Genomic DNA, 111,028 nt, shown 5'->3' with positions numbered 1-111,028 from the left:
GCAAGCGCGTCACCCTCTGGTTCGTCCTCGGCTATCTCTCCCTGCTGCTGATCGCGGACGCGCTGCTGCTGGCGGTGGGCTACTGGGACACGATCCCGTCCCTGGTGCTGTGTGTCGCGGCGATGGCCCTGCTGATCCTGGCCAGGCGGGAGTTCTACGCGGCGTCGCGGCGCGGGGCGTTCCTGCGGGCCCTGCTGGTGCTGGTGGCGGGGCTGGCCGTGGCCATTGCGGTGGGCTGGGGTCTGGTGTCGGCCTTCCCTGGCTCGCTGGAGCGCGGCGGCGGCAACCGGCTGCTGTTCGTGGCCAACAAGGTGTGCGGTGGTCTGGTCAGCGGCCGGCACTTCACCGGGCATCCACCGCACTGGCTGTATTTCCTGCTCGGTCTGCTCGGCGCGCTGGCGCTGCTCAACGCGGCCATGACGCTCTTCCGTTCGCAGCGGCTGGAGGCGGCGCTGCACGGCGACGAGGAGCCGCGCATCCGGGCGCTCCTCGGCCGTTACGGCGGACTGGACTCCCTGGGGTATTTCGCGACCCGCCGTGACAAGGCCGTCGTCTTCTCGCCCAGCGGCAAGTCCGCGGTGACCTACCGGGTGGAGGCGGGCGTCTGTCTGGCCTCGGCCGACCCGCTCGGGGACCCCGAGGCATGGACCCCGGCGATCGACGCCTGGCTGGAGCTCGCGGGGCGGTACGGCTGGCAGCCGGCCGTGATGGGGGCCAGTGAGGCGGGGGCCAAGGCGTACGCGCGGTCGGGGCTCGGGGCGCTCCAGCTGGGTGACGAGGCGATCCTCCAGGTGGCCGCGTTCGATCTCGACGGCCGGGAGATGCGGGTGACCCGGCAGGCCGTCAACCGGGTGGAGCGCACGGGCGCGACCACGCGGATCCGGCGGCACTCGGCGCTCTCCGACGAGGAGATGGGCGAGGTCATCGGGCGGGCGGACGCGTGGCGGGACACCGAGACCGAGCGGGGTTTCTCGATGGCGCTGGGGCGCCTGGGCGATCCGGCCGACGGTGACTGCCTGTTGGTCGAGGCGTTCGACAGCGAGGGGAAGATGATCGCGCTGCTGTCGTTCGTTCCCTGGGGCCGTGACGGTGTCTCGCTGGATGTGATGCGCCGCGACCGGGCGGCGCCCAACGGGGTCATGGAGTTCATGGTCGCCCAGCTGTGCGCGCAGGCGGGGCGGTTCGGCGTCAAGCACATCTCGTTGAACTTCGCGGTCTTCCGCTCCGCCTTCGAGGAGGGCGCGCGGATCGGTGCGGGGCCGGTGCTGCGGTTGTGGCGCAAGTTGTTGCTGTTTTTCTCCAAGTGGTGGCAGTTGGAGGCGCTCTACCGGTCCAACGTCAAGTACAACCCCGAGTGGCATCCGCGGTTCCTGTGTTACGCGGACGCCGGGGCCCTCGCCCGGATCGGGCTGGCCTCCGGGATCGCCGAGGGCTTCGTGGCCGTGCCCAGTCTGGGCAAGCTGTGGGGGCGGGGGCGGGCCCGGGGCATCGCGAGTCCCGCCTCCACCGCGGGGCTGCCCTCGCTCTCGGAGCTCGGCTTCGAAGGCGGCGAGGCCGGCGGCGCGGTGCAGCGGGACGAGCTCGCGGGCCTTCCCGAGCAGGTGCGGGTCCGGCGGCAGAAGCTGGAGCGGCTGCGGGAGGCGGGCGTCGACCCGTATCCGGTCGACGCCCGGCGCACCCACACCCTCGCCGCCCTGAGAGCGGCGCACTCGGGGCTCGCGCCCTCGTCCCGTACGGGCGAGCGGGTGACCGTGGCGGGGCGGGTGCTGCTCGTCCGCAATCACGGCGGCATCGCGTTCGCCGTCCTCCGCGACTGGTCCGGCGATCTTCAACTGGCCTTCACACGCGACGACTCGGGGGCCGAGTGCCTGCGGCGCTTCGTCACCCATGTCGACCTCGGCGACCACATCGAGGCGGAGGGCGAGGTGGGCACCACCGCCCGCGGCGAGCCGACCGTGTTCGTGACCCGGAGCCGGATGATCGCCAAGTGTCTGCGCCCGCTGCCCGACAAGCGCCACGGCCTGAGCGATCCGGAGGCACGGGTGCGGATGCGCTATGTGGACCTGGCGGTCTCGCCGGAGGCCCGGCAGACCGTACGGGCCCGCAGCGCCACGGTGCAGGCGCTCCGCCAGGGGCTGCTCGACCGCGGCTATCTGGAGGTCGAGACGCCGATGCTCCAGCAGGTCCACGGCGGCGCCAACGCCCGGCCCTTCACCACCCATATCAACGCCTACGACCTCGATCTGTATCTGCGGATCGCGCCCGAGCTCTATCTGAAGCGGCTGTGCGTGGGCGGCATGGAGAAGGTCTTCGAAATGGGCCGCACCTTCCGCAACGAGGGCGTCTCGTACAAGCACAATCCCGAATTCACGATGCTGGAGGCCTATCAGGCGTTCGCCGACTACGACGTGATGCTGGACCTGACGCGCGAGCTGATCCAGGGCGCCGCCGTCGCCGCCCACGGCAGGGCGGTCATTCTGCGCGCGGACGGCGAGGGGAAGCTCGTCGAGCACGACATCTCGGGCCTGTGGCCGGTGAAGACCGTCCACGGCTCGGTGGCGGAGGCTCTCGGTGAGGAGATCGACGCCGATACGCCCGTTGCGGTGCTGCGACGGCACTGCGACGCCGCGGGAGTGCCGCACAAGCCGGACGACCGGCGGGGGGACATCCTGCTGGAGATGTACGAGCGGCTGGTCGAGGAGCGGACCGGGCTGCCCGTGTTCTACAAGGACTTCCCCACCGACGTCTCGCCCCTGACCCGGCCACACCGCGCCGATCCGCGGCTGGCCGAGCGCTGGGACCTGGTGGCGTTCGGCACCGAGCTGGGGACGGCGTACTCGGAGCTGATCGACCCCATCGAGCAGCGTCGCAGGCTGACCGCGCAGTCGCTGCTGGCCGCGGGCGGCGACCCCGAGGCGATGGAGCTGGACGAGGACTTCCTGCGGGCCCTGGAGTACGCGATGCCGCCGACGGGCGGGCTGGGGATCGGCGTGGACCGGCTGGTGATGTTCCTGACCGGGCTCTCCATTCGCGAGACCTTGCCGTTCCCGTTGGTCCGGAGGCGCTGAATTCGCAAGCAATCAAAGGATGCCTTTTGGTTTCGGATAGAATTCATTATTTGCCTTATAGATCCGCCGTTGTTAATTTGACAGCTCAGTCCCTTTCAGTCCCTGACCGAGCTGGTGGTGTTTTCCATGACGGCGGCACAGCGTGCGGCAACCCCATGGCTTCCGATGGCGGCCACGGCGGTGCTGTGGGGATCGGCGTTCACCGCGATCCGTATCGCGCTGCCGGACTATTCGCCCACCACGATCGCGCTCATGCGCATCGCCATCACCGTGGTGCTGCTCCTGCCGTGCCTGGCGCTCAAGCGCATAGGCCCCCTCAAGCGCGGGGACGCCCTGCGCATGGCGGCCTTCGGGCTCACCGGCATGACCGCGTACCAAGTGCTGCTGTGCGCCGGCGAGCAGAGCGTGGAAGCGGGCACCGCGGCCATGCTGATCGCCGCTTCCCCGGTCTTCACGACCGTCCTGGGCATGGCGTTCCTCGGTGACCGTCCCGGACGGCGGGGGCTGGCCGGTCTGGGCCTCGCCCTGTGCGGTGCGCTGCTGGTCGCGGTCACGTCGGGCAGCGGAAGCGGTTCCCTCACGGGGGCGCTGATGGTCCTCCTCGCGGCCGCCACCCAGGCGACGTCGTTCGCGTTCCAGAAGCCGCTGCTCAAGAAGTATTCGGGCGCGGAATGCGTCTTCTACGGCAGCCTCTTCGGCCTCGTTCCGCTGCTGGCGACGGCGCCCGACGCCGTCGGCCAGGTCGCCGCCGCCGACACCCACCGCACGCTGGCTGTCCTGTGGCTGGGGCTGGGCTGTACGGCCATGGCCTTCTGGACCTGGTCGCGCACGCTGCGTGCGACGACCGCGTCCACCGCTTCCCTCGTGCTGTACGCCGTGCCCGTCGCCGCTCTCGCCCTGGACGCCGCGTTCCTCGGCAACATCCCGGCGCTCAGCGCGGTGCTCGGCGGTCTGCTGGTCCTGGCCGGGGTTGCCGTCGCCTCGGTGCGCCGCTCGAAGCCCGCTCCGCGCCCCGCGGCCGAGGCCCCCGAGCGGGAGCCGGTCGGCGCGGGCAGCCGCAAGTAGCCGATCCGGTCAGTCGGCCGTGGGCGTCACCGCCGCGCCCGCCAGGTCCTCCCACCGCACCGTACGGTCGCACCACCGGCCGAGAAGCGTGCGGTCGTGGCCCACGGTCAGCAGGCCCGCGCCGGTCTCCTCGCGGTACTCCTCGACCACGGCCACCAGAGCGGCGGTCGTGGACGCGTCCAGCATCGCGGTCATCTCGTCGCAGATCAGCCAGCGCGGGCGCAGCACAAGGGCCCTGGCCAGGCAGGCGCGTTGCAGCTGCCCGTCGCTGACCTCGTGCGGCCGCCGTCGCAGCAGTTCGGCGGAGAGGCCGACGCGCCGGGCCAGTTCGTCCACCCTGCCACCGGCCTCCTCGCGGCGCCCGGTGGCCCGCAGCGGCTCGGCGATCAGGTCGGCGAGCCTCATGCGCGGGTCGGCGGAGAGGCGCGGCTGCTGGAAGACGACGCCGAAGGCGGTGCGCTGTTCGCGCGGGGCCCGGTGGCGCCAGCCGTGGGCGGGGCTGCCGTCGATGACGACCGTGCCCGAGTAGGGCCGGTGCAGCAGTGCGGCGACCCGGGCGAGGGTCGACTTGCCGCAGCCGCTGGGGCCGAGCAGCCCTACGGCCTCCCCCGCGGCGACGCTCAGCGAGACGTCGCGCACGACGGGGGCCCGTCGCTCGTATCCGGCGGTGATCCGGCTCAGTTCGAGCACGTGCGGTCCTCCTCCGCGTGGTGGCAGGCCACGCCGTCGGCCGGGGACGGAACCGTCCCGCAGGCGTCCGTCGCCTTCGGGCAGCGCGCGGCGAAGGCGCAGCCGGGCGGCAGGTCGCCGAGTTCGGGTGGCATGCCGGGGATCGGGGTGAAGGCACGCTCGGGCAGGGCGTCGAGCAGGCCGCGGGCGTAGGGGTGGCGGGGGCCTCGGGTGCCGAAGAACGTGGTGGCGTCGGCGATTTCGACGATGCGGCCCGCGTACATCACGGCGACGCGGTCGGCGATGCGCTCCGCCGCCGCGAGGTCGTGCGTGATCATCAGCAGGGCGTGCCCGGCGTCGGCGTGCCGGCGCAGCTCGTCGGCCGTGCGGTCCACGAGGTCGCGGTCGAGGCCGGTGGTCGGCTCGTCGGCGAGCAGCAGCGGGGCGTCACCGACCAGGGCGAGCGCGGTGGCCGCGCGCTGGGCGAGCCCGCCGGAGAGCTCGTGCGGGTGGCGGTCGAGGTGATCGGCGGGGAACGCGGCGCGCGCGGCGGCGGCTTCGCCCGCCTCCCGGAGCCCGGCCTTCCTGGACCCGCTCTTCCTGGACCCAGCCTTTCCGGTCCCGGCTTTTCCGATCCCGGCCTTCCAGACGCCGGTCAGCTCCCGCAGGGTCTCGTGGAGCTGCGAGCGCACGGTGCGTACGGGAGTGAGATGCGCGGCCGGGCTCTGCGGTACGAGTCCGATGCGGCGGCCGCGTACGGTACGGGCCAGCGTGCGCTCATCGGCGGCGAGCAGGTCGAGGCCGTCGCCGGGGCCGCCTCCGGGCCCGGCGAGGAGCGCCTGCCCCACGGTCCGGGCGTTGGCGGGCAGCAACCCCAGCAGCGCGGACGCGAGAACGGACTTGCCGCATCCGCTCTCGCCGATGAGCGCGAGGCACTCCCCCGGCCATACGTCGAAGGTGGCGTCGGTGACCGCGGCGACGTCTCCGCCGGTGCGCATCCGGAAGCGGACGGACAGCCCGCGTACGGACAGGACGGGCTCGCCCGCGGCCCGGCCGCCGGGCGTTCCGGGCGCTTCGGGCGCTTCGGGGGAACGCGTGGTCACAGCGTCGGCTCCGATCGGCGGCGGGGGTTGAGCCGGTCGCGCCAGGTGGCCGCGAGGCCCGCGACGGCGAGGGTGGGGACGATGATGAACAGGCCGGGGAAGAGGGTCGGCCACCAGTCACCGGCGAGCAGCGAACCACGCGCGGCCTGGACCATGTTGCCGAGGCTCGCCTGGTGGGTGGGGAGCCCGAGGCCCAGGAAGGACAGCGCGGACTCGTGCCAGATCGCGTGCGGGACCATGAGCACCGCCGCGAGCCCGGCCTGGGGCAGCACGCCCGGCAGCAGGTGCCGTACGGTGACGCGCCACCGGGACGAGCCGCCCGCGACGGCCGCGTCGATGTACGGGCGTGAGCGCAGCGAGAGCACCTCGGCCCGGACGATCCGGGCGGTCGACAGCCAGTGGGTGAAGGCGACCGAGACGATGACCGGCCAGACGCCCGGCCGGAACATCGCCACGACGAAGATGCCGAGCAGCAGGTGCGGCACCGAGGAGCACAGGTCCACGACCCGCATCACGACGCGGTCCGCCCAGCCGCCGAGCGCACCGGCCAGTGCGCCGACCGCCGTGCCGACGACCGTCGCCGCGAAGGCCGCGACGACGCCGACGAGCAGGGAGACCCGCAGCCCGTAGACGCAGCGCAGCAGCAGGTCGCGGCCGACCTCGTCGGTGCCGAAGGGGTGGGACCACGACGGCGGCCGCAGCCTGGCACCGAGGTCGACGGCCTGCTCGTCCAGGGGGACCAGCGCGGGTACGAGCAGCGCGACGAGGACGACGGCCGCGACGAGCGCGCCGGAGACGCTCGGGCGCGGCACGCGCGGGGCGCGCCGGGCCGTACCGCTGACGGTCTCAGCCATCGAATCCCACTCTCGGGTCGGCCAGTCCGTACAGCAGGTCGGACAGCAGATTGCCCACCAGGACCGCGGCCGTGGCGAGCACGGTCAGGGCCGCGAGCAGAGGGAAGTCGACCTTGGTGGCCGCCTCCACGGTCGCGGAGGCGATGCCGGGCCAGCTGAAGACGGTCTCCACCAGGAGCGCGCCGGTGATGAGTTCGGGGACGCGCGAGCCGATGAGCGTGAGAACCGGCAACAGCCCGGAGCGCAGGGCGTGGTGGAGGAGGACGGTCCGTTCGCGCAGGCCACGTGCGCGTGCTCCGCGTACGGGGTCCTCCTCCAGTGCGTCGCCGACGCCCTGGCGTACGTACAGCACGAACCACGGCAGCTGGGAGACGGCGAGCACCACGGCGGGCAGGACGACGTGGGAGGCGATCTGGCCGGGTGTGGCCGCGTCGCTGCCCGTGTCGGTCAGGCCTCCGGCGGGCAGGGCGTCGAGCTTGAGGGCGAAGAGCCAGATGGCGAGCAGCCCGAGCCAGAAGGGCGGCGCCGCTTCGAGCGCGTACGCCACGGAGGTCACGGCCCGGTCGAACAGGCCGCCCCGGCGCCGCGCCGCGAGGACGCCCAGCGCCGTGCCCACCGCGAGCGCCAGCGCGAAGGCGACGGCGCACAGGAGCACGGACCAGCCGACGCGTTCGCCGATGACCTGGGCGACGGGCTGGCGCAGCGAGCTGGAGTCGCCCAGGTCGCCGGTGAGGGCGGCGGTGATCCAGTCCCACCAGCGGACGGCGAACGGCCGGTCGGCGCCGAGGTTCTCGCGCAGCTGATCGAGGACGCCCTGGCCCGCGCTCAGTCCGGCGGAGCCGGCGTACGCCTGGGCCGGGTCGAACGGCGAGGCCGCGGCGATGGCGAAGACGCCGAAGGTGACGGCGGCGAGCACGGGGACGGCGGCAAGCAGCCGCCGTCCGGCCATGCGCGCCATCGGCCCCCAGGGGAGCCGGGCGGAGCCTCGGGTCACTTCTTCGGCTGCCAGGACTCGACGTTCCACCACGGTCCGGCGCCCAGGCCGTGGTCGTGCGGCTCGACCTGGGTGGTGATGTCCTGCCACTCGTCGTTCATGACGTAGAGGTGGTCGACGTGGGTGAGGAAGGTGTAGCCGGGGTTGTCGGCGAGCCCGCGCTGGACCTTGTCGTAGGCGGCCTTGCGTGCGGTCCTGTCACCGCTGCGGCGGCCTTCCTCCAGGGCCTTGTCGACCTCGGGGTCCACGTAGGCGGCCATGTTGTTGAAGCCGTCGAGGGCGAGCGAGGAGTGGAGCAGGTTGTAGAGGTCGAAGTCCGGGTCGGCGGGGTTGCCGCCGCCGGCCAGGACCGCGTCGTTCTTCATCCGCGGTTCGATGACCTCCCAGGTGCCGCTCTGCACCTCGACCTTGAGGCCGGCCTTCTTGGCGTCGGAGGCGAAGGCGAGGGCGTGCTCCTGGCGGAGCTTGTCACCGGCGGGGAACCAGAGGGTGAACTCCGCGCGCTGCCCGTCCTTCTCCCGGATGCCGCCGTCGCCGGTCTTCCAGCCCGCGTCGTCGAGCAGCTTCTTCGCCTTGTCGAGGTCGTACGGGCGCTCGGTGCCCTTGGCGAACCACTCGCTGTCGGTGGGCACCGGGCCGTAGCCCGCCTTGCCCGCGCCTTCGAGGAGCTTGTCGACCATGGCCTTGCGGTCGACGGCGAGGTCGAGGGCGCGGCGGACGGCGATGTCGCCGGTCACCTTGTTCGCCGTCGGCAGGGTGACGCCGCGGAAGTCGGTGGTCCGGGCGGTGACCGACAGCTTGGACTTGTCGCCCTTGAACCCCTTGGCGAGGTTGGGCGGCAGGATCGCGCCGTCGAGGTCGCCGGAGCGCAGCCGGGTGGCGCGGACGTCGTCGTCCTTGATGATCGCCATGGTGAGCTTCTTGATCTTCGGCTCGCCGCCCCAGTAGCCGGGGTTGGCCTTGAAGCTCAGCTTCTCGCCCTTGCTCCAGCCGGTCAGGACGTACGGACCCGTGCCGATCGGCGCGGTGTTGAACGACCCGGTGTTGACGTCCTGCCCCTTCGCCGCGTGCTCGGGGGCGATGGGCAACACGGTGCGCTCGGCGAACGGCGCGTAGGGGTACTTGAGCGTGAAGACCACCGTGTCGTCGCCCTCGGCGGTCACCGCGTCGATGGCGTCGAGCTCGCCCTTGGCGGCGTTGTTGGTCTTCTCGTCGAGGATGGTCCGGTAGGTGAAGACCACGTCCTTGGCGGAGAAGGGCTTCCCGTCGCTGAACTTCACCCCGTGCCGGAGCTTGTAGGTATACGTCTTCCCGTCGTCGGCCACGGCGGGCAGCGCGGCGGCGAGCGCGGGCCGGAGCTTCATGTCCGCGTCGCGGCGGAGCAGCCCGTCGAAGATCTTGGAGTTGCCGTCCTTGCCGTAGCCGAGCAGCGGACTGAGCGTCTCGGGCTCATTGGCGAGCCCGACGACCAGCGACTCCTTGTCCTCGCCCCCGCCCCCGGGCGTCGAACACGCCGCGGCACCTGCCGCCAGAACCCCTGCCATGGCCGCGGCGGCCACTCCCCGTACGGACCGGGCCGTCATGCCCCACACCTCTTACTCACGTTTTGCTGCTATTGCGAACCAGTCGCAATTAAACAGTACGTAAAGGAGTGGTCATGATCCGGGGCGGGCCCAGGGAGCCAAAGGGGGAACCAAAGGGGAGCCACCGCGCTGGCGGACCACCGGCCGCGGGGGCTCCCTCGGCAACTTCAGCCCCCTCCGAAGATCTCGTCCATTGCTTCCGCCCCTTCCGTGATCACCGGGCGCAGCTGCTTGCGGTAGACCCTCTCTGTGGTGGCGGTACCGCTGTACCCGACGACGCGAGCGATGACCTCGAATCGGGGCCTGCGCCGCCTGCCCGGAGGAGGACTGTTCGACACGTACGTGAATAGCCTCGAACAGATCTGGGGAGGAGCACGCCGGTTGACAGACCACGACTTCACAGGAGCTTGAGCATGGGACGCATTGATTACCTTCACGACCCCGACGCCCCGCCGGCCAACTCGGTCGTGCCGTCCGTCGTCGCATTCGTGCAGAACGACGAGGGCCAGGTGCTGATGATCCAGCGATCAGACAACGGCCGTTGGGCACTTCCCGGCGGTGGGCACGATGCAGGCGAATTCGTCAGCGACACCGTGTGCGCGAGGTCCGAGAAGAAACCGGCATCAAGGTCGAGGTCATCGACATGTCCGGGATCTACACCGATCCGGGACATGTCTTGGCCTACGACGACGGAGAGGTCCGGCAGCAATTCAGCATCTGCTTTCGGGCCCGGCCGATCGGCGGGGAAGTTCGTACGAGCGACGAGACGACACAGGTCCGCTGGGTCAATCCGGCGGACCTGTCGGCGTACGACATCCACCCGACCATGCGACTCAGGATCGAGCACGCCATGGACCGGACGCGGACAGCGCCCTATATCGGCTGATGCTCGACGCTGGCGAGCTGCCCGAGCACACGCGCTGTGCTCGACAGGATCTCCGGCTCAGCGGCGGCGGATGAACTTGTCTATGAGGCTGCCGGGGCCATAGCGCCCGGCAATCTCGTTCACCCGGTCAACGGGGTTCGTAGCAGTGCCGTCCGGGGTGGTGTTCATGTCGCAGTAGCAGAGCGCGTCGATGAGGTGCGGACGCCCGCGTGGAAACTCGCTCTCCAACTCGTCGCGCAGCCCTCGCGCTTCCGCCTTCATCCACGCACACAAGTGGTGCACCAGCAGGCGCACGACCGCTCGTCCGCGTGCGCTACACCCCGTAGATACCGAGCTCCGTCCAGCGAGTGAAAGCCGGTTTGGGCGAGGTCGGGCGCATAGCCGACGTCATGGAGTACCGCGGCCGCCTCCAGCAGCTCGGCGTCCTCACCGAGGAGCGGAGCGATCGTTCGCGCGCGCTCGGCCAACTCCCAACGAGTGCTTATCGGCGCAACAGCGTTTTGGCAAGCAGCGATTCAGCAAGGGGGTAGGCCCACTCAGCCAATCCCATGGCGCTCAAGGCTAGAGCCCCCATCCCGGTCTGGGAGAGCGCGGACGGTCCGCGACTTCCCCTGACGCTCTTCCGGGCAGAAGCCCCTCGGCTTGCAGCTTGTCCGAGGCCTTGGTCACGGTCGGCCGCTAGACGCCGAACCGCGCGCACAGCGCAGACGCGCTGGGGAACACCGCCCCGACCTGAAGCTCTTCATCCGCGATGACGCCCGCGATCCGCTTCTCCAACGGCCGGCGGTCTGTCTGCTGTCCGGCCCTGACCACTCGCCATCAGCCACCAGGAGCCGGTTTTGCTAGCCCCTCCTCCCGCAAGACGCCGAAGGCCCGGAGCCCGACACCGCGCGAGACCCCGTGGGCGCGCACGACTTCGGCGGCGGACGGAAGCTCCGCCATCTCCAGATCCGATTCGATCTGCGCTCTCACCGCATCAGCGACCTTCAGGAAGGTCCCCCGAGGGCTGATCTGCTGCGACACGCGCTCCCCCTCTGTACGTCCGTCGACAGACTCACAGCGTCGCATGCCCAGTCCAGACGACGAACACCCAGCGCAGGGGAACACGAGAAACCCGTCGGGTGTGATCGGCGAACGCACGGGACCACCCCTGCGTGCACGACGACCACGAGATCACCGCATCACGTGATGCGGTGCTGCGGGACCATCCATCGTTTAGCACTCCACCCCTGTCGAATACCCGCCGAAGTTCCTCTTCGCGAGGGAGTCATACCGACATAAGAGCAGGTCAGCGCCTCAACGGTCGGGCATTACTCAGGCGCCTTCCTGACGCCAGACTCGGCGAGCCTCGCCAGAGCGAACGCCCCCCAGACAACTGTCGAAGAGCTGCGGCAGGAAGTCGACAAGCTGCGTCGCGAAGTTGACGAACTGCGGGACCGCGTAGTGGCGCTGGAGGGCTGAAACCTCGCGGCCCACGGACCGCACCAACGGACGGTCGGCGACCTTGCCCTTGCTGTGCCGTACAGCACATTCCGGAAGGCGAGCCGCGTACTCGCCGCTGTCTCGTACACGCTTGCCCGGGATTACGGTGTCGAGAACGAGCTGCTCGATGTGGCGAGGGTCGTACAACCACCTACCTCGCGGAGATTGAGTACATCCCCAAGGTGGCTTCGCAGTCATGGCGCTGGGCGCCGGAGATGCGGGAGACGGTGAGCGCGCTATCAGAGAGGTGTCTGCCGGCGGAGCCGACGGAAGCAGCAGCTGTTGTCATTGACCGCTGGGCGGACACCAAGGATCTGTCTCTGGAGATTTCAGAGGCGCTGGGATGGCTTCACAAGATCCCAGAAGACTGAGGATGACGCCAGTCGCCCCACTCCAGAGGAGAGATCAGGTTGTTGCTACATCCGCTTTACGCCATTTGGCGCCACGTCGGCGAACCTGAGGAGTGAGCGCGTACACTCCACGGCCGCCACATATGGTTCATCGCACACGCTCTTTTCTACTTTTCGGCCATTCCAAGCATTATCCCTTTCAACACGCAAGGCATCTACGTAACGCGCGATGGCATCCATCACACTCGCTCCGCTCAGAATATCTATTCCCGAACGAATAGCCGACAACCGCTCGTCGACTTCTTCCATCTCTGACTGTAGCGCGAGCCTTCGCGCTTTACTTTTCACCTCGGCCATTCGGCATGTAATATTCCAGTGCTTTGCGGCGATATCAAAGAATTCACGCAGCGCCTCCTTACAATCCTGTCGATCTTGCTGCCTCACTGCAGCATACTCCCCTTCGGCTCTCATTTCTCTCTGAATAGCCCTGTTTCCACGAAGAGACGCAGTCGCCACCCAGATGGCGATGGCTGCGGGAAACACTATACCGGCAATGCTAATCCAGAATTGCCTACACGATGTAACAGCTTCAGCCAACTGGAGATTTTCTACAACCATATCGGCGAAACCCCCATACTCCTTCTAGCCTCTCCGTCCAGTAACACCCCGGGCCGACAAGATGGCAACTTGGGCCCTTTAGGAACTGCATTACCGTTCCGAACGCCTTACACGCGTGGTGGGATCCAGCGGGACGCATGCCTCGCGGGCGCATTTCGGCTCGGTATAACGAGCCCGCCCGGAGTGGCCGACCAGAAGGAGGGGAGGGCGAAGGAAGCCAAGAAGAAGCTACGGAAGTCGCACAGGAAGTGGCCTCATGGCCACCCCTGCTTCCTCGTTCCCGACGCATGCGCGACGAAGTTGTCGTCGGACGACGCTCATGACACGCGAAACCGCAGGTCAACCGCCCGACGTCGCACGATGGATCAAGCGCAAGGCCAGTGGATCGAGATAATAAGATCCCAGGGCCAGGATCGGGCGCAGCCCGCCTGTTGCCCAAGTCCAGTTCAGCCGGTGTAGCTCAGCTGGAGGACAGTGAGTGTCTTCGTGATCTGGCCGACTAAGCCTTGATCCACCGCCGGACGCCTTGTGGATAACGTCTTGGAAAACAAGAAAGTGCCTTGTGACCTGCAATGATGGGAGTTCTTCAGGCTTCCAGCACGCATAATCAGCAAGGCACTTCCGAGATGCAAGTTTCCCACACGCCAGCGGCGGTCTCCGCCGTGTTCGATGACCCGAATCTGATCGCGCATGCCGGGCTGGTCCCGGTGATGCGACTGGCCGGGCGGTGCGGTCTGCCCCGGCTGGTGACGGAGAAGGTGAGGCTGACCGGGGCGAAGAACGGCGCGGGTGCGGCGGCGGACGCCAAGGTCACCAGCATCGTGGCCGGCATGGCCGCAGGGGCCGACAGCATCGACGACCTGGGCGCGCTGCGCCACGGCGCGATGCCGACCGTGTTCCGAGGGATCCGTGCCCCGTCCACCCTGGGCACCTTCCTCCGCTCCTTCACCCATGGCCATGCCCTCCAACTCCACGCTGTCCACCGCAGGTTCCTCGCGGAACTGGCCGCGCACACCCCGCTGCTGCCCGGCTCCGACGAGAAGGCATTCATCGATGTCGATTCCACCCACAAACGCGTCTACGGCCGGGCCAAGCAGGGTGCCGAGTACGGCCGGTTCAAAGGCATCCGCACCCTGCACCCCCTGCTCGCCACGATCTGCACCCCCGCCTCCCGGCCGGTGATCGCCACCGTGCGGATGCGCCGCGGCAAAGCCGCCGACTCCCGCGGCGCCCCGAAACTCGTCAGCGAGGCCCTGGCCACCGCCGTCGAGGCCGGCTGCACCGGCATGCGCATCCTGCGCGCGGACTCGCAGTTCTACAACGCCGGTGTCATCGCCGCCTGCCGCCGGGCCGGCGCCCACTTCTCGGTCACCACCGGCATGAACCCCTCCATCAAACGGGCCATCCACAGCATCCCCGACACCGCCTGGCAGCAGATCACCTACCCGACCGCAGTGCCCGACCCGGAGACCGGCGACCTCATCCCGGACGCCGAAGTCGCCGAGATACCCGTCTACGCCGCCTTCGTCAGCCGCAGGAAAGCCTCGCGGGTCACGGCCCGGCTGATCGTGCGCCGGGTCCGTGACCTCGCCAAACCCGCCACCGTGGGCGAGCAGGGCGAGTTGTTCCCCGTCTGGCGCTACCACCCGTTCTTCACCGACAATCCCGCCCGGACCCTCCAGGCCGAGCAAGAACACCGCCACCACGCCGTCGTCGAACAGGTCATCGCCGACAGCAAAGCCTCCGCCCTGGCCCACCTGCCCTCGGGACACTTCCATGCCAACTCCGCCTGGCTGACCCTGTGGGCGATGACCTGCAACCTGCTGCGGGCGGCCGGCGCACTGGCCTCCGCCTTCCACGCCAAGGCCACCACCGCCACTCTCCGCACCCACCTGGTCCAGGTTCCGGCCCGGATCGCCCGCTCCGCACGACGCATCACCCTGCACCTGCCGCACAACTGGCCCTGGCAGCATGCCTGGACACACCTCTTCGACACCGTCCACGGCCCACCCGGCTGACACGACCAGCCCCTACCCGACCCGCCCACCGCCAGGGCCCAACCGGAACCGAACCCGTGGAAAAGCTGGGCAGACCAGCGACTACAACCTGCCCATGCCCAACCACCGACCTCAAACCGGCTCGAAACCGGTCACAAGATCACTCCCCAAACCACGTCGGTGGATCAGGGCTAAGAGGACGCCGATGACGTGTTCGGTGACGATCATCCGTACGACACCGTCGTCTTCACCGTACGGTTCGGTCGATGCGATCGGGTCATCGCATGCCGCGGCAAGCGCGAGCGAAAGCCGCTCGCTCGCTTCGGGCGGCAGAGCGTCGTGCACGGCTTCGGCCGCCAAGTCGTACTTGAGCCGGTAGACCATCAGGCGGCGCCTCGGCCCCGTGCAGCAGCGGCCTCGGCCTGGACGCGATCGGTCATGTCCACCCAGTCCCCGGGGATCTCCCCCGCGACAGCCTCTGCTTCGGCGAGCATGCGCCCACGCTCAGCGGCCACGGACACGCCGGCCGCGATCGTGCGCCACTTGGCGAAGACGGTCAGCAGCTCGTGCGCGGGGGCGCGGTTGATCTCGCCAAGGAATCTCTGACTCAGCGCGGGGTTGCCCAGCGCCTCACAGATGGATTCGATGGTCCATGCCTGGTCGCTCACGGCCTAGCCTCCCGCGATCGTCGCCGTACCTTCGCGCTTACGGTACGCGCGCCACACGCTCGGCGTCAGCCACGTCATGGCTCCGGCACAAGTGAACGGCAGGTGGGTCTCCCGTCGCACAGTCACGGAACGAAGGCTTCGCGATCCGGAGCCGGGAGCCAAACGGGGAGCCAACAGCGGCGACAGAGAGTGGACTGAGGTGGACGTCAGCGGACGGTCTCAGGGCAAATGACGCAGGTAACGACCGCAGAGCCGTCTCGCCACCTGTGCCGTTCCAACCCTCCGCTTACACAGTACGTAAAGGAGTGGTCATGATCCGGGCGGTGCGCCGGATGGCGAGGTCTGGCGAAAATTCCTTCGACACATCCTTTTGGGTCTTTGTACTGTTTGTCGGGTGATCATCACCTTCAAGCCTCTCAGCACGACCGATGCCCGGGACCTCGCGGCCTTGCGCGACGAGGTCGAACGCGCCGACAGGACGGGCCGGCACGAGGACGAGGCGGACGTCCTCCATGAGCTCGCCGACCCCAAGCTGGATCTGGCGCACAACACCGCCGGCCTGTGGCGGGGGTCGCGGCTGGTGGCGTACGCGATGGTGTACGAGCCGGAGCAGGTACGGGACATCGCCCGCTTCGGAACGGCCGCCGCCGTCCATCCGGACTGGCGCCGGCAGGGAATCGGTGCGCGGCTGGTCGACTGGATGCGCGACCGCGCGGACGCGATCCGGGCGGAGCGCCACCCCGGCGTGCCGGGAGAGCTGCTGGTCGACGGGTCGACCACCAACGCGGGGCTGGCGGCCCTGGCCCTGCACGCCGGATTCGAGCCCCGCCGGTACTGGTTCAGCATGACGCACGACCTGCGCACGGACCGGCTGCCCGCCGTGAAGGTGCCTGACGGCCTGCGCCTGGCGCCCTTCGAGGCAGCCCTCGACGAGGCGACCCGCAGCGCGCACAACGACGCTTTTCGCGACCACTGGAATCACACCGAGACGGACAGAGCCGACTGGGAGACCTGGTTCACCGGCGACCGTTCGTTCCGCGCGGCTCTCTCCGCCCTGCTGCTCGACACCGACGGCCGCGTCGCGGCGTACCTCCTCGCCGACGAGTACGTCGCCGACGGCACGGCCACGGGGCACCGCTCGTGCACGATCGGCCACCTGGGCACCCGACCGGCCCACCGGGGCCGGGGCGCGGCGCGCGCCCTGCTGGCGCACACACTGACCGAGGCCGGGCACCAGGGGTACGACAAGGCGGAACTGGTCGTCGACGCGGCCAACCCGACCGGGGCACTGGGGCTCTACGAACGGATGGGCTTCGTGACGGAGCGGGAGTTCGTGACGTACGCCCGGCCACTGGGCTGAGCGGGAAAAGCGCACCCGGCGGCAGGGCCGTGTCCTACCGCTCCGCCGCCGGGACCGAGAACAGGCGGCGGAAGTAGGAAGGATCCGCTTCCTCCTCGACCATGCGGCCCTCGGCTTCCACCCAGGCATGGGCACCGAACGGCGGGCGCGCGCGCACTCCGACGACCCACTCCGGCCAGCTGCCACGAACCCGGCACAGCAGCACCGTGGCCAGGGAGCGTTGCAGACAGCCCTCGTCGGAAGCGCAGCGCAGGCTGACCACGACCACGGCCTGCCGTGCGGCGCGCACCTCGGCGTAGGCAGCCGGACGGGCACCCTTGCGCAGCCAGGTCAGAACGGTCCGGATGCGGGCGGGCGAGCTGCGGGCCAACCGCCCGGCGACGGCCACCGCGAGCAGGGTGAGCAGACGCCGTCCGGGAGAGAGCCGTGGGCGCACCCGGTGCGGCACCACCGCGCTCATCGAAGCACCAGCTTCGCGTCGATCAGCCTCACTCGCAGGCGTTCCACGTCCTCGCGGGCGCGTGACTCGTCGACGTCGTACGTGGCCGTCAGCCGCTGGGCCGCCTGCTCCGCGGTCCCGCCCTCCAGCAGGACCCGCAAGGCGACCGATGCCGAGCCGTTGAGCTGCCAGTAGCGGCCGCCCGCTCCGTCCAGCAGCACCGTTCCGTATTCGGTGTCGGCCGTTGAGACATCGGGGCGCAGTCTCAGTGTCATCGTCCTTGCTCTCATGTTCTTTCGGTCGGGTCTTCCGCCCGGGCGGCGGCCGTTCAGGTGCGGGCGGCGGCCGGTGCACGCCGGGCGGCCCGGGTCCACAGCTCGCAGCCGATGGTCGTGGGCATGGCTCTCTCATGGAGCCGGGGGGAGTACGGGCGGCGGAACAGCGCGCGCAGCGGTTCGGGATCGATCAGCCCCAGTTCGGCCAGGGCGGAGGAGTCCCAGAGCCCGGCGATGTCCCGCCGGTGCCGCTCGAAGCCCTCGGCGGCGATCAGGGCCCCGTCGCCCTTGGTCCGCCGGGTCAGCAGCTCGCGCGGCAGGACGTCCGCCAGGGCCGCCTTGATCAGCGGTTTGAGTTCCCAGGGGGTGACGCGCTCGTCGGGCCGCACGGCCAGGCAGGCGTGGATGACCTGGTCGTCCAGGAAGGGGGAGGCCGGGGTGAAGTCCGGTGTCGCCACCACCTGGTGGAGCTGGCGGATCATCCGGCCGGTGTTCTGGATCTCCAGCAGGTCGCCGTGGCGGCCCCGGGCGGCGGCCAGCGGCTGCGCCGTCCTGGCGGCGTGCCGCAGCGTCCGGGCGATCAGGTCTCCGGCCTCGGGGGTGAGCCACCGGGGCAGCTGCAGAGTGCCGCCCCAGGCGAAGGCCGAGTTCTGCGGGCGGGGCGGCCGGCGCCGGGTCAGCGCGGCGGTCTCGGTGGCCAGCCAGTGGCGGTAGGAGCGGCTGTCCAGCAGGTCGCGCAGCGCGGGGCTCCACCGGAAGCCGGTGAGTTCATGGAGGGTGTGCAGTCGCTTCAGGGTGAGCAGCGGGCGGCTGCGCAGCAGATCGTGCTCGTAGCCGGGGTGACCGGTCAGCAGCTGGTCGCCGCCGAACCCGTCGAGGTGCAGGCGTGAGCCGTGGGCGGTGGCCATCTCCTTCGCGGCGCGCATCCGGGGGGCGCTGACCACCGCGCTGGAGGGCTCGTCGGGGAGGACGTCCACAGGAAGGGGCGCACCGTCCGCGCCGACGAGTCCTCCCAGGAAGCCGGGGAGTCGATCGGCCGGGTAGACGATGTGGTTCAGCTGCGGCAGGTGGGCGGCGGCCGTCCTTGCCCAGCGCAGGTCCTCGTCGGCCTCGTCCGGGTTCTCCATGGTGAACACGGTCAGCGAGGCCCGCTCCCGGGCGGCCAGCACGGTGAGGCTGGTGGAGTCCAGGCCGCCGGAGAGATCGGCGGTGATGGTCCGGGCGCCGTCGCTGCGCACCCGCACGGCCGTCTCGAGCGCCTGGCGCAGCGCCGCCGCTCCGTCCTCCAGGGAGAGCACCGGCTCCGGGGCCCGCCACCAGGGGGTCACGGCCTGCTGCCGACCGTCGGAGGAGAGCGTCAGGCGCGAGCCCGGGGGGACTGCCGTGACGTTCTGCCATGGCGTCCGGTCCGTCAGCGGGTGAGGTACGGAGACGAGCAGGCGCAGGGCCAGTGCGGACCGGTCGAACGGGGCGTCGAGCAGGGCGGCCAGTGTGTCGGCCCGGTCGGCGGCGAGGTTCAGGGCGCCGAGGCGGCCGTGGAAGACCCGGCGCAGCCCGGAAGCACTGCCCTGGATGTGCACACGGCCGTCGATCAGAGCGATCAGGTGAAAGCTGCCGGCCCAGTCGGTGCCCAGGCGGTCCAGATGGTGCGGCTCGTGGACCTTGGCGGCCGTCGCGGTGAGTTCGGCGGCACTCGCCGAGCACTGGCCGATGACGGCGAGCCGGGTGTCGCCGTGTTCGGCCAGGAGAATCTGCCCCGGGGCCAGCCGGCCGGCCACCCAGGGCCGGCCGGACCGGTGCGTCATGATCTGCGCGGCACCTGGGGGAAGCCGGTCGGCCGCTGCGGTCGCGGTTTCATGGTCCGGCAGAACCACGAAATATGGCGTCCCGACACCGACCACTTCGACCTCCTTTATCGGGCCTTGCAATTCAGAGCGCTCCTACCAGCCCCAGTGGGTGTGGAGAGCGGGCACGAAGGGCTCCTGACCCGCGGTGCCGAGCATTCCGGTCTCCTCCTGGAAAGAGCCGCACTCAAACATCTCCGGGGCCTCGTAGGCCTGGAGCTCACGGCTCTCCATACGCTCGTTGTTCACCATTCAATTCACCTCCCTCTCGCTGACCTTGCAGCTCAGGGAGCAGTGAATGCGCACACGGGAAATACCGGACGGATGCGAGCACACCACCCAACTGCCGGATGTACCAGCAGGATTCAGATCCCCGTTACGCCACCCCCTGGCGCTTGATCGCGACTGTATCCATGTTCAATCCGAGCGATCAAGGACACCGTTCCCGAATTGAGCACGGATTCCGGAATGTCCTATACCACTTGATCAACCGGCGAGCGGAGAGCAATTGACGCTTCAGTCACGTGAGTTGCCGAAGAAGATGCGGTATCCGATCAGCAGCACCAGCGAGCCGGCGATCGCCGAGCCCCAGGTGGCGGCGTCGAAGAAGTGGTTGCTGATCGGCTTGTGCAGGAACTTGGCGGACAGCCAGCCGCCGATGAACGCTCCGGCGATGCCGATGAGGGTGGTGCCGATCAGGCCGCCGGGGTCCCGGCCCGGCAGCAGGATCTTCGCGATCGCTCCGGCCAACAGCCCCAGGATGATCCAGCCGATGATACCCATGGTGTCGTTCTGCCTTTCCAGCGGTTGATCTGTGATGACTGATCCGCACGGCAGTACGGACACTGTTGTCGACGCCTGGCCGCGGTGCGGCGGTTTCACGAGTGACGTCGGGCCGGGTGGACACGCGGTCGGCGGGCACCGGCATCACCTGCCGACTCCCCGGCATTGCCCACTTGCGCAACATCTAAAGTGTTGGTCATGACACACGATGGCATGGCGGAGTGGGAGACGGCCGTACTGGAAGGCGGGCCGGTGGACGGGGTGGTGATCCGGCTGGCCAACCGTCCGGGAGTGGTGCAGGTCACCCACCCCTGTGCGGTGGAGGGCCCCGCGAGCGAGATGCACATTGCGGCGCTGTACGTATACCGGCGCGACCTGCGCGTGAAGGAAGAGCCCCTGCGGTACGGCTTCGACCCGGCGAGCCCCTGACCCGAACGGCGCCCCGCGCACAGCCCGCATCCCACCGCGCGCCGATCCGGTGCTCACCGGAGGGCCCCGGCCTCCCCTGCGGGCGGACCCGGCACCGCCTCAAAAAGGTTGCTAGATTGCGCATATGAGCAAGTGTCGCGGGCCGGATGAACGCCCTTGGGGCTTGGCACAGCCGCCGATGGCCTCGGCGCCGGAGACCGCACCACAGGATCCGTTACGAGAGGGGCCCAGTTGCCGCAGGGCAGAACGTCATCGGCAGGCAGCAGCAACCTGCGCATCGGGGCGGCCGTGGCCGAGATCGAGGGCTTGTACGCCGCACTGCACGCCACTGCGAACGGACAGCGCAGGGAGCGGCTCCTGACCGAACTCGCCCAGGCCGGGCGGCGCCTCACCGATCTCGCGCTCGTACCGCAAGGGGAGCGAGTGGGCGTTCAGCCCCGTTCACGCTGGCAGCGCCGGCGCTTTCTGGCGGCTCGCGGAGCCGCCAGAATCATGGCGTTCGCCACCGACCGCGGCCGCGCGGGCGGGCCGGCCCCGCTCGAGGACAGCCGCTAGGCAAGCGTCACCCCCGCGTTCCCGGGAAAAGGGGTCGACCGGGGGTGGGGCTGTCGCGTTGGGTTGGGGCATGACCGAACTGCGTACCGCCCGCCTCGCGCTCCGGCCCTGGCGGGAGGCCGACCTCGCGCCGTGGGCGGCCATGAACGCCGATCCCGAGGTCCGGGAGCATCTGGGGCCGGTGCTCAGCCGTGAGCAGAGCGACGCGTCGGTGGCGAGGTTCCGGACCGAATTCGAGGAGCGGGGGTTCGGGTGGTGGGCCGTCGAGGTGCTCGCCACCGGGGAGTTCATCGGCTTCGCCGGGCTCGACGAGGTGGATGACGGGATGCCGTTCACGGGGGTGGAGATCGGCTGGCGGCTCGCCCGTCCGTCCTGGGGGCACGGCTATGCCACCGAGGCCGCCCGGGCCGCCCTGGACTTCGGCTTCGGGACCCTCGGGCTTCCCGAGATCCTCGGGGTGACGACCGTCACCAACCTGCGTTCCCGGGCGGTGATGTCCCGGATCGGCATGACCCGGGACCCCGCGGACGACTTCGACGACCCGAGCGCACCCGAGGGGCCGCTGCGCCGCAATGTGGTGTACCGGATCCGCGCCTGATCCGGGTCAGGCGACGGGGCCGGGCACGTCGGCCAGGCGGGCGAGGGCCTGACGGTGGCGGTCCGGCGTGCCCAGGGCGGTGGCGTCGGTCCTGGCGCGCTTGAGGTAGAGGTGTGCGGGGTGTTCCCAGGTCATGCCGATGCCGCCGTGGAGTTGGACGCACTCCTCCGCCGCGCGGACCGCGACCTCGGAGCAGCAGGACTGGGCCACGGCGACCGCGATCGCCGCGTCGGGGGCGTCGGTCGCGAGCGCGTCGGCGGCGTTGCGGGCGGTGGCGCGGGCCGAGGCGATGTCCAGCCAGAGGGCCGCGAGCCGGTGTTTGAGTGCCTGGAAGGAACCGATGGGGCGGCCGAACTGCTGCCGTTCACCGGCGTAGCGCACGGTTTCGGTCAGGCACCACTCGGCGACGCCGAGCTGTTCTGAGGCGAGCAGTCCGGCGCCGGTGAGGAGGGCGGCGTCCAGGGCGGTACGGGCCCGGTCGGGGCCGGCGAGCAGTGCGGCCGGGGCTGCGGAGAGGGTGATCCGGGCGATCGGCCGGGTGAGGTCGAGCGGGGTGAGCGGGGTGAGGGTGACGCCTTCCGCGGTGGGGTCCACGCTGTGGAGGCCGGTGTCCGTGGGGACGAGGAGGACGTCGGCTCCGGCGGCACCGGCGACGGCGTTCACCGTCCCGGTGAGCAACGCCCGGTCCGGGCCGGTGGGTTCGGCGCTCACGGTCGGCCGCACACCGGCGCCCGGGGCGGTCGGCAGGGGCACGGCGAGCGCGCCGACCTGCCGGCCCTCGGCGAGTGCGGTGAGCGGGGCGGCGACCTCGGTGCGGCCGGTGTCGCAGCCGAGCAGGGTGCGTACGGCCAGGACCGCGCTGGTCAGGTAGGGGACGTCGGCGACGGTGCGGCCGAGTTCCTCCAGGACGACGGCGGCCTCGCGGGCGGTCGCGCCCTGGCCGCCGGACTTCTCGGGCACGAGCAGCCCGGCGGTGCCCATGCCCACGGCCAGGGACTGCCAGAGGCCGGTGTCGTACGGGCGGCCGCTCTCGGCACCGGCGAGCACGGACGCGGGGGCTCCGTGGGCGGCGAGCAGGGAGCGCACGGCGGCGCGCAGGTCCTGCTCGGTCTCGGAGTAGAGCAGGTCCGGCGTCATCGGGGCAGGTCCTTCCACGGGAGGTCCTTGTCGTTGCGGGGCTCGGGCGGCAGGCCGAGGACGCGCTCGGCGACGATGTTGAGCAGCACCTCCGAGGTGCCGCCCTCGATGGAGTTGCCCTTGGCGCGCAGATAGCGGTACCCGGCGTCGCGGCCGGTGAAGTCGACGAGTTCGGGCCGGACCATGGTCCAGTCGCCGTAGGTGAGTCCGTCCTCGGCGAGCAGCTCGACCTCCAGGGCGCTGAGCTCCTGGTTGAGCCGGGCGAAGGCGAGCTTCATCCCCGAACCCTCGGGTCCGGGGCGGCCCCGCCTGAGCTGCTGGCGGAGCCGTTCGCCGGTGAGCCGGGCGGCCTCGGCGTCCACCCAGAGGCGCAGCAGTCGCTGGTGGAGGTCGTGGGTGCGCAGCTCGGGGCGTTCGCGCCAGGTCCGGGCCACGACGCCGACCATGCCGCCCTCGCGGGGCACGCGGGTGCCGCCGATGGCCATCCGCTCGTTCATGAGGGTGGTCTGCGCGACCCGCCAGCCGTCGCCGATCGCGCCCAGGCGGTGCGTGTCGGGGATCCGTACGCCCGTCAGGAAGACCTCGTTGAACTCGGCCTCGCCGGTGATCTGGCGCAGTGGCCGCACCTCGACGCCCGGGTCGGTCATGTCGCAGACGAAGTAGGTGATGCCCTGGTGCTTGGGTACGTCGGGGTCGGTGCGGGCGATGAGGATCGCCCAGCGGGCGAGGTGCGCGCTGGAGGTCCACACCTTCTGGCCGTCGACGGTCCAGCTGTCGCCGTCGCGTACGGCCCGGGTGGCGAGCCCGGCGAGGTCGGAGCCGGCGCCGGGTTCGCTGAACAGCTGACACCACACCTCCTCGCCCGTCCACAGGGGGCGCAGGAAGCGCTGCTTCTGCTCGTCCGTGCCGTACTGGAGGATCGTGGGGGCGGCCATGCCGAGGCCGATGCCGATGCGGCGGGGGTCGTTGCCGGGGGCACCGGCGGCGTCGAGCGCGGCGTCGACGACCGGTTGGAGGGAGCGGGGCGCGCCGAGTCCGCCGAGCCCTTCGGGGAAGTGGATCCAGGCGAGCCCGGCGTCGAAGCGGGCCCGCAGGAAGCCGAGGCGGTCGGTGCTGGCCGGGTCGTGCGCGGCGAGGAGGGCGGCGACGCGGTCGCGCAGTTCCCCGGCGCCGGGGGTGGCCGCAACAGGTGCGTTCATCGCGGGCCCTCCTGGGCGGGGACGACGACGAGCCGGCCGGTGGTCGTGCCGTCGGCCACGCGCTGGACGGCGTCGGCGGCCGCGGTGAGCGGCAGGCGCTCGCTGACGAGGGGGCGGATCGCGCCCTGCGCTGCGAGCTTCGTCAGCTCGTCGTGGCAGGCGCGGACAGCGGCCGGGTCCTTGGTGTTGTAGAGGCCCCAGTGCAGGCCGAGAATGGTGTAGTTCTTCACCAGGGCGTGGTTGAGGGCCGCGCTGGGAATCCTGCCGCTCGCGAAGCCGACGACCACGATGCGGCCCTCGAAGGCGACGCACTTGGTGGACTGGGTGTACGCGTCGCCGCCGACGGGGTCGTAGACGACGTCGGCGCCGTGGCCGCCGGTGGCGTCCTTGACGGCGCCGATCACATCCTCGGCGCGGCGGTCGATCACCACGTCGCAGCCGTTCTCGTGGGCTTCGCGCGCCTTGTCGGCGCCGCCGACGACACCGATGACCGTGGCCCCGGCGGCCTTTCCGAGCTGTACGGCCGCGCTGCCGACGCCGCCTGCCGCGGCGTGGACGAGCAGGGTCTCGCCGGGCCGGATGCGGGCCCGGCGGTGCAGGCCGAACCAGCCGGTCTGGTAGCCGACGTGCAGGGCGGCGGCCTCGGCGTCGTCCAGGGACTCGGGAGCGGGCAGCAGGGTCTTGGCGTCCACGACCGCGAGCTCGGCGAAACCGCCTGCCGGGAGGGCGGGTTGCGCGAGGACGCGCGCTCCCACGGTGCCTTCCGCGCCCTCCCCGAGGGCGAGGATCTCCGCGCATGTCTCCACGCCGGGGGTGAAGGGCATGGGCGGACGGACCTGGTACTGGCCGCGGCAGAGCAGCGCGTCGGGGAAGTTGACGTTCGCGGCGAGAACGCGGATGAGGGCCTCGCCGGGGGCGGGGCGGGGGTCCGGTACGTCCTCGAGGCGCATGACGTCTCGGGGTTCGCCGTTGGTGTGCACTCGCCATGCCTTCACGGGGGCCTCCGGGTTGGTGGGGTGGCGTGCGGTTCGCATACTAAGCGGTTGGTAAGGGCGGGGGGGTAGGGGGGTTGTTGGGCGGGGTGCGGGTGCATGCGGACGGGGGTTTCCCGGCAGCGTGCCGCCTACGTCCAGCTCGTCGATTCCCGGGTCGTCAGACGTGGGGTCGACGCCTGGACCCGGGTCGGCGGGGCTCCTGCCAGGAGCGCGGTCAGGAGGTGGGCCGCCTGGCGGCCGAAGGCGGGGGTGTCACGGGTCAGCGCCGTCAGTGACGGGTGGGTGCTGCGGCAGAGGACGGAGTCGTCCCAGGCCACGATGGAGAGTTCGCCGGGGACTGACACTCCGCGCTCCGCCGCGACGGCGAGGCCGGCGACGGCCATGACGTCGTTGTCGTAGACGATCGCGGTGGGCGGCTGCGGACCGGACAGCAGCCGGCGCGTGGCCTCGGCTCCTTGCGCGTCGGAGTAGTCCGTGGTCACCGAGGTGGCGTCGGGCAGTCCGCGGCGCTCGGCCTCGGTGCGCAGGCAGGCCATCCGGCGCCGGGTGTGGGCGAGTTCGGGCAGGCCCGCGACATGGGTGATACGGCGGTGCCCGAGGGCGTGGAGGTGGCCGACGATGGAGGCCATCGCACCGGTGTCGTCGGCCCAGAGGGTGGAGATCGCACCATAGGCGCCGTCGTCGCCGTCGAGCGCCCCGATGACCACGGCGGGCAGGCCGAGTTCGTCCAGCAGGGCCGGGCGCGGGTCGTCGGCGCGGGGGTCGACGACGAGCAGTCCGTCGACGCGGCGCTCGGCCCACCAGCGCCGGTACGCCGCGCACTCGGCGTCGATGTCCTCGGCCATCTGGAAGAGCAGGCCGAGGCGGTGGTCGGCGAGCACTTCCTGGACGCCGGAGACCAGTTGGAGGAAGAAGGACTCGGCGCCCAGGGTGCGGGCGGGCCTGGCCAGGACGAGCCCGACCGTGGCCGCCCCCTCGCCGGACAGGGCGCGGGCCGCGGTGCTGGGCTGCCAGCCGAGCTGTTCGGCGACCTGGCGCACGCGTTCGCGGGTGGCGTCGGAGACCCCGGGGCGGCCGTTGAGCGCGAAGGAGACCGCGCTCTCCGAGACACCCGCGCGGCGTGCGATGTCCTTCATCGTCGGGCGGCGGGCCGGGGTGCGGCGCATGGCTCTCCTTCCGCTGCCCGCGCCCGGGACGCGGGTCCGTGCCGAAGCACTCGATCGACCGTAACTCCCCGCAGGCTAAAGCGCATTAGTCGGCAGCGGAAGTATTGACTTCACCGCGCCGCGGGTGCAGCTTTTGTTGCGCACCTCCCGGTCCGACCGAAGGAGTTCGCCGCGCCATGCCCCGTTCCCGTAGAACCGCTGCCGCCGCCCCGCTTCTCGCGTCCGCCTTGTTGCTCACCGCCTGTGGTTCCGGCGGTGGTTCGGACGGCGGTGCCGCGGACGGCAAGGCAGCGGGCAGCATCACCTTCCAGACCTGGAATCTGCGCAGCAACTTCAAGGACTACTTCGAGGGTCTGGTCGGGGAATTCGAGAAGCAGAATCCGGACGTCAAGGTCAAATGGCTGGACCAGCCGGCCGACAACTACGCGGAGAAACTCAGCGCCGACGCCGGTGGCGGCACCCTGCCCGATGTCGTCAACGTTTCGCCGGATCTCTCCTATCCGCTGGCCAAGGCCGGGATCCTGCTCAACCTGGACCGGGAGAAGGCCGCAGCGAAGTTCAAGGACGAGTACACGCCGGAGGCCTGGCAGGGGAACACGCTGCCGGGCCTGGACGGTTCGTACGCCTTCCCCTGGTATCTCAACACCGGTCCACTGTTCTACAACAAGGCGCTCTTCCGGCAGGCGGGTCTTGACCCGGAGAAGCCGCCGAAGAACTACGACGAGCTGTTCACCACGGCCGACGCCCTGGCGAAACGGTCCGGCGGGAGGACCGCGACCCTCGCGGGCACCCCGTCCATCGAGGACTTCGGCCGCTACGGCGTGCGGCTGATGAACGCCGACGCCACAAAGTTCACCTACAACGAACCCAAGGGCGTCGAACTGCTCACCAAATACAAGGAACTCTACGCACACGGCGGGCTCGATTCGCAGGCGCTCACCAACACCGCAGACCAGTCGGGGCAGAAGTTCCTGGAGCAGAAGGTCGCCATCAATCCGGGCAGCGCCCACGACCTGGATACGTTCAAGAAGAACGCGCCCGGTCTGTACAAGGAACTCGGCATCACCGACGCCCCGAACAACACGGGCAAGCCGAACATGTACGTGATGGGCCTGGCTGTCAACAAACAGAGCAAGCACAAGGCCGCGGCCGTCGCCTTGGCGCACTTCATCACGGACCGGAAGAACCAGGAGGACTTCGCGCACAAGGTCGCCGTCTTCCCCAGCACCAAGGGTTCGCTGGACGATCCCTACTGGACCAAGGACGACGGGACGGACGAGGGCCGGGTCCGGGTGGCCTCGGCGAAAATGCTCAAGGGCGCGGTCAATTACACGCCGGTGGTGCTGAGCGAGGAGATGAAGGTCGTCCTGAAGAACGAGGTCGCCAAGGCCCTCCAGGGCAGGAAATCCCCTCAGCAGGCACTGGACGACGCCGTGGCACAGAGCGACAAGCTCCTCAAGCAGAGCTGACGGCCGTGAAGCAGCCCTCCGTACGCGTACGCACCCACCGCGCGGCCAGCCCCTGGCTCTTCTTGATTCCCGGCCTCGGGGTGATCGCCGCCTTCAACCTCTACCCCTTCCTCACCACCGTCCGGAAGGCGTTCACCGACGCGCGGACGCTGACGCCCGGCAGCTGGGTGGGGCTGCGGAACTTCCAGGACATGCTGGACGACGACCAGTTCTGGGTGGCGCTGCGCAACAGCGGGCTGTACGTCCTGCTGGTCGTGCCCTTCACCGTGCTGCTGCCGCTGCTGTTGGCGCTGCTGGTCCACAAGCGCCTCCCGGGAGTCACGTTCTTCCGGTCGGCGTTCTACACCCCCGTCGTGGCGTCCGTCGTCGTGGTGTCGCTGATCTGGGTCTGGATGCTGGACGACCGCGGGCTGATCAACGGCATCCTGCGCTTCTTCGGGGCCGGCCCGGTGGCGTTCCTCGGCGACGAGTGGCTGCTGCTGTTCAGCGCCATGGCGCTGACGGTGTGGAAGGGCCTCGGCTACTACATGATCATTTATCTGGCGGCGCTCGCCGATGTCCCCCGGGAGCTGCACGAGGCGGCCGCCGTCGACGGGGCCGGCGCCCTGCGCCGCTTCGTCAGTGTCACCGTCCCCGCCCTGCGCTCCACGATGGTGCTGGTCGGCGCCCTGTCGTCGGTGGCCGCCTTCAAGGTCTTCTCCGAGGTCTATCTGCTGGCGGGGCCCACCGGTGGTCCGGCCGGGCAGGACACCACGCTGGTCATGCTCGTCCAGCGGACCGGCACCGGGCTGAGCGGCCGTGTCGGCTATGCCTCGGCCCTGTCCCTGGTCGTCTTCGTGATCGCCCTGCTGCTGATGCTGCTGGTGCTCCGCGCCGACCGGAAGGAGAGCGCGTCGTGACCCGGATCTCCGGCTGGGAGAAGGCGCTGCGCTATCTGCTGATGCTCGCCGTGCTGGGCATCACCGTCGGGCCGTTCCTGTGGCAGCTGTCGACCTCGTTCAAGGGCGCCTCCGAGGACATCTACACCTACCCGCCGGGGTTCCTGCCCGAGCATCCGACTCTCGGAAATTATTCAGGTGTCGCCGACATCATCCCGGTCTGGGACTACGCGCTGAACTCCCTCAAGGTCGCCCTCACCAATGTGGTCACCAACCTTGTCGGTGCTTCCCTGGCCGGATACGCACTGGCCCGGCTGCGCTTCCGCGGCCGGCGGCTCGCCGGACTCGCCTTCGTGGTCGCCCTGCTCGTCCCCCTGGAGTCCGTCGTCATCGCGCAGTTCACCATGATGCGCGACCTCCACCTCAACAACACCCTCACCGCCGTGGTGCTGCCCGGCGCGGTCGGCGCGCTCAATGTGCTGCTGATGCGCAACGCGTTCGCGAACCTCCCGTACGAGATCGAGGAAGCGGCCGTCATCGACGGGGCGAACGTATGGCAGCGGTTCCTCCGGATCGCCCTGCCCTCCGTCCGCGGCACCCTGGCCGTCGTGGCGATCTTCTCCTTCATGGGCGCCTGGGACGACTTCCTCTGGCCGCTGATCGTCCTCTCCGACTCGGACCACTTCACCCTGACCGTCGGCCTGAACTACCTGCACGGAACGTTTCAGCAGAACCCCCGGCTGGTCGCCGCGGGCACCATCGTCGCCGTCGCCCCGCTCATCGTGCTGTTCGCCTGCCTCCAGCGGTACTTCTTCCGCGGCGTCGGAGAAGGCGCCGTCAAGGGCTGACCCCAGCTCCCCGCCCGAAGGGACACCCCCATGCGCTTCGGTGTGAACTACACCCCCACCCGCGGCTGGTTCCACCACTGGCTGGACTTCGACCTCGACGACATCCGCGCCGACCTCGACTCCATCGCCGCCCTCGGCCTGGACCACATCCGCGTCTTCCCCCTGTGGCCCGTCTTCCAGCCCAACCGCACACTGATCCGGCCGCGCGCGGTGGAGCAGTTGGTGAGTCTCGTGGACGCGGCGGGCGAGCGCGGGCTCGATGTCGCCGTCGACGGCCTCCAGGGCCATCTCTCCAGCTTCGACTTCGTCCCCTCCTGGACCACGACGTGGCACCGCCGCAACATGTTCACCGACCCCGAGGTGGTCGCCGCGCAGGAGGAGTACCTGACGGTCCTCGCCGGTGCCCTCGCCGACCGGCCCCATTTCCTGGGCATGACGGTCGGCAACGAGACCAACCAGTTCTCCGGCGACCCGCACCCCGACCCGGACCGGATCACACCGGAGGAGGCGGAGCGCTGGCTGCGCCGGATGCTGGACGCCTGCGAGAAGGCCGCGCCCGGCCGGTCCCATCTGCACGCCTCCTACGACGCCGCCTGGTACGACGGCGCGCACCCCTTCACCCCCGCCCACTCGGCCCGCCTGGGCACCATGACCGCCGTGCACTCCTGGGTCTTCAACGGCACCGCGCAGCGGCACGGCCCGCGCGGCACGGCCACCGAGCAGCACGCCGCGTACCTCGTCGAGCTGTCCAAGGCGTGGGCCGACGACCCGGCCCGGCCGGTGTGGCTCCAGGAGGTCGGGGCACCCGCGCCGCACATCGCGCCCGAGCGGGCGGCCGCCTTCACCGAGGCGACCGTCACCAACGCGCTGGACTGCCCCGACCTGTGGGGCATCACCTGGTGGTGCTCCCACGACGTCGACCGCTCCCTCGCGGACTTCCCCGAGCTGGAGTACGGGCTGGGTCTGCTCACGAACGACCGGCGGGCGAAACCGGCGGGCGAAACGGTCGCCCGTCTCGCCCGTGAGTACCGTGCCGCGGGGGCCGCCGCGTCGCCCCGGTCGACCGCGCTGGTCGTGGAGGCGGGGGAGGTCGTGGGGGCGCCGCTGCGGGCGGTGTGCGCGCCGGGTGGGGAGTACTTCGAGGCGTGGATGCGGGTCGCTGCGCGTGGGCGGCGGCCGACGTGTGTGCTCTCTCAATTGGCGGCTGATGCCGGGCACTTGGCGGCTCGGGGGATCACGGAGGTCTTGACCGTGGCCCAGGTCCGTTAGTTCTTTTTCCCCAGCCCCGCCCCTTCCCGAAACCGGGGAGACCCCGGACCCCCTGAAGCGGCTGCGCCGCTTGTCCTCAAACGCCGGACGGGCTGAATTCGCGGCTACGGTCCGCGAAATCCAGCCCGTCCGGCGTTTGAGGACCGGGGTCCGGGGCGGAGCCCCGGTTTCGGGAAGGGGCGGGATTGGGGAATTCCCACCACCAAGGAGCAGCCATGCCTCAAAGACCCACTCGCCGTGAGGTTTTAGCCATCGGCACCGCGACCCTCGCGGCACTCTCGTTACCGCGCACGGCCGGCGCCACAACCGACGGCGCGCTCCAGCCCTACGCCTCGTACTGGTTCCCCGACAGCCTGCCGTCCGGCTCCCCCGCGCCCGGGGTCGTCTGGCACAGCCTCGCCGCGTGGCGGCCGGAGGGCGATGCCGACCTGCCCTTCAACCGGGCGACCGTGCCGCTCGCCGCGCGCTTCACTCCCCCGCCGGTCAACGCCACCGCGCGGGCGGGGCAGGCGCGTGTCTCCGCGCTCGCCGCGTTCGCGCACACGTCGGGGAATCCGTCCCAGGGTTCGCGGACCGCCGACCATTACGCGCTGACGCACTGGGCGTACCTCGACGAGCTGGTCTTCTGGGGCGGTTCGTCGGGCGAGGGGCTGATCCTCGCGCCGAACGCGCCGGTCGTGGACGCCGCGCACCGCAACGGTGTGCCTGTCCTGGGGACGGTGTTCCTGCCTCCGGTCGCGTACGGCGGGCAGCTGCGCTGGACGGAGGATCTGGTGCGGCGAGGGGCGGACGGCGGCTTCCCGCTGGCCGACAAGCTGATCCAGGTGGCACGGGCGTACGGCTTCGACGGCTGGTTCCTCAACGCCGAGACCGGCGGCGGTGACGCCCGGCTGGGCGCGGACATGCGGGACTTCGTGACGTACCTGCGGGCGAACGGCCAAGGGCTGCGCGTCACGTGGTACGACGCGATGGCCGTCTCCGGCGACATCTCCTGGCAGAACGAGCTCAACGACCACAACTCCCCGTTCTTCCGCGCCGCCGACTCGATGTTCCTCAACTTCGGCTGGAGCCGTGCCGGGCTCGCCGCGTCCGCGGAGCGCGCAGGGCGGCTGGGGCGGAGCCCGTACGCGCTGTGGGCCGGCGTCGATGTCGAGGCGCACGGCTGGGACACGCCCGTCGACTGGGACGCGGTCGTCCCGGCGGACGGCCCGCACACCGTGTCGTACGGCTTCTACCGGCCCGAGTGGACCTGGACGAGCCTGCCCGAGGGCGGGCGCTCCCCCGCCGCCTTTCACGCGCGGGACGACCGCTTCTGGTCCGGCGAGGGCCTCGACCCGGCCGCGCCGCCGAGCGGGCCCTGGCGGGCGCCCGCCGCGTCCGTCGCGGACCGCTCCACGCTCACCGCGCTGCCGTTCGCGACGAGCTTCAACACCGGCCACGGGACGGCCTGGTACGACAAGGGCAAGCGCGTCTCGGACGCCGCCTGGAACCACCTGGGGCTCCAGGACCGGCTGCCCGGCCGCCGCTGGGTGGTCCGCACCGCGGGTGCCCGGCCCACCGTCGGCTTCGACTTCACCGACGCCTGGCGCGGCGGCGGCAGCCTCCTCGTGGAGGGCGCGCTCACCGCGGCGGCGACGGTCGAGCTGTACACGGCACGGCTGCCGCTGTCCGGCGCGACGGCCGTGGAACTGGCACACCGCGCCGACGCCGGATCGGCGGCGGTCCGGGTGGAGCTGGCCGTGGCGCTGGAACCGGGCTCCTTCCAGTACGTGCCCGCGGGCACGCTGCCCGCTGGAGGACGCGGCTGGGCGACCGTACGGCTCCGTGTGGGCGCGCTGCTGCGGGGCCGGGCGGGCGCCACGGTCCACGCGCTGGGGGTGCGTCTCACCGCGCAGGGCGGCGGCCCGGTCCGCTGGCGGCTCGGCGCCCTCGCGGTCCACGACGCGGCACCGCCCGCACCGGCGCGGCCGGGCGCCGTCCGGGTGACCGCGTCCCACCGCGCCGGCGACGGCACGGCGGCGCTGCGGCTGGCGTGGGGAGCGGCCAGGGCACCCGTACGCCATTACGAACTCCACCAGGTGCTCCCCGGCGGCGGCCGTCGCTTCCTGGGCGGCACCTGTGGGCATGCCTACTACGTCGCGGCGCTGCGCCGCACCGCCATGGAGGCGGCCACGCGCGTCGAAGTGCGCGCGGTGGACGAGCTGTACGCCTCCTCGGCACCCGCGTCCGTCGAATTCCGCTGGTAGACCTACTGCGTGAGGACACCGACTCCATGCACAACGACCGCACCATCACCGAAGCCCGACTGAAGCGGGTGCTGGACGAGCGCATCCGGCCCGCCGTGTATCCCGAGTCGGTGCCGCTGGCCGTCTCGGTGTGGGACGCGCCGGGCGAGCCCGTCCCCGTGGCGGAGGGGCTGGCCGCCGAGCGGGTGCCGATCCGGACCGGCGCGCAATGGGGTCCTCCGTGGGGGACGAGCTGGTTCACCGTCACGGGGACGGTGCCACGGGAGTGGGCGGGCCGGACCGTCGAGGCGCTGCTCGACCTGGGCTTCGACGAGAACATGCCGGGCTTCCAGTGCGAGGGGCTCGTCTACCGCCCGGACGGCTCGCCGGTGAAGGGGCTCAACCCCCGCAACCAGTGGGTGCGCGTCGGCGAGAAGGTCGCGGGCGGCGAGGAGGTGGTGCTGCACATCGAGGCGTCGTCGAACCCGGTGATCCTGGACTACCACCCCTTCCTGCCGACCGAACTGGGCGACAGGGAAACGGCGGACAGCGCGCCGCGCTACCGGCTGGGCCGGATGGACCTCGCCGTTCTCGACCGGACGGTGTGGGAGCTGGTCCAGGACCTGGAGGTGCTGGGCGAGCTGATGGCCGAGCTGTCCGTGGACGCGCCGCGCCGCTGGGAGATCCTGCGGGCCGTGGAGCGGGCGCTGGACGCGGTCGACCTCCAGGACGTCGGCGGCACGGCCGCGCGCGCCCGTGAGCGGCTCACCGGTGTGCTGGCCGCTCCCGCACACGCCTCGGCGCACCGGATCAGCGCGGTCGGGCACGCGCACATCGACTCGGCGTGGCTGTGGCCGCTGCGGGAGACGGTGCGCAAGGTCGCCCGGACGACGTCGAACATGACGGCCCTGCTGGAGGACGAGCCGGACTTCGTCTACGCCATGTCGCAGGCGCAGCAGTTCGCCTGGATCAAGGAGCACCGGCCGGAGGTGTACGCGCGGGTGAAGAAGGCGGTCGCGGAGGGCCGTTTCGTGCCCGTGGGCGGCATGTGGGTGGAGTCCGACACGAACATGCCGGGGTCGGAGGCGCTGGCACGGCAGTTCGTGCACGGGAAGAGGTTCTTCCTGGAGGAGTTCGGGATCGAGACGGAGGAGGTGTGGCTGCCGGACACGTTCGGCTACTCGGCGGCGCTGCCCCAGCTGGTGAAGCTGTCCGGCGCGAAGTGGTTCCTGACGCAGAAGATCTCGTGGAGCCGGTCCAACAAGTTCCCGCACCACACCTTCTGGTGGGAGGGGCTGGACGGGACGCGTGTCTTCACGCACTTCCCGCCGATCGACACCTACAACTCGCAGCTGTCGGGGAAGGAGGTCGCGCACGCCGTCCGCAACTTCCAGGAGAAGGGCGGCGCGACCCGTTCCCTCGCGCCGACCGGCTGGGGCGACGGCGGGGGCGGGACGACGCGCGAGATGCTCGCGCGCGCGAAGCGGCTCGCGGACCTGGAGGGGTCGGCCAGGGTCGTCTTCGAGAAGCCGTCGGCGTTCTTCGAGAAGGCGCACGCGGAGTACGAGCACGCCCCCGTCTGGGTTGGCGAGCTGTATCTGGAGCTGCACCGGGCGACGCTCACCAGCCAGGCGCGGACCAAACAGGGCAACCGGCGCTCGGAACACCTGCTGCGGGAAGCGGAGTTGTGGGCAGCGACGGCGGCCGTACGGGCGGGGTTCCCCTATCCGTACGAGGCGCTGGACCGGCTGTGGAAGACGGTGCTGCTGCACCAGTTCCACGACATCCTGCCCGGTACGTCGATCGCGTGGGTGCACCGGGAGGCGGCGGCGGCCTACGCGGCGGTGGCGGCGGAGCTGGAGTCGATCATCGGGGAGGCGCTGGCCGCGCTGGCCGGGGACCCGTTGGCGGTGCTGGCCGAGGACGCGCTGGCGACGCTCACCGGAGACGGACCGGCGAGCGGGACCGTGGTCTTCAACGCGGCACCGCACGGACGCGGCGGTGTGCCGGCGCTCGGCGCGGCCGCCGTCGGACCGGCGGACCGTGCGGCGGTGCGGGCGCGGGCGCGCGAGGGCGGCGGGTTCGTGCTCGACAACGGGCTGCTGCGGGTGGAGATCGACGGGCGGGGGCTGGTGGTCTCCGTGTACGACCCGGCGGCGGGGCGTGAGACGGTCGCGCCGGGCGCGGCGGCGAACCTCCTCCAGCTGCACCCGGACTTCCCGAACATGTGGGACGCGTGGGACGTCGACCACTTCTACCGCAACACCGTCACGGACCTCACGGACGTCGAGGCGCTGGAGCTCACGGACGACGGGGCGGTGCGGGTGGTGCGGGCCTTCGGGGCGTCGCGGGTGGAGCAGTTCCTCAGCCTGCCGGTCGGTGAGCGGCGGCTGGACATCGCGACGGAGGTCGACTGGCACGAGACGGAGAAGTTCCTGAAGGCGGCGTTCCCGCTCGACCTGCATACCGACCGTGTGGCGGCCGAGACTCAGTTCGGCCACCTCTACCGCCCCACGCACACCAACACCAGCTGGGACGCCGCCAAGTTCGAGGCGTGCGCGCACCGCTTCGTGCACCTGGAGGAGCCGGGCTGGGGGGTGGCGGTCGTCAACGACTCGACATACGGCTACGACGTGACGCGTGCCGTACGCGACGGCGGCACGGGCACGACGACCACGCTGCGGCTCTCCCTGCTGCGGGCCCCCCGCTTCCCGGACCCGCGCACGGACCAGGGCGTGCACCGCTTCCGGTACGCGCTGGTGCCGGACGCGTCCCTGGGGGACGCGGTGCGGGAGGGGTACCGGATCAATCTGCCGGAGCGGCGGGTGGCCGGGGCCAGCGGGGTGGAACCGCTGGTGTCGGTCTCCGGCGACTCCGTCGTCGTGTCGGCGGTGAAGCTCGCGGACGACGGCAGCGGGGATGTGGTGGTGCGGCTGTACGAGGCGCTGGGGGGGCGGGCGCGGGTCCGCCTGGCGGCGGGCTTCGCGGTGGGGGCGGGGGTTGTGTGCGATCTGCTGGAGCGGCCTGTTGGGACGGTCGACGCGGGTGACATCCGCTTGTCGTTCCGCCCGTTCGAGATCGTGACTCTGCGGCTCACACGCGCCTGATCTTTTTCCCCAGCCCCGCCCCTTCCCTCAGCATCTGATGCTCGGCTCCGCCCCAGACCCCGAAGCACGCTTCGCGCGCTGTCCTCAAGCTCCCCCAGGGAACTGTTCACCTCCTAGGACACAACCGGCGTCACATCGCCGGGGCTGTCCGGGGGCAGATCCCTGGGGAATTCGCCGATGTCCACAGCCCGTGTGACCACTTCGTCCCGCTCGTCCGACGAGTCGTCGTCGCTGGATGTACAGCTCCGCGCCTGCCGCCTCAAGGCTGAGGCGCTGGGCTTCGGCGCCGAGACGATCGCCGCCGCTGAGGCGAACGCCTACGTAGACGATGGCGTGTCCGGCGGGTCCGCTCCGTGACCCCCGTCCAGTTCGGACCCAAGGTGATCGACACGGCGACGTACAAGCGCCTTGGAGAGCCGCCGTGTCTGAGTCGCTGCATGACCGCCAACGCCGCTGGGCTGACGGCTTGCCGCCGCTGAGTGCCGAACTCTGCGAACTGGCCTGCCTGTTGGCCAACGATGAGGCGCGCAAGATCGGCGCTCACCCGGCTTGGCCACTCTTCAAGAAGCTATTCCAAGCCGAAGCCGGCACCAGCCCCGATCCGGCAGCCCTGGGCGTCGTCTGCGCCTGCCCGGAGCACTTCTGACCCCGCCCCCGATGACTGCCCGCGCTGGTTGGTCGTCGGGGGCTGTCTGCGTTTACAGCGCAGATCGGCACTGGGGTCAGCCCCTCGGCGACCGGTTGTACTCGGCCATTGTGGGCTTCGAAGTCGACGCATCTTTAAAGCTCAGTTCCCACGGGCCAGTGTTCACATCGAAATCCTTGCCGAACCCGACCCACTTGCCGATCATTTTCCGGCCCGTGGGTTCGACAAGGAGCTGAATCGCCCCGTGGTAGACGGCTCCGGCGTAGTAGCCATCCCGCGCCGTTTCCTCACGCCATGTACCCGTGACCACGTTTCCCTCAACGGTCAGATCGAGCGTCAGCGGGGAGTTCGGGTTTGAGGAACCCTCCGGCAGTGAGCGGACGGTCAGCTTGTTGCCGTGCTGGAGCACTACTACGTAGTGCTCGCCGGTGAAGTCGGTCTCCCGCCCTGACGAATGGTATTCGTATCGGGACAGCCAGATGCCGGACAGGGTGCCGTGATCGTTGCGCTTGGTCATGGGGGTGGTACCTCCTGGGGCTGTTGCGGCTCGTTTCTTTGCCGCCTCTCGCTGTTCTGATTCATGATCGTTCGGCCCGGCTGCATTCGCCGCTCGCGCATTCGGTACTGATGGGGCGAACCCTAAAGCCTCGATCGGTAGTCCTGTTACGCGTTCCAAGGCCCTGGCGTAGACGGGCCGGGGGTTGAGTACCTTCCCGGACTCCCATCGCTGGACGTTGCGTTTGGCGCAGTCGTTCGGTTCACCCGTTTCCTTCCCTGCCTGCCGTATGGCCAGGGCTAGATCATCTTGCGACATGCGCAGGCTGATTCGGACGGCACGAAGGATCGTGTTGGGTACGGCCACGCCTTCGACAGTAGGACGCCGGGCGACAGTTGGTCACGGGTTTTGACCGATGAACGACGCCGGTATGACGCCTTGACGGTCGCCGCGCATGCACTGGGCGCGTCGGTACACCTGTGTCCATCGACGGGGGCAACGGCCGAAGGGAACAAGCCTCTATGAGCACACGCGCCGTAGTGCGACGGATGGACTGGACCGTGCAGCCCGACGACGAGCCGGACGCCAAGCCGCGTACCTACGCCCGAGAGTGCGATGTCTGCGGCGAGGGTTCTGCGCGGAGCACCGACCCGGAAGACGGAACGTTGTGGATCTTGGAGCACGTCAAGACCAACCCTTCGCACAACTCCTGCACGGAGATCGTCAAGCGTGGTTGGCGCGCGTGGATGAGGCAGTCGTGATCCGACGCGCGATCCACCGATGGGTCGGTCCCATCAGCGACCCGTACCACCGATGAGCCCCCCGCCTCGAAGGGCGGGGCGACAAATACGCGCAACTGAAAAGGAGAGTGCAGCGGTGAACACATCCCTTGCTCGTCCCGCTCCTGAGAGGGTGTCCGAGCGGGCACGAGAGATCCTGTCGGCAATTGAGGCCGACCCGGAGTTCGAGCGTCTGCGCACCGGGTGCGCCAAGTACGACAAGGACTGGCAGAGCTTCACGGGGTATGCGCTCGTCGACGGGTTCGACGTCGAGAAGGACACTGTTCCACTGTTTCCGGAAGCCCTTCGGGCGATGGCGATCAAGTCGGCCGTCTACGAGATGACGGACGGCGACGAGTACGCGGCAGAGGTTCCCGTCTCGGTCCCCGTGGATGAGATGATCCACGCCCTTGCTGCTCAGTTCACCGTGCTGAGCCGTGTGCAGGAGCGCACCGGGGTCAAGTTCGTCCACGCCACAGACCGCGAGGAAATCGGCGGCTGGGATCACGGTGACTACACGCACCAGGTCTACCGGGCCGCGTGGGGGCCGGTGAACGAACGGTTCTGGATCGGCAAGGACGAGACTGAGAAGCGGCGCGCGGCTGCCATCAAGAAGTACGAGCCGCTGGGCATCTTCGAAGGCGGACGCAGGTTCGCCCCCGGCTCCGCCACGGCAAGCTAGCCGAGAGCGCGGCGCAGCGTCGTGATGACGTCTACTCCCGGGAAGGTACAGGGAATCTCGGTGACGGCTTGCTCGATCAGCAATTCGAGCACTCCCGGCGCTGCGCTGTGCATCACGCCGCGTAGGTACGAATCGAGTTCGGCAACGTCGTCGGGCAACGCGAGCTTCGTGGCCAGGGGCAAACCATCGGTCTTGTATCTCCCCGCCGGGACGCCCACCTTGTCCGGGTGCACGCACACCGGTACGCCATCAGGGGTGTACCGGTGTCCGTCAGCGGGATTGAACGGGCAGTCGCGCGAAGGACGCTCGACCACATCGAAGGCCCCGAGAGGGAAGCGGCGCGACGGACAGATCCCGCATGCCGGGTGCTCATCGCCGGTGACGTAAGCCTCAGCCATGGCACTGGAGCCTAGGCCCTTCGCTGCCTCGTCCGGGCACCCTTCCCGATGCAGGCCAGGCTTCCCGGAGGGAAGGCGAACACGTGTCCTTGTGTATCCCAAGGGGTGTACCGTTCCAGCTACCGCTGGGAGGTGCCCCCACGAGCTGGATTGCGCACCCCGGGGGTCTGGGGGCGGAGCCCCCTCACGCGGCGGAGCCGCATATCGGATGCAGCCGGGAAGGGGCGGGGCTGGGGAACAAAGCCCGCCGCAGGCGCGGCGTACCCCGCCGCTACGACACCACGTCCTTGCCCCGGAAATGGCGGAACGCGCAAGCGAAGAGCACCAGTGCGTACGCCACCGACACCGCCGTGCCCTTCACCATGCCCGCCCATTCCAAGCGCGGCTGAAGCGCGTCCGCCCACGCGAACTGCCAGTGCGCGGGCAGGAAATCGCGCCAGTGCCCGAGCGCCGTCACCGCGTCCAGGACGTTGCCCACGATGGTCAGACCCACCGCGCCGCCCACCGCGCCCAGCGGTACGTCCGTGACGGTCGACAGCCAGAACGCGAGACCGGCCGTCACCAGCTGGCCGACGAAGATGTACGCGACGACGATCGCGAGCCGCTCCACCGCCGTGCCGGCGGGCAGCGCGCCGCCGGTGGGGATCTGGAGCGCCCCCCAGCCGTACGCCGCCGTGCCCGCGGCCAGTGCCACCACCGGCAGCAGCACCATCGCGGCCGCGCTGAACCCCAGCGCCACGGCCAGCTTGCTCAGCAGCAGCCGGGCCCGCGGTACCGGCGCCGCCAGCAGATAGCGCAGCGACGACCAGCTCGCCTCGGACGCCACCGCGTCACCGCAGAACAGCGCCACGGGCACCACCAGCAGGAAGCCCGCCGACACGAACAGGCACGTGGCGGCGAAATTGACGCCGGATGAGGTGGCGGTGTCGATCAGCGTCACCCGGCCGTCCCGGCCGCTCGGCTGTCCGCCGATCGCGAAGGCCGCGATCAGGACGAACGGCAGCACGGCCAGGACCGCCCCGACCACCAGCGTGCGCCGCCGCCGCAACTGCCGCATCGCCTCCACCCGCAGCGGCAGCGTGTGCCGCGCGCGATAGCCGGGCGCGGCCTCCGGGGCGATGCCCGCGGCGCCCGCCGTATCCGTCGCCGTGCTCATGCGGAGCCTCCGATCAGGGTCAGGAACGCGTCCTCCAGACGGCGGTGCGGACCCACACGCTCCACCGGGACCTCCAGCCGGACCAGCTCCACCAGCAACGTGGCCGCGCTCATCCCGTCGAGCCCCACCAGCAGCCCCTCGTCGGTCCGCGCGGCGGACGCCACGCCCGGCAGCGCCGCCACCTTCTCCGCGACGGCCTCCGTCAACTCGCCCGCGACGCCGACCAGCAGCGTGTCGCCCGAGCCGACGATGTCCGCGACGGGACCGGCCGTGACGAGCCGCCCGCGGTCCATCACCACCAGGTGCGTACAGCTCTGCTCGACCTCGGCGAGGAGGTGGCTGGAGACGATGACCGTGCGCCCGGCCGCCGCGTACCGGATCATCACCTCGCGCATCTCCCGGATCTGCGGCGGGTCGAGGCCGTTGGTCGGCTCGTCCAGGATCAGCAGGTCCGGCAGACCGAGCATGGCCTGCGCGATGGCGAGCCGCTGCCGCATGCCCTGGGAGTACGTCCGTACGGCGCGCTCCAGCGCGGAACCCAGCCCGGCGATCTCCAGGGCCTCCTCCACGTGGGCGTCCTCGGCCGGCCGACCCGTGGCCTGCCAGTACAGGTCGAGGTTGGCCCGGCCGGAGAGGTGCGGCAGGAAACCGGCGCCCTCGACGAACGCCCCGACCCGGGAGAGCACCGGCGCGCCCGGCCTGATCGCGTGGCCGAAGACCCGCACCTCGCCGGCGTCGGGCCGGATGAGACCCATGAGCATCCGCAGCGTGGTGGTCTTGCCCGCGCCGTTGGGACCGAGCAGGCCGAGCACCTGACCGCGCTCGACCCGGAAGGACAGCTCCTTGACGGCATACCGGTCGGCGGACTTGGCGTAGCGCTTGCCGAGACCCGTGATCTGCAACGGCACGTCGGCGAGCGCCGGATCGGGCGCGGGCACAGCCGTGCGCCGCCGCCCCGTCAGCAGCACGGCCGCCGCGAGGACCGCACCGGCGGCCGGCAGACCCCAGGTCCACCACGGCAGCGCGGCCGAGGCGGTCCGCACCTCGGGCGCCGTCGGCACGCTCAGGCCGCCGCCCTCCAGGGCGACGGTGTACGCGGCGGGCCCGGCCGGCGAGGCATAGGCCAGGTCCGTGGCGGCGAGGACGAGCCGCATCCGGTGCCCCGACTCGAAAGTGTGGTCGATGGCGGGGAGCCGCAGCTCGACGGTTCTGCCGTCCTTGGCGTCGGTCACCCGGACGGGGGCGACGAGCTGTGCGGGCAGCACCTGCTGTCCGTTCGGCCCCACGTCGTAGACCTTCGCGAAGAGGACGGCCTCCCCGGAGTCGGAGGTGACCTTGGCCTTCACCGTCGGCGCCCCGGTCACCCGGACGCCCTCGGTCAGCCGCGCGGAGTCGAAACGGGCGTACTGACCGGGAAAGTCGAGCGAGAGCCCCAGCCCCAGCCCCGACAACTGCGAGACCGCGCCGATCCCCGGCACCGTGGAGATCGCCGGAGGCGTGGCTCCCGCGGGGTTGCCGAAGGACTGCGGACGGCCGGTCAGCGCAACCGTGCGCGCGTCGTTGCGCAGCCCCGGATAACGGTCCGCGCTCGCGCCGCGCACCTGCGCCTTGCCGTCGGTGGTGTCGATGCCACCGGTCCTGCTCACGCGGAACGCGGGTCCGGTGTCGACGCTCTTGTCGTCCTTGAGGTAGCGGTCGAACCACGCGCGCGTGCGCTGCTCGACACGGCCGCTCTCGCCCACACCGCTGTCGTGCCCGCCCGCCATCCAGTCGACCGCGACGGGCGCGCCGTTGTGGGCGATGGCCTTGGCCGCGGCGTCGGACTGGTCGAGCGGGAACAGCGAGTCGCTCTGCCCCTGGACGAGCAGCGTGGGCACCTTGATGCGGTCGGCGACGGCGGACGGGCTGCGGCTCTCCAGCAGCTCGCGCGCCTGCGCGTCCGGCTTCCCGGCGACGGCCACCCGCTCGTACATCTCGCACAGCGACTTCTCGAAGCCGCCGCAGCCGCCCTGTGGAGCGGAGGACGGGGGCGGGGCATCGGCTCCGGGCTTACCGGTGAGCGAACCGCCGGTGGAGCCGGTGGTGAAGAAGATGCCGGCCCAGAGCTTCTTGAAGACGTCGTTCGGGAAAAGCGAGTCGGCGAGATTCCAGTAGGTGATCTGCGGGGCGATCGCGTCGACCCGTTTGTCGTACCCGGCGGCGAGGAGGGAGATCGCGCCGCCGTAGGAACCACCGGCGATCCCGACCCTCGGGTCGCCCGCCTTGTCCAGCTTCACCTCGGGGCGCTCGGCCAGCCAGTCGATGAGCCGGCTCACATCGGCGACCTCGTGATCCGGGTCGTTCAGCCCGATCCGGCCGGTGGACCGACCGAACCCCCGCGCCGACCAGGTCACCACCGCGTAGCCGTCGCGCGCCAGGTCCTCGGCCTGACCGCGCAGGTCCTCCTTGCTGCCGCCGAATCCGTGGGCGAGCAGCACCGCAGGTCTGCGGCCCGGGTCCCCCGACGTGAAGTAGGACATGTCGATCCGGACCTTGTCACCGCCCCCCGGTGACTCGGGCATGCTCAGGAACCGGTCCTCGCGGTGCACGGCAGGTCTGCCGCCACTGGCCGAGGCCACCGTCCAGGTGCCCGCCCCGGCCAGCACGGCACCGGCGGCCACGGCGGCGACCAGCCGACGCCGTGGCCGGGGGAATCGCAGTTTCATGCCCCGATGCTATGCGCAGGCAATGACACGGGTGCGGCCGGTTGCCGCCTGCGGCGGGAGCGGCCTGCGGCCGCGTCCTCAATCGCCGGACGGGCTGAATTTGCGCACCCCGGGGTCTGGGGCGAAGCCCCCACGCGGCGGGGCCCCCACGCGGCGGAGCCGCAAATCGACACAGCCGGGAAGGGGCGGGGCTGGGGAAAAATCAGCCCGCTCCGCACACCGGCCCCGGCGGGCTCGCATCCGCCAGCAAAGCTCGCACCGTCTCCCCCGCCTCCCACGGGGACCACAGCGCGCCCTTGTCGGTCGTAGGCCCCGGTCGCCAGCCCTCCATCACCGTGATGCGGCCGCCTTCCGCTTCGAGGACCCGTCCCGTGACCCCCGCAGAGGCCGGGGATGCCAGCCATACCACCAACGGGGAGACGTTCTCCGGAGCCATCGCATCGAAGCCGGTCGGCGGCGCGGCCATCGACTCCGCGAACACGCTCTCGGTCATCCGTGTGCGCGCCGCGGGCGCCACCGCATTGGCCTGGACGCCGTACCTGGCGAGTTCGGCCGCCGCGACGAGGGTGAGGGCGACGATCCCGGCCTTCGCGGCCGCGTAGTTGGCCTGGCCCACGCTGCCGAGCAGCCCGGCCCCGGAGGTGGTGTTGACGACCCTCGCCTCCGGCTGGCGGCCGGACTTCGTCTCGGCGCGCCAGTGCGCGGCGGCGTGCCGGAGCGGCAGGAAGTGGCCCTTGAGGTGGACGCGCACCACCGCGTCCCAGTCGTCCTCGCCGAGGTTGACGAGCATGCGGTCGCGCAGGAATCCGGCGTTGTTGACGAGCGCGTCGAGCCGTCCGTAAGTGTCCAGGGCGGTCGCGACGAGGGACGCGGCGCCTTCGTCGGTGGCGATGTCGCCGTGGTGCGCGACCGCTTCGCCGCCGAGGGCGGTGATCTCGTCGGCGACGTGCCGTGCCGGGTCCGCCGAGCCGCCCTCGCCGCCCCGGCCCACGCCCAGGTCGTTGACGACGACCTGGGCGCCTTCCGCTGCGAGGGCGAGGGCGTGCGCGCGCCCGAGGCCGCGGCCCGCGCCGGTGACGACGGCGACGCGGCCCGCGCAGATTCCGGTGGGGTTCAGGGACATCTCGTGGCTCCGTCGAGGAAGGCGGGGCGTTCGCCGCCGCCGTGGACGAGCAGGCTCGCGCCCGTGATGTAGGCGGCGTCGGCGGAGGCGAGGAACACGGCCGCGGCGCCGATCTCGTCCGGCTCGGCGAGGCGTCCGGCGGGCACGGTCCTGGCGACGGCGGCGACGCCGGCCTCGTCGCCGTAGTGGAGGCGGGCGGCCGCGGTGCGGACCATGCCGAGGACGAGGGTGTTGACCCTGATCGCGGGCGCCCATTCGACGGCCATGGTGCGGGCGAGGTTCTCCAGCCCCGCCTTGGCCGCGCCGTAGGCGGCGGTGCCGGGTGAGGGGCGGGTGCCGCTCACGCTGCCGGTCATGAGGACGCAGCCGCCCTCCGCCTGGCGGCGCATGATGCGGTACGCGGCGAGCGACGCGGTCAGCGGCGCGGTGAGGTTGAGGCCGATGATGCGCGCGTGACGTTCGTCGGCTCCTTCGCCGAGGCCCTGGAAGGGTGTGCCCCCGGCGTTGTTGACCAGCACGTCCAGTCGGCCGTACGCATCGCCGACCTGGGTGAAGAAGGCCTGTACCCCTTGCGTGTCCCGGAGGTCCACCGGCAGGAAGCGGGCGCTCCCCCGGTCGGTGGCGACCGGTCGGTCCGGGGGCCTGCGGGCGCAGACGACCACGCGCGCGCCGGTGTCCAGGAACGCCCGCGCGATGCCCGCTCCGACGCCGCGCGTCCCGCCGGTGACGACCACGACCCGGTCGCCCGCCCCGTCGGTGCCGCCCATTTCGCACCTCCCGCGATGGCTTGCCCGCTGCTACCTTCACACCTAACAAACGTTTGGTGGAAAGGTAGCTGATCCTCTGATGGGTGTCTCCACCTCCCGCCCCGAAACCGCCGTCGCCGTCGTCACCGTGGACTTCCCTCCGGTCAACGCCCTTCCCGTGCGCGGCTGGTACGACCTGGCCGCCGCCGTCCGTGCGGCGGGCAGTGATCCTGAGGTCCACTGCGTCCTCCTTGCCGCCGCCGGGCGCGGCTTCAACGCCGGTGTCGACCTCAAGGAGATCCAGCGCTCCCCAGGCCACCGGGCCCTGCTCGGTGCCAACCACGGCTGCGCGGCCGCCTTTTCGGCCGTCTACGACTGCGAGGTGCCGGTCGTGGCCGCCGTGCAGGGCTTCTGCCTCGGCGGTGGCATCGGCCTCGTCGGCAACGCCGACGCGGTCGTCGCGTCCGACGACGCGACCTTCGGCCTGCCCGAGCTGGACCGGGGCGCGCTCGGCGCGGCGACCCATCTGTCCCGGCTGGTGCCGCAGCACCTGATGCGCACGCTGTACTTCACCTCGCGCACGGTCACCGCGTGGGAGCTGCACCGGCACGGCGCCGTGTGGCGGGTCGTGCCGCGCGGTGAACTGCGCGACGCGGCCATGGAGCTGGCCCGGGAGATCGCCGCCAAGGACGGCACCCTGCTGCGCATGGCCAAGGCCGCCATCAACGGCATCGACCCCGTCGACGTCCGCCGCAGCTACCGCTACGAACAGGGCTTCACCTTCGAGGCCGGTCTCAGCGGTGTCGCGGACCGGCACCGGGACGCCTTCGTCCGGGGCGGGGCGGGGAAGGAGCGGCAGCCGTGACCTCCGACAAGAGGATGACCGCGGACGAGGCCGCCTCCCGGCTGGAGAGCGGGATGACGCTCGGCATCGGCGGCTGGGGCTCGCGGCGCAAGCCGATGGCCCTCGTACGGGCCCTGTTGCGGTCGGACGTCCACGGCCTCACCGTCGTGTCCTGCGGCGGCCCGGACGTGGGCCTGCTCGCGGCGGCAGGGCGGATCCGCAGGCTCGTCGCGCCCTTCGCCACGCTGGACTCCATCCCCCTCGAACCGCATTTCCGGGCCGCCCGGCAGCGAGGGGCGTTCGAGCTGACGGAACTGGACGAGGCGATGTTCATGTGGGGGCTGACGGCGGCCGCGCACCGGCTGCCGTTCCTGCCCGTGCGGGCGGGCCTGGGCTCGGACGTGATGGTGGTCAACCCGGGGCTGCGGACGGTGACTTCGCCGTACGAGGACGGCGAGGAGTTCGTCGCGGTGCCCGCGCTGACGCTGGATGCCGCGCTGGTGCACCTCAACCGGGCCGACGCGCGGGGCAACGCCCAGTACCTGGGGCCCGACCCGTACTTCGACGACCTCTTCTGCGAGGCGGCGCGGGAGGCATACGTATCCTGCGAACGCGTCGTCGACAGCGCGGAGTTCGCCGCCGCCGGCGGGCCGCAGACCCTATTGGTGCAGCGGACGTGCGTCAACGGCGTCGTCGAGGCGCCGGGCGGCGCGCACTTCACGTCCTGCGTGCCCGACTACGACCGGGACGAGGCCTTCCAGGCCGTGTACGCCGAGGCGGCCGCCGACCCGGTGGCGTGGCGGGAGTTCACGGGCCGCTTCCTGTCCGGGGACGAGGCCGCCTACCGCGCGGCCGTCGCCGCCTTCAAGGGGGCGGCGGCATGACGGCGACCAGGGCCGAGGTGTGCGTCGTGGCGTGCGCGGAGGCGTGGCGCGGCGACGGTGAGATCCTGGCGAGCCCGATGGGGGTGGTGCCGACGATCGGCGCGCGGCTGGCACGGCTGACGTTCTCGCCGGATCTGCTGCTGACGGACGGCGAGGCGATGCTGATCGCCGACGTGCCGGCGCTGGGCGAGCCCGCCACGGCCGTCGAGGGGTGGCTGCCGTTCCGCCGCCACCTCGCGCTGGTCACGGGCGGCAGACGGCATGTAATGATGGGCGCGAGCCAGCTCGACCGGCACGGCAACCAGAACATCTCGTGCGTCGGCGACTGGCGGCGGCCCGCCCGGCAGCTCCTCGGCGTGCGCGGGGCGCCCGCCAACACCCTGAACCATCCGACCAGTTACTGGATCCCGCGGCACTCCCCCCGGGTGCTGGTCGAGAAGGTCGACATGGTCTGCGGCGTCGGCTACGACCGGGCGGCCGCCGCCGGCCCGTCCGCCACGCGCTTCCACCGCATCCCCCGCGTCGTCACCGACCTGGCCGTGCTCGACTTCGAGACGCCGGACCGCACGATGCGGGTGCGCTCCCTGCACCCCGGCGTCACCGCCGAGGAGCTGCGGGCGGCGACGGGCTTCCGGCTGGACGTCCCGGACCACGCGCCCCGCACCCGCGCCCCCACGGCCGAGGAGCTGCGCCTGATCCGTGACGTCCTCGACCCGCGTGCCCTGCGAGGGGAGGAGGTGCGGACGTGAGGACGGCGCTCACCGAGCTGACGGGCGTGCGGCACCCGCTCGTCCAGACCGGGATGGGCTGGGTGGCGGGCCCCCGGCTGGTGTCGGCGTCCGCAAACGCGGGGGCGCTGGGCATCCTCGCCTCCGCGACCATGACGCTCGATCAGCTCAGGGGCGCGGTCCGGGAGGTGCGCTCGCGCACGGACCGCCCCTTCGGGGTCAATCTCCGCGCGGACGCCGGGGACGCGGCCGAGCGGGTGTCCGTGGTCATCGAGGAGGGGGTGCGGGTCGCCTCCTTCGCCCTCGCGCCCTCGCGGGAGCTGATCGCCCGCCTCAAGGACGCCGGTGTCGTCGTCATCCCGTCGGTGGGCGCGCGGCGGCACGCCGAGAAGGTCGCGGCGTGGGGCGCGGACGCGGTCGTCGTGCAGGGCGGCGAGGGCGGCGGCCATACCGGCCAGGTGGCGACGACGGTGCTGCTGCCCCAGGTCGTGGACGCGGTCGGCATCCCGGTGGTGGCAGCCGGCGGCTTCCACGACGGGCGGGGGCTGGCGGCGGCGCTGGCCTTCGGGGCGGCGGGGGTCGCCATGGGCACGCGCTTCCTGCTCACCTCCGACAGCACGGTCCCGGCGGCGGTGAAGGCCGCGTACCTCGCGGCCTCCGTCGCGGACGTCACGGTGACCACGAAGGTCGACGGGCTCCCCCACCGGATGCTGCGCACACCCTTCGTCACGGCGCTCGAACGCTCGGGGCGCGCCGCCGCGCTCGTCCGGGCCCTGCGGCACGCGTCCGCGTTCCGGGAGGTGTCGGGCCTGGGCCCGCTGCGGATGCTGCGCGAGGGGCTGGCCATGCGGCACGGCAGGGAACTGACATGGAGTCAGGTCTTGTTGGCGGCGAACACCCCGATGCTGCTGAAGGCCGCGATGGTGGACGGGCGTACGGATCTGGGGGTGATGACGTCGGGGCAGGTCGCCGGGGTCATCGACGACCTGCCGTCGTGCGCGGAGCTGGTGGACCGGGTGATGCGGGAGGCGTCGGAGACGCTTTTGGCGTTGGCGGCGCTGCGGTGAGCGCCGGGGGTCCGGCGCACGCCCCGGTTTCGGGAAGGGGCGAGGCAGGTTCCCCGAGCCGCAGAAGCGTGCCAGGGGTGATCAAGATGCGCAAGGGGAATGAATCAGGGCGTCACCGTCCATAGCGACAGGATTACGTCATGGGCAGGTCATTCACCGGGGAAGAATTCCATCGGGCGCTCGCATCCGACTCCCTCACTCCCACCGCACCCCTGATCGGCATGGTCAAGGCCGCTGACGAGCCGGATGTCATCCGGTTCGCCCCTGGTACGGCCTGCAGGAACTGGACCGCGATTCCGGTCACGCTCATCGAACGCGTCGAAACAATCGGCCAGGTCCCGTGCGACGACCATGTGCACCACCTGGTCCGGCTGCAGCTCAAGGATCCCGGTACGCCGGAGGCCGCTGCTTTGGGGGGCCTGCTGCGGGCCGTCCTGGAGCTGCGGGGGTCCGGGCAGCCCGCGCCGCAGGAGCGGACGGGACGGCCTGCGGCCGGGCGGTGGATGCCTCGGCAGGGTGCTCACCGCTCCGTACGCTCCGTGGCGGCCGGGTGTCCGCCTCCGCCCGGGCCGTGTGTGGACGGCGACACGTGCTGCAGCCCGACCACCGGTTGCTGGGGCTGCTGCGGTGGCGTGTGGGACTCGGCTGCGGCGCACGGAATGCCCGATTGCGAGTACGGCATGAGGTTCCAGTGCGGCGAGACGGTCTATGACGCCGTCAACTGCTGGCCCATCGGCTGACGGGGTCGGCGGAACATGGAGCCGATACGCCGCAGGGGATCACGGAAGGTCACCAGCAGGCTGGGCTCCACAGGGACCTGGCAACAGTTGAATACGCGAGCCCACCAGTGGACCGGCGGTCAGCGGGTTGTGAATCCACCGTCGATCGCGAGGGCTGCGCCGGTGATGAACGAGGCGTCGTCGCTCAGCAGGAACGCCACGAACGGGGCGATCTCCTCGGGCCGGGCGATGCGGTTCACCGGGTGCATTGCCGAGATCTGCGCGACGGCCTCGTCGCTGGTCAGCATCGAGGTGCGGGCCAGCGGCGTGTCGACGCCGCCGGTGGTGATGGCGTTGACACGCACGCCCTGTTCGGCCACTTCGAGCGCGGTGGCCCGGGTCAGGCCCACGACCGCGTGCTTGGCGGCGACGTACGGGGCGATGCCGGGCAGCGCGACGACCCCCATGTTGGAGGCATTGTTGACGATCGCCCCGCGGGTCTTGAGCACCTCCGGTATCTGGTGCTTGAGGCAGTTGAAGACGCTGGTGACGTTCTGTGCGATCTCGGCGTTCCAGGCGGCGCCGTCGATACTGGACACCGGGCCGGAGGCATTGACGGAGCCGGCGTTGTTGAACGCCCCGTCCAGGCGGCCGAATTCGGAGAGCGCCGCCGTGACCAGCGCGGCGGCGTCGGCCTCGACGGAGACATCGGCGGGAACGAAGAGCGCCCGGCCACCCGTGGCCCGGATGCTCTCGGCAGCCCCTTCACCGATGTCCTTGCGACGGGCGCCGATGACGACGGCGGCGCCTTCCGACGCGAGTCGCCGCGCGACGGCGAGGCCGATGCCGGAGGAGCCGCCGGTGACGACGAAGACCTTGGAGTCCAGACGGGAAGACATGGAGAGACCTTTCGGGGAGAGGTGGTACCAGTGAGGTCGGCTGGGCCCGGAGCACGACCACCTCCGTCAGACTGCGGTACGACGGCAGCGGAGTCCGGCGGGTATCGGACCTCACGTTGCGCCCGGTCCCCCCCGGAAGCAAGTGAATACGCGAGCTCACCAGTACCAAGCCCGGAAAAGGGCCCCGGTGGTCACAGGCGTTCGATGATCGTCACATTCGCCTGGCCTCCGCCTTCGCACATCGTCTGCAGGCCGAACCGGCCGCCGGTGCGCTCCAGTTCGTGCAGCAACGTCGTCAGCAGCTTCGCCCCGGTCGCTCCCAGCGGATGACCCAGCGCGATCGCGCCCCCGTTGACATTGACCCGGTCCGGGTCCGCACCCGTCTCGCGGAGCCAGGCCAGGACCACGGAGGCGAACGCCTCGTTGATCTCCACGAGGTCGATAGCGTCGATCGTCAGCCCGGTCCGCTTCAGCGCGCGGTCGGTGGCCGGGATGGGCGCGGACAGCATCCGGATGGGGTCCTCGGCCCGTACGGAGAGGTGGTGGACGCGGGCCCGCGGGGTCAGGCCGTGGTCGCGCACGGCGCGCTCGCTCGCGATCAGGACGGCGGCCGCCCCGTCCGAGATCTGCGAGGAGAGCGCGGCGGTGAGCGTCCCCCCGGTCAGCACGGGCGGCAGCGCGGCCATCCTCGCGAGGGAGGTGTCGCGGCGGGGGCCCTCGTCCGCGGTGACCTGTCCCCAGGGGACGAGTTCGCGGTCGAAGCGCCCCTCGTCGGCGGCCCGCACGGCCCGCCGGTGCGAGCGCAGCGCGAATTCCTCCATGGCCGCACGGGTGATGCCCCACTCCTCGGCGATCGTCTCGGCGCCGTGGAACTGGCTGACGGGCCGGTCGCCGTAGCGGGCCCGCCAGCCGTCGGAACCGGCGTACGGGCCGACGGCGAGCCCCAGCGGTTCGGCGGCGCGCCGGGCGGCGTAGGCGATGGGGATCTGCGACATGTTCTGCACGCCGCCCGCGACGACGAGGTCCTGGGTGCCGGAGAGCACGGCCTGGGCGGCGAAGTGGACGGCCTGCTGCCCTGAGCCGCACTGCCGGTCGACGGTGACGCCCGGCACCTCCTCGGGGAGGCCCGCGGCCAGCCAGCTCGTGCGGGCGATGTCGCCGGCCTGCGGTCCGACCGCGTCGAGGCAGCCGAGGACGACGTCGTCGACGGCGGCCGGGTCCACGCCCGTACGGTCCATCAGGGCCCGCAGCACATGGGCGCCGAGGTCGGCGGGGTGGGCGGCGGAGAGCCCGCCGCCCCGCCGGCCGACGGGGGTGCGTACCGCTTCGACGACATAGGCCTCGGCCATGGCTGCTGCTCCTCCAAAGGTCCGTCAGTCCCGGACGGCGATGCCGTCCAGGACCATCGACAGGTACTGGCGGGCGATCTCCTCGGGCGTGTGCGCTCCGCCCGGCCGGTACCAGGACGCGGCGACCCACACGGTGTCGCGCACGAAGCGGTAGGTGAGCCGGGTGTCGAGGTCGGCGCGGAACACCCGCTCGGCGACGCCGCGTCGCAGGGTGCCGAGCCACGCCTTCTCGAATCTGCGCTGCGAGTCGGCGAGATAGGCGAAGCGGGGGCGGCCGACGAGGTGGCGGGATTCCCTCTGGTAGATGGCGACGGCGGGGCGGTGCCGGTCGATCTCGCGGAAGGACTCGGTGACCAGGGCCTCCAGCGTCTCGCGGGGGCCGAGGCCGGAGGCGAGCACGGTGTCGTAGCCCGCCCACAGCTCGTCCAGGAAGGTGGAGAGGATCTCGTCCAGCATCGACTCCTTGGAGTCGAAGTGGTAGTAGAGGCTGCCCGCGAGCAGCCCCGCCTCGTCGGCGATCCTGCGGACGGTGGTGGCGTTGTAGCCGTGGGCGGCGAACACCTCGGCAGCGGTGGCGAGGAGTTCGCGGCGACGCTCGGGGGCGGCGGGGTTCTCGGTGGTCTGCTTGCTGTTGGGCACGGGGTCATTCTCGGTCACGCGCGCTGGCTGCTGACCGAGACCGTCTCCCCTGTCATGTACGAGGAGTAGCCGCTGGCGAGGAAGACGATGACGTTGGCGACCTCCCAGGGCTCGGCGGGGCGCCCGAAGGGCTCGCGCGCGGTCAGCTCGGCGAGCAGCTCGGGGGTGGTGACCCTGGCGAGGTGGGGGTGCATGGCGAGGCTCGGCGCGACCGCGTTGACGCGGATGCCGTGGGCCGCGGCCTCGACGGCGGCGCAGCGGGTGAGGGCCATGACGCCCGCCTTGGCGGCGGCGTAGTGGGCCTGGCCGCGCTGGGCGCGCCAGCCGACGACGGAGGCGTTGTTGACGACGACGCCGCCGGTGCCCGCGGCGCGCATGCGGCGGAGGGCGGCGCGGGTGCAGCGGAAGGTGCCGTTCAGTGAGGTGTCGATGACCCGGTCCCACTGTTCGTCGGTCATCTCCACCAGATCGGCGGTGCCGCCGAGACCGGCGTTGTTGACGACGATGTCGAGCGTGCCGTGCCGCTCCTCCGCGAGGTCGAAGAGGGCGGCGACCTGGGTCTCGTCGGTGACGTCGCAGGGCAGTCCGGCGACCTGCCGGGCGCCGAAGCCGTCGCAGAGCGCCGCGACGGTCGCCCGGAGCCGGCGGGCGTGGGCGTCGCCGATGACGACGCGGGCGCCCTCTTCGAGGAACCGTCGCGCGGTGGCCCCGCCAATGCCGGTGCCGGCGGCGGCGGTGATGACGGCGGTGCGGCCCGTCAGCAGTTCGTGGCCGGGGGGATACGGCGGTGGTACGGGCCGGGAGGCGGTGCGGGACTCCGTGCGGGACTCCTCGACGCTGCTCATGGCCGTACGTTAACCTACCAAACACTTGTTAGGGAAGGATGGGCATGTCCACTGACCCGACAGTGCGTTACGAGCGGAAGGGCCCGGTCGCGACGGTCACGATGAACCGGCCGAGGTACCGCAACGCGCAGAATTCCGCGATGACTTACGCCCTCGACGACGCCTTCCAGCGAGCCGCGGGGGACGACGGGATCGGGGTCGTCGTCCTCGCCGGGGCGGGCGAGCACTTCTCCGCGGGCCATGACATCGGCACCCCGGAGCGCGACGCCCATCTCCCGCACGCGCGCCGGGCGGGCCTGTGGTGGGACCACTGCGGCAAGGCGGGCGCGGACAGCCGCTTCGCGCGCGAGTCCGAGGTCTATCTCGGCATGTGCCGGCGGTGGCGCGAGCTGCCCAAGCCCGTGATCGCGTCCGTCCAGGGCGCCTGTGTGGCGGGCGGGTTGATGCTGGCGTGGATCTGCGACCTGATCGTGGCGAGCGACGACGCCTTCTTCGCCGACCCGGTCGTGCGCATGGGCGTCCCCGGCGTCGAGTACTTCGCCCATCCGTGGGTCATGCCACCGCGCGTCGCCAAGGAGTTCCTCTACACGGGCGACCGGATGAGCGCCCGGCGCGCGTACGAGATCGGCATGGTCAACCGTGTGGTGCCGCGCGCCGGACTCGCCCTCGCCACACACGAACTGGCCCTGCGCATCGCCGCGATGCCGCGCATGGGCCTCGCCCTCGCCAAGCGCGCCGTCAACCAGGCCGAGGACCTCCAGGGGCTGCACAGCGGCCTCGACGCGGCCTTCGCCCTCCACCACCTCGCGCACGCCCACAACGCGGAGACCGGCAACGGTCCGCTCGGCGGCATGGACATCAAGGCCATGAAGGCGAAGGAGCGCGGCGCCTGATGGACCTGGACCTGACGGCCGAGGAGGAGGCGTTCCGCGCGGAGGCCCGCGCGTGGCTGGCCGCGCACGTGCCGCGCACCCCCCTGCGCTCGCTGGAGACGCGGGAGGGGTTCGCCGAACACCGCGCGTGGGAGCGGACCCTGGCCGCGGACCGCTGGTCGGTGGTCTCCTGGCCCGCGGCGTACGGCGGCCGGGACCGCTCGCTGCTGGAGTGGCTGCTCTTCGAGGAGGAGTACCACGCGGCGGGCGCGCCCGGCCGGGTGACCCAGAACGGCATCGCCCTGCTCGCCCCCACGCTCTTCGCCCACGGCACACAGGAGCAGCGCGCCCGGGTGCTGCCGCCGATGGCGAGCGGCGAGACGGTCTGGGCGCAGGCGTGGTCCGAGCCGGAGGCGGGCTCGGACCTCGCGGCGCTGCGGTCGGTCGCGGTGCGCGAGCGGGGCGGCTGGCTGCTGCGCGGCCAGAAGACCTGGTCCTCGCGCGCGGCCTTCGCCGACCGGGCCTTCGGGCTGTTCCGCAGCCACGCGGACCCGGACCGGCCGCCGCACCACGGGCTGACGTACGTGATGTTCCCGCTGGACGCGGACGGGGTGACGGTACGGCCCATCGGCCGTCTCGACGGCAGACCGGCCTTCGCCGAGCTCTTCCTCGACGACGTGTTCGTGCCGGACGCCGACGTGATCGGCGAACCGGGCCGGGGCTGGGGCGTCGCCATGAGCACCGCGGGCAACGAACGCGGGCTGACCCTGCGCAGCCCCGGCCGTTTCCTCGCCACCGCCCGGCGGCTGGTCGCCCTGTGGCGCGAGACCGCGGACCCCGGCGACACGGCGCTGCGGGACCGGGTGGCGGACGCGGTGATCAAGGCGCGGGCGTACCAGCTGTTCACCTACACCCATGCGGAGCGGCTGGCCGCCGGGGGCTCACTGGGGGCGGAGTCCAGCCTCAACAAGATCTTCTGGTCCGAGCTGGACCTCGCGCTGCACGAGACGGCGCTCGATCTGCTGGGCCCGGAAGGCGAGTCGGCGGCGGGCGAGTGGGCGGAGGGATACGTCTTCGCGCTGGCGGGACCGATCTACGCGGGGACGAACGAGATCCAGCGGGACGTGGTGGCGGAGCGCCTGCTGGGGCTGCCGCGCGGCCGGCGCCGGCCGTGACCGCGCACAGGACTCCGGGTGCGCGAACACCGTCGCCCCGTCCGGCGGGAGGACACAGCGCGTGAAGCTTTCGCTCGACACCTCGCAGCTCGACTTCCAGCGCTCCCTCGCGCGCATGCTCGGCGCGGCCGACACCCCGTCGGCCGTCCGGGCGTGGGCCCGGGGCGAGCACGGGCCCGGGCTGGCCGTGTGGGAGCGGGCGGCGGCCATGGACGTCTTCGCGCTGGCCACGCCGGAGGCGTACGGCGGCGCGGGGCCGCTGCCCGTGGAACTCGCCGTGGCCTTCGTCGAGTTGGGGCGGCACGCGGCGCCCGGCCCCTTCGTCGAGACGGTCGCGGCGGCCGCGCTCCTCTCCCGCCTGGCCGAGCGCGGCGCGGCCGCCCCCGCGGCGGCCTGGCTCCCCCGCGTCCGCACCGGCGGGGCGCGGGTCACCCTGACACTGCCGGGCGGCGGTCCGTACGCCCTGGACGCGGACGTGTGCGACGCGGTCTTCGCGGTGGCGCCGGGCACGGACACCCTGCGGCTGGCCGCCGGGCACGGCCCCGTACGGCCGTCGCTCGATCCCGCGCGGCGGCTTGCCCGGCCGTGCGACCTCGGCGAGCCGCTGGCCGCGGGCCCCGCGGTGCGGGAGGCGGCTGCGTACGCGGCGGACCACGCGGCGTTCGCGGTCGCCGCGCAGGCGCTGGGGGTGGGGTGCGCCTTGCTGGAGCGCACGGTGGCGTACGTCCGGCAGCGCACCCAGTTCGGCTCGCCGGTCGGCGCGTTCCAGGCGGTCAAGCACCGGCTGGCGGACACGCTGATGGGCCTGGAGTTCGCCAGGCCGCTGGTGTTCGGCGCCGCGGTCGCGCTCGCGGCGGGGGCGCCGGGCGCCCCGGCCGAGGTCGCCGCGGCGAAGGCCGCCGCCTGCGACGCGGCGTACGCGGCGGCCCGCACCGCGCTCCAGCTGCACGGGGCGATCGGCTACACGGCGGAGTACGACCTGTCGCTGTGGCTCGGGAAGGCGCGCGCCCTGCGGTCCGCGTGGGGCAGCCCGGCGCAGTGCAGGGCCCGCGCGATGGAATTATTTTCTGAGTAAAACACTTGCTAACCTTTTTGCATGCCCGAACAGACCACCCGACGCCTTCCCCTGCGCGGCACGATCCGGCTGAACCGCGCCGGGGACATCTGGCACAAGCCCGCGTTCAGCGCGGTCGCCGCGATCGCGGCCCCCGACGGCGTCCTGCTCGCCACCGACCGCCTCGACCTCGCGCTCTACACCTCGGCCGGGGCGCTCTGCGCCCTCTACGGCCACGCCAGGCCGTACGCGGCGCGCGGCCGCGCGCTCGCCGGGGTGGTGCTCGGCATGGCGGCGGGGGTGGGCGTCGCACTGACCGCCGCGTCCCTGACGGGTTCCGTCGCACTGCTGGTCGTGGTCGCGGCGCTGCTCGCGGCGGCGCAGAAGACGCTGTGCGACGCGTTCCGGACCGGCCCGCCGGGCAGCATCGTCCTCACCTTCGTCACCTCCACCGCGTGCTTCGTGCCGCAGCGGACAGGCGAGGTGCCCTTCCATGTCGGGCTCGTCCTGGCCTGCGGCGCGCTCGCGTGGCTGATCTGCATGGCTCCCCGGCTCGTGCGGCCGTACGGCCCGGAGCGCATCGCCACCGCCCGCGCACTGGAGGCCGCGGCCCGGCTGCTGCGCGCGGACACGGCGGCCGCCCCGCGCGCCCGGCACACCGCGGTCGCCCTGGCGAACGCGGCGCGCGCCGAACTCCGCCGCGCGCCGTCGCGGCGCCGGGACGACGGTGTGCTCGCGGGGCTGGAACTCCTGCTCGTACGGGCCGAGTCGGCGACCGCGGACCGTCCCGGATCCACCGCGGGGGCGGAGCTGTACGACGCCTGGGCACGCGACCTCCGCAAGGGGCGTGCGCTGCCGGGCGAGGCCACCGGCGGGGGTGTCACGCCCGGTGAGCGGCCGTCCGGCGGGCCCACCGCGCTCGACCGGCTGCGGCCCGGTTCCCCGCTGCTGCCCCTCGGGGCGCGGGTCCTGGCCGGGTGCGTGCTGGCGGGCTGGGCGTCGGTGGCTCTGGGGATCGGCCATCCGTACTGGGCCGTGGTGACCGCCGCTTCCGTCTTCCAGGCGAATTCCGCGCTGTCCTGGCAGCGGGCCGTGCAGCGCGTGCTCGGCAACCTCCTGGGGCTGCTGCTGTTCACCGCGCTGCTGCCCGTCGCCCGGACCGGGCCCCTCGCGATGGTGGCGCTGTCGGTCGCCCTCCAGTTCGGCGCCGAGGCACTCATCACCCGCAACTACTGGCTCGCGACCGTCTGCGTCACCCCGATGTCGCTGCTGCTCGGTGAATTCACGGGCAGTCACCCGGTTCGCCCGCTCGTCGGCGACCGCTGGGCCGATACGCTCGTCGGCGCGGCGGTCGCGCTGCTCGCCTGCGCACTGGTCACCGACCGGCGCCGGGCGGACCGCGTCGACGCCGCGGTGGGCCGGGTCGTCGAGGCGCGGGCCACGGCTCTGACCCTGCTGGACGCCCCGCACTCCGCCCACGAAGCGGGCCGGGCCCGCGACCGGCTCGCGACCGCGCTCGTGGAACTGCGGGAGACGGCGGACGCGGCGGCCGGCGAGTGGCGGCGACGCACCCTGCCGCAAGGGCACGTGGAGCGCGCCGAGCGCGACGGCCACCAGGCCCTGGCCGCGCTCGTCCGGCGCCTCGCCCCGGCCGCCGCGTAGCCGGGGACCGAAGGCCTGGTCAGCGGACGACCGCCCCGGGACGGCAGAATCTGTCGGGAGCACCCAGCCGAAAGGATCCCCACCGTGACCGAGGACGTCGTCGCGCGCGTGCTGCGCCAGTGGCAGCAGGTCCACCCCGGACTCGACACCGCGCCGATGGCCGTGATCGGCCGGCTCAACCGCTGCGCGGCGCTGTTGCAGCAGGCGACCGACGCGCCGCTGGTGCGGGAGGGACTGACGCGCGCGGAGTTCGACATCCTCGGCACGCTGCGGCGCACCGGCCGGGAGCTGTCTCCGGGGCAGATCGCCCGGGAGACCTTCGCCTCCGGGGCGGCGGTCACCAAGCGGCTCCGGGTCCTGGAGGCGCGCGGCCTCGTGGCCCGCCGCGCCGACGAGCGCGACCGGCGCGTGGCCCACCTCTCCCTCACCGAGGCGGGCACCGCCCTCATCGACCGCCTGGTGCCCCGTCAGCTCGACTACGAGAGCACCCTGCTGGACGGGCTCGGCGACGACCACCGCGACCGGCTCGCGGACACGCTGGCCGACCTGCTCGTCCTGCTGGAGGGGCGGCTGGGCGGCCTCCAGCCGTAAGGCGTACGACACCCGGACACACCTGAGGCGGATACCCCCTGTCGGTATCCGCCTCAGGTGCGTCCACCCCTTGCCCCGCCATACACCCAGGGGGTATACATATCTCTGCCAGATACCCCCAGGGGGTATCACCCTCAGCCCCAGGAGCACCAATGACCACCACGGCCACCCAGGTCGAACTCACCATCGGCGGCATGACCTGCGCCTCGTGCGCCGCACGCGTCGAGAAGAAGCTCAACCGCATGGACGGCGTGGAGGCCACCGTCAACTACGCCACCGAGAAGGCCAGGGTCACCTACCGCGAGGACCTCACCGTCGCCGACCTCGTCGCCACCGTGGAGGCCACGGGCTACACCGCCGCGGTGCCCCGGCCCGTACGGAACACCGGTCCCGCTCCCGACGCGGACGGCACCGCCGACGAGGCCGACGACGGAGGCGGTGAGCTGCGCACACTGCGGCAGCGGCTCCTGACCTCCGTGGTCCTCGCGGTGCCCGTGGTGGTCCTGGCGATGGTGCCGGCCTGGCAGTTCACGTACTGGCAGTGGCTGTCCCTGACGCTGACCGCCCCCGTCGTCACCTACGCGGCCTGGCCCTTCCACCGCGCCGCCTGGACCAACGCCCGGCACGGCGCGGCGACCATGGACACGCTGATCTCGGTGGGGACGTCGGCCGCGTTCCTGTGGTCGCTGTGGGCGCTGTTCCTCGGCGACGCGGGCATGCCTGGCATGACGCACTCCTTCGAGCTGACCATCGCGCGGAGCGACGGCGCGGAGAACATCTATCTCGAAGCGGCCGCCGGGGTGACGGCGTTCATCCTGGCCGGGCGCTACTTCGAGGCCCGCTCCAAGCGCAGGGCGGGGGCCGCGCTCAAGGCCCTGCTGGAGCTGGGCGCCAAGGAGGTGACCGTGCTGCGCGGCGGCCGCGAGGAGCTGATCCGCACCGAGGACCTCGCGGTCGGCGACCGCTTCGTCGTCCGGCCCGGCGAGAAGATCGCCACGGACGGCACCGTCGTCGAGGGCACGTCCGCGGTGGACGCCTCGATGCTCACCGGTGAGTCCGTCCCGGTCGAGGTCGGGGTGGGCGACGGCGTCACCGGTGCGACGCTCAACGCGGGCGGGCGGCTCGTCGTGGCCGCGACCCGGGTCGGCGCGGACACCCAGCTGGCCCGGATGGCCGAGCTGGTCGCGGACGCGCAGAACGGCAAGGCGGCCGCGCAGCGGCTCGCCGACCGGATCTCCGCGGTGTTCGTGCCCGTGGTCATCGCCCTCGCGCTCGGCACGCTGGCCTTCTGGCTGATCAGCGGTGCGGGCCTGACGGCCGCGTTCACGGCCGCGGTGGCCGTGCTGATCATCGCCTGCCCGTGCGCCCTCGGCCTCGCGACGCCGACCGCGCTCATGGTGGGCACGGGCCGGGGCGCGCAGCTCGGCATCCTCATCAAGGGGCCCGAGGTGCTGGAGAGCACCCGCAAGGTCGACACGATCGTGCTGGACAAGACCGGTACGGTCACCACCGGCCGGATGACGCTGCTGAAGGTGCACACCGCCCGGGGCACGGCGGAGGCCGATGTGCTGCGGCTCGCGGGCGCGTTGGAGCACGCCTCCGAGCACCCGGTGGCGCGGGCGATCGCCGCGGGCGCCGCCGAGCGCGTCGGCGCGCTGTCCGTACCGGAGGACTTCGCCAACGTGCCCGGACTGGGCGTGCAGGGCGTGGTCGAGGGCCACGCGGTGCTCGTCGGCCGCCAGAAGCTGCTCGACGCCTGGGCGATGCCGCTGCCCTCGGACCTCGCCCGGGCCAAGGAGGAGGCCGAGGCCGCGGGGCGCACGGCCGTCGCGGTGGCCTGGGACGGCGAGGCCCGGGCGGTGCTGGAGGTCGCCGACGCGGTGAAGGCCACGAGCGCGGAGGCCATATGCAGGCTGCGCGCGCTGGGGCTGACGCCGATCCTGCTGACCGGCGACAACCGGGCCGTGGCCGAGGCGGTGGCCGCCGAGGTCGGCATCGACGAGGTGATCGCCGAGGTGCTGCCGCAGGACAAGGTCGACGTCGTCAAGCGCCTGCAGGGCGAGGGCCGTTCGGTCGCGATGGTCGGCGACGGGGTCAACGACGCCGCCGCCCTGGCCCAGGCCGATCTGGGACTCGCGATGGGCACCGGCACGGACGCGGCGATCGAGGCGGGCGACCTCACGCTCGTCCGGGGCGACCTGCGGGTCGCGGCGGACGCGATCCGGCTGGCCCGGCGGACGCTCGCGACCATCAAGGGCAACCTGTTCTGGGCGTTCGGCTACAACGTGGCGGCGCTGCCGCTGGCCGCGGCGGGGCTGCTCAACCCGATGATCGCGGGGGCGGCGATGGCCTTCTCGTCGGTGTTCGTGGTCGGCAACAGCCTGCGGCTGCGGGGGTTCCGGGCCGGGGGCCAGTGATCGACCGCCCTCGGGAGCCGGACGGGTCCACCGACCCGCCCGGCTCCTGACGTGGCGTCGAGGGGCCCGCCGACGACGGGAGATGAGCCCCGTGTCCCCGCTCCATGATGAATCCGTAACAGGCGCACCCTCGCCCCGGCCCGCTCCCTCTTGTGTGGTGACAGAGACCGCGGACAGGGAGGGCAAGAGCCATGGCGCTGCCGAAGAAGCACAAGATCCGGATCGCGGCCACGGCGGCGGTCTTCACGATAGCCGCCGGCACCATCGCCGCGGCCGTCGATCACGGCGGGAGCGGCGGGAGCAGCGCCCCGGTGACGGACCGTCCCGCGCCGGGGAAGGGCGTGAGCGACGAGATCGTGCGGATCTCGGAGGACCCGGGCAAGACCGTCAACCTCACCTTCGACGACGGCCCGGACCCCACGTGGACCCCCAAGGTCCTCTCCCTGCTCGAGCAGTACGGCGCCAAGGCGACCTTCTGCATGATCGGCCCGAACGCCGAGAAGCACCCGGACCTGGTGAAGAAGGTCGTCGCGGCGGGGCACCGGCTGTGCGACCACTCGATCTCGCACGACACCCGCATGGACAAGAAGCCGGTGGCGTACCAGGAGAAGGAGATCCTGGACGCGAAGAAGCTCATCGAGGACGCGTCGGGCGGCGAGCCGGTGCGCTACTACCGGGCGCCGGGCGGGGCGTTCACCCCCGACAGCCGGAGGATCGCCGCCGAGAACGGCATGCGCCCGCTCGGCTGGAACGTGGACACCAAGGACTTCGAGCACCCCGGCGTCGACAAGATCCTCGACACGGCCGAGCGGGAGCTGAGCAAGGGCCCGACCGTGCTGATGCACGACGGCGGCGGCTCGCGCGCCCAGACTGTCGAGGCGCTCGCCCGGCTGCTGCCCTGGCTCAAGCAGCAGGGCTACACCTTCAGCTTCCCCAAGATCTGACGGCCGTCAGGGGGCGGACACCGCCGCCTTGGTGGGGACCTGGGCCGCGGGGAAGGCGTTGTTGTTGTCGCAGACCAGGTCCGAGATGACGTAACTGCCGCCGCTGAGCTCCACCTTCACGTCCTGGATCGCCCGCCCCCGGGGCACCTCGGCGTTCGCCGCCGTGCACACGAGCTGGCTGCGTGCCACGAGGGACAGCTTCAGCACGTTGTACGGCAGTTGGATGCCCACCCGCATGGTGCCGGTGGTGACGTGGACCTCGCCGTTCAGCTTCGGCAGGTCGGAGTACATCCCGCGTTCCTTCTCCGGCTGGTTCGTCCCCTTCAGGAGCAGGGCGATCGCGTCCTCCGCGCCGACCTTGTCCCCGGCCTCACGGGACGAGGACGCGATGCCGGTCGGCGTCATGAAGTAGAGCCGGACCTCATAGGTGTTGGTGATCCCCTGCTTCCTGGCACCCGTGGCGGGCTGGCCCGCGTCGATGGCGTCGGTGGTGGTGACGCCGCAGCCCGCGAGCGTGGTGAGCAGCAGCGCCGCGGCAACGGCGGCGTGGGGCTTCCTGGCGGTGCCCGACAGCCTCATGCCTCCTCACCCCCGCCGCGCCGCAGGGGCAGTTCCACGGTGAACACCGCTCCTCCTCCGGGTGCGTTGGCGGCCCGTACCGTCCCGTCGTGCAGGCGGACGTTCTCCAGGGTGATGGCGAGGCCCAGGCCGCTGCCCTCGGAGCGGGCGCGGGCGGAGTCCGCCTTGAAGAACCGGTCGAAGACGTGCGGCAGGACCTCGGGGTCGATGCCCGCGCCCCGGTCCGCGATCTCGATCAGCAGCCGCTCGCCGGTGTCCCGGCTCTCGGCCCGGACCGCGACGCTCACCGGTTCCCCGCCGTGCTTGAGCGCGTTGCCGACGAGGTTGGCGACCACGACGTCGATGCGCCGCGGGTCCAGCCGGGCCCGTACGCCCTCCGGCAGGTCGGCGGTCACCTTCTCCTGCCAGCCGCGGGCCTGGAGGGTCTTGCGCACGGTCTCCGAGACGTCGACCTCGTCCAGGTGGAGGGCGGCGGCCCCCGCGTCGAAGCGGGAGATCTCCATGAGGTCCTCGACCATGCGGGCGAGCTTCCCGGTCTCCTCGCTGATGAGCCGGACTGCGTAGGCGGTGTCGGGGTCGAGCGAGGCGGCGTCCTCGTCGAGGACGTCGACGACGGCGGTCATGGCGGCCAGCGGGGTGCGCAGCTCGTGCGAGACGTCGGCGGCGAAGCGCCGGGAGTTGGCCTCCATGCGGCGCAGTTCGGCGACGTTCTCCTCCAGCGCCTCGGCCATGTCGTTGAAGGTGCGGGAGAGGTCGGCGAGCTCGTCGCGGCCGGTCACCCGCAGCCGGGTGTCGAGCTCGCCCGCGGCGATCTTCCGGGAGGCGCGGCGCAGTTCGCGCACGGGCCGCAGCACCCCGCGCGCGGCGATCAGGGCGGGCACGGCGGCCAGCGCGACCGCGGGCAGGGCGCCGCTCTGCGCGGCCTTGACCAGGGCCTGCACATTGGCCTCGTCCTCGCGGAGCGCCATCTGCGCGTAGACCTCCAGGCCGGAGTCCTGGCCGTTGTCCTTGAAGGTGACGGGCAGGCCGATGGAGAGCCAGGGGTTGCCGCCGATGTCCATCCGCTGGAAGGCCGGGATGCCGGAGCGGACCTTCTGCTGCAGGCCCTGCGGGATGATCCGGTCGGTGTCCGCCGCGGGCACCATCGCCCCGCCCTGGTAGCGGAGGTGGATGATCCAGTGCTGCGCGCCGCCGGCCGCGGTGAGCCGGCGGCTGAGGTCCTCCTGCGCCTGGGCGGTCAGCGGGAAGGTGTAGTCGGGCACCTGCGAGTTCACCTGCGAGCGCAGGGAGTCGATGGCGGTGTCCTGGGTGTGCTTGAGGATCGCGGTGCGGGCCGAGCGGAAGGTCAGCGCCGCCGTGGTGAGCGCGCTGAGGGCCGCGACCAGCAGGAACGCCACGACCAGACGGGCCCGCAGCCCGCCCGCGACACCGCGCAGGGTGGGACGGCGGAACTCCGGGCGGCGGAATCCGGGGAAGCGCGGAAGGAGCCGGCGGCTCACAGGGGCCCGAACCGGTAACCGAAACCGCGCACGGTCTGGATGTACTTCGGCGACCTCGTGGACTCCTCGACCTTGGTCCGCAGGCGCATCACACAGGCGTCGACCAGCCGCGCGTCACCGTGGTAGCTGTGCTCCCACACGTGCTCCAGCAGCTGCTGGCGGCTGAAGACCCGGCCGGGCGTCGACGACAGGTAGAGCAGCAGCTTCAGCTCGGAGGGGGCCAGCGGCAGGTCCTGGCCGTGCTTGGCGACGAGCAGGCCCGCGCGGTCGATGGTGAGGTCGCCGTGCGTCTCGACCGGCTGGGTCACGGCCGGGTCGGGGCCGCCGTCGCCGGGCGCGGCGCGGCGCAGCACGGCCCGGATCCGGGCCTCGAGGACCTCGCCGCGGGCGGGCTTGACGATGTAGTCGTCGGCGCCCGCCTCCAGGCCGAGGACGACGTCTATGTCGTCGCCGCGCGCGGTGAGCATGATGATCGGGATCTGCCGGGTGGCGCGGATCCGGCGGCACACCTCGAAGCCGCTCTTGTCGGGCAGCATCAGATCGAGCAGGACGAGGTCCGGCCGGAAGGTCTCCATGGCCGCGATACCGGCCTCGCCGGTGGCGGCGCCCTCGACCTCGTGGCCGCGGCGGCGCAGGGTGAGGGTGACACCTTCCCGTACGGCCCGGTCGTCCTCGATCAGAAGCACGCGTGACATGCGGCCAGTATCCGTCCCATCAGCACAACAGTGCGACGTTCGACCCTTCGGGCGGCCGAACTGTCACCGACTGCTCATATTCTCCCGGTCCCCGGCGGCGGGCGGGTCGCCCGCGAGGACGGGCCACAGGTCCGGGTCCTCGAAGTCGAGCGCCCACAGTGCCGTCCCCCCAACACCGTACTTCCGCAGTACGCGCAGGTGGTCGGCGATCCCGCGCGCGTCCTGGTACCAGACCTCGCGCTGCTTGCCGCCCTCGGTGTAGGTGAAGTGGGGGGTGCGCGCGACGGGGTCCAGGGCGTAGGGCGCGCCGACCTTGCGGCGCAGCGCGTCGGCCTCCCGCCAGGTGCGGTGGGTGGCCCGGCCGGGGTCGCCGACCACGTGGTCCCAGCCGTAGGCCGGGATGCCCATCTCGATCCTGTCCGCGGGCAGCCGGGCGGTGGCGTAGCGCAGGATCTCGTCGTACCAGCCGGGGGTGGAGAGCGGGCCGGGCGGCTCGAGGGCGTCGTGCAGGTTGTAGCCCATGATCCGCAGCCGGTCGAGGGCCCGGCCCAGCCTGGCGTAGTCGTAGACGGGACCGCCGTCGTGGCCGGGGGTGTCGGACCGGGGGAAGACGGCCGCCGTGCACTCCTTGCGCAGGGCGTGCAGCCTGGCGCAGACCTCGCCGATCAGGGTGGTGAAGCCGGTGCGCACGCGGTCGACGAGGGCCGGGCTCTTGGCGCTCTCGTTCATCTGCTCGTAGTCGAGGTCGAGCCCGTCGTACGGGAGGCCGGTGGCGAGCCGCACCAGGGTGTCGACGTGCGTGGCGCGGGCCTTCGCGTCCCCGGTCAGATCCGCCATCGCGGCGGCGTCGAGGCTCTCGGTGACGGTCGGCACGACCTTGATCCCGGCTCGGTGCAGCCCGTCGATCACGGCCCGGTCGCCGGCGCCCGGGTGCGCGGTGACGCGGTCGGCGGCGGTGGCCTCGTACCAGAAGGGGTTGACGGTGTGCAGTTGCTCCGCGTGGGCGAGCGCGTCCTGGTAGGCGCCGGGCTCCCAGTAGGGCATCCAGGCGGATACGGTGCGCGTCTGCGGCGGAGCCGCGTTGGCGGGGGCAGCGGTGAATGCCACGAGCAGGGCCAGCGCGGCGGCGCATCTGCGGATCATGAAGCCAGCGTCGTACGTGGTCACTGGTGGCGCGAGCGTGATTGCCCCGCACGTGGGTTTTGTTCCCCAGCCCCGCCCCTTCCCGAAACCGGGGGAAACCCCCGGACCCCCGAAGCGGCTGCGCCGCTTGTCCTCAAACGCCGGACGGGCTGGAATCAGCCCGTCCGGCGATTGAGGACCGGGGTCCGGGGCGGAGCCCCAGTTACGGGAAGGGGCGGGGCTGGGGAGAAAATCCCCTACACCCCGAGGTGCCCCCGCAGCAGTTCGCGGAAGGCTCCGTCGAACGCCTCGTAGTGTTCGCGGAGCCGCTCCCCCGGCCACCCCGGCGGCAGCAGCGCACCCGGCAGGACCGGGTCCGCCAGCAGATGGCGCAGGACCGCCGCCGAGACGGTGAACTGTTCGGCGAGGCTTCCGGGGCGCAGGGCCGCTTCCAGTGCGGTCGCCCGTGCCGCCCACCCGTCCAGGTCCCACAGCGTCGCCGCGAGCCGTGCCGGGTCGTCCTCGGGCTCGCCGGTGAAGACCGCGCACTGCCCGGCGACGACGGCGGGCCGGTCGCGGACGAGGTTGGCCGGGCGCGTCCAGCAGCCCTCGCGGAGTTCGGCGAGGCGCAGGGCCGCCATCGCCTGGCGGAGGGCCGCCCGGTCGGCGGGGGCGCGGCGCTCGGTGGTGACGACGGCGATCTCCCAGCCGCCGTCCCAGGCGCGGGTGCGCGGGGCGCGGCTGTCGTCCTGCCGGGCCTGGCGGGCGAGGAGGCGGTCGGTGAGCCGGTAGGTGCCGTCCCGCTGTTCCAGGTCGCCGGCGGCGACCATGCGGGTGAGGGCGGTGCGGACCGTGCCCTCGGCCGTGCCGAAGAGCGCGCCCGCGCGGACGAGCGCGCGGGCCGGCAGCGCGGGCGGGTGGTGCCCGAGCAGGGTGGAGAGCACGACCGAGCGGGCGGTCAGCGGCCGGAGGGGCGGGGCGGTGCCGGTGTCGTCCATGGTTGTCGAAACCCTGTTCATTACAGTGCTGGATCACGCATCATAAAACTGTAATGCCGCATCGCACCCCGTCCGTCCGGAGGTCCCCCGTGAACGCCACCCACGAAGTGTTCAACCAGGCACCGCCCCTGACCGGCTTCACCACCGCCGACGACCCGGCGCTGCTGGAGGCGCTGCGCCGCGACGGCGGTGGCTGGGGGGAGGCGGAGGTGCGCGCGCTGGGGGCGCGCGCCGGGTCGGAGGAGGTCCAGGAGCGGGCGCGGCTGGCGGAGGCGTATCCACCGGTGCTGCGCACGCACGACCGGTACGGCCATCGGGTGGACGAGGTCGAGTTCCACCCGGCCTGGCACCAGCTGATGGCCGAGGCGGTCGCGAGCGGTCAGCACGCCGCGCCCTGGGCCGAGCCCCACGCCGGGGCCCATCTGGTGCGCGCCGCGAAGTTCTACGTCTGGGCGCAGGCCGAGGCGGGGCACGGCTGTCCGATCTCCATGACCTACGCCGCCGTGCCGGCGCTGCGCGCCCAGCCGGATCTCGCCGCCGCCTACGAGCCCCTGCTCGCGTCGCGCGCGTACGACTACGGACTCCGGCCCCCGCTGGGCAAGCAGGGGCTGATCGCGGGCATGTCGATGACGGAGAAGCAGGGCGGCTCGGACGTCCGGGCGAACACGACGACGGCGGTGCCCGCGGGCGACGGCTCGTACGTGGTCACCGGCCACAAGTGGTTCACGTCGGCGCCGATGAGCGATGTTTTCCTGATGCTCGCGCAGGCGCCGGAGGGGCTCACCTGTTTCCTCCTGCCGCGGGTGCTGCCCGACGGCACGCGCAACGCCATGCGCCTGCAGCGGCTGAAGGACAAGCTCGGCAACCGCTCCAACGCCTCGGCCGAGATCGAGTACGAGGGGGCCGTGGCCTGGCCGGTGGGCGAGCCCGGCCGCGGGGTGCGCACGATCGTCGAGATGGTCAACATGACGCGGCTCGACTGCGTCATCGGGTCGGCGGCCGGCATGCGGGCCGGGCTGCGGCAGGCACTGCACCACACGGCGCACCGGCGGGCGTTCGGCGCCGAGCTGATCGACCAGCCGCTGATGCGCAACGTCCTGGCGGACCTGGCCGTGGAGTCCGAGGCGGCCACGGTGCTGGCGATGCGGCTGGCGGCGGCGCTCGACCGGTCCGAGGCGGGGGACGCCGCGGAGGCGGCGCTGCGCAGGCTCGCGCTCGCCGCCGGGAAGTACTGGGTGTGCAAGCGCGGCAGCGCGCACGCCGCCGAGGCCCTCGAGTGCCTGGGCGGCAACGGCTACGTCGAGGAGTCCGGCATGCCCCGGCTGTACCGGGAGGCGCCGCTGCTGTCCATCTGGGAGGGCTCGGGCAATGTGGGCGCACTGGACGTGCTGCGCGCGCTGACCAGGGAACCGGCCGTCCTCGACGCCTACTTCGCGGAGGTCGGCGCGGCGGCGGGGGCGGACTCCCGGCTCGACGCGGCCGTGGGGCGCCTGCGCGAGCTCCTCGGTTCACTCTCCGACCCGCACCGCGCCCAGCTGCTGGCGCGCCGCCTCGCCGAGCAGCTCACGCTCGTGCTCCAGGGCAGCCTGCTCGTGCGCCACGGCACGCCGGCCGTCGCCGACGCGTTCTGCGCGTCCCGGCTGGGCGGCGACTGGGGCCACGCGTTCGGCACCCTGCCCACGGGCGCGGACCTGGGGCCGATCCTCGACCGCGCGCGGGCGAAGGAGGGGCTGTGACGGTCCGTACGGAGCGCTCCGGGCCGGTGACGACGGTCGTCCTCGCGCGGCCCGCCGCGCGCAACGCCGTGGACGGCCCGACGGCCGCCCTGCTGGCCGACGCCTTCCGGGAGTTCGAGGCCGATGACGCGGCGCGGGTGGCGGTGCTGTGGGGCGAGGGCGGCACGTTCTGCGCGGGCGCCGACCTCAAGGCTTTCGGCACGGAGCGGGGCAACCGGGTGGCGCCCGGCGGCGACGGCCCGATGGGCCCCACGCGGCTGCGGCTGTCGAAGCCGGTCATCGCGGCGGTGAGCGGCCACGCGGTGGCGGGCGGGCTGGAGTTGGCGCTGTGGTGCGACCTGCGGGTGGCGGAGGAGGACGCGGTCTTCGGGGTGTTCTGCCGCCGCTGGGGCGTGCCCCTGATCGACGGCGGCACGGTGCGGCTGCCGCGGCTGATCGGTGCGAGCCGCGCCATGGATCTGGTCCTCACGGGCCGCCCGGTGCCCGCCGCGGAGGCTTACGCGATGGGTCTCGCCAACCGCCTGGTGCCGTCCGGCGGGGCCCGCGCGGCGGCGGAGGAACTGGCCGCGGAGATCGCCCGTTTCCCGCAGTCGTGCCTGCGGGGCGACCGCGCCTCCCTGCTGGACCAGGAGGGCGTCCCCGAGGAGACGGCGATGGCGGCCGAACTCGCCCACGGTCAGGCATCCTTGGGCGAGGCCGCCCAAGGGGCGGCGCGCTTCGCGGCGGGGGCGGGCCGGCACGGGGACTTCTCCCGCATTTGAGGGCGGTCGTACCGGATCACCGCTCCGCGTACCGGAGTTGAACGTTACGTTTCTGCACACAACGCACACAGTTCTTCATCCCATCGAAGGGATTACGCCGGGGAATTGGCCTCAAGGCGCGCGCGACCGCCAGGATCTGCGTCGTGAACGGATGGGTACGGGCAGGGCGTACGGGCATCGTGACCTTCGCGGCCGTGCTGGCGACAGCGGCGGGCGCACCGGCACCGGACGGCGACCCCGGCCCGGCGGCGGACTGGCCGCGCCGATCCCACGCGAGCGCCGTCCCCGGCACCACGCGCGCCGCGGCGCCGTCGGAGCGTGAGCGCGACGGCGGCCACCCGCCCTCGGTCCGCGTGATGGACGACGGGCCGGGCAGCCTCTCGCCGTCGGTCGTCATCGACGACGGACACCACCGGCAGGTCCGGGTCCCGGGCGGCGGGGACGGTCAGGGCACCTCGGTGGCCATCCGGGGGCGGGGCTGTCTGACGGTCCTCTCGCACGGTGCGGAGAGCTCGGCGGTGATCAGTGCCCACTGCCCGGAGGCACCGCCGCCGCCCGTACGGCCGACCGGTCCCCGGCCCGCGCCCCGCGTTCCGGCTCCCCCGTCACCACGCCGCACTCCTCCCCCGCTGCCCGGCCCGGTCCCCGTGCCCGTCGCAGTGAAGCGCGCGGCTCCCGCGCCGCCGCCCCCGGCGCCGCCCGCCCCGCCGGCCCCGAATCCCGCCCCTGCGGTCGCCGCGGCCCACATCGCGCCCCGCGCCTATCACCAGGCGGCCGGGAAGCCCGCCCCGGGTGGCTCCTCGCCGGTCATGCTCATGCTGGTACTCACCGCCCCGGCCGTGCTCGCCGCCGCCATGCTGCGGCCGCGCGGCGGCGGTGGCAGCGGTGGGCGCGGCTGACCCGCCCGGTGCGTCTTCTCCACCCTGCTCGCCCCCTGCCTGCCCCGCTCTTCCCGGAGGTTCCCCTTGTCCGAGTGGCTGGTCCTGACCCTCGCGATGGCCGCCGCGTGCGCGGTCGTCCTGACGATCACCGTGCTCCGGGAGCGCAGGCTGAGCGAGGACGACGACCCCTCCGAGACGCCCGACGTGATCGAGTACATGACGATGATGATCGGGGTCGTGTACGCCATCGTGCTCGGCCTGGCCATCGCCGGTGTCTGGGAGGCGCGCAACGCCGCGCAGGACGGGGTCCGCGCGGAGGCGCAGGCGCTGCACGAGGTCAGCGAGCGGGTCCAGGCGTACGCGCCGGCGGTCCGGGACCGCACCCGCGAGGACGTCGACGCCTATGTGAGCTACGTCGTGCACAAGGAGTGGCCGGTGATGCTCAAGCGGGGCGAGATCACCGACCGCAGCGAGCAGTTGCTGTCCAAAGTGCGGGAGGACGTCACCTCGTACGTGCCGCGCGACGACCACGAGACGCAGTCGTACCAGCCGCTGCTGGACCAGGTGGGGGCCGCGGACGCCGCGCGCTCCGCGCGGGCACAGAACGCGAACGACACGATGCCGGGCGTGGTGTGGTTCGGGCTGATCGGGGGCGCCGTGGTCGCCGTCGGGCTGATCTTCACCCTCCAGATCCGGCGCTCGCCACGCGAGTTGCTGCTCGCGGGCGTCTACAGCGCGATGATCGCCTTCCTCCTCTTCCTGATCTGGGACTTCAACACGCCCTTCGGCCATACGGTGGCGGATGCCGTCGGCCCGTTCACCGACATGTTCGCCATCTGACGGGCAGCCGCTTGAGCCCGTTCTGCAGGTTGGACGTGAGCCGCACCGCCTCGCCCGCCCGTTCCAGGCCGGGCAGCCGGTCGACGGCCGCCCGCAGCATGGCCCGCAGCTGGGTGCGCGCGAGGTGGGCGCCCAGGCAGAAGTGCGGGCCGTAGCCGAAGCTGACGTGGTCGTTGGGGGTGCGGGTGATGTCGAAGCGGTCCGGGTCGGGGAAGACGCTCTCGTCGCGGTTGGCCGAGGCGTGGTAGACGACGACCTTGTCGCCGCGCCGGATGGGCACCCCGCCCAGTTCGGTGTCACGGGTGGCGGTGCGCCGGAAGTCCATGACGGGCGGCCAGTAGCGGAGCACCTCCTCCACCGCCGAGTCCGTCGTCGCGGGGTCGCTCCGGAAGAGTTCGTACTGCTCGGGGTGGTCGAGGAGGGTGAGCAGCCCGCCGGGGATCGCGTTGCGCAGCGTCTCGTTCCCGGCCACCACGAAGAGGAAGAACATCGTCTCGAACTCGTCGCGGGTCAGGCCGCCTTCGCACATGCGGGCCAGCACGCTGCCGGGGCGGACCTCGTCGGCCAGCGCGTGGGCGTAGGCGAACATGTCGGCGAGCCCCTCGCGTGACCGCGGGCTGATCATGCTGCCGTCGGGCCGCACGAGCGTGGGCGGGCGGTGGGCGAGGGCCGCGCGGCCCATCGGGGTGAGCGTCGCGGGGTCGGCGGTGCTGGAGTGCGCGTGGTCGGCGTCCTGGTAGCCGATGACCCGGTTCGACCAGTCGAACAGCAGCTGCCGGTCCTCGTCCGGCACCCCCATGAGGTGGGCGAGCATCCGCACGGGCAGATCCGCGGTGAGCTCCACGAAGTCCGCCTCGCCCCGGCCGGCGACGCCGTCCACCAGGGCCCGGGCGCGGGTCCCGATGACGGACTCCAGCTCGCGGACGGCCCGCGCGGTGAACGCGGCGGAGACGATGCGCCGCAGCCGGGCATGGCCGGGCGGGTCCTGGTTGAGCATCATGGCCCGGACGAACGCGAGGTCCTCCGCGGTGTCCGGGTCGCGCAACTGGGTCGCGCCCAGGTACGAGGAGTAGACCTCGGGGGTGCGCAGCACCCGCTTGACGTCGGCGTGCCGGAAGACCGCCCAGTAACCGGGGCCCGCCGGCCAGGGGCCGACGGCCGGCTCGTCGACCCGGCACACGGGGCTGCTCGCCCGTAACTCCCGGAAGCGGTCGTAGGGCACTCCGCGGGCGTAGGTGGCGGGGAGGAAGACGTCGGAGGTCGCCGTGGGTGCGGTCACGTCGGGACCGTACGCCCTCCTCTGGCGGGCTCGTCAAGGGCTCGCCACAATGACGGAGGGACCCCTGCGTCCATGGTGAGAGGCGGGAGCGGCGGTTGACCGCACGCGGACGGGGAACCAGAGCAGCAGCAAGCGGGCAACGGACGGAGGTACGGACCGTGACCGACACCGAGTCCGACGGGGCGGGCCCAGCCCGCGTCGTCGGCGAAGCGGAAGTGGACGCCCTCGTACGGGGCATCTGTTTCAAGACCGGGCCACCGCGGCGCCTCGGCGTCGAACTGGAATGGCTCGTCCACGATCTTCGCGATCCCGCCCGTCCCGTCGCCCCGCCCCTGTTGGCAGCCGCCGTCGACCGGCTGCGGACCCTGCCGCTGCGGTCCCTGCTCACGGTCGAACCCGGCGGCCAGGTGGAGTTCAGCTCCCGGCCCGCGGACTCCCTCGCCTCCTGTGTGACGGAGGTGTCCGCCGATCTCGCCCTCGCCAGGCCCGCACTGCGCGACCTCGGCCTCGTCCTCGCCGGTTACGGCCAGGACCCCTGGCACCTGCCCCGCCGCGTCCTCGACACGCCCCGGTACGACGCGATGGAGGCCCACTACGACCGGCTGAACGGCGCCGGGCGCACCGTGATGTGCCGTACGGCGTCCGTGCAGGTGTGCGTCGACGCCGGCTTCGAGGAGCCCGGCCCGCTGGGGTTCGGGCGGCGCTGGCGGCTCGCGCACCTGCTGGGCGCGGTGCTGGTGGCCGCGTTCGCCAACTCCCCGCTGCACCTGGGCCGCCCGACCGGGTGGCGCTCCAGCCGGCAGGCCACGTACACGCGGATGGACCCGGGGCGCACCCTGGCCCCGGATGAGAGGCTGGACCCGCGCGCGGCCTGGGCGGAGTACGCGCTGGACGCCCCGGTGATGTGCGTACGGTCGGGGGACAGCGCCTCGTGGCGGTCACCCGCGGGCCTCGACCTGCGGGGCTGGGTCCGCTCGGGGCGGCCGCGGCCGGCCACCGCCGACGATGTCGCCTACCACCTGACGACGCTGTTCCCGCCGGTCCGGCCCCGGGGCCACCTGGAGCTGCGCATGATCGACGCCCAGCCCGGCGAGGACGGCTGGGTGGTGCCGCTCGCCGTGACCGCCGCCCTCTTCGACGACCCGGTGGCCGCCGAGACCGCCTATCGCGCGGTGAAGGCCCTCGCGGACACCGCGGGCCCGGAGCCCGCGCCGCGGAACGCGCTGTGGCGCAACGCGGCGCGCCGCGGCCTCGCCGACCCCGAGCTGCACGCGGCGGCCGTCACCTGCTTCGCCGCCGCCCGCGAGGCGCTGCCCCGGCTGGGCGCGCCGCCGCCCGTCCTGGCGGCCGTCGACTCCTTCACCGCGCGCTATGTCGACCGGCGGCGATGTCCCGCCGACGACGTCCTCGACCACGTCATCGGCAAGGAGAGCCGCACATGACCACCACCGCGCCGGACCCCGAACCGCTCCGGCGGCGCGCCGTGGCCGCCCTCGTCACGGCGCGCGAGCGCACCCGCCACCTCACCGGCTGCGTGGACGAGCGCGAACTCCTCGCCCAGCACTCCCCGTTGATGTCGCCGCTGGTCTGGGACCTCGCGCACATCGGCAACCAGGAGGAGCAGTGGCTGCTGCGCGCCGTGGGCGGGCGGGCGGCGCTGCGCCCGGAGATCGACTCGGTGTACGACGCCTTCGAGCACCCGCGCGACCGGCGCCCGTCGCTGCCGCTGCTGCCGCCCGCGGAGGCGCGGGGCTACGTCGCGGACGTACGCGGCCGGGTCCTGGACCTGCTGGAGACCACCCCGCTGCGCGGCGCCCCGCTGGTGGAGGCGGGCTTCGCCTTCGGCATGATCGCCCAGCACGAGCAGCAGCACGACGAGACCATGCTGATCACCCATCAGCTGCGCCGGGGCCCGGCCGCCCTCACCGCGCCCGGGCCGCCGCCCGCAGCACCCGACGCGGGCCTGCTGCCGGGGGAAGTCCTGGTGGAGGGCGGCCCGTTCACGATGGGCACCTCCACCGAGCCCTGGGCCCTGGACAACGAGCGGCCCGCCCACGCCCGCTCCGTGCCGTCGTTCTTCCTCGACGCCCTGCCGGTGAGCAACGGCGCGTATCTGCGGTTCATCGAGGACGGCGGCTATACGGACCCGCGCTGGTGGCCGCCCGAGGGCTGGGAGCAGGTGCGCACCCACGGGCTGGGCGCGCCGCTGTTCTGGCGGCGCGAGGGCACGGCCTGGGTGCGGCGGCGGTTCGGGGTGGTGGAGCCGGTGCCGCCCGACGAGCCGGTGCTGCACGTCAGTTGGTACGAGGCGGCGGCCTACGCCGCCTGGGCGGGGCGGCGGCTGCCCACGGAGGCCGAGTGGGAGAAGGCCGCCCGCCACGACCCGGTCTCGGGCCGCTCGCGCCGCTACCCCTGGGGCGACGCGGACCCCACCGCGGACCACGCCAACCTGGGCCAGCGCCATCTGCGCCCGGCGCCGGTCGGCGCCTACGCGGCGGGTGACTCGCCGCTGGGCGTGCGGCAGCTGATCGGCGACGTGTGGGAGTGGACGGCGAGCGACTTCCTGCCGTATCCGGGCTTCCGGGCCTTTCCCTACCGCGAGTACTCCGAGGTGTTCTTCGGCAGCGCCCACAAGGTGCTGCGCGGCGGGTCCTTCGCCGTCGACCCGGTGGCCTGCCGGGGCACGTTCCGGAACTGGGACCTGCCGGTGCGCCGGCAGATCTTCGCCGGGTTCCGTACGGCCCGTGACGCGGAGCCGTCCTGATGTGCCGTCATCTGGCGGTCCTGGGACCGGAGTCACCCATCGGCGCGACCGTGGTGGAGCCGCCGCACTCGCTCGTCCGCCAGTCGTGGGCGCCCCGCAGGCAGCGGCACGGCACGGTCAACGCGGACGGCTTCGGCATCGGCTGGTACGCGCCGGGCGACCCCGTGCCCGCGCGCTACCGGCGGGCGGGGCCGGTGTGGGGCGACCAGACCTTCGCCGACCTCGCCCGGGTGGTGCGCACCGGCGCGCTGCTCGCGTCGGTGCGGGACGCCACCGAGGCGGACGCCGACGGGGAGGCGGCCGCGGCGCCGTTCTCCGCCGGGCCCTGGCTGTTCAGCCACAACGGGGCGCTGGCCGGCTGGCCGGACTCCGTCGCCCCGCTCGCCGCCCTGCTGCCGCCGGGGGCGCTGCTGCGGCTGGCGGCGCGGTGCGACTCGGCGTTCGTCTGGGCGCTGGTCGAACACCGGCTGCGCGGCGGCGAGGCCCCGGGGCCCGCCCTCGCGGGCGCGGTCGCCGCCCTCGCCGGGGCCGCCCCCGGCTCCCGGCTGAACCTGCTCCTCACCGACGGGGCGTCCATCGCCGCGACCGCGTGGGGCGACTCCCTCTGGTATCTCCGCGGCCCCGCCGGGCGGACCGTCGTCGCCTCCGAGCCCTACGACGACGACCCCGGCTGGACCGAGGCCCCCGACCGCACCCTGCTCACCGCCACCCGCACCGGCGTCGCGCTGTCGCCCCTCTCCCCGCTCGCCCCGCTCTCCGCGCCCAAGGAGCCCGTTCTGTGAGTCCGTTCGCCCTGACCCGCACCCTTCCCCCCGACGCGACCGCCGCCGCCCTGCGCGCGGACGTGGCCACGGGGCTGACCCGTACCCCCAAGGTGCTCCCCCCGAAGTGGTTCTACGACGCCCGCGGCAGCGAGCTCTTCGACGCGATCACCCTGCTGCCCGAGTACTACCCGACGCGCGCCGAGCGGGAGATCCTCCTCGCCCGGGCCGCCGGCATCGCCGAGGTCGTGCGGCCCCGGACGCTGGTGGAGCTGGGCTCCGGCTCCTCCGACAAGACCCGCCACCTCCTGTCGGCGCTGCCCTCCATCGACCACTACGTGCCCGTCGACGTCAGCGAGAGCGCCCTCGCGGGCGCGGCGCGGACGCTGCTCGCCGAGCACCCCGGGCTGACCGTGCACGCTCTGGTCGCCGACTTCCAGTACGGTCTCGCGCTGCCGGACACGCCCGGTCCGCGGCTCCTCGCCTTCCTCGGCGGCACGATCGGCAACCTCCAGCCGGCGGAGCGGGCGGTCTTCTTCGGCGCCGTGCGCTCCGGGCTCGCGCGCGGCGACGCGTTCCTGCTGGGCACGGACCTGGTCAAGGACGAGCGGACGCTGGTCGCGGCCTACGACGACGCCGCGGGGGTGACCGCGGAGTTCGACAAGAACGTCCTCGCCGTCATCAACCGCGAGCTCGGCGCCGACTTCGACCCCGCGGACTTCGACCACGTCGCCCTCTGGGACGACCGGCGGGAGTGGATCGAGATGCGGCTGCGGGCCCGTACCGCCGTCGTGGTGAAGATCCCCGCGCTCGACCTCGCGGTCCACTTCGAGGCGGGCGAGGAGCTGCGGACGGAGGTCTCGGCGAAGTTCCGCCGGGCCGGGGTGCGCGAGGAACTGGCGGCCGCCGGGCTGGAGCTCAGCCGGTGGTGGACGGACGAGCAGGGCCGCTTCGCGCTGTCGCTGTCCGTGCCGGTTAGCCTCGCGGTGTGAACGAGGAGCAGAGCGAGAAGATCCCCGCCGGTTTCGAACGCGGCACGGACGGCCCGAAAGTGATCGTCGTCGGTGTCGACGGCTCCGACACGTCGTGGCGCGCCGCCGCCTACGCGGCGGGGCTGGCCCGTCGGCAGAACGCCCTGCTGGCGGTCGTCTACGTCCAGCCGATGCTGGCCGGCAGCGCGGTGCTCGGGGCTCCCGTGGCGGAGATGACGGAGGAGGTGGCCGAGGAGCTGCTCGCCGAGATCCGCGCGGCTACGGACCGGCTGCGGGGGATCCACGAGGTGCGGTGGGAGTTCCACACGTTCCGCGGCGACCCCTACTCGGGGCTGGTGAAGGCGGCGGAGGAGCTCACGGCGGACGCGGTGGTCGTGGGCGCCTCCGAGCAGGCGGGCCACCGGATCATCGGTTCGGTGGCGGTCCGTCTGGTGAAGGCGGGCCGCTGGCCGGTGACGGTGGTCCCGTAGCGACCGCGTCGGCCGGGAAGGAGCGAGGGCCGGGGGAAGCCCCGGCCCTAGTCCTCGTCGTCCAGCCGGAACCCCACCTTCAGGCCCACCTGGTAGTGGCCGACCCCGCCCTCCGTCAGATGCCCCCTGATCTGTGTGACCTCGAACCAGTCGAGGTTGCGCAGCGTCTGGGACGCCCGCGCGAGACCGCTGCGCACGGCGGCGTCAATCCCGTCCGGCGAAGAGCCGACGATCTCGGTCACGCGATACGTGTGGTGGGTCATGGCGCGGGCTCCAGGCGGTGAACGGTCCGGACACCCACCACGGTGGCGCACCGCGCGCCGCGCCGCGAGGCGAGCGCCGCCGTTGGAAGGCGCGCTAGCCGCGCGGCACCACCGACGACAGCACCTGCGGCAGCGGATACCAGTCGGCCGTGGCGAAGCTGGCGTGTGCCTTCGCGAGGAGGGCGACCCGGGCCCGGGCCTGGGGCTCCGTGGGGCGGGTGAGGTCGATGGCGGGCGGCACCTTGTGCGCGTCGGTCATGACGAGGAGGTAGTGCCGGCTGTCGTACCAGGCCGTGTCGATGCCCCCTCCGGTGTAGGTGGCCGCGTCCCCGTCGAAGAGGACGAACCACGGGCGGATCGTGGGGTCGGCGTACCGGGCGCGCGGGTCACCGGCGGCGGCGCCGTGCACGGCCGGGAAGGCGCCCGCCTGCCGGAGCCGGCCCGCGGCCGCGAGGTCCCGCAGGTGCGTCGCGTACTCCCGGTCGGTCCAGAGCCTGTCGGCGGGGTTCTTCTCCTCCACGGTGCCGGGGATCAGCTCCACGACGAACTTGCCCGCGAGCGCGGACCGGTCCGGCCAGCCGTCGGCTCGTACCGCCTCGTCGAGCGTGGCGTGGCTCCCGGCCAGGTCGGCGGGGCGGTAGAGGGCGTCGCCGAGCTTCGCGCCCAGCAGGGTGTCCAGCTCGGCGGGGCCGCGCCCGCTGTCGGCGTTGAAGCCGTCCTTCATCTCCACCTTGAGCAGGACCGGCCGGTGGCCGGGGTGCGCGTCGTGCCAGGCCCTGATGTCGGCGAGGCAGCCGGAGAGGGGCTGGTTGCGGGCCTTGGTGCGCAGCCGGCCGGGCGAGGTGGCACCCTCGCAATTGTTGTTGTTGGCCAGCGGGTTGGCGTGCGAGACGCGGAAGTCGCGGCCGCCGAGGCCGTTGGTCCAGACGTCGAGTTCGAGGAGGGAGGCGCCCGAGTCGAGGGCGTCGGCGAAGTAGGGGTACTTCGCCGTGTCATAGGCGTTGTGCACGCCGACCGAGGTCGTGGCGGAGTAGGCCCGCTGTCCCTCGGGGCCGGTGCCCGCCCCGGCCGGTGCGGCCGTGACGGCCGCCGCCACCGCCGCCGTGACCGCAATCATTGCCGCACGTATGCCCGTTCGCATGTCCCCACCGCTTTCGTCGTTCTCGCGCGCCGCGCGCGAGCAGCAGGCTACGGGACGGCGTGCGGGGACCGGGGCGGCCGGGGTGGGTGACGGGGTGGACACCCGTCCCGGGCGCCTCGTGCGCAGCACGCAAATGGGCTCACCCAGTCGTATACAGAACTGCACGATCCTGCAGTCGTGGGAGGCTCGACGCTCCTGCGCGGGCCCCGCCGGGCAAGCACTGGACGGGCCCTTGGACGGGCGTGGAACGAGCGAGGGGCCGGTGCGGACATGGGCGGCGAGGAATACACCAGCTGGCGCAACCACTTTCTGCTGCTGCTCGACCGGATCCCGACGCCGATCGCGGTCTGCCGGGCGGACGGCGAGGTCACGGTCGCCAACCCGGCCATGGCCGCCGAGTGGGGAACCGCGCCCGGCAGACTGCGCGGCCGCAACCTCCAGGAGCTGTTCCGGCCCCGGGCCGTCGGCCGGCTCGACCTGCACATCGAGGCGCTGCGGCTGGGCCGCCGCCCCCGTCACCCGATCGAGGTGCGCTGGGTGACCGGCGCGGACGGCACCGAGCGGGAGGGCGAGCTGCTGGTGGACCCGGTGGGCGACGCCTTCCCGGCGAACCCGATGCTGCTGGCGATCCTGCGCGTACGGACCGAGCCGGCGCACCGCCCGGTGGAACCGATGGCTGAGGTCAGCGTGGTGGAGGGGAACATCCTCGCGCTGGCCGCCGCCGGGGCCACGACCGCCGCCATCGGCAAGGCCGTCGGCCTGACCGTGGACGGCGTCAACTACCACCTGACCAGGCTCACCCGACGGTGGCGGGTGCCCAACCGCACGGCGCTGGTGGCGAAGGCGTACGTCCTCGGTGTGCTCTCCACGCGGGAGTGGCCGCCCGCCCCGGCGCCTCAGCGGGCGCGGGGCGCGTGCCGCAGCACGCAGTCGCCGCACATCCCGCCGGGGAGGACCCGGTAGTACAGGCAGCAGGTGGTGCGGGCGAAGGCCGGGCCGCCCGGCGCGGGGGCGGTGAGGGTGCCGGTGCCGCTCAGCGGCGGCGCGTCGAGCAGGGCGCGCGTCAGGGCGAGCGCGCGGGCGGCCTCCTCGGGCCGCCGCCGCTCGCGGCACCACCCGTGCAGCACCCGCAGTGATCCGGCGAGCGACGAGGCGGCGTTGCCCCACAGCAGCCGGCCGGAGACCGGGACGACGGCGCGGGTCGCGTCGTGCAGGGCGGTCAGCGGGCCGCGCAGGAGGTGGTCGCGCAGCTGTGCCGCGAGGTCGGCCGCGGGCGGCAGGGCGGCGGGCGCGGGCAGCCACAGGTCGTCGGGGGCCGTGCGCGCGGGGTGCCAGAGCAGGCACTCGTCGGCGAGGTCGGGAACGCTTCCGGTCAGCACGGCAGAGCCGAGGGCGACGGAGAGCAGCCGGCCGGCGATGCCCTGGTAGGCGACGGAGGCGGCCACGCGCCGGTCCGCCGTGCCCAGCCGCTCCGCCACGGTCCCCACCCTGCGCCGGACGGCCTCCTCGGTGCGGCCCGCCAGGGACAGGTACTCCTCGGCGTCGCCGGGGTCGTCTTCGGTGCGCAGGGCGAAGAAGGGCCCTACGGAGGCGAGTTCGCGGAGGTTCATGGGCGGGCCGGGTCCGTTCGGTGGGGCGGGGCGGGTCGCCGCCGTGGTCCCGCACAGCCTTTCACGGGCCTTCCCCGTAAGGGTGAACACCCGTGCCGCCCGGGCCCGGGATCGCCACACCAGGCGCGCCGGGCATCATGACAGCGCGTCAGCCTCTCGATACCCTCGGCGTTGACAACGATGTCAGTTCATATGACGTGTCGGACGAGGGGCGTGGACGATGAGATGGACCGAACACCTGCGGCCGCGCGCCGGCGCGGCCGCCCTCGCCCTCGCGGCGATGCTGGCCGGGACGGCGCTCGTACCCCCGCAGCGGGCCGTGGCGGCCGACGACCTCACCGGCCTGGTGAACCCGTTCATCGGCACCCAGAACGAGGGCAACACCTTCCCCGGCGCCGCCGTGCCGTTCGGGATGGTGCAGCTCTCCCCCGACACCGGGCACAGCACCGGCTACGACTACAAGGACAGCCACATCCGGGGCTTCAGCGCCGTGCACCTGTCCGGTGTGGGCTGCCGCATCGGCGGCGACCTGCCGGTGCTGCCCACCACGGGCGAGGTGACACGGACGGACAACGCCCGCTACGCGGCGGAGTTCAGCCACCGCGACGAGGAGGCCCGGCCCGGCTACTACCGGGTGGGGCTCTCCTCGTACGGCGGCATCACCGCCGAGCTGACGGCGACCGGGCGGACCGGCGTCCAGCGCTACACCTTCCCCGCGACGGACAAGGCCAACGTCCTGCTCAACACCGGGCAGTCGCTGCACCGCACGGTGTCCACCACCGTCGAGGTCGTGGACTCCCGGACGGTCCGCTCCACCATCACCGGCCGGGGCTTCTGCCAGGACACCCGCCCCTACACCCTGCACACGATCACCCGCTTCGACCGCCCCTTCACCGGCTTCGGCACCTGGAACGGCGACCGGATCACCCCCGGGTCCAAGCTCTCCACCTCCACCGGGCGCAACGGCGCGTGGGTGCGCTTCGACACCACGGACGACCGGACCGTCGAGGCCACGACCGCCCTCAGCTACGTCGACGCGGCGGGCGCCGAGGGCAACCTCCGTGCGGAGGGCGGCGGTTTCGACCGCACGGCGCGCGCGGCGCGCGCGGCCTGGGAGCGGCGGCTGGCCGACGTCCGGGCCCAGGGCGGCGGCACGGCGCTGCGGCGCACCTTCTACTCCTCGCTCTACCGCGCCTTCCTCGCCCCGAACATCGGCAGCGACGCCGACGGCCGCTACACCGGCTGGGACCAGCAGCCGCACCGCGCCGAGGGGTTCACCTACTACCAGAACTGGTCGCTGTGGGACACCTACCGCACCCAGGCGCAGCTGCTGGCACTGCTCGCGCCGCGTGAGTCGCGGGACATGGCGCTGTCGGTGCTGCGCGTCGACCGCGACGGCGGCTGGCTGCCCAAGTGGGGCTACGGCACGGTCGAGACGAACATCATGACCGGTGACCCGGTGACGCCGTTCCTCACCAACGCCTATCAGGCGGGGCTGCTGGCGGGCCACGAGGAGGAGGCGTACCGGGCGCTGAGGAAGAACGCCGACGGGGTGCCGCCCGCCGACTCCCCCTACGCGGGCCGGGACGGAAACGCGGAGTACGTGAAGAACGGCTATGTGCCCTACCTGCCGAGCCGCCCCAAGGAGAAGCCCGGCGACTCCGACTTCCAGCAAGGCGCCTCGGCGACCTTGGAGTACGCGCTCGCCGACGCGGTGCTCGCGAAGATGGCGCGCGGTCTGGGCCACGACGCGGACGCCGAGCGCTATGCCGAGCGCGCCCGGAACTACCGCAAGGTCCACGACCCGTCGACCGGCTTCTTCCGCGCCCGGGACACGCAGGGCGCCTTCGCCGGCCCCGCCGACCCGGCGAAGAGCGTCGGCTTCCACGAGGGCACGGCCTGGCAGTACCAGTGGCTGGTCCCCCAGGACCTGCCCGGCATGGTGCGGCTGATCGGCGGCCAGGAGAAGGCGAACGCCCGGCTCGACTCCTTCTTCGCCTACGACCGCCTGCTGAAGGACCCGGCGCGCACGGCCCGCGAGGTGTGGGTCAACGGCCCGTACGACTACTACAACGCCGACAAGTACAACCCGCAGAACGAGCCCGACCTCATCGCGCCCTACACCTATCTCTCCACCGGCCAGCCGTGGAAGACCACGGACGTGGTGCACGCCGCGCTCACCCTCTTCACCGACACCCCGACCGGCATGACCGGCAACGACGACCTGGGCACCATGTCGGCGTGGATGGTCCTCTCCGCCATCGGCGTCTACCCGGTGCAGCCGGGCGGGGACACCTGGGGCCTGAGCTCCCCGGTGTTCGAGCGGGTGGACCTGCGGCTGGACCGGCGCTGGTATCCGCGCGGGCGGCTGACGGTGACCGCGCCGGACACCTCCGACACCGACCGCTACGTCCAGTCGGTCCGGCTCGACGGATCTCCCCACGACCGCACCTATCTGACGACCGCGCAGCTCAAGGAGAGCACCCGGCTGGACTTCACCATGGGCGACAAGCCCTCGCGCTGGGGCACGACCCCGTCGGCGGTGGCGCCCGCCATCGGCTGAACCCGGGGCGCCGGTGCGGGGCGGCGTCTTCCGAAGCCGTCCCCGCTCGGCGATGATGTTCGGCCCCGTCAGGGTCGACGAGAGGACATGACACATGGCCAGGCTCCGCGCGGGTCAGGGCGTACTGCGCCGCAAACCGATCGAGACAATCGAAGAGGCGGAGACCGTCGAGGGCGGCGGGCCGGCCCAGCGGCTGACCCGCACCCTGGGGCTGTGGCAGCTGACGGCCATCGGCGTCGGCGGCATCATCGGCGCGGGCATCTTCAGCCTGGCCGGGACCATCGCCAACGGTGTCGCCGGTCCCGCCGTGCTCGTGTCCTTCCTCATCGCGGGGGTGGCGAGCGCGGCGGCGGCCTTCTCGTACGCGGAGTTCGCGGGCCTGATCCCCCGGGCCGGTTCGGCCTATACGTACGGCTACGCCGTGCTCGGGGAGATCGGCGGCTGGTTCATCGGCTGGGACCTGCTGCTGGAGTACACGGCGATCGTCGCGGTGGTGGCCATCGGCATCTCGGGCTACATCAACTTCCTGCTCGGGGAGACGAACGCCGAGCTGCCCAAGTGGATGCTGGGCGCGCCGGGGACCGGGGCGGGGCACCGGATCGACCTGTTCGCGGCGGTGCTGTGCCTGCTGATCGCCTGGCTGCTGACCATGGGCATGAAGAACGCGGCGCGCTTCGAGACGATCGTGGTGGGGCTGAAGGTCCTGGTGGTCCTGCTGGTGATCGGGGTGGGGTTCTTCCATGTGAAGTCGTCGCACTACACGCCGTTCTTCCCGTTCGGGGTCAGCGGTGCCTTCACGGGCGCGGCCACGGTCTTCTTCGCCGTCTTCGGCTACGACGCGATGTCCACGGCGGCGGAGGAGTCCAAGGACGCGCAGCGCCACATGCCGAAGGCGATCCTCTACTCGCTGGGCATCTCGATGGTGCTGTACGTGCTGGCCTGCCTGGTGCTGACGGGCATGCAGAGCTACAAGGACATCGACAAGAAGAGCGGCTTCTCGACGGCCTTCAAGTCGGTGGGCCTGAGCGGGATCGCGGACGTCATCGCGGTCGGCGCGATCATCGGCATCCTCACCGTCATGTTCACCTTCATGCTCGGTGTGACCCGGGTGTGGTTCGCGATGAGCCGGGACGGGCTGCTGCCGAAGTGGTTCGCCAAGACGCACCCGACCCGGCACGTGCCGACGCGCGTGACGTGGATCGTGGGCGTGGCCTCGGCGGCCATCGCCGGTCTCGTGCCGATCGGCGAGGCCGCCGAGCTCACCAACATCGGCATCCTGCTGGCCTTCGCGGTGGTGTGCACGGCGGTGATCGTGCTCCGCTACAAGCGCCCGGACCTGCCGCGCTCCTTCCGCTGCCCGTGGGTGCCGGTGGTCCCGACGATCGGGGTCGCCGCGTCGATCTGGCTGATCACCTATCTGGCGTGGCAGACGTGGGTGCGGTTCGCGGTGTGGTTCGCGGTGGGGATGGTCGTGTACTTCGCCTACTCCTACAAGCACTCGGAGCTGGCGCACGCGGACGCGCGGGGAATTCCCCAGGAGTGACCGGCTATTTCAGCTGGGGGCACCTCCCAGCGGTAGCTGGGGGAGGGACAACCGACGGTCGGCGAGCAGTTTGCCGGCCGTCTGGCATGTCGGGCAGTACTGGAGCGAGGAGTCGCGATACGACACCTCGCGGATCGTGTCCCCGCAGACCGGACAGGGCTGCCCGGTGCGCCCGTGCACCCGCAGCCCGCTCTTCTTCTCCGCCTTCAGATCCGCCGCCGCGTGGCCGCGCGCCCGCTCGACGGCCTCGCGCAGCGTCGTGCCCAGCGCCTCGTGGAGCGTGGTGATCTCGTCCTCCGTCAGGCTCGCGGCGAGCTTGAAGGGGGACATCCGGGCGGCGTGCAGGATCTCGTCCGAGTAGGCGTTGCCGATGCCCGCGATCACGCCCTGGTCCCGCAGGACGCCCTTGAGCTGCCGTCGTTCGTCGCGCAGCAGCGCCGCGAAGGCGTCACGGGTGAAGTCCGGCGCGAGCGGGTCCGGGCCGAGCCGGGCGATGCCGGGCACGTCGGACACCTCGTGGACGCAGTGGACGGCGAGCCGCTTCCGGGTGCCCGCCTCGGTGAGGTCGAACCCGGCGCCGTCGGTGAGCCGGAGCCGCAACGCGAGCGGGCCCCTGCCGGGGCGCGGCGGGGCGTCGGGGAGCCGGTCGTGCCAGCGCAGCCAGCCCGCGCGGGCGAGGTGGAAGGCCAGGTGCGGGCCGCCGTCGGTGGCCAGGTCCAGGAATTTGCCGTACCGGGTCACGGCGGTCACCCGCCGCCCCTCGACCGCGCTCAGCGGCGGGTCGTACGTCTTGAGGACGGACACGGCCACCGGGAGCACCCGCTCGACCGTGCGTCCGGTGAGGTGCCCGGCGAGGAACCCGGCGAGGGCTTCGACCTCGGGCAGCTCCGGCATGGCTCCAGTCTGCCGCAGTGGGCGGGCGCGGCAACACGGCCCTGGTCACGTGCCCAGCGCCGCCCGGAGGTACGGCGCCGTCACGCTGTCCGCCGCGCGGGCCACCGCGTGCGGCGTGCCCGCAGCGACCACGCGCCCGCCCGCGTCCCCGCCGCCGGGCCCGAGGTCGATGACGTGGTCCGCGCCGGCCGCCACCGCCATGTCGTGCTCCACGACCACCACGGAGTTGCCCGCGTCGACCAGCCCGTGCAGCTGCCGCAGCAGGAGTTCGGTGTCGGCCGGGTGCAGTCCGGTGGTGGGCTCGTCGAGGACGTAGAGGGTGTGGCCCCGCCGGGTGCGCTGGAGTTCCGTGGCGAGCTTGATGCGCTGCGCCTCGCCGCCGGAGAGCTCCGTGGCGGGCTGGCCCAGGCGCAGGTAGCCGAGGCCGACGTCCTGGAGGGTGCGCAGGCTGCGGGCCGCGGCGGGCACGTCGGCGAGGAAGCCGGCGGCCGCGTCGACGGTCAGGTCGAGGACCTCGGCGATGTTCGCGCCGCGGTAGGTGATCTCCAGTGTCTCCGGGTTGTAGCGCGCCCCGTGGCACGCGGCGCAGGGCGCGTACGTACCGGGCAGGAACAGCAGCTCGACGGCGACGAAGCCCTCGCCCTGGCACACCTCGCACCGCCCGGCGGTGACGTTGAAGGAGAAGCGGCCCACGGTGTAGCCGCGGGCGCGGGCGTCGTCGGTGGCCGCGAAGACCTTGCGCACGGCGTCGAACAGGCCCGTGTACGTGGCGAGGTTGGAGCGCGGCGTGCGGCCGATCGGCTTCTGGTCGACCGTGACGAGCCGGTGGACGGCTTCCAGGCCCTCGGCGCCCGTGACCGGGTCGCCCGCGAGGTGGGCGGTCACGGTCTCCGCGAGCACCTGTCCGACCAGGGTCGACTTGCCCGAGCCGGAGACGCCGGTGACGGCGGTGAAGACGCCGAGGGGGAATTCCACGTCGAGGCCGCGGAGGTTGTGCCGGGTGACGCCGCGCAGCCGCAGCGCGCCGGAGGGCTCGCGGGGTGCGCGGGCCACGGGCGCGGGGCCGTCGGGGAAGACGAAGGGGCGGGTCGCGGATCCGGTCACGTCCGCGAGCCCGGCGACGGGCCCGCTGTAGAGAATCTGTCCGCCGTGTTCGCCGGCCCGTGGCCCGACGTCGACGATCCAGTCGGCGCGGCGCACGACGTCCAGGTGGTGTTCGACGACGAACAGCGAGTTGCCCGCGGCCTTCAGCCGGTCCAGGACGGTGAGCAGCGCGGCGCTGTCGGCGGGGTGCAGCCCGGCCGAGGGTTCGTCCAGGACGTAGACGACGCCGAAGAGGCCCGAGCGCAGCTGGGTGGCGAGCCGCAGCCGCTGGAGTTCGCCCGCCGAGAGGGTGGGGGTGGGCCGGTCCGTACCGAGGTAGCCGAGGCCGAGTTCGGTGAGCACCTCGATGCGGGCGACGAGGTCGGTGGCGAGGGTGGCGGCCACGCCGTCGCCCTCGCACGCGGGGCGCAGGGTGTTCGCGAGGTCGGCGAGGGGCAGGGCGGCGAGCGCGGAGATGTCCCGGCCGGCGAAGGTGACGGCCAGTGCCTCGGGCCGCAGGCGCCGTCCGTCGCACATCGGGCAGGCTCCGCTGACCAGGTGCCGCTCGGCGCGGGCGCGCAGGGCGGTGCTCCTGGAGTCGGCGACGGTGTGCAGGACGTAGCGCTTGGCGCTCATGTAGGTGCCCTTGTAGGGGCGTTGGATGCGGTCGGCGTCGCGCACGGGGTGGACGGTGACGACGGGCTGTTCGTCGGTGAAGAGGATCCAGTCGCGGTCGGCCCGCGGCAGGTCGCGCCAGGGCCGGTCGAGGTCGTGGCCGAGGGCGCCGAGGATGTCGCGGAGGTTCTTGCCCTGCCAGGCGCCCGGCCAGGCGGCGATCGCGCCGTCGCGGATCGACAGCGACGCGTCGGGCACCAGCGATTCCTCGGTGACCCGGTGGACCTGCCCCAGGCCGTGGCACTCCGGGCACGCCCCGGCGGCCGTGTTCGGCGAGAAGGCGTCGGAGTCCAGCCGCGCGGCGCCCTCGGGGTAGGTGCCGGCGCGGGAGAGGAGCATGCGCAGGGAGTTGGAGAGCGTGGTGACGGTGCCGACGGAGGACCGTGAGGTGGGCGCGGACCTGCGCTGTTCCAGGGCCACGGCGGGCGGCAGGCCGCTGATCTCCTCGACCTTGGGCGCGCCCACCTGGTGGATGAGCCGGCGGGCGTACGGTGCCACGGACTCGAAGTAGCGGCGCTGGGCCTCGGCGTAGACGGTCCCGAAGGCGAGCGAGGACTTCCCGGAGCCGGAGACTCCGGTGAAGACGACGAGGGCGTCGCGCGGGATGTCGACGTCGACGGCCCGCAGATTGTGCTCGCGCGCGCCTCGGACCCGGATGTAGGGGTCGTGCGCGCCGCCTTCGGGGGTCGTCATCGGGGGTGCTCTCCGCGGGTCGGCGCCGTACGTTTCGCCCCGATTTTATGGGCGTGGGGGTTCCGGTTCGCGGTGGGGGGCGGTCCGCCGGGCCGGGCCTGCGGCCCCGGGCGCGGCCCGGTCGGTGGCGGCGGCCTCGCGGCGGCGCAGCGCCCAGCCCCCCGCCACCATCAGGGCGGCCACCGCGTAGGCGGTCGTCCCGAGCAGGTTGGGGTCAGGCGCGGCCCGGCCGCCGATGTACTTGGCGGCCCCGGCCATCGCGACGCCCAGCCACTCCCACCGCCCGTCGAGGGCCACCAGGCCGACGAGGAGCAGCGCGTACCAGGAGTAGCCCGGTGTCAGCAGCAGGAACGCCGTCCCCGTGACGAGCAGCGCGCCGCGCCAGGGCCGCCCGGGGTCGCCGCGCCGGAGCACGTACCCCACCACCACGGCCAGAACGGCGAGGGTGGCGGGCAGGGCCCAGGTGTCGGGGAGCACCAGGCGCAGCAGGGCGTAGCGGTTCTTCACGGTGGCGTCGTCGTAGCCCTCCTCCTGTGTGTAGCCGCTCAGGTAGCCGAGGACGGAGCTGTCCGAGATCAGGACGTACGGCAGATAGCCGATGGCGACGACGGCCGCGGCGGGCAGCAGCACCGTGAGGGCCCGCCGCGCCCTGCCGCGCGCGGGTCCCGGTGCCGCGAGGCCGCTGAGGGCTCCGGGGAGGGTGACGGCGGGGAGCAGTTTGGTGGCGATGCCCGCGCCGAGCAGGGCGCCGCCGAGGGTGCGGCGGGCGCCGACGACGGTGAAGGCGGCGACGGTGAGCAGCACGCTCAGCATGTCGGCGTGGGCGCTGTTGACGGCTTCGACGGCGACGGCCGGGCACCAGGCCCAGTACGCCGCGGCCCGGCCGTCGCCGCGCCTGCGCAGCGCGTACAGCAGCAGCCCCGAGGTGGCCACGGCGAGCAGCGCGCCGCCCACCTGGAGCGGCTTGTGGCGGGCGCCGGGCGGTGAGAGTTCCTGGACGAGGAGGAAGTAGCCCTCGGCGACGGGCGGGTAAATGGTGTGCACGTACGGCCGGTTGATGCGTGTGCACGCGGGCTGCCCGGTGTCCGTGGCGATGCGGAACCGCTCCGGCCGCGCACACTGAGCGCCCTTGGGGAAGAGCCAGGGGTCGCGCAGGTGCGCGAGCGCGGGGTCGGCCGGTGCGTGGTCGTACGGGGAGATGCCCGCGGCCTGCACGCGTCCGTCCCAGACGTAGCGGAAGGCGTCCGAGCTGGTGCGGGGCTCCGCGAGCAGTCCGGTGGCGGCGACGGCGACCGACCCGGCCAGGACCAGGGGCGCGACGTGCCGGGCGGACACCGAGCGCAGGGACCAGGCGGCCGCGGCGAAGAGGGCCCACGCGGCCGCGTACCAGCCGGTGAGGGCGGCCGGGTCCGTGAAGTAGGCGTCACCGCGGACGGCCGTGGCGAGGACCGTGGTGAGGGCGGCGAGCAGGGCGATGGTGACGGTGGCGGCGGTACGGGGCTTCACGGGTCCACCCTGGCACCGCGAGCCCTCCCCGGCCCGCGGACCTGCGCGGACGTCCGCGTTTCGTAAGGTGTCGATCACCCCCGGCGGGCCCTCGCGCGCGGTCTGATGGAGCCATGAAGCTCCCCCTCCCCCGATTCCCCCTGGCCCCGCCGTCGTTCCGCGGCAGGCTCCACGACGCCCGCACGGCGACCGCGATCGGCCGCTGGCTGGGGGTGGCGGTCGCCGTCTGCTTCGTGACCGGCCTGATCAGTCATTACCTCCAGCAGCCGGGCATGCTGGCGGACGTGCTGCCCAGCCGCCCCCGGTGGGGGTACCGGGTGACGCAGGGGCTGCATGTGGCGAGCGGCATCACGGCGATCCCCCTGCTGCTGGCGAAGCTGTGGACGGTGTATCCGCGGCTGTTCGTGTGGCCTCCGGTGCGGTCGGTGCGGCACGCGCTGGAGCGGGTGTCGGTGGCGGTGCTGGTGGCGTCGGCCCTGTTCGAGCTGATGTCGGGGCTGCTGAACACCGCGCAGTGGTATCCGTACGCGTTCTCCTTCGTGCCCGTGCACTTCGCGGTGGGCTGGCTGCTGATCGGCTCCGTCGTCCTGCACGTGGCGGTCAAGGCGCCGGAGATCAGGGCGCACTGGCGGCGCCGGTCGGCGGGCACCCTGGCGCTGCCCGCCGAGGACGCCGTCGACCGGCGGTCGCTGCTGACGGCCGTGGGCGTGGCGGCCGGTGCGGTGACGGTGACGACGGTCGGGCAGTCGTTCACGCCGCTCGGCGGACTGGACCTGCTGGCGCCCCGCCAGCCGGACCACGGCCCGCAGGGCCTGCCCATCAACCGGACCGCCGCGCTGGCCAGGGTGGACGCCACGACGGTGCGGGACTGGCGGCTGCGGGTCGACGGCCCGCGCCCGTACGAGCTGACGCTGGCCGGCCTGCGCGCGCTGCCGCAGCGGGAGGTGACCCTGCCCATCGCGTGCGTGGAGGGGTGGAGCAAGTCGGCGCACTGGACGGGGGTACGGGTGCGGGACCTGCTGGACCGGGCGGGCGCCCCGCCCGGCGCCCTGATCCGGGTGACGTCGCTGGAGGCCCGCGGCGGGTACCGGGTGATGGTGATGCCGCACACCTACGCCCGGGACCCGCTCACCCTCCTCGCCCTGCGCCTCAACGGCGAGGTGCTCTCCCTCGACCACGGCTATCCGGCGCGGATCATCGCCCCGAACCGGCCGGGCGTGCTCCAGACCAAGTGGGTCGCCCGGATGGAGGTGCTGTGATGCGCGGGTTGCGGATCTCGGCGGGCGCGCTGGGCGTCGCGCTGATGGCGGCGGGGGTGTGGGCGCTGCTGTTCGGCGCGGACGCGCAGGACCCGTGGGTGGTGGCGAAGTGGCTGCTCGGCGTGCTCGTCGTGCACGACGGTCTGGTGGTGCCGCTCACCTTGGCGGTGGGCTTCGCGGTGTCGCGCGTGCCGGTGCGGGGGGTGGTCCGGGGGACGCTGCTGGTGGCCGCCGCGCTGACGGCGGTGGCCGGACCGGTGCTGCTGCGGCCGGGTCCGGTGCAGAACCCCACGGTCCTGCCGTTGGACTACGACCGCAACTGGGTGCTGCTGGTCGTGCTGACGGCGGGGGTGGGGGTCCTGGCCGGACTGGCGGTGAAGTGGCGCCGCGGGGACCGGAGTTCCGGACCCGGCGACGAGTGAGGACGCGGGGGGCTTGCCTGCCCGGCCGGAAGGGCTTCAGGCGGGTGCCGCGGGGAGGATCACGTCGAAGCGGCAGCCGCCGGGCACATTGCGGACCGTCGCCCGCCCGGAGTGCGCCTCCACGATCCCGCGCACGATCGCCAGCCCCAGGCCGGCCCCCGCCGGAGGAGTGCGCGCCTCCGAGCCCCGCCAGCCCGTGTCGAAGACCCGTGGGAGGTCGTCCTCGGGGATGCCGCCGCAGCCGTCCGTCACGGACAGCACCACCGTGTCCGCCTCCCGCCGCGCCGCCATCGCGACCGTCCCGTCCTCGGGGGTCCGGCGGATCGCGTTGACGAGGAGGTTGCCGAGGACGCGGGTCATCTCCTTGCCGTCGACCTCCACGGGGACCGCGTCGACGCGGTCGCCGACCAGCCGCACGCCGTGTTCGCGGGCCAGCGGCCCCGCACCGGCGAGCGCGTCGCCCACCAGGTCGTACACCGACATCCGGCTCGGGCACAGCGGCAGCGCCCCCGCGTGGATGCGGGAGAGCTCGAAGAGGTCGCCGACCATGGAGTTGAGCCGGTCCACCTCCGTGCGGATCTGGCGGAAGTAGCGCGGCGGGTCCTCGGCCATGCCGTCCTCCAGCGCCTCGGACATGGCCCGCAGCCCGGCCAGCGGGGTCCGCAGGTCGTGCGAGATCCAGGCGACGAGCTCGCGGCGCGAGGTCTCCAGCGCCTTCTCCCGCTCCCGGGACCGCGTGAGGCGCTCGCTGGTGGCGGCCAGTTCGCGGCCGAGCTCGGCCAGTTCCGCGGTGGCGCCGCCGCCGGGGGCGGCGAAGCTGCCGTCGTCGCCGAAGGAACGGGCCGCGCGGGTCAGGGCGTTGCTGCGGGCCACCACCCAGCGGCCCAGCAGCAGCGCGGTCGCGAGCGAGACGACGGCGGCCATCGCGCACACCGTCGTGACGACGGTCAGGTCGTGCGAGGAGAGGAACATCGCCCGGGCCACGGCGAGCGTCCCGGCCAGCATCGCCGTGACCGACACGGCCGCCACCACCGTCAGCGACACGGCGACGGAGCGGTGGCGCAGCGCCCGGAGCGCGACGGCGCCCAGCAGCCCGGCCGCGGCGGCGCCGAGGAAGGCGAAGAGGGCCATGAGCAGGACGTCACGCATGGCCGGACCCGCTCTCCGTGGGGGCCTCGAAGGCGGGGGTCTCGGAGGCGGGGATCTCGAAGCGGTAGCCGACGCCCCAGACGGTCTGGATGAGGCGGGGCCGCGCCGGGTCGTCCTCGACCTTGCTGCGCAGCCGCCGCACGTGCACGGTCACCGTCGACAGGTCGCCGAACTCCCAGCCCCACACCTCGCGCATCAGCTCCTCGCGCCCGCAGGCCCGGCCGGGGTGGCGCAGCAGGAACGCGAGCAGGTCGAATTCCCGTACGGTGAGGGCGAGTTCGGTGCCGTCCTTGGACGCGCGGCGGGCCACCGGGTCGAGGGTGATGCCCGCCGCCCGCAGCGGGGGCGCGGAGCTCGGGCCCGAGGCCCGCACCCGGGCGCGGCGCAGCACGGACTCGACGCGCAGCACGAGCTCCCGGGGGCTGAACGGCTTGGTCACGTAGTCGTCCGCGCCGACCTCGAGGCCGAGGATGCGGTCGTCCTCGTCGCCGCGCGCCGTCAGCATGATCACCGGGACGGGGCCGGTGTCGCGCAGCCGGCGGCACACCTCCAGGCCGTCCATGCCGGGCAGCATCAGGTCGAGCACGACCAGGTCGGGGCGCAGGGCCGCGGCCCGCTCCAGCGCGCCGGGCCCGTCCGCGGCCCGGTCCACGGTGAAGCCGGCCCGGTCGAGATAGCCGGCCACGACCTCGGCGACGGTCGGGTCGTCGTCCACGACGAGCACGCGGGCGGGGGGTGGGGTCTGCATGCCGCAAGCGTCGCACGCCGGGCGGGTGTCCCCGGGCGGGGCCGGTCGCGGGCCGGGCGATGTCCGCGTTTCGTAAGAACACTGGGTCCGAAATGTCGGAATTCTCTCCGTAGGGTGAACAGCGTGACAGACCAGACCACCACCTCGCGCACCGACCGCGTGGACGTCGTCCTCCCGTGCCTCGACGAAGCCGCCGCGCTCCCCTGGGTCCTGGCCCGCATCCCCGACGGCTGGCGGGCCGTCGTCGTGGACAACGGCTCGACCGACGGCTCGGCGGACGTGGCCCGCTCGCTCGGGGCCACCGTCGTCCACGAGCCGCGCCGCGGCTTCGGCGCGGCGTGCCACGCCGGGCTGCGGGCCGCCGACGCGGAGCTCGTCGCCTTCTGCGACTGCGACGCCTCCCTCGACCCCGGGCTGCTGCCCGCCATGGCGGCGGCCGTGCGCTCCGGCGCCGCCGATCTCGTCCTGGGCCGCAGGCGCCCTCAGGGCCGCGGCGCCTGGCCGCTCCACGCCCGTCTCGGCAACGCCGTACTCGCCCGCCTGCTCCACCGGCGCACGGGCGTGCGCCTGCGCGACCTCGGCCCCCTGCGCGTCGCGCGCCGCGAGGCGCTGCTCGGCCTCGGTCTGACCGACCGGCGCAGCGGCTATCCGCTGGAGATGGTCGTCCGCGCCGCCGACGCGGGCTGGCGGGTGACGGAGACGGACGTGCCCTACCGGCCCCGCACGGGCGCCTCGAAGGTGACCGGCACCTGGCGCGGCACCTGGCGCGCGGTCCACGACATGCGGGCCGTCCTGCGGACGGAGAGCACTGTGGGTGCGGAGGTGGCGGCGTCATGACCACCTCGGCCAGGGACCGGGCGGGCGGCCAGGACGGCCCGCGTCCGCAGGATCCGCCGATGGGCGCGGCGCCGTACGGGGATGCGGGCGCGGCCCGGGCCGTCGCCCAGGACGCCGCCCTGAAGTGGCACGACGGTGTTCAGCCGGACGGCCGAACCGCGCACCGCGCTTCGACGGGCATGCCTCCGGTCGGCGGTCCCGGCGCTCCGTGCGGACCCACCACGCTCCTGGTCATCGCCAAGGAGCCGCTGCCCGGACGGGTGAAGACGCGGCTCACCCCGCCGTACAGCCCGGAGCGGGCCGCCCGGATCGCCGAGGCGGCCCTCGCCGACACCCTGCGGGCCGTGCTCGCCATGCCCGCGCGGAGGCGTGTGCTCGTCCTCGACGGTCGGCCCGGGGACTGGCTGCCCCCCGGTTTCGACGTGGTGCCGCAGTGCGCGGGCGGGCTCGACGAGCGGCTCGCGGCCGCCTTCGCCGGGTGCGCGGGGCCCGCGCTGCTCATCGGCATGGACACCCCGCAGGTCACCGCCGGGCTGCTGGCCCCCGCGCTGGCGGACGGCGCGTGGCACGGGTGCGACGCGTGGTTCGGCCCGGCCGCCGACGGCGGTTTCTGGGCGCTCGGCCTGGCCGAGCCCCGGCCCGAGCTGTTGCGCGGCGTCCCCATGTCCACCGCCCGCACCGGGGCGGTCCAGCGCCGCCGCCTCACGGACGCCGGGCTCGTCGTGCGCGACCTGCCCGAACTCCGTGACGTGGACACCGCCGACGACGCGGCCCGGGTCGCGGCCGCGGCACCGCACGGACTCTTCGCGGCGACCGTCGCGGCGGGGAACCGGGAGCACGCCCGGTGACCACCAGCGAACTGACCCGGCCCCGGGCCACCGGCGCCTGGAGCGCCGACCCCTACGCCGACGCCGTCCACCTCGGGCGCGGGCCCCTCTTCCTGCGCCGCGCGGACGGCTGGCTGCTGCCTCTCGAGGTGGAGCGCTGGTGCGGAGGTGCGGACCCCGCCGACAGGACCGTGCTCGACCGCTGCGAGGGCAAGGTCATCGACATCGGCTGCGGCCCCGGCCGCCTCGTCGCCGCCCTGGCGGCGCTCGGCCGCCCGGCCCTGGGCGTCGACCTGAGCCCGGCGGCCGTCGCCCGCACCCGCCGCACGGGAGGCGCGGCGCTCTGCCGGTCCGTCTTCAACCCCCTGCCGGGCGAGGGGCGTTGGGGAACCGCGCTGCTCGTCGACGGCAACATCGGGATCGGCGGCGACCCCCGCACCCTCCTCGCCCGGGTCGCCGCCATCACCGCGCCGCGCGGGCTCCTCCTCGTCGAGGCCGCGGCGGCGGACGTCGACGAGCGGGTGCAGGTGCGGGTGGACGACGGCCGGGGCCGGCTCGGGCCCGCGTTCCCCTGGGCGCGCGTGGGAGTGACCGCGCTGCTGCGGCACGCGGGCGCGGTGGGGTGGCGGATGGTGGACCGCTGGGAGTCGGGCGACCGGCACTTCGCGGCGCTGCGGCTCTGACACGGCCGCCCCGGCCCCCGGCGCGACTGCGCCGGGGGCCGGGGCGGAGCCGCACATCGGATACGGCCGGAAAAGAGTGTCCCTCTCCGGATCAGCCGCCCTGGTGCTGGGCGATCACTTCTTCCAGAGAGCCTTCGGGAACCTCACCCGTGGGCGTCAGTTTGTCGACCGCCCGCGGGATCACCTGCGCCAGCTGATCCGCCGCTTCCTCCGGTGTGATGCCCGCCTTCTGGGCGACGTGGTCGAGCGCCTGGTACGGCAGCGCCTGCGCCACCTCCGGCCCGCTGACCGGTTCGTTGGCCCCGGTGCTCACCCAAGACTGGGTCTTCGGGCCGAGGCCGCCCTCCCCGAGCTGCTGCAACAGGCCGGAGAGCGACTCCCCTCCCCCGCTGCCGAGCGCGCCGAGCAGCGAGCCCAGCAGAGTGCCGCCCTTACCGCCGCCGAGCAGCCCGCCGAGCAGGGATCCCAGGTCGTTGTCCGCCATGTCTGCCGCCTTTCCTGGAAGCGCACCGATATGCCATCCATCTATCCCGGGAGGGCAGCTCCGGCGCGGGCGGGCGGGATGTTCACCCGTACGCAGCCACGGTCAGACGCGCTGGGGCGCCCGCGCGAACTCCGCCATGCCCTCCGGGAAGCCCACCTCCGCGCGCCAGCCCAGCTCTTCGCGCAGGCGCCGCGACGAGGCGGTGATGTGACGGACGTCGCCGAGGCGGTATTCACCCGTGACGACGGGCGCCGGTCCGCCGTGCGCGGCGGCCAGGGTGGTGGCCATCTCGCCGATGGTGCGGGGGGTGTCGCTGCCGCAGTTGTACGCGCGCAGGGTGCCCGCGGGGCGATCGGCGAGGCGTTCCAGGGCGAGGGCGTTGGCGGCGGCCACGTCCCGTACGTGCACGAAGTCCCGGCGCTGGCGGCCGTCCTCGAAGACGCGGGGTGCCTCGCCGCGGGCGAGCGAGGAGCGGAAGAAGGACGCGACGCCCGCGTACGGGGTGTCGCGGGGCATCCCCGGCCCGTAGACGTTGTGGTAGCGCAGCGAGAGGGCCGTGCCGCCGGTGGCGCGGGCCCAGGCGGCGGCCAGGTGTTCCTGGGCGAGCTTGGTCGTCGCGTAGACGTTGCGGGGGTCGACGGGCGCGTCCTCCTCGACGAGGCCGGGCGTCAGTTCCCGGTCGCAGCGCGGGCAGTGCGGTTCGTAGCGCCCGGCGTCGAGGTCCGCGGCCGCCCGGGGGCCGGGGCGCACCGGGCCGTGCCGGGGGCATTCGTAGCGGCCCTCGCCGTAGACGACCATGGAGCCGGCGAGGACCAGGTGGCGTACGCCCGCGGCGGCCATCTCGGCGAGGAGGACGGCCGTGCCGAGGTCGTTGCAGCCCACATAGGCGGGCGCGTCGGCGAAGTCCTTGCCGAGGCCGACCATCGCGGCCTGGTGGCAGACGGCGTCGACGCCGCGCAGGGCCCCGGCCACGGCCGTGCGGTCGCGGAGGTCGGCGTCGGTCCACTCGACCCCGGCGGGCCGGGGCGGAGCCTCGGGGTGGGCCGCGGGCAGCAGCGCGTCGAGGACGACGGGCTGGTGCCCGCAGGTGGTGAGTGCGGTGACGATGTGCGAGCCGATGAAGCCCGCGCCTCCGGTGACGAGTACGCGCATGGACCCGACGTTAGGGGCGCGGGCGGCGGCGCGCCCGCACCGGCGCCGCCCTGTCACCGGTCCGTAAGGACCTCGGGGTCCGTACGGGCCCTCAGCCCTCGGTCGTGGCGGCCGACGCGCGCGCCGCCCAGCGCTGTTCGACCTTGCCGAAACGCCAGTAGGCGAGCGCGATCGCCCAGACCACCACGAACAGGCCGACGATGACGAAGCCGACGTTGTCGAGGTTCAGGCCCGAGATCCAGCCGGTGACCGCGTCGTTCATGTCGAGCTTCTCGTGCAGCACGGTGACCAGCTCGATGGTGCCGATGAGGAAGGCCACGGCGATCGAGAGACCGGTGATGGTGAGGTTGTAGTAGACCTTGCGGACGGGGTTGGAGAACGCCCACTGATAGGCGAAGTTCATGAAGGTGCCGTCGAGGGTGTCGAAGAGGCTCATTCCGGCGGCGAACAGCAGCGGCAGGCACAGGATCGCGTACCAGGGCAGCCCGGCGGCCGCGCCGCTGCCCGCCATCACCATCAGGGTGACCTCGGTGGCGGTGTCGAAGCCGAGGCCGAAGAGGAAGCCCAGCGGAAACATCTGGCCGGGGCGGGTGATGGAGCGGGTGAAGCGGCCGAGGATGCGGTTCATGAAGCCGCGCGAGTCCAGGTGCTGCTCCAGCTCGGCCTCGTCGTAGCGGCCCTCGCGCATCGCGCGGAAGATGCGCAGGATGCCCGCGAGGGCGACAAGGTTGAGGGCGGCGATGAGGTAGAGGAAGCCGCCGGAGACGGTCGTGCCGACGACGCCGAGGGTCTGGTGGGTGGTGGACTCCTCGTCCATCAGCTTCCCGGCCAGCTGGGTGCCCCCGGCCACCAGCAGGGTCAGGACGACCACGACGCTGGAGTGGCCGAGCGCGAACCAGAAGCCGACCGAGACCGGGCGCTTGCCGTCGGCCATCAGCTTGCGGGTGGTGTTGTCGATGGCGGCGATGTGGTCGGCGTCGAAGGCGTGCCGCATGCCGAGGGTGTAGGCGGTGACGCCGAGCCCGACGCCGTAGACCTTGGAGTCCACGGTGTAGTGGTTGGGCACGACAAGCAGGTAGAGCACGCCGAAGGCGATGACGTGCAGGGCGGCGATGACGGCCAGCAGGCCGGCGGTGCGCACGGTGTCCTGGCGGCGCCAGCGGAAGCCGGACGGCTTGCCTCCGGGTATGGCGGTGGATTTGGGTATGTCGGTGGGCAGAGTCATCTGCGGGTCACGCTCCAGCACCTCGTGGAATGTTCTCGTGAGATGCCGTGGCCGGTCTCCTGGCTTACGGGTTCGCTCGCGCCCGTCCCCGCCTTCCCGGCAGCCGGCTGCGGCCAGTGGCTCCGCGCACCCGTGGGGGCGGCGCGAAATGGGACGGTAACTCCCCGATCACAGTGGCGAGGGCCGCTCCGGCCTGGAACCACAAGGGTCCTTCACCGGTCTTCCCGAACACCACGGCCGGGCCACCTTACGCTCCGGCCGACGCTTATGGCGAGTAAGAGGCAGTTGACACAGCTGTGCGAGAAGCCGGGCCGGGCGCGCCGCGGACATCCGGACGCAGTGCTGGACGCGCCCCGCGGGCCGGTGCTACCAGTGCAGTTGACGGGTCACCCCATCCGGCACGAGAGAGGGCACGCCCATGGCGGACACCGGGCAGGAACCGGAGCAACGGGTCGGATTCGTACGCCGGATCGGGCTGTTCCAGGCCACCACCATCAACATGAGCCAGATGTGCGGTATCGGACCCTTCGTCACCATCCCCTTGATGGTGACGGCGTTCGGCGGGCCGCAGGCGGTGATCGGCTTCGTCGCGGGCGCGCTGCTGGCGCTCGCCGACGGGCTGATCTGGGCGGAGCTGGGCGCCTCGCTGCCCGGGGCGGGCGGCAGTTATGTGTATCTGCGGCAGGCGTTCCAGTACCGCAGCGGGAAGCTGATGCCGTTCCTCTTCGTGTGGACGGCGATGCTGTTCATCCCGCTGGGCATGTCGACCGGGATCATCGGCTTCGTGCAGTACCTCGGCTATCTGTGGCCGGGCATGGGGCAGACGGCCGGTGACCTCGTAGGGCTCGCGGTCATCGCGGCCATCGTCGCGGCGCTGTGGCGGCGGGTCGAGAACATCGCGAAGCTCACCGTGGCGCTGTGGGCGGTGATGATCGCCTCGGTCGTCCTCGTGATCCTCGCGGCGTTCACCCACTTCAGCCCCGACCGGGCCTTCACCTATCCCGCCCACGCCTTCGAGCTGACGACCAATCACTTCTGGATCGGCTTCGCGGCGGGCCTGACCATCGGCATCTACGACTACCTCGGCTACAACACCGCCGCCTACATGGGCGCCGAGATCAAGAACCCCGGGCGGACGATGCCGCGCGCGATCGTCTACTCCATCCTCGGCATCATGGCGATCTATCTGCTGCTCCAGATCGGCACGCTGGGGGTCGTCGACTGGAAGCAGATGCTCGACGAGAACTCGACGGCGCACTCGTCCGTCGCCTCCGCCGTCCTGGAGGCGGCTTGGGGCAGGGGCGCGGCCCGCACGGTCACGGTGCTGATCCTCGTCACGGCGGTCGCCTCCGTCCTCACCGGCCTCCTCGGCGGCTCCCGCGTGCCCTGTGACGCCGCGCGGGACAAGGTCTTCTTCCGCTCCTTCGGCACCCTGCACCCCCGCCACCACTTCCCGGTGCTGGGGCTGGTGTCGATGGGGGTCATCACCGCCGTCGGCTTCCTGATCGGCCGTCATACGGACCTGACGACGCTGATCCAGCTGCTGACCACCGTGATGGTGATCGTGCAGGCGCTGGCCCAGGTGGCGGCGGTGTCGGTGCTGCGCCGCCGGCAGCCGGGGCTGCGGCGTCCGTACCGGATGTGGCTCTATCCGCTGCCGAGCCTGGTGGCGCTGGTGGGCTGGCTGGTGATCTACGGCTACGCGGACAAGAACTCCCCCGGCCGGCACCCCATCGAATGGTCGCTCGCCTGGGTCGCCGCGGGCGGTGTGGCGTTCGTGCTCTGGGCGCGTCACGAGAAGGTGTGGCCGTTCGGTCCGCGCGAGATCTCGGAGGAGTACCTGCACGCCCCGGACCCCGACGCCGGTGCCGATCCCGACGGCTCCGCGGACCCGGACGCGGGCCCCGACCCGGACGCCGGACCGGGCGTGGGCCCGGGCGCCGACACCGATCCCAGAGCGCCCGCACCGGTCTGACATGGCCTCATGCGCGGGATGCCGAGCGGCCCGGCCACCGGTGGCCGGGCCGCTCGGTGATAGAAATTGCATCCATGCCCGTGACCCCCTCACCCTCCGCACCCGCTTCCTCCGCACCGCACGCCCCGGCCGCGGCACCGCGCAGACTGCTCTGGCACCGCCTCATATTCGGGCTGTGGCTCCGGCCGGTCGAAGTGCTCGACAAGGCCCGGGACCGCAGCGTCTGGGGCGCGGCGGCGTTCCTGTGCCTGCTCTGCGGTGTGCTGGGGACGCTGGGCAGGGACGACTTCCGGGCGCAGTGGCGGGTCAGCCCCTCGCTCGCGCTGGAGGCGATGGCCATAGCCGACGGCGTCCTGCTCCTCGCCAGTCTGCTGCTCGGTGCCGCCACGCACGCGATCGCCCGCAGGCTCGGCGGCAACGGCAAGTTCGGCCCGACGGTCACCCTGTTCGTGGTGATCTTCTGGGCGACGGATCTGCCGCGGCTGGCCCTCGACGCCTGGCTGCCCGGCGGCTCGTACGCCGTGCGGGCGGCGGCCTGGATCACCGCGGGCTTCGGCTACGCGTTCTCCGCGCTGCTGATCCGGGGCCAGCACCATCTGCCGACGCACAAGGCGGTGGCGGCGGTGAGCATCCAGATGCTGGCGGCGACCGCGCTGCTGAAGTTCCCGACCGGCGGCTGAAGTCCTCGCCCGGCCCCTGTCGTCACGCCCGGAGGAGAGCCGGGGTGGAAGTCGACGGCCCGCCCGGTGCGACGGGGGATGCACACCGGGCGGGCTCACGCACAGTTCTACCTCATCAAGGATGGGTTATGCACCAAAAACCTGTTCGGCTTTTTCTATGACCACCGCACGGGGAGCGAAATCAGGCCACGCGCCCGCACCGAGGGCCGCCACTTCAATTCCTCGCGCGGCACATCGAGCTCCAGCCCCGGGAACCGCTCCAGCAGCGCTGCCAGCGCTGTTTCCATCTCCATCCTGGCCAGCGGCCCTCCCAGGCAGTAGTGGATGCCGTGCCCCAGCCCCAGGTGTCCGGAACGATCACGGTTCGGATCCAGCCGCTCCGGATCGGCGAAGTGACGAGGATCACGATTGGCGGAGGCGATGGAGAGCAGCACGGTCTCGCCCGCCGGCACGGTGACACCGCCGATCTCGACGTCCTCCAGCGGAAACCGCCGGATCGCCAGGGGCACGGGGCCGTCCCACCGGTTGAACTCCTCCACCGCCGCGCCGAGTCCGGCCGGATCCTTGCGCAAGGATCGCATCAAGGCCGGGTGGTCCAGCAGGGCCAGAACGGAGTTGGCGATGAGGTGGACGGAGTTCTCGTAGCCGGCGAAGAGGACGAGGAAGGCCAGGGAGGTCAGCTCGTCCTCGGACAGCCGGTCGTCGCCCTCGCCGTCGCGGGCCGCGATCAGATCGGAGAGCAGGTCGTCCGCGGGTTCGGCGCGCTTGCTCGCGATGAGCCCGGCGAAGAAGCGCATCATGTGCCCGACGGCCTCCTTCATCAGGTGCGGCCGCCCGGGGTCCGGGGTGATGAGGGCGTCGGTCCAGGCCCGGAAGTCGTGCCGGTCCGCCTGCGGCACGCCCAGCAGGTCGCAGATGACGGTGATGGGCAGCGGCCCGGCGTAGGCGGCGAGGAGGTCGGCGCGCCCGTCGGCCTCGACGGCGTCCAGGAGTTCGTCGGCGACCTTGCGCACCGGGGCGCGGAGCTTGTCGATCCGGCCTGGGGTGAACGCCTTGACCACCAGGCGGCGCACGCGGGTGTGGTCGGGCGGGTCCATGTTCAGCAGATTCGCCTCCAGGGCCGGAGGCAGTGCGAAGCCGCTGTAATTGCCGGGCGTGGCATTGCTCTTGTCCAGGGACAGCCGGGGGTCCGCGAGCCCCTGGCGGACGTCGTCGTAGCGGGTCACCAGCCAGGCGGGCCGGCCGTCGGGGCCGGTGATCCGGTGGACGGGTCCGGCCTCGCGCAGCCGGGCGTAGGTGCCGTACGGATCGGTGGTCAGCGCGGTGACGTCGAAGGGGACGGTGTTCTGCATGAAAGACGACTTTAGACGGGGGGCTTTCAACACCCGCATCAGCCGCATCCAGCCCGTCCGGCGCTTGAGGACACCGCCGCGAAGCGGTGGTGCAGAGACAGACGAACCGCAGAGACCATGGTCATCCGCAGACAGCGGAACGCGCACGGGCGACGCCGGGTCCGTATCGCTACGGACCCGGCGCCGGCCTGTGGCGCAGGCGGCCTTGACCCCCGTCCAGGGCCGCCTCGTCTGTGGGCCGCGCGCCGTCAAGGACGACGTGCCGCGCAAATCTCCCGTAGTTCGTCGAGCACGGAGTCGACCACCGGGTCGTGGTAGACGTCCGCGACGCGTGCCAAGTGCTCGTGTTCCTCGGCCGGATCGGCACTGACGGTCATCACCACACTGTCCGCGTGCGGTGCCGGCACATGGCCGGTGACCTGGTTCGCGAGGCCGCGGCGCAGGGCCGCCGCCTCCACCACCGCGGCCAGGCCGCGCTCGTCGAGAGCGGCGGCGGTCGCTTTCTCGCGGGCGATGTCCAGGGTCGCGGCCTCGACGTGGCGCCGGATGCCGCGCTGGATGTCGCGGATCTCGGCCATCTGCCGGTTGGCCCGCCACTCCAGGTCCGCGAAGGGCCAGCGGCTCGTCCAGCGGTGCCCGGAGATGGTGACCTCCGGGGCGTGGGCGGTGACATCCTGCCACAGCGGCTGGAGTCGGCGCAGCCGCCGCCAGGCGGCCACCCGCGGCCCGGCGGCGGGCAGCGAGAAGCCGACGAGGACCAGCAGCGCGGCGACCGAAGCGCTCATCGGGGCAACGCCGTTGGACAGCCAGTACGCCTCGTGGCCGCCCCAGCTCAGCACGAAGCCGACCAGCTTGCACAGGCAGTACAGCAGGCCCAGCCAGCAGCCCGCGGCGAGCGTGCGCAGCCCCTTGGAGAGCCAGGAGCGGCCCAGTTGGGTGGCGTAGCGCGGGCAGAGCGCGCCGAGCCCGGCGAGGCTGATGCCGAAGATGGCCAGATACAGCACCAGGAAGGCGACCACTCCGGGCGCGTCCGCATAGGCGGTGCTGAAGTCGCGGGGATGCTCCACGGCGTCGGGGCGGCCGACGGCGAAGCAGACGATCGCCGCCGTCCACGCCACGCCCAGCGCGACGACCGCGAACCGTGACCGTGCCGCGGCACGGGCCCGCGCCGCCTCGTCGCCCCGGCTGGTCCAGCGCAGCAGCAGCACCGTGGCGCCCGACGCGAACAGCACGACGGCCGAGTACAGGAAGACCATGGCCAGGTTGGCCACGCCGGTCAGCCGGTCGAAGGCGCGGTAGACGCTGGGCGCGGAGAACAGGAAGACGACGGGGACGCCCGAGGTCATCAGGGCGGTCAGCCCGAGGTCCACGTTGCCCCGGTCGCGGAACCAGGCGCGGGCCTTGTAGCCGACGATGGCCCAGGCGACGGCGCTGAAGGTCAGGTAGAGGACGTCAAACACCGGTGACGCCTCCTTCCCTGAGCTGTTGGCGCACGTGCTGGAGCGCCGGTCCGAGCGAGGCCGCGAGCTCGGCGGCCTCCCCCTCCAGCGGCGCGTCCTGGCCCGGCGGCGGAGGCACGATCTTCTCCATGAGAAGGGTGCCGAGGATCTCGGTCTCGCGCTCGGTGAGGTTGTCGTAGCAGTGGTGCCGGGCGAGACCCATGGTCAGGCCCATCCGGCGCATGGCGGTGGCCACGTCGACCGACGGCGTCCACACCTTGAGGGCGTCCTCGGTGACGGCCGGGTCCTGGTCGTGGCCCAGCAGCAGGTGGCCGACCTCGTGCAGCACGATGTGGACCTGGTGCCAGGGCGAGGTCTTCTGTTCGTAGATGACCCAGAACGCGTCGTCGGTGGTGGCGGTCATGCCCGAGACGACACCGTCCAGGCTCATCGGGACCAGACGGATGGGCCGGCCCACGCGGCGCGCGACGACCTGGCACAGGCCGTGCAGATCGGTCGACGCGGGCAGCGCGAGCTCCTGGATGAGCTGCTTGCAGCGGCGTCGTATGCGCCCCACTCGCATGCCTGCACCGTCCTCGTCCTCGGTACGCCGCCAGTAGGTGAAGAGCTGGTCATCCGCCGTGACGGTCACGGGCGCTCCTCACCACCCGCGTCGGGCGGGTCGGCCGGAAGGTTCATCTGCTGCCGGAACTGGGCAATGATCGTGTTGAGGCTGTCCTGGACCTCGGGCGGCAGCCCCACCGAGCGCAGGGCTATCGCACGGACGCGCTGATCCCTCATGGCGACGAGGAAGCGGACCTCCTCCTCCACCCGCTCGGCCTGGGAGGCCGAGAGGTCGCCCATCAGATAACCGACGGGCACGGCGAAGAATTTCGCGAGGGCGCGCAGCACATCCGGACTGGGGTTGGCGCGCCTGCCGTTGCGCAGCATCGACAGATACTGCTCGGTGAGCCTCACCCCTCCGTACTCCTCGGTCCCGCAGCTGATCTCCTCGGCCACGTGACCATTGGTGTACGGCGCCCCCGGCGGATGCATGTTCGCGAACAGGTAATTGAGCCGCTCCGCGAGCGGGCTGCCCATCTCACCTGCCGACCTGTCGCCCCCGACTGCCATCTGCTCCGTCCTCACGAGCTGTCCCCACGTCACCTCACGGTCAGTTAAGCCCGAGGTGGCCACAGGGAGCATCCTGTCACGGGAGAACGCCGGACACTAGTCCGTTCGGTGTTCTCCCTGCGTGAACGACTTAACCACGAGTTGATATCGGGTCTTCACCCCGAATCCTCGGCCCGTTCCGCTCCCGGCATCCGGCCCGCGCGCGGACACGGCGACGACACCCGAACACATGTGTCCGAATCCGGTCGTCCCGGTGAATCCCGGCGCGCCGGGCTCTCGTTCCCTCCGGCGGTCCGTAGGACGATGACACGCTCGTCCCGCACGCGCCCCAGGCCTCTTATCCCTCATGCGGGACAACGGCGAGCCGAACGAGAGGAATCCGTTCATGAACAGATTTCTGAGACATCTCGCCCTGCGGGGCGCCGCCGCCCTGCTCCTCGGACTGCCGGCCGCCCTCGTGCCCGGCACGCTCGCGGCCGCCGCGGGGCCGCCCGGCGCCGCCGCGGCCGACGCCTACTGGACGCCGCAGCGGATGGAGTCCGCGCTGCCGGTGGTGACCGGCAAGCAGGCGCCGCCGCCCCCGGCGGCGGAGCCGGAGGGGGCGGTGCCGCCCAGCCATCCCTTCGACGGACTGCCGCAGGTGGGGACGTTCTTCTGGACCGACGGCAAGAACACCGGCCGCTTCTGCGGCGGTACGGTCGTCCGCAGCCCCGGCCACGACCTGGTGATCAGCGCGGCCCACTGCCTGCGCTCGCCCGACCCCAAGCGGCACCTGTCGTTCGTGCCGCAGTACCACGACGGCCTCAAGCCGCACGGCGTCTTCCCCGTCGAGAGCATCTACATCGACCAGCGCTACTACGACCTGGGCACGGACGGCGGGGCGCGCTGGGACTACACGGTGGTCCGGCTCGGCCCGCGCGAGGACGGCACCGAGGTGCAGAGCGCCGTGGGCGGCTTCGACTTCGCGATCCGCAGCGGGTACACGCACGGCGACGTACGCCTGATCGGCTACCCGGGCAGCAGCGACGCCAAGTACCCCAAGCCGCTCGACTGCTCCTCGTCCACGCACCGTTACACCAGCACCGACCCCAAGGCCCCGGGTGACTTCCTGGAGATCGCCTGCGCGGGCTACGTCGGCGGGACGTCGGGCGGGCCGTTCCTGGTCCCGGATCTGACGGGCTATCTGCTGATCGGGGTCATCGGCGGCTATCACACGGGCGGGGACACCCCCGACATCTCCTACAGCTCGTACTTCACCGACGACCTGCTGGATCTGTATCTGCAGGCGGCCGAGGGCGACCCGCCCGCGCGGCGCTGAGACGACGACGGCGCCCGTGGCCTTTCCCGGCCACGGGCGCCGTCGTGCGCGAGCTCCTGCTCCTGCTACTGCCCGACGGGCGGGCGGTGGCGCCGGTGGGGGTGGCGGGTCAGGGTGTAGCCGCCGATGGCCGCGAGCGCGCCGAGCACGGCGCCGCCCACGGTCCAGGCCCAGCGGTCGGAGAACCAGCTGCCGTTCCAGCCGCTCTCCGGCTCCTTCAGGGCGGCCGCGTGCAGCGGGGCGCCGAGTTCGCCGCCCTCGGCACGGGAGCCGCCCGCGTCCTTCGCGTCCGCCTGGATCTCCGCCTTCACCGGCAGGCCGAGGTCCTGGGCGGGTCCGTCGGAGACGGTGAGCCGGGCGTAGTACGCGCCGGGCAGCGGATCGTCGGACCACCGCTCGGCCCACGGGCGGACGGTGCGCAGCGTGCAGGTCACGGTGACCGAGGCGGCCTGCGCGGCCGCCCGCTGCGTGGGTTCGCCCGAGGCGCACGCCTGGCGGCGGCGCAGACCGTCGAAGAGGTCCAGCTGCCAGGTGGCGGCGCCGTGCCGCAGGGAAGCCTCCGGCAGCTGCACGGTGGCCTTCACGGTCGCCTGCTGCCCGGCGCCCGCGGGGAACTGCCAGTAGAGGTAGTCACCGGTCGACGCGTTCGCGGTGGCCTTCTGCCCCTGCTCGACGGCGGTGGCGGTGCGGAAGGTGGTACCGGCCTCCGTCGGGGCGTCCTCGCCGTTCGCGGACGGGCTCGGGCCCGGGGCGTCCGCGAAGGCGCCCCCGGCGGAGGTGAACAGGGCGGCGCCGGCGAGCAGCGCGGCGGCCATCACACGGGTTGCACGCATCAGTTCGCCCTCCACACAGCGACGCGCCAGCGGGACAGCCAGCCCCACACCAGTCCGGCGAGCAGTCCGGTCACGGCCAGGACGGCCAGCAGCACCCAGCCCCGGCCGAGGCCGAAGGCGGCCAGGTCGGAGGGGTTGTCCGGGGACTTCACCAGGTCGACGGCCAGCTCGAGGGGCAGGCCCGGGTCGCGCTTGACGGACGGCGGCGCGGAGAAGGAGTTGGAGACCTCCAGACAGACCGTCCGCGCCTCCTTGTCGTTCTTGTCCTTCGCCTTGGCGACGGGGTAGCGCAGCCCGGACGACATCACGTCCGTACGGCCGCTGCCCGCGTCGGAGCCGCGGACCAGCTCCTGGCCGTTCTCCCCCACCGCGCGCACGAGCACGCCGTAGTCGCGGTCGACGGCGCGGTCCGCGCCCACGCTCACCGAGGTGCGCAGCTCCTGACCCGGCTTCACCTGGACGCGGTACCAGCGGTGGTCGGAGAAGGTCTCCCGGTCGGTCCAGATCCCGGCGCCGACCTCGGGGGCCTTGGCGCACTCGGCGGCGCCCTCCACGGGCTTCGGGGTCTCGACGGGGGTGTCGGCCCGGCGGACGATCTGCTTGATCTTGCCCGACAGCTGGTCGGTGTGCTGGACCGAGGTGAACGTGCCGCCGGTGGCCTCGGCGATGCAGGTGAGCTGCTCGCGCGTCTTGTCGTCGTGGGCGAGACCGAGCGTGTCGATCGTCAAGTGCGTGCCCTTGGCGGCGAGTTCGCGGGCCACGTCGCACGGGTCGGGCTGGCCGCAGGAGTCCTCGCCGTCGGTGATGAGGACGATCCTGCGGGTGCCCTTGTCGGTGCCGAGGTCCTGGTCGGCGCCGCGCAGCGCGTAGCCGATCGGCGTCCAGCCGGTGGGCCGCAGGGTGGCGACGGCCGCCTTGGCCTCCGTACGGTCCACCGGTCCGACGGGGTAGAGCTGCTTGGAGTCGCGGCAGCCGATCTCCTTGTCGTCACCGGGATAGTTGGCGCCGAGCGTGCGGATGCCGAGCCGTACTCCGCCGGGAACGGCGTCGATCACTTCGTTGAACGCCTGCTGAGCGGCCGCCATGCGCGACTGGCCGTCCACGTCCCGGGCTCGCATCGAGCCGCTGACATCCAGTACGAGCTCGACCTTCGGGGAGTCCTTAGAAGGTCCGTCGGCGGCGCTCGCCGGGGCGATTCCTACGGCCAGCGCGGCGAGCAGAGCGCATGCGCCCGCCGCGAGCCGTCTTGTGATGATCATCCGAAGATCCTAGTGAGGCCGGGGCGACAGCCCCAAAACGGCCTGCCCCGGGCCCGGGCGCCGGACGGGCTACTCCTCGTCGCCCTCCAGCTCACCCTCCGTCTCCAGGAAGGCCCGCTTCAACGCCTCCAGCGTCTCCGCGTCCGGCTTCGCCCACATGCCCCGGCCCTCCGCCTCCAGAAGGCGTTCCGCGATGCCGTGGAGGGCCCAGGGGTTGGCCTCCTGGAGGAAGGCGTGGTTCTCCGGGTCGAGGACGTAGGTCTGGGCGAGCTTGTCGTACATCCAGTCGGGCACGACGCCGGTGGTGGCGTCGTAGCCGAACAAGTAGTCCACCGTGGCGGCGAGTTCGAAGGCGCCCTTGTAGCCGTGGCGGCGCATCGCCTCGATCCAGCGGGGGTTGACCACGCGGGCGCGGAAGACGCGGGACGTCTCCTCGACCAGGGTGCGGGTGCGGACCGTCTCGGGGCGGGTGGAGTCGCCGATGTACGCCTCCGGGGCCCTGCCCCCCAGCGCCTTCACGGTCGCGACCATGCCGCCGTGGTACTGGAAGTAGTCGTCGGAGTCGGCGATGTCGTGCTCGCGCGTGTCGGTGTTCTTGGCTGCGACCGCGATGCGCTTGTAGGCGGTCTCCATCTCCTCGCGGGCCGGGCGGCCTTCGAGCTCCCGGCCGTAGGCGTAGCCGCCCCAGACGGTGTAGACCTCGGCGAGGTCGGCGTCGGTGCGCCAGTCGCGGCTGTCGATGAGCTGGAGCAAGCCGGCGCCGTACGTGCCGGGGCGGGAGCCGAAGATGCGGGTGGTGGCGCGGCGTTCGTCGCCGTGGGCGGCGAGGTCGGCCTGCGTGTGGGCCCGTACGAAGTTGTCCTCCGCGGGCTCCTCCAGCGCGGCGGCCAGCCGGACGGCGTCGTCCAGCAGGCCGATGACGTGCGGGAAGGCGTCGCGGAAGAAGCCGCTGATGCGCAGGGTGACGTCGATGCGGGGGCGGCCGAGCTCCTCCAGGGGGATCGGTTCCAGGCCGCCCACACGGCGGGAGGCATCGTCCCACAGCGGGCGGACGCCCAGCAGGGCGAGGGCCTCCGCGACGTCGTCTCCGGCGGTGCGCATGGCGCTCGTGCCCCACAGGGACAGGCCCACCGACTTCGGCCAGTCGCCGTGGTCGGTGCGGTAGCGCTCCAGGAGGGAGTCGGCGAGGGCCTGGCCGGTCTCCCAGGCCAGGCGGCTCGGGACGGCCTTGGGGTCGACGGAGTAGAAGTTGCGGCCCGTCGGCAGGACGTTGACCAGGCCGCGCAGCGGCGAGCCGGACGGGCCCGCGGGGACGAAGCCGCCGGCGAGGGCGTGCACCGCGTGGTCGATCTCGTCGGTGGTCGCGGCCAGGCGCGGCACGACCTCGCGGGCGGCGAAGTCCAGGATGTCCGCGACGGGTTGCGGGTGTCCCTGCGCGACGCGGGACACGGCGGCCGGGTCCCATGCCGCGTCCTCCATCGCCTGGACGAGGGCGCGGGCCTGCTCCTCCGCCTCGTCGGCGGTGGTGCGGGTGGCGGCGGACTCGTCGAGGCCGAGGGCCTCGCGCAGGCCGGGCAGGGCGGCGGTGCCGCCCCAGATCTGCCGGGCGCGGAGGATGGACAGGACGAGGTTGACGCGCTCGGGGCCGGTGGGCGCGCCGCCCAGGACGTGCAGGCCGTCGCGGATCTGGGCGTCCTTGACCTCGCACAGCCAGCCGTCGACGTGCAGCAGGAAGTCGTCGAAGCCGTCGTCGTCGGGGCGGTCCTCAAGGCCGAGGTCGTGGTCGAGCTTGGCGGCCTGGATGAGGGTCCAGATCTGGGCGCGGATGGCGGGCAGCTTGGCCGGGTCCATCGCGGAGATCGACGCGTATTCGTCGAGGAGCTGTTCCAGACGCGCGATGTCGCCGTAGGACTCGGCGCGGGCCATCGGCGGCACGAGGTGGTCGACGAGGGTGGCGTGGGCGCGGCGCTTGGCCTGAGTGCCCTCGCCGGGGTCGTTGACGAGGAAGGGGTAGACCAGCGGCAGGTCGCCGAGGGCGGCGTCGGGGCCGCAGGCGGCGGACAGTCCGGCGTTCTTGCCGGGCAGCCACTCCAGGTTGCCGTGCTTGCCCAGGTGCACCATGGCGTCGGCGCCGAAGCCGCCGTCCTCGCGGGAGGCGGCGATCCAGCGGTAGGCGGCCAGGTAGTGGTGCGAGGGCGGCAGGTCGGGGTCGTGGTAGATGGCGATGGGGTTCTCGCCGAAGCCGCGCGGCGGCTGGATGAGGATCAGCAGGTTGCCGCGGCGCAGGGCCGCGAGGACGATGTCGCCCTCGGGGTTGCGGCTGCGGTCGAGGAACATCTCGCCGGGCGCGGGGCCCCAGTGCTCCTCGACGGACTCCCGCAGTTCGAGCGGCAGTTCGGCGTACCAGCGGCGATAGTCGGCGGCGGGGATGCGGACGGGGTTGCGGGCGAGCTGCTCCTCGGTGAGCCACTCCTGGTCGTGGCCGCCGGCCTCGATGAGGGCGTAGATCAGCTCGTCGCCGTCGCCGGACGCGAGGCCGGGGACGGGCTCGTCCCCGAAGTCGTAGCCCTCCTCGCGCAGTCGGCGCAGCAGGGCGACGGCGCTGGCGGGGGTGTCGAGGCCGACGGCGTTGCCGATGCGGGAGTGCTTGGTGGGGTAGGCGGAGAGGACGAGGGCGAGGCGCTTCTCGGCGGCCGGGATGTGGCGCAGCCTGGTGTGGCGTACGGCGATGCCCGCGACGCGTGCGGCGCGCTCGGGGTCGGCGACGTACATCGGCAGGCCGTCCTCGTCCACCTCCTTGAAGGAGAAGGGGACGGTGATCAGGCGGCCGTCGAACTCGGGAACGGCGACCTGGGTGGCGGCGTCGAGCGGCGAGAGGCCCTCGTCGTTCTCCTCCCAGACGCTGCGCGGCCCGGTCAGGCAGAGGGCCTGGAGGATCGGCACGTCGAGGGCGGCGAGCGCGCCCGCGTCCCAGGACTCGTCGTCGCCGCCCGCGGAGGCGGCGGCGGGCTTGGTGCCGCCTGCGGCGAGGACGGTGGTGACCACGGCGTCGGCGGTGGTGAGGGCCTCGACGAGCGCGGGTTCGGGGGCGCGCAGGGAGGCCACGTAGAGCGGCACCGCGACGCCGCCCGCGTCCTCGACGGCACCGCAGAGGGTGTCCACGAAGCCGGTGTTGCCGCTCATGTGGTGGGCGCGGTAGTAGAGCACCGCGATGCGGGGGCCGCCGGCGTTCTCCGCGCGCGGGGTGCGCTCCAGCGGGCCCCAGGTGGGGGCGGGCGCGGGCGCCTCGAAGCCGTGGCCGGTGAGCAGCACGGTGTCGGAGAGGAAGCGGGCGAGCTGGCCGAGGTTGGCCGGGCCGCCGTGGGCGAGGTAGGCGTGGGCCTCGGCGGCGATGCCGATGGGCACCGTGGAGTGCTCCATCAGCTGGGCGTCGGGCGCCTGTTCGCCGGTGAGGACGACGACGGGGCGGTCCCCGGCGAGCAGCAGGTCGAGGCCCTCCTGCCAGGCGCGTACACCGCCGAGGAGGCGGACGACGACGAGGTCGGCGCCCTCCAGGAGGGCGGGGAGGTCG

At 72.5% G+C, this 111,028-nt stretch carries 103 protein-coding genes, 2 pseudogenes and 1 riboswitch (2 of these 106 cut by a window edge); of the genes and pseudogenes, 51 read left to right on the top strand and 54 right to left on the bottom strand.

Features of this window, described 5'->3' with window-relative positions; translation table 11 throughout:
* Both lysX and DXZ73_RS35200 read left to right on the top strand, forming a co-directional pair.
* A protein-coding gene (gene lysX / locus DXZ73_RS35205; RefSeq protein ID WP_116214981.1) for a bifunctional lysylphosphatidylglycerol synthetase/lysine--tRNA ligase LysX crosses the window boundary here: on the top strand, positions 1–3,068 show its 3' portion. 304 nt of this gene lie to the left of the window's left edge; only the last 3,068 of its 3,372 coding nucleotides appear in the window; its start codon lies off the left edge, out of view; the stop codon is at positions 3,066–3,068.
* Positions 3,069–3,194: 126 nt separating this feature from the next.
* Positions 3,195–4,133: a DMT family transporter gene (locus DXZ73_RS35200; protein ID WP_240351634.1), complete on the top strand. Its 939-nt coding sequence runs from the start codon at positions 3,195–3,197 to the stop codon at positions 4,131–4,133.
* 9 nt (positions 4,134–4,142) lie between these two features.
* Here the strand turns inward: DXZ73_RS35200 and DXZ73_RS35195 are convergent, their stop codons facing one another.
* From DXZ73_RS35195 to DXZ73_RS35175, 5 genes are read right to left on the bottom strand one after another with little or no spacing between them, the layout of a single operon-like run.
* Positions 4,143–4,823 carry an ABC transporter ATP-binding protein gene (locus DXZ73_RS35195; RefSeq protein ID WP_116214979.1) on the bottom strand — a complete coding sequence of 227 codons (681 nt, stop codon included), beginning with the start codon at positions 4,821–4,823 and terminating at the stop codon, positions 4,143–4,145.
* Entirely contained in the window at positions 4,811–5,905 is a 1,095-nt protein-coding gene (locus DXZ73_RS35190; protein ID WP_240351633.1) for an ABC transporter ATP-binding protein, read from the bottom strand. The genes DXZ73_RS35195 and DXZ73_RS35190 overlap by 13 nt, the downstream gene beginning before the upstream one ends.
* Positions 5,902–6,759 carry an ABC transporter permease gene (locus DXZ73_RS35185; protein ID WP_116214978.1) on the bottom strand — a complete coding sequence of 286 codons (858 nt, stop codon included), beginning with the start codon at positions 6,757–6,759 and terminating at the stop codon, positions 5,902–5,904. Before DXZ73_RS35185 ends, DXZ73_RS35190 begins: the two co-directional genes overlap by 4 nt.
* A complete protein-coding gene (locus DXZ73_RS35180; RefSeq protein WP_205519401.1) occupies positions 6,752–7,708 on the bottom strand; it encodes an ABC transporter permease in 957 nt (318 codons plus the stop codon). Before DXZ73_RS35180 ends, DXZ73_RS35185 begins: the two co-directional genes overlap by 8 nt.
* A gap of 41 nt (positions 7,709–7,749) precedes the next feature.
* Positions 7,750–9,336, bottom strand: coding sequence for an ABC transporter substrate-binding protein (locus tag DXZ73_RS35175; RefSeq protein WP_116214976.1), 1,587 nt, complete (start codon positions 9,334–9,336; stop codon positions 7,750–7,752).
* A gap of 413 nt (positions 9,337–9,749) precedes the next feature.
* On the opposite strand from DXZ73_RS35175, the pseudogene DXZ73_RS35160 reads away from it, so the two are divergent.
* Positions 9,750–10,222 (top strand): annotated as a pseudogene (locus DXZ73_RS35160) (NUDIX domain-containing protein).
* Here DXZ73_RS35160 and DXZ73_RS40710 read toward each other — a convergent pair.
* The 3 genes and pseudogenes from DXZ73_RS40710 to DXZ73_RS39790 form a co-directional block, all read right to left on the bottom strand.
* Positions 10,210–10,772 (bottom strand): annotated as a pseudogene (locus tag DXZ73_RS40710) (HD domain-containing protein). The pseudogenes DXZ73_RS35160 and DXZ73_RS40710 sit on opposite strands and share 13 nt — an antisense overlap.
* Before the next feature lie 269 nt (positions 10,773–11,041).
* Positions 11,042–11,245: a hypothetical protein gene (locus DXZ73_RS39795; protein ID WP_240351630.1), complete on the bottom strand. Its 204-nt coding sequence runs from the start codon at positions 11,243–11,245 to the stop codon at positions 11,042–11,044.
* A gap of 291 nt (positions 11,246–11,536) precedes the next feature.
* Positions 11,537–11,851, bottom strand: coding sequence for a hypothetical protein (locus DXZ73_RS39790; protein ID WP_162889884.1), 315 nt, complete (start codon positions 11,849–11,851; stop codon positions 11,537–11,539).
* A gap of 68 nt (positions 11,852–11,919) precedes the next feature.
* On the opposite strand from DXZ73_RS39790, the gene DXZ73_RS40320 reads away from it, so the two are divergent.
* Positions 11,920–12,075: a hypothetical protein gene (locus tag DXZ73_RS40320; RefSeq protein ID WP_338059165.1), complete on the top strand. Its 156-nt coding sequence runs from the start codon at positions 11,920–11,922 to the stop codon at positions 12,073–12,075.
* A 45-nt stretch (positions 12,076–12,120) separates the two neighbouring features.
* Here DXZ73_RS40320 and DXZ73_RS38550 read toward each other — a convergent pair whose 3' ends face one another.
* Positions 12,121–12,498 carry a hypothetical protein gene (locus tag DXZ73_RS38550; protein ID WP_162890453.1) on the bottom strand — a complete coding sequence of 126 codons (378 nt, stop codon included), beginning with the start codon at positions 12,496–12,498 and terminating at the stop codon, positions 12,121–12,123.
* Positions 12,499–13,298: 800 nt separating this feature from the next.
* On the opposite strand from DXZ73_RS38550, the gene DXZ73_RS35140 reads away from it, so the two are divergent.
* Positions 13,299–14,690: an IS1380 family transposase gene (locus DXZ73_RS35140; protein WP_116209103.1), complete on the top strand. Its 1,392-nt coding sequence runs from the start codon at positions 13,299–13,301 to the stop codon at positions 14,688–14,690.
* 111 nt (positions 14,691–14,801) lie between these two features.
* Here the strand turns inward: DXZ73_RS35140 and DXZ73_RS35135 are convergent, their stop codons facing one another.
* Positions 14,802–15,053 carry a hypothetical protein gene (locus DXZ73_RS35135; protein ID WP_116214975.1) on the bottom strand — a complete coding sequence of 84 codons (252 nt, stop codon included), beginning with the start codon at positions 15,051–15,053 and terminating at the stop codon, positions 14,802–14,804.
* The gene (locus DXZ73_RS35130) at positions 15,053–15,337 is read right to left on the bottom strand and encodes a hypothetical protein (RefSeq protein ID WP_116214974.1); all 285 of its coding nucleotides are present in this window, start codon (positions 15,335–15,337) and stop codon (positions 15,053–15,055) included. The genes DXZ73_RS35135 and DXZ73_RS35130 overlap by 1 nt, the downstream gene beginning before the upstream one ends.
* Before the next feature lie 394 nt (positions 15,338–15,731).
* On the opposite strand from DXZ73_RS35130, the gene DXZ73_RS35125 reads away from it, so the two are divergent.
* Positions 15,732–16,697 carry a GNAT family N-acetyltransferase gene (locus tag DXZ73_RS35125; RefSeq protein WP_116214973.1) on the top strand — a complete coding sequence of 322 codons (966 nt, stop codon included), beginning with the start codon at positions 15,732–15,734 and terminating at the stop codon, positions 16,695–16,697.
* 34 nt (positions 16,698–16,731) lie between these two features.
* On the opposite strand, the gene DXZ73_RS35120 is transcribed toward DXZ73_RS35125, so the two are convergent.
* The 5 genes from DXZ73_RS35120 to DXZ73_RS35105 form a co-directional block, all read right to left on the bottom strand.
* Entirely contained in the window at positions 16,732–17,157 is a 426-nt protein-coding gene (locus DXZ73_RS35120; RefSeq protein ID WP_116214972.1) for a lasso peptide biosynthesis B2 protein, read from the bottom strand.
* Positions 17,154–17,411: a lasso peptide biosynthesis PqqD family chaperone gene (locus tag DXZ73_RS35115; RefSeq protein ID WP_116214971.1), complete on the bottom strand. Its 258-nt coding sequence runs from the start codon at positions 17,409–17,411 to the stop codon at positions 17,154–17,156. Before DXZ73_RS35115 ends, DXZ73_RS35120 begins: the two co-directional genes overlap by 4 nt.
* 53 nt (positions 17,412–17,464) lie before the next feature.
* Positions 17,465–19,216 (bottom strand): asparagine synthase-related protein, encoded by a 1,752-nt coding sequence (locus DXZ73_RS35110; protein ID WP_162890452.1) that lies wholly within the window; start codon positions 19,214–19,216, stop codon positions 17,465–17,467.
* Positions 19,217–19,351: 135 nt separating this feature from the next.
* Complete coding sequence (locus DXZ73_RS38545) at positions 19,352–19,507, bottom strand: hypothetical protein (RefSeq protein WP_162890451.1); 156 nt, start codon at positions 19,505–19,507, stop codon at positions 19,352–19,354.
* 264 nt (positions 19,508–19,771) lie between these two features.
* Positions 19,772–20,038 (bottom strand): GlsB/YeaQ/YmgE family stress response membrane protein, encoded by a 267-nt coding sequence (locus DXZ73_RS35105; protein ID WP_116214969.1) that lies wholly within the window; start codon positions 20,036–20,038, stop codon positions 19,772–19,774.
* A 198-nt stretch (positions 20,039–20,236) separates the two neighbouring features.
* On the opposite strand from DXZ73_RS35105, the gene DXZ73_RS35100 reads away from it, so the two are divergent.
* From DXZ73_RS35100 to DXZ73_RS35090, 3 genes are all read left to right on the top strand, one after another.
* Positions 20,237–20,467 carry a hypothetical protein gene (locus DXZ73_RS35100; RefSeq protein WP_116214968.1) on the top strand — a complete coding sequence of 77 codons (231 nt, stop codon included), beginning with the start codon at positions 20,237–20,239 and terminating at the stop codon, positions 20,465–20,467.
* A gap of 288 nt (positions 20,468–20,755) precedes the next feature.
* A complete protein-coding gene (locus DXZ73_RS35095; protein ID WP_240351629.1) occupies positions 20,756–21,022 on the top strand; it encodes a hypothetical protein in 267 nt (88 codons plus the stop codon).
* A 70-nt stretch (positions 21,023–21,092) separates the two neighbouring features.
* On the top strand, positions 21,093–21,620 hold the full coding sequence (locus tag DXZ73_RS35090) for a GNAT family N-acetyltransferase (protein WP_116214966.1): 528 nt from the start codon (positions 21,093–21,095) through the stop codon (positions 21,618–21,620).
* Between the two features lie 6 nt (positions 21,621–21,626).
* Here the strand turns inward: DXZ73_RS35090 and DXZ73_RS35085 are convergent, their stop codons facing one another.
* The 4 genes from DXZ73_RS35085 to DXZ73_RS35070 all read right to left on the bottom strand — a co-directional run bounded on the left by DXZ73_RS35085 (position 21,627) and on the right by DXZ73_RS35070 (position 26,117).
* Entirely contained in the window at positions 21,627–22,757 is a 1,131-nt protein-coding gene (locus DXZ73_RS35085; protein ID WP_116214965.1) for an acyl-CoA dehydrogenase family protein, read from the bottom strand.
* Positions 22,754–23,956, bottom strand: coding sequence for an acyl-CoA dehydrogenase family protein (locus tag DXZ73_RS35080; protein ID WP_116214964.1), 1,203 nt, complete (start codon positions 23,954–23,956; stop codon positions 22,754–22,756). Before DXZ73_RS35080 ends, DXZ73_RS35085 begins: the two co-directional genes overlap by 4 nt.
* Complete coding sequence (locus tag DXZ73_RS35075; protein WP_116214963.1) at positions 23,953–24,951, bottom strand: NADPH:quinone oxidoreductase family protein; 999 nt, start codon at positions 24,949–24,951, stop codon at positions 23,953–23,955. The genes DXZ73_RS35080 and DXZ73_RS35075 overlap by 4 nt, the downstream gene beginning before the upstream one ends.
* Positions 24,952–25,079: 128 nt before the next feature.
* On the bottom strand, positions 25,080–26,117 hold the full coding sequence (locus DXZ73_RS35070; RefSeq protein WP_116214962.1) for a LacI family DNA-binding transcriptional regulator: 1,038 nt from the start codon (positions 26,115–26,117) through the stop codon (positions 25,080–25,082).
* A 176-nt stretch (positions 26,118–26,293) separates the two neighbouring features.
* On the opposite strand from DXZ73_RS35070, the gene DXZ73_RS35065 reads away from it, so the two are divergent.
* The 8 genes from DXZ73_RS35065 (at position 26,294) to DXZ73_RS38540 (ending at position 36,559) form a co-directional block, all read left to right on the top strand.
* On the top strand, positions 26,294–27,586 hold the full coding sequence (locus tag DXZ73_RS35065) for an ABC transporter substrate-binding protein (RefSeq protein WP_116214961.1): 1,293 nt from the start codon (positions 26,294–26,296) through the stop codon (positions 27,584–27,586).
* Positions 27,583–28,485: a carbohydrate ABC transporter permease gene (locus tag DXZ73_RS35060; RefSeq protein WP_116214960.1), complete on the top strand. Its 903-nt coding sequence runs from the start codon at positions 27,583–27,585 to the stop codon at positions 28,483–28,485. Before DXZ73_RS35065 ends, DXZ73_RS35060 begins: the two co-directional genes overlap by 4 nt.
* A 41-nt stretch (positions 28,486–28,526) precedes the next feature.
* Positions 28,527–29,312: a carbohydrate ABC transporter permease gene (locus DXZ73_RS35055; protein ID WP_116216086.1), complete on the top strand. Its 786-nt coding sequence runs from the start codon at positions 28,527–28,529 to the stop codon at positions 29,310–29,312.
* A 30-nt stretch (positions 29,313–29,342) separates the two neighbouring features.
* Complete coding sequence (locus tag DXZ73_RS35050; protein ID WP_116214959.1) at positions 29,343–30,581, top strand: glycoside hydrolase 5 family protein; 1,239 nt, start codon at positions 29,343–29,345, stop codon at positions 30,579–30,581.
* A 215-nt stretch (positions 30,582–30,796) separates the two neighbouring features.
* Positions 30,797–32,827 (top strand): endo-beta-N-acetylglucosaminidase, encoded by a 2,031-nt coding sequence (locus tag DXZ73_RS35045; protein ID WP_116214958.1) that lies wholly within the window; start codon positions 30,797–30,799, stop codon positions 32,825–32,827.
* 26 nt (positions 32,828–32,853) lie between these two features.
* Positions 32,854–35,913 carry an alpha-mannosidase gene (locus tag DXZ73_RS35040; protein ID WP_116214957.1) on the top strand — a complete coding sequence of 1,020 codons (3,060 nt, stop codon included), beginning with the start codon at positions 32,854–32,856 and terminating at the stop codon, positions 35,911–35,913.
* A gap of 177 nt (positions 35,914–36,090) precedes the next feature.
* The gene (locus tag DXZ73_RS35035; RefSeq protein ID WP_116214956.1) at positions 36,091–36,270 is read left to right on the top strand and encodes a hypothetical protein; all 180 of its coding nucleotides are present in this window, start codon (positions 36,091–36,093) and stop codon (positions 36,268–36,270) included.
* 64 nt (positions 36,271–36,334) lie between these two features.
* A complete protein-coding gene (locus tag DXZ73_RS38540) occupies positions 36,335–36,559 on the top strand; it encodes a hypothetical protein (RefSeq protein WP_162890450.1) in 225 nt (74 codons plus the stop codon).
* Between the two features lie 76 nt (positions 36,560–36,635).
* On the opposite strand, the gene DXZ73_RS35030 is transcribed toward DXZ73_RS38540, so the two are convergent.
* Complete coding sequence (locus DXZ73_RS35030; protein WP_116214955.1) at positions 36,636–37,373, bottom strand: XRE family transcriptional regulator; 738 nt, start codon at positions 37,371–37,373, stop codon at positions 36,636–36,638.
* Positions 37,374–37,576: 203 nt separating this feature from the next.
* On the opposite strand from DXZ73_RS35030, the gene DXZ73_RS35025 reads away from it, so the two are divergent.
* Together DXZ73_RS35025 and DXZ73_RS35020 are read left to right on the top strand one after the other, a co-directional pair.
* Positions 37,577–37,816, top strand: a complete 240-nt coding sequence (locus DXZ73_RS35025) for a hypothetical protein (protein ID WP_116214954.1) — start codon at positions 37,577–37,579, stop codon at positions 37,814–37,816.
* A 151-nt stretch (positions 37,817–37,967) separates the two neighbouring features.
* Positions 37,968–38,516 carry a hypothetical protein gene (locus DXZ73_RS35020; RefSeq protein ID WP_240351627.1) on the top strand — a complete coding sequence of 183 codons (549 nt, stop codon included), beginning with the start codon at positions 37,968–37,970 and terminating at the stop codon, positions 38,514–38,516.
* On the opposite strand, the gene DXZ73_RS35015 is transcribed toward DXZ73_RS35020, so the two are convergent.
* The 5 genes from DXZ73_RS35015 to DXZ73_RS34995 all read right to left on the bottom strand — a co-directional run bounded on the left by DXZ73_RS35015 (position 38,513) and on the right by DXZ73_RS34995 (position 44,665).
* On the bottom strand, positions 38,513–38,914 hold the full coding sequence (locus DXZ73_RS35015; RefSeq protein WP_116214952.1) for a hypothetical protein: 402 nt from the start codon (positions 38,912–38,914) through the stop codon (positions 38,513–38,515). The two genes, DXZ73_RS35020 and DXZ73_RS35015, sit on opposite strands and share 4 nt — an antisense overlap.
* Before the next feature lie 271 nt (positions 38,915–39,185).
* Positions 39,186–40,070 (bottom strand): ABC transporter permease, encoded by an 885-nt coding sequence (locus DXZ73_RS35010; protein ID WP_116214951.1) that lies wholly within the window; start codon positions 40,068–40,070, stop codon positions 39,186–39,188.
* Entirely contained in the window at positions 40,067–42,775 is a 2,709-nt protein-coding gene (locus tag DXZ73_RS35005) for an alpha/beta fold hydrolase (RefSeq protein WP_116214950.1), read from the bottom strand. The genes DXZ73_RS35010 and DXZ73_RS35005 overlap by 4 nt, the downstream gene beginning before the upstream one ends.
* A 202-nt stretch (positions 42,776–42,977) precedes the next feature.
* Positions 42,978–43,898 (bottom strand): SDR family oxidoreductase, encoded by a 921-nt coding sequence (locus DXZ73_RS35000; protein WP_116214949.1) that lies wholly within the window; start codon positions 43,896–43,898, stop codon positions 42,978–42,980.
* A complete protein-coding gene (locus tag DXZ73_RS34995) occupies positions 43,889–44,665 on the bottom strand; it encodes an SDR family oxidoreductase (protein ID WP_116214948.1) in 777 nt (258 codons plus the stop codon). Before DXZ73_RS34995 ends, DXZ73_RS35000 begins: the two co-directional genes overlap by 10 nt.
* Positions 44,666–44,744: 79 nt before the next feature.
* Here DXZ73_RS34995 and DXZ73_RS34990 point away from each other — a divergent pair, with 79 nt between their 5' ends.
* The 5 genes from DXZ73_RS34990 (at position 44,745) to DXZ73_RS34970 (ending at position 48,907) form a co-directional block, all read left to right on the top strand.
* Positions 44,745–45,509 (top strand): enoyl-CoA hydratase family protein, encoded by a 765-nt coding sequence (locus DXZ73_RS34990; RefSeq protein ID WP_116214947.1) that lies wholly within the window; start codon positions 44,745–44,747, stop codon positions 45,507–45,509.
* A gap of 14 nt (positions 45,510–45,523) precedes the next feature.
* Complete coding sequence (locus DXZ73_RS34985) at positions 45,524–46,372, top strand: CoA transferase subunit A (RefSeq protein WP_116216085.1); 849 nt, start codon at positions 45,524–45,526, stop codon at positions 46,370–46,372.
* Positions 46,369–47,121, top strand: coding sequence for a CoA-transferase subunit beta (locus tag DXZ73_RS34980; protein ID WP_116214946.1), 753 nt, complete (start codon positions 46,369–46,371; stop codon positions 47,119–47,121). The genes DXZ73_RS34985 and DXZ73_RS34980 overlap by 4 nt, the downstream gene beginning before the upstream one ends.
* A complete protein-coding gene (locus tag DXZ73_RS34975) occupies positions 47,118–48,167 on the top strand; it encodes an NAD(P)H-dependent flavin oxidoreductase (protein ID WP_116214945.1) in 1,050 nt (349 codons plus the stop codon). Before DXZ73_RS34980 ends, DXZ73_RS34975 begins: the two co-directional genes overlap by 4 nt.
* A 140-nt stretch (positions 48,168–48,307) precedes the next feature.
* Complete coding sequence (locus tag DXZ73_RS34970; protein WP_116214944.1) at positions 48,308–48,907, top strand: hypothetical protein; 600 nt, start codon at positions 48,308–48,310, stop codon at positions 48,905–48,907.
* Positions 48,908–49,026: 119 nt separating this feature from the next.
* Here DXZ73_RS34970 and DXZ73_RS34965 read toward each other — a convergent pair whose 3' ends face one another.
* The 4 genes from DXZ73_RS34965 to DXZ73_RS34950 all read right to left on the bottom strand — a co-directional run bounded on the left by DXZ73_RS34965 (position 49,027) and on the right by DXZ73_RS34950 (position 52,618).
* The gene (locus tag DXZ73_RS34965) at positions 49,027–49,785 is read right to left on the bottom strand and encodes an SDR family NAD(P)-dependent oxidoreductase (RefSeq protein WP_116214943.1); all 759 of its coding nucleotides are present in this window, start codon (positions 49,783–49,785) and stop codon (positions 49,027–49,029) included.
* Positions 49,786–49,976: 191 nt separating this feature from the next.
* Positions 49,977–51,134: an acetyl-CoA C-acetyltransferase gene (locus tag DXZ73_RS34960; RefSeq protein ID WP_116214942.1), complete on the bottom strand. Its 1,158-nt coding sequence runs from the start codon at positions 51,132–51,134 to the stop codon at positions 49,977–49,979.
* Between the two features lie 24 nt (positions 51,135–51,158).
* Positions 51,159–51,791: a TetR/AcrR family transcriptional regulator gene (locus DXZ73_RS34955; RefSeq protein ID WP_425315891.1), complete on the bottom strand. Its 633-nt coding sequence runs from the start codon at positions 51,789–51,791 to the stop codon at positions 51,159–51,161.
* The gene (locus DXZ73_RS34950) at positions 51,788–52,618 is read right to left on the bottom strand and encodes an SDR family oxidoreductase (RefSeq protein WP_116214941.1); all 831 of its coding nucleotides are present in this window, start codon (positions 52,616–52,618) and stop codon (positions 51,788–51,790) included. The genes DXZ73_RS34955 and DXZ73_RS34950 overlap by 4 nt, the downstream gene beginning before the upstream one ends.
* A gap of 44 nt (positions 52,619–52,662) precedes the next feature.
* Between DXZ73_RS34950 and DXZ73_RS34945 the strand changes: the two genes are divergently transcribed.
* The 7 genes from DXZ73_RS34945 (at position 52,663) to DXZ73_RS34915 (ending at position 61,333) form a co-directional block, all read left to right on the top strand.
* Positions 52,663–53,511 carry an enoyl-CoA hydratase gene (locus DXZ73_RS34945; RefSeq protein ID WP_425315890.1) on the top strand — a complete coding sequence of 283 codons (849 nt, stop codon included), beginning with the start codon at positions 52,663–52,665 and terminating at the stop codon, positions 53,509–53,511.
* Positions 53,511–54,665, top strand: coding sequence for an acyl-CoA dehydrogenase family protein (locus DXZ73_RS34940; RefSeq protein WP_116214939.1), 1,155 nt, complete (start codon positions 53,511–53,513; stop codon positions 54,663–54,665). Before DXZ73_RS34945 ends, DXZ73_RS34940 begins: the two co-directional genes overlap by 1 nt.
* Before the next feature lie 61 nt (positions 54,666–54,726).
* The gene (locus tag DXZ73_RS34935) at positions 54,727–55,740 is read left to right on the top strand and encodes an acyl-CoA dehydrogenase family protein (protein ID WP_116214938.1); all 1,014 of its coding nucleotides are present in this window, start codon (positions 54,727–54,729) and stop codon (positions 55,738–55,740) included.
* A 21-nt stretch (positions 55,741–55,761) separates the two neighbouring features.
* Positions 55,762–57,381: an FUSC family protein gene (locus DXZ73_RS34930; RefSeq protein WP_116214937.1), complete on the top strand. Its 1,620-nt coding sequence runs from the start codon at positions 55,762–55,764 to the stop codon at positions 57,379–57,381.
* 84 nt (positions 57,382–57,465) lie between these two features.
* The gene (locus DXZ73_RS34925; RefSeq protein WP_116214936.1) at positions 57,466–57,972 is read left to right on the top strand and encodes a MarR family winged helix-turn-helix transcriptional regulator; all 507 of its coding nucleotides are present in this window, start codon (positions 57,466–57,468) and stop codon (positions 57,970–57,972) included.
* Positions 57,973–58,124: 152 nt separating this feature from the next.
* On the top strand, positions 58,125–60,389 hold the full coding sequence (locus DXZ73_RS34920; RefSeq protein ID WP_116214935.1) for a heavy metal translocating P-type ATPase: 2,265 nt from the start codon (positions 58,125–58,127) through the stop codon (positions 60,387–60,389).
* Positions 60,390–60,580: 191 nt separating this feature from the next.
* Entirely contained in the window at positions 60,581–61,333 is a 753-nt protein-coding gene (locus DXZ73_RS34915) for a polysaccharide deacetylase family protein (RefSeq protein ID WP_116214934.1), read from the top strand.
* Between the two features lie 6 nt (positions 61,334–61,339).
* Here DXZ73_RS34915 and DXZ73_RS34910 read toward each other — a convergent pair whose 3' ends face one another.
* The 5 genes from DXZ73_RS34910 to DXZ73_RS34890 form a co-directional block, all read right to left on the bottom strand.
* Entirely contained in the window at positions 61,340–61,912 is a 573-nt protein-coding gene (locus tag DXZ73_RS34910) for a hypothetical protein (RefSeq protein WP_116214933.1), read from the bottom strand.
* Entirely contained in the window at positions 61,909–63,411 is a 1,503-nt protein-coding gene (locus DXZ73_RS34905; protein WP_205519294.1) for an ATP-binding protein, read from the bottom strand. Before DXZ73_RS34905 ends, DXZ73_RS34910 begins: the two co-directional genes overlap by 4 nt.
* Positions 63,408–64,106, bottom strand: a complete 699-nt coding sequence (locus DXZ73_RS34900; RefSeq protein WP_116214932.1) for a response regulator transcription factor — start codon at positions 64,104–64,106, stop codon at positions 63,408–63,410. The genes DXZ73_RS34905 and DXZ73_RS34900 overlap by 4 nt, the downstream gene beginning before the upstream one ends.
* A gap of 63 nt (positions 64,107–64,169) precedes the next feature.
* Complete coding sequence (locus tag DXZ73_RS34895; RefSeq protein ID WP_116216082.1) at positions 64,170–65,249, bottom strand: glycosyl hydrolase family 18 protein; 1,080 nt, start codon at positions 65,247–65,249, stop codon at positions 64,170–64,172.
* A gap of 236 nt (positions 65,250–65,485) precedes the next feature.
* Positions 65,486–66,226, bottom strand: coding sequence for a PaaX family transcriptional regulator C-terminal domain-containing protein (locus tag DXZ73_RS34890; protein WP_116214931.1), 741 nt, complete (start codon positions 66,224–66,226; stop codon positions 65,486–65,488).
* Between the two features lie 89 nt (positions 66,227–66,315).
* Between DXZ73_RS34890 and DXZ73_RS34885 the strand changes: the two genes are divergently transcribed.
* The 4 genes from DXZ73_RS34885 (at position 66,316) to DXZ73_RS34870 (ending at position 70,444) form a co-directional block, all read left to right on the top strand.
* Entirely contained in the window at positions 66,316–67,962 is a 1,647-nt protein-coding gene (locus DXZ73_RS34885; protein ID WP_116214930.1) for an acyl-CoA dehydrogenase family protein, read from the top strand.
* Positions 67,959–68,723 carry a crotonase/enoyl-CoA hydratase family protein gene (locus DXZ73_RS34880; protein WP_116214929.1) on the top strand — a complete coding sequence of 255 codons (765 nt, stop codon included), beginning with the start codon at positions 67,959–67,961 and terminating at the stop codon, positions 68,721–68,723. Before DXZ73_RS34885 ends, DXZ73_RS34880 begins: the two co-directional genes overlap by 4 nt.
* Positions 68,724–68,866: 143 nt before the next feature.
* Complete coding sequence (locus DXZ73_RS38895) at positions 68,867–69,622, top strand: hypothetical protein (protein WP_116214928.1); 756 nt, start codon at positions 68,867–68,869, stop codon at positions 69,620–69,622.
* Positions 69,623–69,688: 66 nt separating this feature from the next.
* Positions 69,689–70,444 (top strand): DUF4239 domain-containing protein, encoded by a 756-nt coding sequence (locus DXZ73_RS34870; RefSeq protein WP_116214927.1) that lies wholly within the window; start codon positions 69,689–69,691, stop codon positions 70,442–70,444.
* On the opposite strand, the gene DXZ73_RS34865 is transcribed toward DXZ73_RS34870, so the two are convergent.
* The gene (locus DXZ73_RS34865) at positions 70,422–71,723 is read right to left on the bottom strand and encodes a cytochrome P450 (protein ID WP_116214926.1); all 1,302 of its coding nucleotides are present in this window, start codon (positions 71,721–71,723) and stop codon (positions 70,422–70,424) included. The genes DXZ73_RS34870 and DXZ73_RS34865 overlap by 23 nt on opposite strands.
* A gap of 158 nt (positions 71,724–71,881) precedes the next feature.
* On the opposite strand from DXZ73_RS34865, the gene egtA reads away from it, so the two are divergent.
* The 5 genes from egtA to DXZ73_RS34840 are packed head-to-tail and all read left to right on the top strand — an operon-like array spanning position 71,882 to position 76,710.
* Positions 71,882–73,165 carry an ergothioneine biosynthesis glutamate--cysteine ligase EgtA gene (gene egtA / locus DXZ73_RS34860; protein ID WP_116214925.1) on the top strand — a complete coding sequence of 428 codons (1,284 nt, stop codon included), beginning with the start codon at positions 71,882–71,884 and terminating at the stop codon, positions 73,163–73,165.
* A complete protein-coding gene (gene egtB / locus DXZ73_RS34855; RefSeq protein ID WP_116214924.1) occupies positions 73,162–74,487 on the top strand; it encodes an ergothioneine biosynthesis protein EgtB in 1,326 nt (441 codons plus the stop codon). Before egtA ends, egtB begins: the two co-directional genes overlap by 4 nt.
* Positions 74,487–75,269 carry an ergothioneine biosynthesis protein EgtC gene (gene egtC, locus DXZ73_RS34850; RefSeq protein ID WP_116214923.1) on the top strand — a complete coding sequence of 261 codons (783 nt, stop codon included), beginning with the start codon at positions 74,487–74,489 and terminating at the stop codon, positions 75,267–75,269. Before egtB ends, egtC begins: the two co-directional genes overlap by 1 nt.
* Entirely contained in the window at positions 75,266–76,240 is a 975-nt protein-coding gene (egtD, locus tag DXZ73_RS34845; RefSeq protein WP_116214922.1) for an L-histidine N(alpha)-methyltransferase, read from the top strand. The genes egtC and egtD overlap by 4 nt, the downstream gene beginning before the upstream one ends.
* Complete coding sequence (locus DXZ73_RS34840) at positions 76,237–76,710, top strand: universal stress protein (protein ID WP_116214921.1); 474 nt, start codon at positions 76,237–76,239, stop codon at positions 76,708–76,710. Before egtD ends, DXZ73_RS34840 begins: the two co-directional genes overlap by 4 nt.
* A gap of 47 nt (positions 76,711–76,757) precedes the next feature.
* Here DXZ73_RS34840 and DXZ73_RS34835 read toward each other — a convergent pair whose 3' ends face one another.
* Both DXZ73_RS34835 and DXZ73_RS34830 read right to left on the bottom strand, forming a co-directional pair.
* A complete protein-coding gene (locus DXZ73_RS34835) occupies positions 76,758–76,973 on the bottom strand; it encodes a dodecin (RefSeq protein ID WP_116214920.1) in 216 nt (71 codons plus the stop codon).
* 94 nt (positions 76,974–77,067) lie between these two features.
* Complete coding sequence (locus DXZ73_RS34830) at positions 77,068–78,090, bottom strand: phosphatidylinositol-specific phospholipase C domain-containing protein (protein ID WP_240351626.1); 1,023 nt, start codon at positions 78,088–78,090, stop codon at positions 77,068–77,070.
* A gap of 294 nt (positions 78,091–78,384) precedes the next feature.
* Here DXZ73_RS34830 and DXZ73_RS34825 point away from each other — a divergent pair, with 294 nt between their 5' ends.
* Positions 78,385–79,077 carry a PAS domain S-box protein gene (locus DXZ73_RS34825; RefSeq protein ID WP_116214918.1) on the top strand — a complete coding sequence of 231 codons (693 nt, stop codon included), beginning with the start codon at positions 78,385–78,387 and terminating at the stop codon, positions 79,075–79,077.
* Here the strand turns inward: DXZ73_RS34825 and DXZ73_RS34820 are convergent.
* The gene (locus DXZ73_RS34820; RefSeq protein WP_116214917.1) at positions 79,011–79,724 is read right to left on the bottom strand and encodes a (2Fe-2S)-binding protein; all 714 of its coding nucleotides are present in this window, start codon (positions 79,722–79,724) and stop codon (positions 79,011–79,013) included. The genes DXZ73_RS34825 and DXZ73_RS34820 overlap by 67 nt on opposite strands.
* 220 nt (positions 79,725–79,944) lie before the next feature.
* Here DXZ73_RS34820 and DXZ73_RS34815 point away from each other — a divergent pair, with 220 nt between their 5' ends.
* Positions 79,945–82,287 (top strand): GH92 family glycosyl hydrolase, encoded by a 2,343-nt coding sequence (locus DXZ73_RS34815; RefSeq protein ID WP_116214916.1) that lies wholly within the window; start codon positions 79,945–79,947, stop codon positions 82,285–82,287.
* Between the two features lie 94 nt (positions 82,288–82,381).
* Positions 82,382–83,830, top strand: coding sequence for an amino acid permease (locus DXZ73_RS34810; RefSeq protein WP_116214915.1), 1,449 nt, complete (start codon positions 82,382–82,384; stop codon positions 83,828–83,830).
* Between the two features lie 9 nt (positions 83,831–83,839).
* Here DXZ73_RS34810 and DXZ73_RS34805 read toward each other — a convergent pair whose 3' ends face one another.
* Genes DXZ73_RS34805 through DXZ73_RS34795 form a run of 3 tightly spaced genes read right to left on the bottom strand, consistent with a single transcriptional unit; the run spans position 83,840 to position 88,681 of the window.
* Positions 83,840–84,724 carry an Fpg/Nei family DNA glycosylase gene (locus DXZ73_RS34805; protein ID WP_116214914.1) on the bottom strand — a complete coding sequence of 295 codons (885 nt, stop codon included), beginning with the start codon at positions 84,722–84,724 and terminating at the stop codon, positions 83,840–83,842.
* Between the two features lie 45 nt (positions 84,725–84,769).
* Positions 84,770–87,175, bottom strand: coding sequence for an excinuclease ABC subunit UvrA (locus tag DXZ73_RS34800; RefSeq protein WP_116214913.1), 2,406 nt, complete (start codon positions 87,173–87,175; stop codon positions 84,770–84,772).
* A 45-nt stretch (positions 87,176–87,220) separates the two neighbouring features.
* Positions 87,221–88,681, bottom strand: a complete 1,461-nt coding sequence (locus DXZ73_RS34795) for a glycosyltransferase 87 family protein (protein WP_116214912.1) — start codon at positions 88,679–88,681, stop codon at positions 87,221–87,223.
* A 113-nt stretch (positions 88,682–88,794) separates the two neighbouring features.
* On the opposite strand from DXZ73_RS34795, the gene DXZ73_RS34790 reads away from it, so the two are divergent.
* Both DXZ73_RS34790 and DXZ73_RS34785 read left to right on the top strand, forming a co-directional pair.
* Positions 88,795–89,940: a molybdopterin-dependent oxidoreductase gene (locus DXZ73_RS34790; protein ID WP_116214911.1), complete on the top strand. Its 1,146-nt coding sequence runs from the start codon at positions 88,795–88,797 to the stop codon at positions 89,938–89,940.
* Positions 89,940–90,362, top strand: coding sequence for a hypothetical protein (locus DXZ73_RS34785; RefSeq protein WP_205519293.1), 423 nt, complete (start codon positions 89,940–89,942; stop codon positions 90,360–90,362). The genes DXZ73_RS34790 and DXZ73_RS34785 overlap by 1 nt, the downstream gene beginning before the upstream one ends.
* A gap of 36 nt (positions 90,363–90,398) precedes the next feature.
* On the opposite strand, the gene DXZ73_RS34780 is transcribed toward DXZ73_RS34785, so the two are convergent.
* Positions 90,399–91,511 carry a sensor histidine kinase gene (locus DXZ73_RS34780; RefSeq protein WP_116214910.1) on the bottom strand — a complete coding sequence of 371 codons (1,113 nt, stop codon included), beginning with the start codon at positions 91,509–91,511 and terminating at the stop codon, positions 90,399–90,401.
* Positions 91,504–92,259: a response regulator transcription factor gene (locus DXZ73_RS34775; protein ID WP_116214909.1), complete on the bottom strand. Its 756-nt coding sequence runs from the start codon at positions 92,257–92,259 to the stop codon at positions 91,504–91,506. Before DXZ73_RS34775 ends, DXZ73_RS34780 begins: the two co-directional genes overlap by 8 nt.
* 123 nt (positions 92,260–92,382) lie before the next feature.
* Here DXZ73_RS34775 and DXZ73_RS34770 point away from each other — a divergent pair, with 123 nt between their 5' ends.
* From DXZ73_RS34770 to DXZ73_RS34760, 3 genes are all read left to right on the top strand, one after another.
* A complete protein-coding gene (locus tag DXZ73_RS34770; RefSeq protein ID WP_425315889.1) occupies positions 92,383–93,096 on the top strand; it encodes a glycosyltransferase family 2 protein in 714 nt (237 codons plus the stop codon).
* Positions 93,097–93,275: 179 nt separating this feature from the next.
* Positions 93,276–93,944 carry a TIGR04282 family arsenosugar biosynthesis glycosyltransferase gene (locus DXZ73_RS34765; RefSeq protein ID WP_116216080.1) on the top strand — a complete coding sequence of 223 codons (669 nt, stop codon included), beginning with the start codon at positions 93,276–93,278 and terminating at the stop codon, positions 93,942–93,944.
* A complete protein-coding gene (locus tag DXZ73_RS34760) occupies positions 93,941–94,606 on the top strand; it encodes a class I SAM-dependent methyltransferase (RefSeq protein WP_240351625.1) in 666 nt (221 codons plus the stop codon). Before DXZ73_RS34765 ends, DXZ73_RS34760 begins: the two co-directional genes overlap by 4 nt.
* Positions 94,607–94,697: 91 nt before the next feature.
* Here the strand turns inward: DXZ73_RS34760 and DXZ73_RS34755 are convergent, their stop codons facing one another.
* From DXZ73_RS34755 to DXZ73_RS34745, 3 genes are all read right to left on the bottom strand, one after another.
* Positions 94,698–95,090 carry a YidB family protein gene (locus DXZ73_RS34755; RefSeq protein WP_116214908.1) on the bottom strand — a complete coding sequence of 131 codons (393 nt, stop codon included), beginning with the start codon at positions 95,088–95,090 and terminating at the stop codon, positions 94,698–94,700.
* Between the two features lie 102 nt (positions 95,091–95,192).
* Positions 95,193–96,242, bottom strand: a complete 1,050-nt coding sequence (locus DXZ73_RS34750; protein WP_116214907.1) for an NAD-dependent epimerase/dehydratase family protein — start codon at positions 96,240–96,242, stop codon at positions 95,193–95,195.
* 91 nt (positions 96,243–96,333) lie between these two features.
* Positions 96,334–97,467, bottom strand: coding sequence for a HoxN/HupN/NixA family nickel/cobalt transporter (locus DXZ73_RS34745; RefSeq protein ID WP_116216078.1), 1,134 nt, complete (start codon positions 97,465–97,467; stop codon positions 96,334–96,336).
* Between the two features lie 32 nt (positions 97,468–97,499).
* Positions 97,500–97,718, bottom strand: a riboswitch (cobalamin riboswitch).
* A gap of 167 nt (positions 97,719–97,885) precedes the next feature.
* Here DXZ73_RS34745 and DXZ73_RS34740 point away from each other — a divergent pair.
* Together DXZ73_RS34740 and DXZ73_RS34735 are read left to right on the top strand one after the other, a co-directional pair.
* Positions 97,886–99,442 (top strand): APC family permease, encoded by a 1,557-nt coding sequence (locus DXZ73_RS34740; RefSeq protein WP_116214906.1) that lies wholly within the window; start codon positions 97,886–97,888, stop codon positions 99,440–99,442.
* A 74-nt stretch (positions 99,443–99,516) separates the two neighbouring features.
* On the top strand, positions 99,517–100,122 hold the full coding sequence (locus DXZ73_RS34735) for a YIP1 family protein (RefSeq protein ID WP_116214905.1): 606 nt from the start codon (positions 99,517–99,519) through the stop codon (positions 100,120–100,122).
* 155 nt (positions 100,123–100,277) lie between these two features.
* On the opposite strand, the gene DXZ73_RS34730 is transcribed toward DXZ73_RS34735, so the two are convergent.
* From DXZ73_RS34730 to DXZ73_RS34715, 4 genes are all read right to left on the bottom strand, one after another.
* The gene (locus DXZ73_RS34730; RefSeq protein WP_116214904.1) at positions 100,278–101,474 is read right to left on the bottom strand and encodes a cytochrome P450 family protein; all 1,197 of its coding nucleotides are present in this window, start codon (positions 101,472–101,474) and stop codon (positions 100,278–100,280) included.
* Positions 101,475–101,722: 248 nt separating this feature from the next.
* On the bottom strand, positions 101,723–102,934 hold the full coding sequence (locus tag DXZ73_RS34725) for an MAB_1171c family putative transporter (RefSeq protein WP_116214903.1): 1,212 nt from the start codon (positions 102,932–102,934) through the stop codon (positions 101,723–101,725).
* Positions 102,927–103,565: a hypothetical protein gene (locus tag DXZ73_RS34720; protein WP_116214902.1), complete on the bottom strand. Its 639-nt coding sequence runs from the start codon at positions 103,563–103,565 to the stop codon at positions 102,927–102,929. The genes DXZ73_RS34725 and DXZ73_RS34720 overlap by 8 nt, the downstream gene beginning before the upstream one ends.
* A complete protein-coding gene (locus DXZ73_RS34715; RefSeq protein ID WP_116216077.1) occupies positions 103,562–104,047 on the bottom strand; it encodes a helix-turn-helix domain-containing protein in 486 nt (161 codons plus the stop codon). Before DXZ73_RS34715 ends, DXZ73_RS34720 begins: the two co-directional genes overlap by 4 nt.
* A gap of 385 nt (positions 104,048–104,432) precedes the next feature.
* Between DXZ73_RS34715 and DXZ73_RS34710 the strand changes: the two genes are divergently transcribed.
* Positions 104,433–105,365 carry a trypsin-like serine peptidase gene (locus tag DXZ73_RS34710; RefSeq protein WP_116214901.1) on the top strand — a complete coding sequence of 311 codons (933 nt, stop codon included), beginning with the start codon at positions 104,433–104,435 and terminating at the stop codon, positions 105,363–105,365.
* A gap of 65 nt (positions 105,366–105,430) precedes the next feature.
* On the opposite strand, the gene DXZ73_RS34705 is transcribed toward DXZ73_RS34710, so the two are convergent.
* From DXZ73_RS34705 to cobN, 3 genes are all read right to left on the bottom strand, one after another.
* A complete protein-coding gene (locus tag DXZ73_RS34705) occupies positions 105,431–106,198 on the bottom strand; it encodes a hypothetical protein (RefSeq protein WP_116214900.1) in 768 nt (255 codons plus the stop codon).
* Positions 106,198–107,457, bottom strand: coding sequence for a VWA domain-containing protein (locus DXZ73_RS34700; RefSeq protein WP_116214899.1), 1,260 nt, complete (start codon positions 107,455–107,457; stop codon positions 106,198–106,200). The genes DXZ73_RS34705 and DXZ73_RS34700 overlap by 1 nt, the downstream gene beginning before the upstream one ends.
* Positions 107,458–107,526: 69 nt before the next feature.
* Positions 107,527–111,028 carry the 3' portion of a cobaltochelatase subunit CobN gene (gene cobN / locus DXZ73_RS34695; protein WP_116214898.1) on the bottom strand. It continues 104 nt past the right edge of the window, so 3,502 of the gene's 3,606 nt are visible here — the last part of the coding sequence; its start codon lies off the right edge, out of view; the stop codon is at positions 107,527–107,529.

Origin of the sequence: Streptoverticillium olivoreticuli subsp. olivoreticuli (assembly GCF_003391135.1) — a bacterium.
GTDB classification, from domain to species: domain Bacteria; phylum Actinomycetota; class Actinomycetes; order Streptomycetales; family Streptomycetaceae; genus Streptomyces; species Streptomyces blastmyceticus.
Note: the sequence above shows the minus strand (reverse complement) of the source record. Positions and strands in the feature narration are given on the sequence as shown.

What these genes read in the sequence shown, in the direction of transcription:
- DXZ73_RS35200 (WP_240351634.1), top strand. Translation starts at nt 3,195, where the DNA reads ATGACGGCGGCACAGCGTGCGGCAACCCCATGGCTTCCGATGGCGGCC.
- DXZ73_RS35185 (WP_116214978.1), bottom strand. Translation starts at nt 6,759, where the DNA reads ATGGCTGAGACCGTCAGCGGTACGGCCCGGCGCGCCCCGCGCGTGCCG.
- DXZ73_RS35180 (WP_205519401.1), bottom strand. Translation starts at nt 7,708, where the DNA reads ATGGCCGGACGGCGGCTGCTTGCCGCCGTCCCCGTGCTCGCCGCCGTC.
- DXZ73_RS35175 (WP_116214976.1), bottom strand. Translation starts at nt 9,336, where the DNA reads ATGACGGCCCGGTCCGTACGGGGAGTGGCCGCCGCGGCCATGGCAGGG.
- DXZ73_RS40320 (WP_338059165.1), top strand. Translation starts at nt 11,920, where the DNA reads ATGCGGGAGACGGTGAGCGCGCTATCAGAGAGGTGTCTGCCGGCGGAG.
- DXZ73_RS35140 (WP_116209103.1), top strand. Translation starts at nt 13,299, where the DNA reads ATGCAAGTTTCCCACACGCCAGCGGCGGTCTCCGCCGTGTTCGATGAC.
- DXZ73_RS35135 (WP_116214975.1), bottom strand. Translation starts at nt 15,053, where the DNA reads ATGGTCTACCGGCTCAAGTACGACTTGGCGGCCGAAGCCGTGCACGAC.
- DXZ73_RS35120 (WP_116214972.1), bottom strand. Translation starts at nt 17,157, where the DNA reads ATGAGCGCGGTGGTGCCGCACCGGGTGCGCCCACGGCTCTCTCCCGGA.
- DXZ73_RS35115 (WP_116214971.1), bottom strand. Translation starts at nt 17,411, where the DNA reads ATGACACTGAGACTGCGCCCCGATGTCTCAACGGCCGACACCGAATAC.
- DXZ73_RS35110 (WP_162890452.1), bottom strand. Translation starts at nt 19,216, where the DNA reads ATGACGCACCGGTCCGGCCGGCCCTGGGTGGCCGGCCGGCTGGCCCCG.
- DXZ73_RS38545 (WP_162890451.1), bottom strand. Translation starts at nt 19,507, where the DNA reads ATGGTGAACAACGAGCGTATGGAGAGCCGTGAGCTCCAGGCCTACGAG.
- DXZ73_RS35105 (WP_116214969.1), bottom strand. Translation starts at nt 20,038, where the DNA reads ATGGGTATCATCGGCTGGATCATCCTGGGGCTGTTGGCCGGAGCGATC.
- DXZ73_RS35100 (WP_116214968.1), top strand. Translation starts at nt 20,237, where the DNA reads ATGACACACGATGGCATGGCGGAGTGGGAGACGGCCGTACTGGAAGGC.
- DXZ73_RS35090 (WP_116214966.1), top strand. Translation starts at nt 21,093, where the DNA reads ATGACCGAACTGCGTACCGCCCGCCTCGCGCTCCGGCCCTGGCGGGAG.
- DXZ73_RS35085 (WP_116214965.1), bottom strand. Translation starts at nt 22,757, where the DNA reads ATGACGCCGGACCTGCTCTACTCCGAGACCGAGCAGGACCTGCGCGCC.
- DXZ73_RS35080 (WP_116214964.1), bottom strand. Translation starts at nt 23,956, where the DNA reads ATGAACGCACCTGTTGCGGCCACCCCCGGCGCCGGGGAACTGCGCGAC.
- DXZ73_RS35070 (WP_116214962.1), bottom strand. Translation starts at nt 26,117, where the DNA reads ATGCGCCGCACCCCGGCCCGCCGCCCGACGATGAAGGACATCGCACGC.
- DXZ73_RS35065 (WP_116214961.1), top strand. Translation starts at nt 26,294, where the DNA reads ATGCCCCGTTCCCGTAGAACCGCTGCCGCCGCCCCGCTTCTCGCGTCC.
- DXZ73_RS35055 (WP_116216086.1), top strand. Translation starts at nt 28,527, where the DNA reads ATGCTCGCCGTGCTGGGCATCACCGTCGGGCCGTTCCTGTGGCAGCTG.
- DXZ73_RS35050 (WP_116214959.1), top strand. Translation starts at nt 29,343, where the DNA reads ATGCGCTTCGGTGTGAACTACACCCCCACCCGCGGCTGGTTCCACCAC.
- DXZ73_RS35045 (WP_116214958.1), top strand. Translation starts at nt 30,797, where the DNA reads ATGCCTCAAAGACCCACTCGCCGTGAGGTTTTAGCCATCGGCACCGCG.
- DXZ73_RS35040 (WP_116214957.1), top strand. Translation starts at nt 32,854, where the DNA reads ATGCACAACGACCGCACCATCACCGAAGCCCGACTGAAGCGGGTGCTG.
- DXZ73_RS35035 (WP_116214956.1), top strand. Translation starts at nt 36,091, where the DNA reads ATGTCCACAGCCCGTGTGACCACTTCGTCCCGCTCGTCCGACGAGTCG.
- DXZ73_RS35030 (WP_116214955.1), bottom strand. Translation starts at nt 37,373, where the DNA reads ATGTCGCAAGATGATCTAGCCCTGGCCATACGGCAGGCAGGGAAGGAA.
- DXZ73_RS35025 (WP_116214954.1), top strand. Translation starts at nt 37,577, where the DNA reads ATGAGCACACGCGCCGTAGTGCGACGGATGGACTGGACCGTGCAGCCC.
- DXZ73_RS35015 (WP_116214952.1), bottom strand. Translation starts at nt 38,914, where the DNA reads ATGGCTGAGGCTTACGTCACCGGCGATGAGCACCCGGCATGCGGGATC.
- DXZ73_RS35010 (WP_116214951.1), bottom strand. Translation starts at nt 40,070, where the DNA reads ATGAGCACGGCGACGGATACGGCGGGCGCCGCGGGCATCGCCCCGGAG.
- DXZ73_RS35005 (WP_116214950.1), bottom strand. Translation starts at nt 42,775, where the DNA reads ATGAAACTGCGATTCCCCCGGCCACGGCGTCGGCTGGTCGCCGCCGTG.
- DXZ73_RS35000 (WP_116214949.1), bottom strand. Translation starts at nt 43,898, where the DNA reads ATGTCCCTGAACCCCACCGGAATCTGCGCGGGCCGCGTCGCCGTCGTC.
- DXZ73_RS34995 (WP_116214948.1), bottom strand. Translation starts at nt 44,665, where the DNA reads ATGGGCGGCACCGACGGGGCGGGCGACCGGGTCGTGGTCGTCACCGGC.
- DXZ73_RS34990 (WP_116214947.1), top strand. Translation starts at nt 44,745, where the DNA reads ATGGGTGTCTCCACCTCCCGCCCCGAAACCGCCGTCGCCGTCGTCACC.
- DXZ73_RS34985 (WP_116216085.1), top strand. Translation starts at nt 45,524, where the DNA reads ATGACCGCGGACGAGGCCGCCTCCCGGCTGGAGAGCGGGATGACGCTC.
- DXZ73_RS34980 (WP_116214946.1), top strand. Translation starts at nt 46,369, where the DNA reads ATGACGGCGACCAGGGCCGAGGTGTGCGTCGTGGCGTGCGCGGAGGCG.
- DXZ73_RS34970 (WP_116214944.1), top strand. Translation starts at nt 48,308, where the DNA reads ATGGGCAGGTCATTCACCGGGGAAGAATTCCATCGGGCGCTCGCATCC.
- DXZ73_RS34965 (WP_116214943.1), bottom strand. Translation starts at nt 49,785, where the DNA reads ATGTCTTCCCGTCTGGACTCCAAGGTCTTCGTCGTCACCGGCGGCTCC.
- DXZ73_RS34960 (WP_116214942.1), bottom strand. Translation starts at nt 51,134, where the DNA reads ATGGCCGAGGCCTATGTCGTCGAAGCGGTACGCACCCCCGTCGGCCGG.
- DXZ73_RS34950 (WP_116214941.1), bottom strand. Translation starts at nt 52,618, where the DNA reads ATGAGCAGCGTCGAGGAGTCCCGCACGGAGTCCCGCACCGCCTCCCGG.
- DXZ73_RS34945 (WP_425315890.1), top strand. Translation starts at nt 52,663, where the DNA reads ATGTCCACTGACCCGACAGTGCGTTACGAGCGGAAGGGCCCGGTCGCG.
- DXZ73_RS34940 (WP_116214939.1), top strand. Translation starts at nt 53,511, where the DNA reads ATGGACCTGGACCTGACGGCCGAGGAGGAGGCGTTCCGCGCGGAGGCC.
- DXZ73_RS34930 (WP_116214937.1), top strand. Translation starts at nt 55,762, where the DNA reads ATGCCCGAACAGACCACCCGACGCCTTCCCCTGCGCGGCACGATCCGG.
- DXZ73_RS34920 (WP_116214935.1), top strand. Translation starts at nt 58,125, where the DNA reads ATGACCACCACGGCCACCCAGGTCGAACTCACCATCGGCGGCATGACC.
- DXZ73_RS34915 (WP_116214934.1), top strand. Translation starts at nt 60,581, where the DNA reads ATGGCGCTGCCGAAGAAGCACAAGATCCGGATCGCGGCCACGGCGGCG.
- DXZ73_RS34910 (WP_116214933.1), bottom strand. Translation starts at nt 61,912, where the DNA reads ATGAGGCTGTCGGGCACCGCCAGGAAGCCCCACGCCGCCGTTGCCGCG.
- DXZ73_RS34900 (WP_116214932.1), bottom strand. Translation starts at nt 64,106, where the DNA reads ATGTCACGCGTGCTTCTGATCGAGGACGACCGGGCCGTACGGGAAGGT.
- DXZ73_RS34895 (WP_116216082.1), bottom strand. Translation starts at nt 65,249, where the DNA reads ATGATCCGCAGATGCGCCGCCGCGCTGGCCCTGCTCGTGGCATTCACC.
- DXZ73_RS34890 (WP_116214931.1), bottom strand. Translation starts at nt 66,226, where the DNA reads ATGGACGACACCGGCACCGCCCCGCCCCTCCGGCCGCTGACCGCCCGC.
- egtB (WP_116214924.1), top strand. Translation starts at nt 73,162, where the DNA reads ATGACCACCACCGCGCCGGACCCCGAACCGCTCCGGCGGCGCGCCGTG.
- egtC (WP_116214923.1), top strand. Translation starts at nt 74,487, where the DNA reads ATGTGCCGTCATCTGGCGGTCCTGGGACCGGAGTCACCCATCGGCGCG.
- DXZ73_RS34835 (WP_116214920.1), bottom strand. Translation starts at nt 76,973, where the DNA reads ATGACCCACCACACGTATCGCGTGACCGAGATCGTCGGCTCTTCGCCG.
- DXZ73_RS34830 (WP_240351626.1), bottom strand. Translation starts at nt 78,090, where the DNA reads ATGATTGCGGTCACGGCGGCGGTGGCGGCGGCCGTCACGGCCGCACCG.
- DXZ73_RS34825 (WP_116214918.1), top strand. Translation starts at nt 78,385, where the DNA reads ATGGGCGGCGAGGAATACACCAGCTGGCGCAACCACTTTCTGCTGCTG.
- DXZ73_RS34820 (WP_116214917.1), bottom strand. Translation starts at nt 79,724, where the DNA reads ATGAACCTCCGCGAACTCGCCTCCGTAGGGCCCTTCTTCGCCCTGCGC.
- DXZ73_RS34815 (WP_116214916.1), top strand. Translation starts at nt 79,945, where the DNA reads ATGAGATGGACCGAACACCTGCGGCCGCGCGCCGGCGCGGCCGCCCTC.
- DXZ73_RS34810 (WP_116214915.1), top strand. Translation starts at nt 82,382, where the DNA reads ATGGCCAGGCTCCGCGCGGGTCAGGGCGTACTGCGCCGCAAACCGATC.
- DXZ73_RS34805 (WP_116214914.1), bottom strand. Translation starts at nt 84,724, where the DNA reads ATGCCGGAGCTGCCCGAGGTCGAAGCCCTCGCCGGGTTCCTCGCCGGG.
- DXZ73_RS34800 (WP_116214913.1), bottom strand. Translation starts at nt 87,175, where the DNA reads ATGACGACCCCCGAAGGCGGCGCGCACGACCCCTACATCCGGGTCCGA.
- DXZ73_RS34790 (WP_116214911.1), top strand. Translation starts at nt 88,795, where the DNA reads ATGAAGCTCCCCCTCCCCCGATTCCCCCTGGCCCCGCCGTCGTTCCGC.
- DXZ73_RS34785 (WP_205519293.1), top strand. Translation starts at nt 89,940, where the DNA reads ATGCGCGGGTTGCGGATCTCGGCGGGCGCGCTGGGCGTCGCGCTGATG.
- DXZ73_RS34780 (WP_116214910.1), bottom strand. Translation starts at nt 91,511, where the DNA reads ATGCGTGACGTCCTGCTCATGGCCCTCTTCGCCTTCCTCGGCGCCGCC.
- DXZ73_RS34775 (WP_116214909.1), bottom strand. Translation starts at nt 92,259, where the DNA reads ATGCAGACCCCACCCCCCGCCCGCGTGCTCGTCGTGGACGACGACCCG.
- DXZ73_RS34765 (WP_116216080.1), top strand. Translation starts at nt 93,276, where the DNA reads ATGCCTCCGGTCGGCGGTCCCGGCGCTCCGTGCGGACCCACCACGCTC.
- DXZ73_RS34755 (WP_116214908.1), bottom strand. Translation starts at nt 95,090, where the DNA reads ATGGCGGACAACGACCTGGGATCCCTGCTCGGCGGGCTGCTCGGCGGC.
- DXZ73_RS34750 (WP_116214907.1), bottom strand. Translation starts at nt 96,242, where the DNA reads ATGCGCGTACTCGTCACCGGAGGCGCGGGCTTCATCGGCTCGCACATC.
- DXZ73_RS34745 (WP_116216078.1), bottom strand. Translation starts at nt 97,467, where the DNA reads ATGACTCTGCCCACCGACATACCCAAATCCACCGCCATACCCGGAGGC.
- DXZ73_RS34740 (WP_116214906.1), top strand. Translation starts at nt 97,886, where the DNA reads ATGGCGGACACCGGGCAGGAACCGGAGCAACGGGTCGGATTCGTACGC.
- DXZ73_RS34735 (WP_116214905.1), top strand. Translation starts at nt 99,517, where the DNA reads ATGCCCGTGACCCCCTCACCCTCCGCACCCGCTTCCTCCGCACCGCAC.
- DXZ73_RS34730 (WP_116214904.1), bottom strand. Translation starts at nt 101,474, where the DNA reads ATGCAGAACACCGTCCCCTTCGACGTCACCGCGCTGACCACCGATCCG.
- DXZ73_RS34715 (WP_116216077.1), bottom strand. Translation starts at nt 104,047, where the DNA reads ATGGCAGTCGGGGGCGACAGGTCGGCAGGTGAGATGGGCAGCCCGCTC.
- DXZ73_RS34710 (WP_116214901.1), top strand. Translation starts at nt 104,433, where the DNA reads ATGAACAGATTTCTGAGACATCTCGCCCTGCGGGGCGCCGCCGCCCTG.
- DXZ73_RS34705 (WP_116214900.1), bottom strand. Translation starts at nt 106,198, where the DNA reads ATGCGTGCAACCCGTGTGATGGCCGCCGCGCTGCTCGCCGGCGCCGCC.
- DXZ73_RS34700 (WP_116214899.1), bottom strand. Translation starts at nt 107,457, where the DNA reads ATGATCATCACAAGACGGCTCGCGGCGGGCGCATGCGCTCTGCTCGCC.